We start from the raw sequence: 115343 nt of genomic DNA, 5'->3' as shown, positions 1-115343 counted from the left end.
CATTACAATAGCACCGTTGCGAATATCCTTCCCCAATTCACTTTCTATTTCCGGTTTTACTATTCTAGAAAGCGACGTTAAGTTTATAATACCCTGAGCTAAAGCACTTTGTAAAAATGGTTTCTTTTTAATGTAGTCTTCCACGACCGATGAAATAGTCTTCATTTCCTTAAACTTTTGGTAAAAATAACAATTTGTTACAAATAAAACAAATAATTAAAAGTGATAAAACGCATTTTCCATATGTTCTATGCTAAATTTTGACCCTTTTTTATGTATGGTAATGATATCGAACCTGGCCTCCACATCAAGATCCTTGCTAATAATATAATGATCGGCCGCTAAGACCAAGAGTTTTATTTTCTTCTCCGTAACCGTGTCGGCAATTGGTTGCATATAGTCGGAACTTCGCGATTTTACTTCTACAATGGCCAATATATCCCCTTTTCTCGCAATTATATCGATCTCTGCTTTCAAATACCTATAATTTCTATGAACTACCCTATAACCATTTTCAATTAAATAGTCGACCGCCAATTGCTCTCCCTTTTTCCCAAATTCGTTATGCTTTGCCATACCATTTCCAATCTATTTACCAAAAAACGTGCATTTTATCGAAAAACCTAACATACTGTCGTCCAAATTTCTATAAACCACGTAATTTGTTATGCATTCTAGCGAATTTTTTCTAAGAGCAATAATTTCTTATTAAAATCTGCGTTATGCAATGACCCCTTACTTGTAACCTATCAAATGCGGAATAAATTATGGAATTTTTCATAAACTGTAATACTTCTAGTTTGGCCCCCTATACCACCCCGTTGGATGGACAAAGGGCTCAACATCTATATAGAAGATTGGGTTTTAGCGCCTCCGTCCAAACTATTAATCAAGCTACTGGCCAAACCGCCGGCAATTTGGTTAATTCCCTTATTTCCGAAGCGCAAAATATGCCCCTCTTGGCTGCTCCACTCTGGGCAGACTGGAACAATAGCAATTATCCTGAAGACGATGACCTACGTGGACAAATGATAAGGTCTCAACAAGAAGAATTCAAGTTGGCCTATACCAACTCCTTACTTGATAATAACCTCCGAGATCGGCTTAGTTTTTTTTGGAGCAATCATTTTGTAACAGAACTGGACGTTTACAATTGCAACTCATTCCTTTATCATTATATCAACTGCCTACAGCGCAACGCTATTGGGAATTTTAAGACCTTTGTTAGCGAAATTGGCCTTACCAGTGCCATGCTCTACTATTTGGACGGTGTTTACAACAATGGTAACAACCCCAATGAGAATTATGCCCGTGAACTTTATGAGCTATTCACCTTAGGCGAAGGAAATGGATATACCGAACAGGATATCATTGAAACGGCCAAGGCCATTTCCGGATATGTTGAAAGGGGAGAACTCGGCTGTGAGCAAGTAGTTTTTGATCCTACCAAATTTAACACAGAGAATAAAACAATATTTGGAAGAACTGGAAATTGGGGATATGATGACGTCATAGATATTCTTTTTGAAGAAAGAGCCAACGAAATAGGCTATTTCATCTGTAAAAAATTGTACGAATTTTTTGTACACCCGGATGCCACGGATGAAGCCAACAATGCAAAGACCATTATTGATGGCTTAACGGCAACATTTATCAGCAATAATTTTGAAATGGCACCAGTTTTAAGCCAACTTTTTAAAAGTCAACACTTTTTTGACGATGAAGCCATAGGTGTAATCATTAAAAGTCCGTTCGATATTTATCTAAATCTGATAAACGAAACCGGCTTTGCCTATAACGACACTACTATTGGAAGTGCCATAAATTATAGTGGAATGCTGGGGCAAGACCTATTTGACCCTTTTGATGTTGCAGGATGGCAACGAAACAGGGATTGGATCAATACCAATTTTATGATTGGCCGTTGGCTTACCATGGAAACTATTGTAGATGGTTTTTACCAGGACAGTCCTGAGCAATTTAGGACATTTGCCATGGACGCCGTTGGACCAGGAAATAGCAATACAAGTAACCCGGAAATTGTTGTACGGGCTATTGTAGACAAAATTACACCCAAGGGATTGTTTACCCAACAGGATTTTGACAATGCCATGTCGGCATTTAAAATAGAAGATGTTCCTGAAGATTATTATGGCCCGGATTATATCCCTGGCGGACAATCGTTATGGATTTTAAGCGTAAGCCAAGAGGTTCCCTCACAGGTTCATCTACTTTTAAGACACCTTACCAGACAACCCGAATTTCAACTTAAATAAAACCGACCATTATGTGCGATACTCATCATAAATCACCCCATAAAGGCAAAGACCATGATGGTCACGATTTGGAACATAAGACATGGAGTCGACGTTCCTTTCTACAAGCCTTAGGTATTGCCGGTTCCGGATCCATGATGCTGGGCAGTAACTATCTAACAGCATCGGCCCCATCCCCTCTGACCTCGGCTATAGCCATGGCGGAAACCGATAATATTTTAATTTTAATTCGCTTGTCAGGAGGAAACGACGGACTTAGCACTATTATTCCAATAGAGCAGTACGACATCTATGCCAATGCACGTCCCAATATTTATCTGCCGGAAAGTAAAATATTAAGACTAACAGATGAATTTGGGGTACCTACCTATATGAAATCTTTGGAGCCCATGTGGGGCGAAGGCCAATTTAAAGCGGTACACGGTGTAGGTTATGAAGGCCAAAGCCTATCCCACTTTACCGGTTCGGATATTTTTGCCAATACCGACCTAAGTACTACAGGTTTCAGTGGAAGGGATACCGGTTGGATGGGAAGACATTTCGAACACCTATATCCGGATTATTTATCGGATTTTCCCGGTAGCCGACCAGAAGGCCCTGCCGCTATCCAAGTCGGAAACTATGGAAGTTTGGTTTTTGAAGGAGAAGAGACCAATTACGCCTTTGTAACCAACAATATAGATCAGTTGGAACAAATTGCGGAAACAGGACTGCAATATTCTATAGACGATTCTCTATTTGATAGTTGCATGTACAGTGATCAGATTAAATTTCTTAGAGGTGTATCCAACGTAACCAATGAATACGCAGGTACTATACACGAAGCTTATATGCGTGGCGCAAACCAAGTTGAGTATCAAAATAATGGTTTTGCCAGACAATTGGCATTATTGGCCAGATTGATCAAAGGAAACCTTGGCACCAAGGTCTACATGATCAGCATGGGAGGTTTTGATACCCACGGAAATCAACCTTTGGTACATGAACGCCTAATGACGCAACTGTCCATTGCCGTTGATAATTTCTATGATGACCTCGCCTTTACCCAGCAGGACGACAAGGTATTGAGCATGACTTTTTCCGAGTTCGGTAGAAGGATCTTCGAAAACGGATCCAATGGAACCGACCATGGAAAGGCTGCCCCTACCTTATTTTTTGGTTCTGGATTAAACGGAAGTGCTTTTGTGGGTGACCACCCCTCTTTGGACGAGCCAAATGGCAGAGGTAACCTGGAATACACAATGGACTTTAGAAACCTTTATGCCACCGTACTGGCAGAATGGCTATGTGTAGATATTCCCCTTGTGGAACAACATATCATGGACGGATATACGTATACCCCTGTAAACCTAGGCTTTAATTGTAGTGGAGTAGATTTCCCGGATATAGTTTATAGTGACGGTGAACCCACTCCTCCAACACCAACAGATCCTATTGAGGAAAATCCAAATCCGGATTTGATAAACGCCATTGTACACAAACCTTTTTACCCTACAGATTCAACACCGCACATTTACCTCGAAATGCCTTTTAGCGCCCATGTAAACATACAATTGTTTAACATTATGGGGCAATATTTGGGATCCGTATTTAATGAAATAATGTTGGAAGGGTCTACAGAAATAAACATCAGAGAGAACCTGTCCACTTATTTGGCGTCAGGAAAATATATTTATAGAATACAGGTTCAAAATCAAAATCTTAGTAAATCCATAATGGTAGCTTAAAGTCACCCCCTACTTACTATGCGAGAAGGCCTTCGTATATTCTGAATTCTTTTCAGGGTAACGAAGGCTTATTTTTTGAAGGAATACGCCAGCTGCAAGTAAAAATCTTTATTTTTGCAGCCTAATCCAAAAATAATGTCGCAGAACCTTCAGAAGCCAGCAAGATATACCATAACCGCAGCCCTTCCTTATACCAACGGACCTATACATATAGGGCATTTGGCAGGAGTTTATGTGCCAGCGGATATCTATGCAAGATACTTGAGATTAAATGGAAATGATGTGGCCTTCGTTTGTGGAAGCGACGAACACGGGGTTGCCATTTCCATGAAAGCCAAAAAAGAAGGAGTAAGTCCCCAAAACATAATCGATAAATATCACGGTATAATTAAGCAATCCTTTCAGGATTTTGGAATTACCTTCAACAACTATTCAAGAACATCCGCCGAAGTTCACCATAAAACGGCCTCCGATTTCTTTGTGAAACTCTATGAACAAGGAGATTTTATTGAGGAAACTACCGAACAATTATATGACGCAGAGGCAAAACAATTTTTGGCCGATCGTTTTGTAATCGGTACTTGTCCTAAATGTGGCCATGAAGAAGCTTATGGGGATCAGTGCGAAAATTGTGGCTCCACTTTAAATGCCACAGACCTTATCAATCCCAAATCGACCATTTCCGGAGCAGTACCCTCCCTAAAAGAAACCAAGCACTGGTTTTTACCTTTGGACCGTTACGAAGATTTCCTGAAGACCTGGATTTTGGAAGGTCATAAAAATGACTGGAAGCCCAATGTATATGGACAATGCAAATCATGGATCGATGACGGCCTAAAGCCAAGGGCGGTAACCCGTGATCTTGATTGGGGAATCCCGGTACCGGTAGAAGGCGGTGAAGGCAAGGTATTGTATGTTTGGTTCGATGCACCAATAGGATATATTTCCTCTACCAAAGAATGGGCAGCAAGGGAAGGAAAGGATTGGGAACCCTATTGGAAGGCCAAGGACACTAAAATGGTACATTTCATCGGCAAGGATAATATTGTATTCCACTGTATTATTTTCCCCAGTATGCTAAAGGCACATGGCGATTTTATATTACCGGAAAATGTTCCGGCCAACGAATTCTTAAACCTCGAAGGCAACAAATTGTCCACTTCCAAGAATTGGGCGGTGTGGCTGCATGAATATTTGGAAGAATTTCCCAATATGCAGGATGTACTTAGATATACCCTGACCGCCAATGCCCCGGAAACCAAGGACAACGATTTTACCTGGAAGGACTTTCAGGCCAGGAACAACAATGAATTAGTGGCCATTTATGGGAACTTCATCAACCGTGTTGTAGTGCTTACCAACAAATATTATAATGGAATTGTTCCCTCCCCTGGTACCTATAGCCAAGTAGATACGGAAACTCTGGCCGAACTTAAAAAATATCCTGAGATCATTGCCAGTTCTATAGAAAGATACCGTTTCCGTGAAGCCGGACAGGAAGTAATGAATTTGGCACGACTTGGCAATAAATACTTGGCCGACGAGGAGCCATGGAAAGTAATTAAACAGGATGAGGAAAGGGTAAAGACGATTATGTTCGTTGCCCTTCAAATAGCGTCGGCTCTGGCAGTGTTAAGCGAGCCATTCCTACCTTTTACTGCCGTTAAGCTTAAAAAAATCCTCAATATCTCCCAAAGTGGAGCTGAGGGGTCCCTTGAATGGAAAGACATATCGGAAAAGGAAATATTACTGCCTGCAGAACATCAGATAAACGAAGCCGAGTTACTCTTCAGCAAAGTAGAGGACGAAACCATACAGGCGCAATTGGACAAATTGGAAGCTACCAAAAAAGCAAATGAAACTATGAACAAAGAAGTTAGCCCACAAAAAGACACCATTACCTTTGACGATTTTTCCAAATTGGATATGCGGGTAGGTACCATTATTGAAGCAGAAAAAATGCCTAAGGCCAAAAAACTTTTGGTGTTAAAAGTGGATACGGGATTAGATGTGAGAACTATAGTATCGGGTATTTCGGAAAGCTTTTCACCCGAGGATATCATAGGTAAAAAAGTAACCGTTTTGGTAAACCTGGCACCTAGGGCCCTACGTGGCGTGGATAGTGAGGGAATGATCCTAATGACGGAAAATGCAGATGGTAAATTGGTATTTATTAATCCGGATGAAGATGGGGTTGAAAGTGGTGAGACAATAAATTAAGGCTGAATGCCCTGAAACCTACTACTTAAAAATCAAAATACCCCATGAATCTTATATCCTACATATCCAAAAACACCCAACTCCCATTAAAAGGCATAGAAAATACGGTTGCCCTATTAAATGAGGATTGTACAGTACCCTTTATTTCCCGTTACCGAAAAGAGCGGACCGGAAATTTGGACGAGGTGCAAATTGGCGCCATTGTACAGTACAAATCGCAGTTTGAAGCTTTGGAAAAACGCAAGTCGGCCATCCTTAAATCCATAGAGGAACAGGAGGAACTAATTCCTGAATTGGCAAAAAAAATAAATGATGCCGAGGATCTCACCACCTTGGAGGATCTTTATCTACCCTTCAAGAAAAAGCGAAAAACCAAAGCAGAAACAGCTAAGAAAAATGGCTTGGAGCCCTTGGCTAAAATTATTTTGGCCCAGCGTACCGATGAAATCGATTTTGAGGCATCCAAATATATCAATGATGCGGTTCCCAATGAAGATGATGCCCTGGAAGGAGCCCGACATATAATTTCGGAGTGGATCAATGAGCGCAGCGATATCCGAAATCAGATCAGGTCCCAATTGGAAAAATTCGCCTTAATATCCACCAAGGTTATTTCCACAAAGAAAGATGATGAAAAGGCACAAAAATTTAGGGACTATTTTGAATGGAGCGAACCCTTAAATAGATGTCCATCGCACCGACTCTTGGCCATACTGCGAGCCGAAAATGAAGGTTTTATAAGGGTTAAAGTCGAGATAGACGATGATAAGGCCATCTCCAATATGGAGTATAGGATCATCAAAAATAAAAATGCTACTACTCCACATCTTCAACTGGCCATACAGGATGCCTATAAGAGGTTGCTATTCCCTTCCCTTTCCAATGAAATTCTAAAATCTGCTAAGGAAAAAGCGGACGAATCGGCCATTCAGGTATTTTCCAAAAACCTGAAACAACTGTTATTGGGCTCGCCCTTAGGCGAAAAAAGAATTTTGGCCATAGATCCTGGCTTCAGAACGGGCTGTAAAGTGGTTTGCCTTAGCGCTCAGGGCGATTTGGAGCATAACGAGACCATTTACCCACACGCACCTCAAAACGACAGCACTGGGGCTATAAAGAAAATAAGTTCTTTGGCAGACGCCTATAAGATTGAAGCCATAGCCATAGGAAACGGTACCGCCTCCAGGGAAACGGAGCAATTAATAAAGCGGATTCAATTCAAGAACAATATTGAGGTGTTTGTGGTCAGTGAGGCCGGTGCCTCAATTTATTCTGCCTCTAAAATTGCCCGGGAGGAATTCCCCAATTACGATGTTACCGTTAGGGGTGCCGTATCGATAGGAAGACGCCTAGCAGATCCCTTGGCAGAATTGGTTAAAATAGATGCCAAATCTATCGGGGTCGGACAATATCAGCATGATGTAGACCAAAATCTATTGAAAAATTCCCTGGATGCCGCAGTAGAAAGCTGTGTTAACACCGTGGGCGTAAACATTAATACTGCCAGTGTTCCCTTACTTAGCTATGTTTCCGGAATTGGCCCTAAACTGGCGGAAAACATTGTGGCCTATAGGAACGAAAATGGTGCCTTTACCAGTAGGAGCGAAATAAAAAAGGTGCCCCGTTTGGGAGAAAAAGCCTTTGAACAGGGAGCGGCATTTTTACGTATCAGGCAGGCAAAAAATCCTTTGGATGATTCTGCAGTACATCCTGAGAGCTATTCCCTTGTACAAAAAATGGTGAAAGATCAAGGAGTTCCCCTTTCCGAAATAATAGGAAACAAGGAAGTCCTCAAAAAGATCGATCTAAATAAATATTGCACAGAAAATGTAGGATTGCCCACCCTACAGGATATTGTAAAGGAATTGGAGAAACCCGGGCTGGACGTTAGGGAAAAGGCTAAGGTATTTACCTTTAATCAGAACATAAGGACCATTTCCGATCTAAAAGAGGGACAATTATTACCGGGAATAGTAAACAACATTACCAATTTTGGCTGCTTTGTGGATGTAGGGATCAAAGAAAGTGGCCTAATCCATATCTCCAACCTATCCGATAGTTTTGTAAAAGATGTGAACGAACATGTTAGCCTGCACCAGCAAATTATTGTAAAGGTGCTGGAAGTTGATATTCCCAGAAAACGGATACAATTGGCTTTGCACAAATAACTCCAAATCTTAAGTCAAGAGCTGGTAAAAAGAGCCATTTATTTGTAACTTTAGTTAAAATTTGAAACTTATGTTGTCCGAAAAACTAGAAAAAGCATTGAACGAACAGGTCCGTATAGAGGCCGAATCTTCACAGGTATATTTATCCATGGCCTCTTGGGCAGAAGGAAAAGGATTGGAAGGTATTGCACAATTTATGTACAGCCAATCGGATGAGGAGCGTTTGCATATGCTCAAGCTGGTAAAATACATTAATGAAAGGGGCGGGCACGCCTTTGTATCCGCGCTTAAAGCTCCTAAAACCGACTTCGGCAGTTTTCAGAAAATGTTCCACGAGCTATTGGATCATGAAATTTTTGTTTCCAATAGCATTAACGAACTGGTACATGTAACCCTGCAGGAAAAGGATTATGCTACCCATAATTTTCTTCAATGGTATGTAGCGGAACAAATCGAGGAAGAGGCCTTGGCGCGTAATATTTTGGACAAGATCAACCTTATTGGCAATGACAAAGGCGGCCTGTATTTGTTCGATCGAGATATACAGCAGATTACAGCCAATAGTGCGGCCATAACACCAAAGGCATAAATTTAACATTTAATCTTATTTAGATTTAATTAAAATAAATACTTTTGCCTCGTTATTATTCTAATTTCCAGTGGGTAAAAAGAAGAAACAGGACAAGAAAGAGAAAAAAAAGCTAAAAAAAGCTTTAAAAAAGGAGCAGAAAACGGCTCTCAAGGAAATGGTTCCCCATGGGTGCAAAACCAAGTGTTGCGACAAATACAAAAAGTCGGAATCCAAGAGGTGTAATCGCTGTCCTTGTTTCGATTTGATGAAGAAGGTGGCTTAAACTTTGACAACCTTGCGCATACCGAGCATTGCGAATTTAATTGACTTACGATAGTCGCGGCACGGTGAAGTAATCTCACAGCTGTGCGCCAAGAACAAATAGCAGTAACCAAAATCATACAGATTGCCTCGTCACTAACGTCCCTTGTCTACCGATAGGCAGGCTCACAATGACGTTGCTAATTTTAATTTCCAATCCAACAATCCGTCATTGCGAACGGGACTGTCAACAGATAGGCCTAGTGAAGCAATCTCATAGTTGTGCTCACCAAACCAACAGATTGCTTCGTCACTATCGCTCCTCGCAATGACGCCTCATTGGGACTAATAAAGCAGAAAGCCTTAACGACCATAGTTGCACGTCATTGCGAACGGGACTGTCAACAGACAGGCCTAGTGAAGCAATCTCATAGTTGTGCTCACCAAACCAACAGATTGCCACGTCACTATCGCTCCTCGCAATGACGTTGCATATTTTAATTTCCAATCCAACATCCCTTCATAGCGAAAGGGACTATCCATAGGCAGGCATAGTGAAGCAATCTCTTGAAAATGGCATATAAGTTCTAAACTATTTAATCAATATAAAACAACCATCCTATAGCCAAATCCTTCCAATTAGGATTCCCCCTATTGACTAATTGTTCCTTACGCCTCCTATTTCCCGATTTTATCTGTTTCTCCCTTTCAATAGCCATATCCATATTGCTATATTCTTCAAAATAAACCAGTTTATTGCAATTGTATCGATAGCTAAACCCACGAAATGCACCGGTTTTATGTTCATAAATACGTCTAACTAGATTGCTTGTAACCCCTACATAGATGACGGTATTATTCTTATTAGCAAGTAAATATACATATGACTTTTTCATGATATTCTATTTCCTACTAGCGAACTTAGCTATCAATAGGAGTTGCAGTGAACCAACCTCTTCATAGCACCCCATACAAACAGATTGCCACGTCACTATTGCTCCTCGCAATGACGTTGCATATTGTTATTTCCAATCCAACATTCCGTCATTGCGAACTTGACTGCCCGCAGGCAGACATAGTGAAGCAATCTCATTGGTTTGTTCCCTTTACAAAAAGATTACCAAGTGACTAACGTTCCCTGACGGCCGATAGGCAGGCTCGCAATGCGTTTATAAATTCATTTGCAATGCTCAAATGAGTGGTCTCCCCCCAAAAAACAAAAGAAGTAACCCAATAGCCGCTTAAACGGACCCAACAGATCACTTCCTGATTAACGCCTATTTACGATATAGACCTCCTGATAAGTAGACCAATTTATTTCCCCAACATCAGGAGTTCATTACATCGAATTTCGGTGATGTACCTTTTTTCCCCTTCCTTGGTTTCATAAGACCGAGTGGTCAATTTTCCTTCAACGGCAACTTCCTTACCCTTGTTGAGATAGTTTTCTACGATTTCAGCAGTCTTGCCCCAGGCCACAACATTGTGCCATTGGGTATCCGTTACTTTTTCTCCTTTGGCATTTTTGTAAGTCTCATTGGTAGCAATGGCGAATTTGGCCAATTTGCCACCTCCGTCTAGATTAATAATTTCTGGATCGTTCCCCAAGTTCCCAATCAACTGTACTCTGTTTCTAAGTGCGTTCATAATACATAATTTTTAAATCCCGAATCCACGGGAAAGGTTAAACAGTTAATGATTTTTGATGGGACAAACTTAGCTTCCTCTGCAAATGTTATTCGGTTGAAAAGTATTTAATTTCGTTTGTTATCGTTTGTAGTCGTTTGTAAATGTATATAGATGCCCCCCTTATGGTTCATAAACCACTCCACAATACACTGACTTGCAACAACGATAAATCAATTGAATCCCCTATATTTAGAACAACATAATCCTTGCAAAAATCAAACTATGGAGATCGTATTAAAAATCCTTATAGGCATTATAGCCCTTGAACACCTTTATATTTTATATATGGAAATGTTTGCCTGGGAGACCTTGGGCAAAAAAACATTTAGAAAAGCACTTCCGGAGCATATGTTTAAACCTACCAAAGGATTGGCTGCAAACCAAGGGCTGTACAACGGATTTCTGGCCGCTGGGCTTATTTGGACATTTTTCATAAAAGACGCGGCTTGGAGCACCAATATCTCCATTTTTTTTCTAAGCTGTGTGGCCATTGCGGGCATTTATGGTGCTTGGTCCGCCAGTAAAAAAATATTCGTGGTGCAGGCCTTACCTGCTCTAATAGCACTTTTGTTACAGTGGTTTGTTTCTTCCTTTTAATCATAGAACTATGGACCAACCAAAATCAAAATAAGCAGTAACCTATTCGCTAGCTATAATATTCTTTCCTTTACACTTTCTTTCCCTCAAGATTATTTAAATACCAAAAATTCGAATATCAGTATGAGTACTCCATTTATTTCGGACCAAACCTTTAAAGGAATCGACTTTACCTCCAAGCGCCTATCCAAAGGAGATTATGAGAACTGCGTTTTCGACTCCTGTACATTTTCCAAAGGAGATATATCCAACATCGTTTTTATGGAGTGTGTTTTTACAGATTGTGATCTAAGCAATGTAAACTTAAAAAACACCACCTTTAAGGAAACGGTTTTTAAAAGAAGTAAACTTTTGGGGATACGTTTTGACCATTGTAACGATTTTTTATTGTCATTCAATTTCTTTGACTGCACCTTAAATCTATCCTCCTTTTACAAATTAAAACTCAAGAACACCATATTCCAAAATTGCAAATTGATTTCCGTGGATTTTAACGAATCCGACCTAACAGAAACCCAATTTGAATCCTGTGATCTTCAAAGTGCAATCTTTGAAAATTCCAACCTAGAAAAAGTTGATTTCAGAACAGCATTCAACTATACCCTGGATCCCGAAAAGAATAAAATTGCCAAAGCCAAATTCTCCAAGGAAGGTGCTTTGGGTTTATTAAAGAAGTACAATATCAAAATTGAATAAACCAACGCAAAGAATTAATCGTTTGTAATCGGATAATTTGTACCTTATTGGTTCTAAAACAGTTTCCAATAACAAAGAATGACCTTAAATAAAGTACACCATATTGCCATCATATGCTCGGATTATAAGCAATCCAAAAAATTCTATGTGGAAGAATTAGGTCTGGAACCTTTGCAGGAAATTTATAGGGAAGAACGGGGTTCCTACAAACTGGATTTGGCATTGAACGGAAATTATATCATTGAATTATTCTCATTTCCCAAACCACCCCCCAGATCCACTAGACCAGAAGCAACCGGTTTAAGACACTTGGCCTTTGAGGTGGACGATTTGGATACCAGCTTATTGGATTTGTCCGAAAAAGGCATTTTGGCCGAACCTGTCCGTACTGACGAGTATACCCAAAAAAAGTTCACCTTCATCTTTGACCCAGACAATTTACCTATAGAATTATACCAAAAATGACCGCTATAACTACATACATAGCGCATTTTTACACCCTTTTTCCCGACCAGAAAGGAGTGCCTCCATGGGAAATAACACCATCCATATCATCTTTAATAACCAAGAAGATTCTGGACCTTAATACTGACGATTATGCCATTACAGGTAGAATTGCTATCCATAAAACTGCAGTAATCGAAAATGGGGCAATTTTAAAAGAACCCCTCATTATATCTGGAAACTGCTTTGTTGCCAGCCACGCTTATCTCCGGGGCGGAGTGTTTTTGGGCGAGGGGGTGCGGATAGGCCCAGGTAGTGAGATCAAGTCCAGTATTATTGGCGATCATTCGGCCATGGCCCATTTTAATTTTATAGGGGACAGTATTATTGGTGAGCATGTAAATTTTGAGGCAGGAGCACTTATTGCCAATCACTATAACGAAAGGTCCGATAAGACCATTTGGGTCCAAGTAAATGGTAGCAGGACCAATACCGGCTCCATTAAATTTGGCGCCTTGGTCGGGGACAATTCCAACATAGGGGCCAATGCCGTACTTTCCCCAGGTACCTTATTACCAAGGGAATCAGTAGTAAAACGATTGGAGCTTATAGAACAAAACAACTGAAAGAACCATGGAAAAAAAATGCTTGGAATGTGGAGAAAAGATTTTGGGCAGAATAGACAAAAAATTCTGCTCGGACTACTGTAGAAATGCCTACAATAATAAACTGAACAAAGACAGTAAAAATCTGGTCAGGAATATAAATAACCGCTTGCGCAAAAACTACAGAATCTTGGATAGCTACCCCCTAACCGATGGCAAGACCAAAACTACCAAGACCAGATTAATGGACAAGGGTTTCGATTTTGAGTATATCACCAATTTATATACCACCAAAAAAGGAACCACCTACTATTTTGTATATGACCTGGGCTATCTTCCGTTGGACAATGATTATTATATGATCGTGAAAAGGGAGTAGAATATTACCCCAATTAAGAATGCCCTTGAACTGTTTCAAGAAACAGTTCAAGGGCATAAAAATTATAAGTTTTGTTGTTTTGATAGCCGTCAGCTCAGGGGAAGTGAAAGCAGCTTTCTATTTATAGTTGTGTCCGCTTAATTTAAGGGCTGCTATTACGATATCCTTGCGACTTATTTGCCCCACCAATATCCCGTTTTTCATAACCGGCAACCTTCTTCTTTTATGTTTGTCAAAAATACCGGCGGCATCAAAAATAGACATATCATGAGGTATGGTCTCTACCTCCTTTGTCATGAATCGCTCAACACTCTTGTCCAAGATAGGTTGATTAAAATAGCGGCTTTCCGAAATCTGTTTCATACAATCCGCCTCGGAGATTATACCTACCAAAAATCCGTTGTTATCCAATACAGGACCACCAGAAATATGGTATTTGGCCAAATGCTCCATAACCGTTAAAATAGATTGATCAGGACTAAAGGTGATCAGCTTTTTTGTCATATAGTCCTCTACTAAAATGGGAGCATCAAATTCCTTTTTTACGACCTTGCGAACTCCCTGAAAACTTTTTATTCCCATACCGTTTATTTTTAGGTTAATTTGAAAGATAGTATTTTTTTAATAATTACACAACTATTTAATATTTAATCAGTTGTATTGATAAATATTCATTTAAATTCTTGCGTATAATTCAATTCGAAAAAACCCTGAAAACCTGAAATTATTGGTTATACCGAACACTATAATGTAATACAGGGATAATTTCTTACTTTTAAGTTTTTACTAAATACTATGAAGCAATATTCTTCTCCCATAACCCTTCTACTTCTCCTGCTTGCCATTTATTGGAGCTTTGAAGCCTCTATGCCAAGCTACACTCCGGACGCCAATATTGAAAATATTTCATTTTCAACGGACAGGGCCCTTGTCCATGTAAAAAATATGTCCGAAAAACCACATGCCGTAGGTTTTCCGGCACATTCAGAGGTTAGGGATTATGTTATATCGGAATTGACCAAGCTGGGATTGGAAACAACTACCCAACAAGGTTATACCGCTGGGGACTGGGGAAATTTTAGTAGTGCAACCAATATATTGGCTAGAATAAAAGGCAGCGAAAAGGGAAAGGCTTTACTTTTGCTTTCGCATTACGATAGCAACCCCCATTCATCTTTGGGCGCCAGCGATGCCGCAAGTGGGGTGGCAACCATATTGGAAGGTGTAAGGGCCTTCCTAGAGCAAAACAATACGCCTAAAAACGATATCATTATTTTAATTTCCGATGCTGAGGAATTGGGACTTAACGGTGCGGATTTATTTGTAAACAATCATCCGTGGGTACGGGAAACAGGATTGGTTTTAAATTTTGAAGCTCGGGGAAGTGGAGGACCCTCCTATATGTTATTGGAAACCAATAGGGGTAATTCGAAGGTCATTGATGAGTTTATTAAGGCAAATCCGAAATACCCTGCAGCCAATTCATTGGTCTATAGCGTATACAAAATGCTTCCCAATGATACCGACCTTACCGTGTTCCGGGAAGATATGGACATAGAGGGACTAAATTTTGCTTTTATAGACGACCATTATGACTACCATACCGCGCGCGATAATTATGAGCGTTTGGACCGTAATACCCTTGCTCACCAAGGCAGTTATCTAATGCCCTTGTTGAAGCACTTTAGCAATTCCGACCTAACCAACCTAAAAAGCCCGAACGATTCCATTTATTTCAATATTCCATTCTTTAGATTGGTCACTTATCCCTTCGATTGGATTTTCCCTATGCTGGTACTGGCCATAATAGGCTTTTTGACACTTTTGTTCCTGGGATTTAGAAATAGTTCCTTGGAAATCAAAGAAATTGGAAAGGGCTTTGTTCCCCTACTTTTAATCTTGGCCATTAATGGGGTAGTAGGTTATTTTGGCTGGACAGTACTTAAAAGTCTCTACCCGCAATATCAGGATATCCTTCATGGCTTCACCTATAACGGCTATGCCTACATAGCGGCTTTTGTACTCTTTTCAGTGGCTGTCGGTTTTTGGGCCTATCATAAATTCGGAAAGGCAAAGACCCAAAACCTCTTAATTGCCCCGTTGTTTCTATGGTTAATTCTTTGTGGGGCGGTTGCCGTATATTTAAAGGGGGCCAGCTTTTTTATAATTCCTGTATTTGCATTGCTCGCCTCCTTGCTGATCCTAACACACCAAAAACTGCCCAGTCCATACGTGTTGCTATTTTTGGCTTTGCCTGCCATATGGATCTACACCCCTCTAATTAAAATGTTCCCGGTGGGTCTTGGCCTTAAGATGATGATTACCGCTACCCTTTTAACCTCTTTGACCTTTTTCCTATTGCTTCCGGTTTTTGGTCCCTTAAAAAACAAAAACCGCTTGGCCTATATGTTCATGCTACTCTGTTTTGGTTTTCTTTTGTCAGCCCACTTTTCTTCGGGTTTTGATAAAGAAAATGCGAAACCCACAAGTCTGGTATATATTCTTGACGCGGACAAAAACACTGCACAATGGGCTACCTATGATCATGTTCTATCCAGTTGGACATCGCAATACATAGATATGAACAAGGCACAGCCCAAAAATTCGGGCTATGATGCCCTAAGCAGTAAATATGGAACAGGGTTTAGTTACATTTCCGAAGCTCCGGTAAAAAATATTACCCCCCCTAAAATAGAAACTACCTTGGATACCATTATAGGGGACCATAGAAAATTGGAAATATGTATTACGCCCCAACGCAACACAAACCGCCTGGAAATATTTACGAATGATGTAGAAATTATAAAGACCAATATAAATAAAATAGAACTGTCCGACTATTATCTAAAAAATAGGAAAAACAATAAGTTGGTCACCCACTATATCAGTAATAACGATTATACCGAATTGCAGATTACCATCCCCAAGGAGAGTGCTTTGGAACTTACCTTGTATGAAGCTTCCAACGATCTATTGAACAATCCATTATTTACTGTCCCTCCGAGGCCAGAAGACAATATTCCAATGCCATTTGTTTTAAACGACGCCATTTTGATTAGCAAAAAGATAGCGTTTTGAACAAAAAGATCGGCATTCTAGGCTGTGGGTGGCTGGGATTACCTTTGGCCAAATCCCTCATACATGAGGAACATACCGTGTTCGGAACCACCACCTCCGAATCCAAAATAGAGATATTGCAGAAAGCCAATATTGTACCATTTACCATTGGTCTAACAGAGAAAGGAATTGAAGGACAGATCGACAACTTTTTAGCGGCATTGGACTTATTGATTATAAACGTTCCTCCAAAGTTGCGTTCGGCTCCCCAAGAGAGCTTTATTAAAAAAATGTTCCATCTATATGATAAAATAAAAAAAACTCCACTTAGCCGTATTATTTTTATTAGTAGCACCTCTGTATATGGCAACATCGACGGACTAATCACAGAAGACTCCCCTACCCGACCAAATACTGAGTCGGGCAGGCAACTTCTAGCGGCAGAGAATATTTTTTTGAACGACGGGGACCTGAATAGCACCATTATTAGGTTTGGGGGCCTAATTGGGCCATCAAGGCATCCTGTAACCCATCTTGCCGGTAAAACCGATCTTAGCAATGGCAATGACCCAGTGAATCTAATTCATCTAAATGACTGTATAGGAATTATCACAATGGCCATAAATGGGAATTGGGAAAATAAAGTCATTAATGGGGTGTATCCCCTCCACCCTACAAAGGAGACTTATTATACCACTGAAGCTATAAAAAGAGGGCTTTTGCCGCCCGTTTACACCAAAAATTTAGATAAAATAGGAAACAAAAGCATAGAAAGTAAGTATTTAAATGTTAAAATCTACCCTTATAACACTTCAATTGTAAGTTAATTCACCACACATTTTTGTACTTTCACAACAAAGTCACCCACTTTTGGTTAAATTACACCCTTGATTATTAACCGTTTATCGATTAGTCCGTACCTTTAAGTAAACGAATAAATTCAATTATCATGGAAAATTCAGGTCTAAAAACAAGAGTACTTACCGAAATTGAAAATTTAATTTCCAAAAGCTGCTCCAAAAGCAAAATGTCCCAAAAATTTCAAAATCTGCATGTTGCCATATTAAAAAAATATTACAATGCTGCAGATGTATCCATTGACTATCATAGAAAGAGAGTCATTATGGATATTGTTATGGACGACAGCTGTTATGACCCCAAAAAAGTGAATTCCAGCCTTCCAATTCTCAGGGCAAATTTACTTTTCAAGAATTTAAAAGAGTTCTTAAGTTCTAGCTTGGACAAGGACAACGTGAGTATTGCATTTTATGCCAGACTTATTCGGGCATACGAAAACAGAAATGTTACGCTCACCGTTGTTTAACCCAGACCCAGACCAACCATATTAGAAAAAAGGATGCCGATCGGCATCCTTTTTTATTGCCTATCCAAGGTTTAAGACATTCCTTAACAAATGGTTAGAAATAATTTACTAGTTTTGGCACACTAAAAATTAGAACAATGAAGAAAATAGTACTGATCCTACTAGTTATGGTAGGATTTACAGCAAATTCACAGACAAAAAGTGAGTTGCTTAAGCATTATGAGGCCTATTATGACCAAATGAGACAACAGGGTGACATAAATGGGGTTATTAGCGCCATTACCCACCTTAACATACTTTCTCCAAGCAAAGAACGCAATGATACCTTGGCATACATTTACACCACGGACAATCAGCATTTACAAGCTTTAAATACGATTGGGATTGAAAAAAACGAATCGGACTCCGATTTGGCCGTACAGGTAAAAGCTATTTCCCTAAAAGCGTTGAACCAACCAAAAAGGGCTTTGGAACAGTTTGAAATTCTTAATAAGAGAGGACCAAATCCGTATCTGGCGTATGAATTGGCAGATCTAAAAATTCAGACCGGTGACAATGAAGGTGCAGCTGCCAATATTGAATTTGGAATTGCCAATGCGAAGGACGATATGAAATATGCATTCTATGAAAGGCAACAACCCTACGAGGTTGCCTTAAAGGCGGCATTTATCCATTTGAAGGCCCTGGTAGAATTCAATAAAGATCAAACCGATATAGATGGTGCTTTGGCTACCATTGATGAAGCTTTAAAAATAGACCCCAATTTTAATTTGGCCAGTCTAAGTAGACAAGCTTTACAGTCCAGAAAAGAGAAACAAGAGAATAAGGAAACAAAGGAATAGTCCATTTAATTTCCTGCCCAACTCTGTGCTTCCTTTAAAATGGAGCATAAAAAAACCACTGTACAACACAACAGTGGTTTTTTTTATGTACTAAAGATTATAACCTTCCCTTTCTTAACGAGGTCTATTGCTTGATCAAATCTTTGATAATCCTGTCATCCTTTTCCTGTTTGATCAGGACTACCTCGGAAACATTTTCATTGGGAATTACAAGAGAAAGTACATAATGCGCTATTTTCCATTCCCCGGATTCTTTCCTAAGTACCCCGGAACCGCGACATAGTTTCATCTGGGTATTCAATAATTCATCAAACCAGGCATAATCCCCCTCATCATTGACATACACTTGTCGTTCCACGGCTTTAAAGTTCCACGCCTTCCCCTTTTCAAAATGGGGCTTTGCATAAGCCTTAAATTCTTCGATTTGCCAATTCTCGGAAGCATCCGTACCTATAAACACGGCATCGGAAGTCATTAAATTAAAATAGGCATCAAAATCGGCGCTCCCTGCCGCGCTGTGCCAGCTATCCAAAATGTTCCCTATTTCCAATTTATCCACTTGTGCCTGGGACCTCAGCTGTAAGGACAAAAGGACGACCAACATAAACATCAGGGCCCTACTCACTTAAAATTAGAATAGTGTCCAACTTGCTGTTGACAATAACGTTGAACTGGTTCCTAAATGCGTTATAAGCATTGATCATTTCTATGGTGGACGCTTTGGTACCAACCCTATACTCCATATTTCCCTTTGTTTTAAGAATATAGGTCTTAAAGACCTTTTGTCTACTCTTAATCTGTGGCTTATCAAATGTTGCCGGATATGTAGATGCTTCCAGCGTTTTTTGTTTCTCGATCAAATCTTCAATGACCAATTCCAAATCCTCCCTATTGGCCACCCGGTACAACGATTCAAAAGTAGTTTCCAAACCGTTGAACTCCTGCCATTCCTTTAAGATTGTCAGGGCCTGTTCATTAATTTCACTGGGTTTGGGGAGCGAATCCACACTGAAAAACTCCTCCGCCTTTTCTTCAACGGCCTCTGTGTTTGCCTGCTGTTTACAAGAGCCCAACAATATGAAAACAATGAGGTAAAACAATATTCTTCCCATAGGACGAAGGTACAAATTTTAATAAACGCCAGCTTTGGCAGCATTTAAATTTAACTAGGTTTTAATTCAAAAATCAGTTCTAGTCCTTGGGGCATGCAATTAAATTGGGAAGGCATGAACGATGGCCACACCTTCCCAATTTATTTTACTTCCTATTAAAACTAGCGACTAGCTATTGAATTTAATCTTACTCTCTATAGCCCGGATCATGATACTGGCAATATCCTTCCCCGTAGCATTTTCAATTCCCTCCAATCCCGGGGATGAATTTACCTCAAGCAGTAATGGTCCTTTATTGGAACGGATGATGTCCACTCCGGCAACGGCCAGATTTAGAACCTTGGCGGCCTTTACGGCCAACTTCCTTTCTTCGGACGTGATCCTTATAATGGAAGCCTTCCCCCCTTGGTGCAGGTTTGCACGAAATTCCCCCTTTTCAGCTTGGCGCTGTATTGAGGCCACTACTTTTCCATTTACTACAAAACAGCGTATATCCTGGCCGTTTGCTTCTTTTATGAACTCCTGTACCAAAATATTGGTCTGCACACTTTTAAAGGCGTTTATAACACTTTCTGCAGCCTTGTTTGTCTCTGCCAACACCACGCCCTTACCCTGGGTACTTTCCAATAGTTTTATAATCAAAGGAGCCCCGTTGACCATCCTGATAAGATCTTTGGTATCCATAGGAGATTTGGCAAATCCTGTAATAGGGATATGTATGTCATTTTTGGAAAAAAGCTGGGATGCAAACAATTTGTCCCTGGACTGGGTAATGGCCTCTGCCGAATTTAAACAGTACACCCCAAGATTGTCGAATTGCCTTATCAAGGCACAACCGTAAAAGGTAACCGCCGGTTTTATCCTAGGAATAATGGCATCGAACTCATTTAATATGTTACCTCCCCTATATCTAATCTCCGGAGAATTGGCATCCAATTTCATATAGGCGTGCTCCACATTTAAAAACACCATATCATGGCCCAAAGCCTCACCGGCCTCCATTATTCGCTTGTTGCTGTACAACAAGGGATTACTGGCCAACAGTGCAATTTTAAGCCCTGTTTTTTCTTTAAAATGAGAGGCATATCTCTGATTTATTTCTGTTGCCGTGAACTCTCCCAAATTAAAACTAACCGCAGGGTTTACCACAAAACGTTCATTTAGTGCCTCCCTGCCCAAAAGCATACGGTACTCCATAGTATCCCTATTGGCCAAGGTAAGTTCTATTTCAAAAGTATGACTGCCAACACGTACCGGGGTCTTTATTACAAACCGCTCCTCGGATATCCCTGAAGAACTCTTTACCGTTCTACGGTCTACCAAACGCGCCTTGCAGTCTATATTGATACCCCTATTGTCCTGTAGGGGATTAACCTCGAACTTTACCCATTCATGGGCCCCTTTGGTAAACACTTTTATATTATTTGCCTGAATAGAAGAAGTTTTCGCCCCGGAATCTACCCTAGCCTTTATGGCAGGAATCTCCAAATCCTCAAATACACACCATTCCTCACTACCAATAATATCCAGGTCCTTATACTTCATTGCTATATCTAAATTTTCTTTTTAATTAATTGCAAAAATAAAACACTTGACCCCTGGGAATCAAGAATAAATGATTATTAATTTATTAAATGACGGCAGGCTTTCTGAAATAATCCTTAAAATCAGGATAAAAACATCTCTTTTTGCTTTTTGAAACATTTAAATTCTACCATGTGCCCATTGGGATCCTGAATAAAAAAGGACTTATGCTCGCCTATCTTATCCTTTAAAAATACGACCTCGGTCGTAAGTTCATATTCCGACTTCATTAATTTGGCATGCAAATTATTCCAAGTGCTTTCATCCACAATTACCCCAAAGTGAAAAGATGGCAGCACAGTATCTTCAAACTTATAGGTTTTAAAGGTAAAATTAAAAATGCCTGCTTTGGTAAATGTAATCTGGTTCCCAAAAAGATTGATATCCAGCCATCGGGAAGAGTGCCTTCCCAATTCGGCACCTATGACATCTACATAGAAATCTTCTGTTTTGCTTATGCTTAGGCAGGGCAATGACATATGGAAGGGTGCATTTTTCATCTGTTTATATTTAATTCATAATAATTGAGGTCATCCCGACACCTATCGGGTGCAATTCGCCATTAAACAATCACTCCCGATAATCATCGGGTGTTTTAAAGAATTTTTATGGCTCATTTCATCTGGCTTTAATAAAGTAATGATGCTTTAACTAAGGTAGTAAAAAGATCAATTACAATTTACCTCAACAACCTAAATACAAAAAGATCCAAAACCTCTACCAAAATCAGTATAATAATGACCCACTCCAATCTACTGCTTTCCCTATGGTCCCAAATATCCTTAAACAACTCCAGGTTTTCTTTAATAATCCCTAATTGCTCGTGTATATTCCTATACCTTATCTTTAGGTCGAACGTTTGTTTAAGTTCCAGATTTAACCTGTTCAGCTGCTCATTTTCCCAAGTACTGTCCGGCTCATCAAAAATATATAGGTTTTCTGATATCTGATTTTTAATATTCAGGACCTTCCCTATAAACTGCTTTAGCTTAATTCCCGAAATATTCAACTTTCCCTTCTTTTCCAAATATTGGGTGTGTTCATTAGTCTCTTCCAAAAGCTGTTGTGTAATTTCGGAATATTGGTCCAACGCCACCGATTGGGAAGTATTCAACATTACCAATCTAATAAACTCGGCATCAAAACTGGGTAAGATAACTTTATCGAAAGCCACCTTTTGGTGGCCTTCGATTATTTCTACTTTTATAGTCTCTGTAAATTGGGGAGCGTTTTTCTCCTTGGTAATTGCGGAAAGGGCGTCTAAAATCTTCGCTTTTTCATCCTCGGAATGATTAAAAAAAGAGATTAGACCATATTGAAAGATATAAACGAATTTTTTTTCGCCGTTTTTTAAATAAAGCTCATCACTGTCCGAAAACAATATTTTCAAGGGCAATAGAGATTTACATTGCCTAATATTGATCGAAGATGCTATATGAACGGCAACAACCTCAAACATCACGAGTTAATCATCGTCATCATCTCCCTCTACTCCTTCCATATCCACATCTGGAATGGCCTCTGGATCGTCATCGTCAAAATCCTCATAATCATCCTCGTCATAATTGGCCATAGTCTTTTCCAACTTGGCGCTAATCTTGACAAGATATTTGGTATCCTCGGTAGTTACCTCAACGGCCTCTATACGTTCCCCTTGCGCATTCTTGAAGGAGATGATATTAAGATCGTCGTACCCATCCGGATACTTCTCAACCAAAAGTTTCAAAACTTCGGGAGTAAGTTTTTTAAAGTCTACAATAACTCTTTTTAAATTGTCCATATACTACATGTCTAATAGGTACGCAAAAATTAAGGGCGCAACAATGGTTGCATCACTTTCAATAATAAACTTAGGGGTGTCTATATCCAATTTCCCCCAGGTAATTTTTTCATTCGGCACTGCACCGGAATAGGAACCATAACTTGTGGTAGAGTCACTTATTTGGCAAAAATAACTCCAAAACGGTGTATCTGTCCTTTCAAGATCTTGGTACAACATGGGCACCACGCAAATTGGGAAATCTCCGGCAATTCCACCACCTATCTGAAAAAATCCGATCCCTTTTTCAGAATTTGCGGTATACCAATCTGCCAGAAAGGTCATATATTCAATCCCGGACTTCATGGTACTGGCCTTTAACTCACCTTTTACCACATAAGAGGCAAAGATATTCCCCATGGTACTGTCTTCCCAACCTGGACAAACAATAGGTAAATTCTTCTCGGCTGCGGCATACATCCACGAATCCTTGAGATCTATCTCATAATATTCTTCCAGAACACCGGAAAGCAACAATTTGTACATGAACTCATGTGGCAAATATCTTTCCCCGTCGTCTTCAGCTTTTTTCCAAATTTCAAAAATATGCTTTTGCAACCTTCGGAAGGCTTCATGCTCAGGAATACAGGTATCCGTTACCCTGTTCAGGCCCTTCTCCAACAGATCCCACTCGTCCTGAGGGGTTAGATCACGGTAATTGGGCACACGCTTATAATGCGAATGGGCCACCAAATTCATGATATCCTCTTCCAAATTGGCCCCGGTACAGGAAATGATATGCACCTTATCCTGGCGGATAACCTCAGCGAAAATCTTTCCCAATTCTGCTGTACTCATGGCTCCTGCCAAAGAGACCAACATTTTGGAACCCTGCTTTAGTTGATCTTCATACCCCTTTGCGGCATCCACCAAAGCGGCTGCGTTAAAATGTAAATAATACTTTTCAATAAAATTGGAAATTTCTCCTTTAGTCTTCGTCATCGTCGAATTTTGAATTATTATTGCCTCCCACTTTGGAATCAACGTCATAGGTGTTGTCGTATTCGTCTTCTACGGCCTCACCCATAAACTTATAGCTAAGCATTTTGTAATATAATTTGGCTGCAAGGAAATCGGAAGATTTATCCGCTTTATTGGGACAAAGTTCCACAATATCAAATCCTACAACATTTTTATCCTCAAACACCTGTTTTAGAAACTCCAAGGTCTCATAGTAAAACAAGCCTCCTGGTTCAGGGGTTCCGGTAGACGGCATAATGGACGGATCCAATGCATCCAGGTCGAAAGTTATAAAGACATTGTCCGTCATAAGATCTATTACCTTATCCGTCCAATACTCATCATTTACCATATCATGGGCGAAAAAAGTTTTCTCCTCATCTATAAAGGTTTTTTCAATGGCATCCATACTACGTATCCCCACTTGGATAAGGTTGGTGGTCTGACTTGCCTCATGAACCGCACAGGCGTGATTAAATTTACTGCCATTATATGATTTCCTTATATCTGCATGTGCGTCTATATGCAATACGGTAAGGTTATCAAAACACTCATTAAAGGCCCTAATGGTACCTATGGAAATTGAATGCTCCCCACCGAAAAGGGTAACAAACTTATTCCGTTTAATATACTCCTTTGTGGCCTTATGTACCGCATTTACCATAGCCTCCGGAGAACTGTCCTCATCTATGGAATTCGCCAAATATATCCCTTGCTGATAGACCTCCGTATCGGTTTCTATATCATACCATTCCATATTTTCCGAGGCCTCCAAAAAAGCCTTTGGCCCTTTGTCCGCCCCTTTTCCCCAGGTACTGGTTCCATCATAAGGCACAGGTATCAAAACTACCTTTGCCTTTTCCAATTGCGCAAACTCGTCTGGTATGCCAGCGTAATTGTTAGTTGTGTTCATTTGTTTAAAGTTTATTGATTTTAAAGGTCAGATTTAATTTTCTGCTTAACGGATTCACCAACTTCAGTATTGCCGTTAAGATTCATTTCATATCCCAAAATTTTAAGCAGATCCTCTGCCTTTTGTTGTTCACTAAATAATTTGGTCGTTATATTTCCGTTTTCATCCTTATCAATTAAAATATGCTTCGGATGTGGTATTAAACAGTGCTGTAACCCGCCATAACCTCCAATGGACTCCTGATAGGCCCCTGTATTGAAGAATCCAATATAAAGCGGCTTATCCTTTCTGTACTTGGGCAAATAAATGGCGTTCATGTTTTGCTCACTATTGTAATAATCATCGCTATCGCAGGTTAGTCCGCCCAACAATACCCGCTCATATTCATCTTGCCAGCGGTTAATAGCCAGCATAATGAAACGTTTATTAATGGCCCAGGTATCCGGCAATGTGGTAATGAAAGAGGAATCGATCATGTTCCACTTTTCCCGATCGTTCTGTTGCTTCTGATATAGTATTTCATAAATGGCACCGCCACTCTCACCTACCGTAAAACTTCCAAATTCGGTAAAGATATTAGGTACTGCAACATCCGCTTCCTGACAGGCAATATTAATTTGGTTTATAATCTCATCTATCATGTATTGATAGTCGTAATCAAAAGCCAAAGAGTTCTTTATGGGGAAACCACCACCAATATTAAGACTGTCCAAGGATGGACAAATCTTTTTAAGCCTCACGTATACCTTTAAACATTTAACCAATTCGTTCCAATAATAGGCATTGTCACGTATACCGGTATTAATGAAAAAGTGTAGCATTTTTAACTCTACCTTATCATTATCCTTAATCTGATTCTCATAAAAAGGTACGATATTTTTGTATCCGATTCCCAGTCGCGAGGTATAAAATTCGAACTTTGGCTCCTCCTCGGATGCAATTCTGATTCCAACTTTAAAAGTATCGTTGATGGCATCGGACAAAAGGTCTATTTCCTCGTAATTATCGATAATAGGAATACAATTCTGATGTCCCCGGTTTATAAGATTAGCTATATTGGTAATATATTGATCCCTTTTAAATCCGTTACATATGATATAGGTATTGTCCTTAATCCTACCCCTTTCCTTTAATTTTTCAACGATATTAATATCAAAGGCGGAAGACGTTTCTATATGAATATCATTCTTTAAGGCTTCGTTCAAAACCGGTTTAAAATGGGAACTTTTGGTACAATAGCAATAATGGTATTTGCCCTTGTAATTATTTTTCTCCATGGCTATTTTAAACCATTCCTTTGCCTTGTTGATATTTTCTGAAATTTTAGGCAAATAGGTAAATTTCAAAGGACTGCCATACTGCTCTACCAAATCCATAAGTGGTATTCCATGGAACTTTAGGTTTTCGCCATCCAATGAAAACTCCTCTTGAGGAAAATAGTATGTCTGATCTATAAGATTAATGTACTTCGTGTTCATTTAAATAAATATATGAATTGTAAATAAGTAAATAGCATCGCCAAATGCAAATAATATTAGAAATTATAACTAAATCCCTAAACAATTATCTGCTTTTCAGTGGTAGGAATAAAAAAATAGTCGTGCTGACTGCACACGATGGAAGAAAAATTTGGAATACCAAGTAAATTCTGGCTACCTATACCATTAAATTTCAGTGGCCTAAACCTTGCTGCTGCCAGAAATCCAAATTTGTAAATATGGTTCATTGTACTCAACTAGATGCTAATATCAAGATAAAATTTAAGGCTAAATTGATGTGACAAATGAAAACAAAAAAAATGAAAAAACAAGCGTTTTAAAAAATTTTACGTTGAAGTAAAAAATGAATTTCCCGAATAGTAAAAAATTAACTAAAAATTAAACCCAAAGCGTTGATTTTTAACCTTTTCTTGACTATTTTTAAATAAAAACCAGATGGTCATGAAGCTTAAAAAATTCAACGTTTTTATTGGTCTTATTCTCCTCCTCTCTTTTTTTAATAAAATTACGGCCCAAATACCGGCCAACGTTTATCATTTTAAGGAAAAAAGCAAGGATGGAACCCTTCATCACGAGTTGAAATTGGACGGGGATTATTACGTCCACACCATCTATAAAGAGTCCCCTGCAGAATTTATAAAAACCATGGGTGGCTACTACACCACCTCCGACAATAACCTTATGGTTGATCTTGAATTTAATTCCAACCATAAAGAAGATAAAATTACCAGTATTAATGTACCCTATAAGCTAAAAAAAGGAAACTTGATACTCGAAGGGGCCAAGCCAATGACCTTTACCCCCACCAGAATTGGTACTCAGGATCTGGACGGCAAGTGGCTAATGACTGGCCGGGTAACGGACCAAGGCGAAGAAAGAAGGGATACTTCCAGACCAAGAAAAACTATGAAATATTTATTGAACGGGCATTTTCAATGGATTGCCTATAACACCGAAACCTTCGAGTTTTTTGGTAGCGGGGGCGGAACCTACGACGCAACCAATGGCAAGTACATAGAAAATATAGGCTATTTCTCCAGGGACAATTCCCGGGTGGGAGCGGCCCTATCCTTCAATTACGAATTAAATGGCAAGGATTGGCATCATACCGGCAAAAGCAGCAAGGGCGACCCCTTAAATGAAATTTGGTCAAAACGGGAGTAATTCTAAATCCTTTGCCTTCAAAAATATATAGTACTAAAAAGGGCAATCTGTATTCCGAAAAGTCTATTTTCCAAAATACAGATTGCCCTTGACTATGTTAACTAATAAAAAACCTAGGAAATTAGGCCACCTTGGCACTTTCTATATTTGTTTTTAAAACACCATTAATGGCAGTATTCCATTTTTCGGCACGGACAAGTTCGTAATCCTCCATGTAAATACTATTGATGTCATAAAAATTTAGGGTCCTGACGGGCTTTTCATGATCTAAAAAGCTAATCTCCAAATCCAATTTCTCCAAAACCGTCTCCTTCTTATTTTTGGACTTGAGCTGGTAGGTTTTCTTTACGATTTTGACATTGGACACTTCATTAAGATCAATATTTTCCAGGGCTACAACGCCATCAAATACTTTGGAAAAAATAAGTTTCTTATTATTTGAATCCAGGGCGATGAACGAATTGCCCCAACTTTCCTTTAAATCGAATTTAAGTTTTGATTCGATCATTAAGTTTTTAACTTCTTTAGACATTATTTTTAAATCCCCTTTTCCTGATTTATTAAGGATTACAAAAGGTATGATGGTGCAAAGCACCAATAAAACTGATACCAACAACATTGATATATTCATTGTATATTTTTTTAAATTATTCCATTTATTAATTACATCCCCACCTACCAAGGCTAATGTATGGCATGGGGAATTTTCCAAAATTGGTTATTCTGGAATTAGGTGTGAGTAATGGAAAAATTTATAAAAAGGTGTGAAAGGGATAGATAATGGTTAGCGCGTCCAAACTAGCAATAATTTGGACCTCCCTTTTTAGGGACATAAGCTCCTTTTCCTTGAGTACGGAGAGGCAACTTATAGTATTAGGGGAAAATAAATTGAGATTTGGCCTTAGTTCGTTAACTGTTGGCAATTGATAATTACCTTCTGCCAAGAGCATAGTATGCCCAGAGTTCGGCATCTCGTAGGTTAGATGATGATCTGTTTGGATCTCACCATTAACCCCGGCCTTAACTTCTTTGGCCTCCTTGGTGGTAGCCATAGAGACTTGCCCTATACTTAAGAAAAGTATAAGCGCTAGAACCCTAAAAAAAAGCAAGTGCCTTGTTTTTTTCACACCACAAAGATATGCACAGATTCTCTTAAGTAACTGTTAAATTTTATTGACTGGAGAATTATAGGTCGGCACCTAAATCCGACTTCCCTCCCGTTTTTCTCAATAATTTAATATGCTGTATTTCGATGCCCTTGTCTATAGGCTTTAACATATCATACATATTTAGGGCCACTATACTGGCACCGTGCATGGCTTCTACCTCTACACCAGTTTTGTAAATGGTCTTTACCGTAACCAAAACCGTTATTTGTAAACCAATTATGGAGTAAGAAATATCGGTGTATTCTATAGGCAGGGGATGGCAGTCCGGCAAAAGGTCCGCCGTCTTCTTCACTCCCAATAAACCAGCAGCCTTGCTCATGGCAAACACATCGCCTTTGGGCACCGTTTTATTATTTATGGCGCTTATAGTATCCTCTGAACTTACTTGGACTATAGCCTGGGCAATCGCCGTACGCAAAGTTGATTTTTTATGGGTGATATCTACCATCTCTATTTATTTACTTTCCATTGATAGGAATCATCCTCAAACAGTTCCTTCCCAAAAATAGGGACCTGATTCTTAATTTCCTCCACCACATGGTGCAATGCCTCAAAAACTTCTTTTCGGTGTGGCGATGACACAAAAACAAACAGGCATATTTCTCCAGTATTTACCCTTCCCAAACTGTGATAGATGTGCATACAGCTTAGGTTAAACTTGGCAAAGGTAGCCTCCCTTATTTCGTGAAATTTTAAATTGGCCATTTCCTCATAGGCCGAATATTCTATAGCGGCCACTTCCTGTCCGTCAATTAGATCTGCCCTTACCTGGCCCAAAAAGATATCGTGAGCCCCAATAGTGGTCTTGGACTGGTGCTTTGCAATGGAATTGGCAATGAACTCCGGGCTTATTGCACCTTCTACAAATACATTTTTGATTTTGCTCTTTTCCATGGAAAATACTTTAGCGCTAAGGTAATCAACATTCAGGAATTTATGGTAGTAGGTGCTGGAATTGCATCACTCCCAAACTATAATCAAGGTCTTTGCGATGGGGCGTTTCTAGCGTAGACCATCCACCAATCACACCATCAAACACCTTAAGCTGTACCCCTGCTTCAATTGTAATCAGGCAAGCCTTTATTACTATAGAAATAGAGCTCTTTGCACTATGGGCCTTACTCGTAAAGTTATATTTACAAAAGTTAACCGCAACAACTAATTCTACTTATCCTACTTCCTTTTCTTTCTCCAGAGAATATAAAAGATAATCATTAGAATAGGCAGAATAACAAAAACAATAACATCGAATGCACTGGTAAGATCAATAGGATCATTGTCATCCGGATTTCGAGTGCCTATCGGCAATTGTAACAATAAAGGATATATGTTTAACATTGTTTGAATAGCTGTTATGCAATTTACGAAATTTAGTAGGCGTTTACTTCAGTACCCTTATCTATTTCACTTTGCCTTCATTATGACATCAAGGAGCGGCCCAGGACTTCTTTATGGTAACCAAAACTAAATTCAAGGAAGAATCTTATGGCCATGCCAGAAATCTGCCCGGTAATATCAGAATATAGGGCGGTAAAGAAATACGGCAATTATAGGGAAGAAGGCCAATTCATTATTTCCTCCCGCACCTGCTCAGAGGTTTGTTGTCTTCTTTTCGCCAGCTTTTGTATTAGAGTACTAAAACTCTTGTTGTCATATGTGGTGTCCATATCGTTTAGTTCCGGGAAATTTGCGAGATAATTATCCCGTACGGCCAACCATTGCTTTTCCAAATGCTTATCAAATATTGAAGATGCAACACCTCCGTTGTCAACCGGTTTGCCGACCCCTTTATTTGAATCCCCATTAGGGTTTGTTTCTAGGTCAAGCCCACGATTTTGTTGAACCTCATTATTCAAACCCTTTAAAACTGACTTCTTATCTTGATTTTTATTTTCGGTAATCATTGTAATAAATTTTAATGTTAATTACATATAAATTTAATGAAGTGAACATTACTCTATTTGCTCTAACTATTTTATAATTAACCTGATAAATAACTGCCCTATACAAAACGTCAAACAAATCCTTAATGGCAAACAGCTTTATTTTGAGAAGAGTATTCCATCAATATCCACAATACAATTACGCAATCTTGAAAATCGCCAATTACCTCAGGGCAAGATTATGATGCTTAGGAGTGTATTTTTATTACTAAATATGAATTTCTTTTTTACCACCTCCCGCCAACCTTATCAGGTACACAAGAATTAATAAAAGGAAATGCAGAAAAATGAAGAAAGTATAGTTCTACTTATAAAGAAATGACCGTGCCATACACCTCAGTCTAGCCTACTTCGTGACCTCACCAAGAATCGAACTTCTTTTTGTGAGCCCCTTATTTTTAAGGGTTTCGCATTTTTTTAATTTCTAATGTTGACGATTTGTGAACTTTTTTCAGGATTTATCTTCCGTCATTACAAATGTAATCAAATGGATGTAAAAGGTATTGTTTAAAACTACCCTTGTTTAAAATCGAATAGTAATCAAGGTAAATTACATCACTTATGAGTTAATCTGTGACTGAACTATCGCATTTACTGCGACCTCCTTATTTTTAGGGGATATTGTCGAACGTCGAAAACATCAATGATTTCAACTTGATTTTGGTCTTTGTTTACCCAGTAAATAATTTTATAATTTTTTTTGTAGATCAGATATCGAAAACCTTGCCCCCTGTCTTTTAATAATTCTTCGATTTGGCCAATTTCAGGTTGGATATTTAATTTAGAAGGCTCATTAAAAATTCCGTCCACAAGTTTTTTGGCTATACGATTACCTGCTTTTTTCTGATAATGTTTAAATATACTATGAAGTTGATCCTCGGCGAATCCCGTCCAAAATATTTCTAAACCCATTTGTCGATTTTGGCTTTTAAATCGCTTGCCTTGATTAGTCGCCCATTTTTAGAATCGTCCAGCGATTGATCAATTCGGTCATTAAACTCTTCAATCGTCAAAGGCTCAAACTCTTCGTTAGTTAAAGTTTTGGTTTCTTTGCTCAATATTTTTTCAAGATGGGATATGACCTCTTCGCTTTGTAATTTCAAAAACTCCTGTACAAACTTAATTTTTCTAGATTGTAGGTCCATTTTAATTAGCTTTTACTCAAAGATACAGAATTATTGAATTTGTGACCTAATCCTAATGATTTGATGATGGTTAAAGCTTTTGATTTGCCCAGACCATTTTTCCCCAAATCTTACCATGACTAACCTTGCGCCGGATCCTGTTTCGATTTTATAGGGTTCCGGTAGATAAGCGTTACATAAAATCGAAATAGGGCGCTTTATGCTATGATCCTTAATTATATTAGAAACATGTAAACAACTTATTTGCAGGTCATTTTAATTCTTATCCTTCTTCTTTTTCTTCCTCCATAGAATGTAAAAGATGATCATTAATACTGGCAGAATAATATATACAATGATATCAAATGCGCTTGTAAGATCAATGGGACTATTGTCATCTGGGTTTCGTGTGCCTATTGGCAATTGTAATAGTAAAGGATATAGTATGTTTAGCATTGTATTTTTTGAATGGCTGTTATGCAATTTACAAAATTAAGTAGACTGTCAACTTCAGGTTCATCGCTTTTTCTATTTTTTTTTAACCTTCTTTGCAACCATCGGGAGCAAAGCAAGATCGTCTTTGTGGCAACAAAGACACATCTTGAATTCCTTTCCCAACGGGTCAAAACTATTACGTGATCTACCGTGTTTAGACCTCAATAAATTACTTGTAAAAATGTGACTTTTTTCTGTATTTCGTATCTTAAAATAGGTTACTAGTGAAAAGAAAAAAAAGATTTGACTTGTTCCTTACAACCCAAAGTTTCTCTTACCGAATATCCGTAATACTGAATTAGCTTTATAATTATTTTTAACATGTGTCGATAAAATATAAAAAAATCGACATATATTTGTATTGTGTCGATATCATCGACATAGTTGTATTTATATGTCGAAATTATGTATAACCCAAAAGAACCGTATAACGATTTACCACTATTGCCTCCAAAAATAGAACTTGAAACTAAGAAGGTTCTGAAGCAAGCCATTGCGGCAACACGAGTACTGGCTGAGCTAAAAGGTAGGGCAAATGAGATTCCGAACCAATCCATGTTGGTCAACGCGATTACCTTACAGGAAGCGAAGGACAGTTCAGAAATTGAAAACATAGTTACTACCCAAGACAACTTATATCAGGCATTTTCGGCAAATATTCAAACTACGGATGCGCAGACCAAAGAAGTATTAAGGTACCGACAAGCCTTATGGGAAGGATATAGCAATTTGGATAAACGCCCACTTACTACCAATACCTTTGTTTCCATTGTACAGACCATAAAAGAAAATAATGCCGGGATTAGAAAAACAACAGGCACCAGAATAACAAGTAATAATCAAACAATTTACACACCACCGGAAGGGGAAATCGTAATTCGTGACTTATTAAAGAATCTAGAAGACTTTATCCATTCAGAAAATGGCATTGATGATTTGGTGAGGTTAGCAGTAATGCACTACCAATTTGAGGCGATACATCCATTTCCCGACGGTAATGGAAGAACTGGACGGGTTTTAAATATTCTTTATATGGTGGAAAAAGGCTTGTTAGACGCACCAATTCTATACCTAAGCAAATACATTATTGAAAATAAAAACCAGTATTACATAAAACTCCGATCGGTTACTGAAAAGCAGGATTGGGAGGGATGGATTCTATTTATGCTTAGAGGGGTTGAAGAAACGGCTATTTATACTTTGAAAAAGATAAATGCCATTAATGACTTGATGCAGGAAACCATAGCCTTAGCAAAGGAAAAATTACCCTCCCGTGTATATTCCAAAGAGTTAATAGAATTGCTTTTTGAACAACCATATTGCAAAGTGAAATTTTTGGTCGATAAAGATATTGCGAAACGCCAAACCGCAGCAGAATATTTACATGAATTAGAAAAAATAGGTATTCTTAAATCGCAGAAAGTAGGTGTTGAAAATTTATATCTGAATAAGCAATTGTTTGAAATAATGAAACAATAAGAATTAAAGAACCAACTTTGGTAATCTTATTTAGGAAACATTGAAGATGCCCTGTGCCAATGTGACTATTCCGTGCATTCTGTTTTGTAAATAAGGTTGCTGGTGAAAAGAAAAAAAGATATGGTCCTTTTGAAACTAATAACAGGTTTATCTTGCTGAAAAACTTTATATAAAAGCAGTCCGTTTAATCTGGGCACTCCCGAAGTGGTTTGCCCGCTATTAAGTTTATTAAATACATTGAAAGAGGCTTGGGTTTCTGACCTGAAAGGACTCAGGAACCAAGCTTCTTTGACCGATGTCCGTGTGGGAAAGTGCCCGAGTTTTGCCAGCGCCTTCTCGATGGGAAAGGCTCGGGCTCTTTCACACCTCGTCCTAAATGTTCTCTTTTTGTGCATTTCTTGTCTTTTGGTCCGATTTTCCGTCATCGGTCTTTTTTGATGACAAATTGATGACAAAACGATGACGGCCCAACCCCCCGTCTTTATTGACCTGAACTCTATCTGTCATCGTTTCATCAAAAAAAAGTATAAATAGAGGGGTGTTTTTTCTTTTCATTGGCAATTTTTTTGGCAAATGACGACAAACCCGCCGCATCGCCCATGGACATTACGTTTCACCCATCATCGATTTGTCATCGTTTCATCGTTTTTCTATTCTTCCCCAAACTGCTCCAACAGGAAATCCTTCTTTATGGTATAATATCTTCCCTTGCCATCTATCCATCCCATCACTCCTTCCGGCCAGATCATCAATTTCCGGTAGACCATGGAATTCTTCTGATTAATCAGCTTCCAGTCCTTTTTCAGGATCTGTCTCAATTGGGTAAGGTCCGTTTTGATCCGGGTACGGTTCAATAATTGAAGGGCATCCAAGGGGCATAACTCAAGCTCTTCAAGGTCAAAGGTTTCCATCGCACTCAGAATTACACTGGCGAGTTCCTTTTCCACTCGGTTCCTATTGCTCCGCATTAAACTTTCCAGGGCCCTGGTCCTGATCTGGGAAGGAGAGAACCACATCCGGGTCTTATTGGCACTGTTGAGTTTTCTAATTTGTAGATGATATAGGAAAGCAGGTATCTCCGCTTCCAAAAAATCCAAAAACTGGGTTTCCTCTTTCATCAGGGAGGGTACCTTCAACACCCAAAAACGGGTCTCATTATTGTCTATCTTGATGAAATTATCTTCATTGTTGCTGCAAAGGATGAACTTGCCAAAGAACTCGACCTCCCTTTTATCCTTGCCCTTGGCCTCCAGCTTATTGATATTGGTCGTGCTCAAATACTTGATGCGCTCGGTCAGCTCTTCCTTATTGAAAAGCACCTCGTCGATGCAGATCAAGAGCTTGTTCGCCCAATCGGCGTTGAACTGGCTGCTGAAACTGTCATTGGTAAGGTAGGTCATGTTGTTGTCGAACACTACCTTCAGCCATTTAAGAAATGTACTCTTGCCTGTGGACCTTTCCTTGGATACCAAACAGAGGATCGGTAGCATTTGCACAGGCCTTAAATATAATAGTTGCATATAGTCCATCCCGAGATCCGATTGTTGCCCGAAGATGTGTTCCAAAAGCTGCCGAGTATAGGGAAAGTCTCCCTCTTGGGGTTTATGGGGCAAGGGAGAATAGGTATTGTAAAAACCGTGGCACTCCTGTTCAAAATGGATATGGCTGGGAAGACAGGTGAAACCATCGTATTTTTTTATGCCCCCGATATAATTCCTTCCGTGATCCTGGCGGATGGCCTCAAGGGTCCAAGGTACTATGACCTCTTTCAAATTCCCTGATATGGTAGGGACACTCACTAATTTGTAATAATTGGTGCTCACGCGAATGTAGGGTATGTCGTCCATGTGTATTGTGTTTGGCACCAGAGAGATCCCACTGGTGCAATATTAATTTAAGTGATTACTTGATTGGCCTTTATATTGGCCATGGCCTAGGTTTGGGCTTCGTGTTACTCCGCGGATCTTTGCCCGTTCTGGAGCAGCCAGTCTACGATTTTCTTTTTCTCGAAAAAGAGCATTTTACCGTTGGGCTTGGAATGTGGGATCTTTCCTGCAGAGGTAAGCTTGTACAGATAACTTCTGGATATTCCCGTAAAGTCACAGGTCTCCTCAAAAGTCAATACTTCCTTATTGGCGATCAATAGTTTTTCCAAACGATCCAATCGCTCCAAGATTAAAAAATTGTCCATTTGTTTCTTATTTAAGGTTGTTAAATGGACAAAAGCGCTTTTGTCTTCCTACACCATTGTAGGTAGGATAAATGTAGAAAAATAGGCAAAAAAGGAATGTAAAAAATTGCAATAGTTATTCACAACTAATTGCTATATAATAATTTACATAAAATCATATCAAATAATATTGCACTTAGCTTCCCTTAATCTTATTGGTTATCATTTGATATCAAATGGCCACAACCATTATCAGTGAAAAAAAGTCGATTTCTAGGTGATTTTGTAGTTATCAACAATGAATTTAGCGTGGCCAGTTAAATATTGGCTCAAAAAAACACAGATTTCTTAATTTGAATATCTGCAATTGTAATTTCCCTATTGCTATTTATGAATAATCTCCTAGGGAATTAAAATGTGATAGTATCAATTTTCGATTTCTAAATCTTTAGCACAGTTGGCTGGATGTCCAAGAGGTGATGTTTTTTGGCCGGTTTGAGTACAGATAACAAAAAAATACTCGGACGATTGATTCGGATAAATGTGTTTTGAGTAAATGTACGAAACTGTAATTTACAAACATCGACTATATCCCTTGTCAAACGTTGGTCTTTTTTATTTTTGTTGTTTTTCGGTCTAATCTCTAGGAACAATTATTTTTCCTGCTTTTATAGACTCTTTTTCTGAAAAAACTAGCTCTCCATCATATATGAATTCATCACCAGAAATTCTAACTTTATTTACAATCCTCTCTATAGGTTGACACTTCAGATTAGAAATGATGACTGTATTATTTTTTATGATACCAGTATAACAAGGTGTTCGTATTTCATTAGTTTCCTTATTTAGTTTTAGCAGGGGAGATTTAATAATTATTGCACTGTTAATGATACATTGTACATCGCGCCCAACAAGTTCACTATCACTATTCCATCCATCAAATAAACCTGCGATTTCAAATTTGTCCGTTTGAGTTGTTTCTTCTGACCTACTCGTTTCCTGATGAGTATTGACCAGTTTAGTTTCATGTTGTGCTTTACTAATATTAAATAATGAGCTTGTTACAAATACAAAGACGAAAAACATTACTGTTAAAATTGATATTTTTTTAATCGTGTTTGTCTTTAAATTAAATAATTGAATAAAACTTATATAAAATTGCCCTAGCCCTTTTTGCATTATTCCTTTACTTTGGTTCGATTCGTCAAAGGAAAAGTCTAAAGCTTCGAAAATCAACCTTATAGTATAAGTCCGAGGCATAACCTCTCCCGACTCAATCCGTTGTAATGTCCTAACATTAAGGTTACATTTAGCGACAAGCTCCTCTTGAGTCAAGCCCTTTTCTTTTCTTAAATCAGCAATCTTTTTCCCTAAATCAGGTTGTTGAATCATTTTGAATCATTTTGAGCAATTTTAAAACTTAACTAATAAAAAGTCCACGTATTTCTACTGATTTTTGGCCGACATTCTGGACGGCTTTAACCCGACTTTTGTGTATCAACCTCAATTTATGGTTTTTAAATCATTATTTTAGTCTTACAGAATTTTCCTTTGGCTTCATTTCTATGGTTTTGAATATGATTCGTTACGTTTGTAAGCAACTATTTCAGCAAATAAAAACCAAATAGAAAATCCATAAAGATTTTCATAAGTAAGTTGGTATTTACAATGGATTATAGCATCTATGTAAAAGCAGTCAGTCGAGTATCTTTAAGATGTACTAAAAATTAAATGTAGGAACACTCAAACTACTGCCACACCTAAGTTATTCATTGGAATTGATTTAAACAAGCGAAGTTGGAATGTCCATTGTATATAATTCCCCCAATAATCGGACAGTCCGTTAAGTTAGTTTCTAAATTGATTGTACAATGAGTGGAAGAAGGCAAATTCCGGATTTTAATGTCAAGGTGGTTTTAGAGATTCTAAGGGATCACTAAACCAACCAAGAGCTGGGAAGTAAGTATGAGATCCATCCCAAAAAGATTGTCACGCGGAAGATCCAGATTCTAAAGAATGCCGCTCAGGTTTTCGACCAGCCGCCAAGGATGCCAAGAGCAGGGCCGAAGAGAAGGAGGATATGTCTTACAAATCGGCAAATAGCACTTTAAGTTTGTTCTTCAGCTTTTCACCCCTAAGAAGCCTAGCTATAACAACACCGTTGTCGTTTATTAAAAAATTTTCGGGAATGGCATCCACTCCATAAATCAAAGCGGCCTGGTTATTAAAACCTCTTAAATCGCTTACATTGTGCCATTCTATACCATCTTTTTCAATGGCCTTCAACCAATTTTCTTTATCGGTGTCCAAAGAAACGTTAAGGATTACAAATCCTTTATCCTTATATTTGTGGTATTCCTCTACTAGTTCGGGGTTAAATACCCTGCAAGGACCACACCAAGAAGCCCAAAACTCCAACAAGGTATATTTTCCCATTATGTTTGAAAGCCTTACTGGTTGGCCCTTGGTGTCATTTAGTTCAAAATCGACAAATTTTTCACCAATTTTAGGCCGTTTATTTACTTTAATAAAATCCGAAATTGCCTTTCCTTCATCGCTTTCTTGTAATTTTTTGTTTAATCGGGAGAAGATTTCAGCCGTTTCTATTGGCCCTAGTTTTTTCATTGTTTCAACTTCCAATCGTAAAAGGCTTTCGTAAGAATTGGGATATTCTTCAATAAATTTGTTATTGACTTTCGCCGCTGTGAATGCCATTTCATCATTTATGGTTATAAGGGAATCTATATTGTCCTCGTTCACCATGGTTTTCCGTGCCAGTGACAATGGCCTTGAACCAAATGTCCTGGTCCGTTGCATAGGCATTGGAATGGAGTTGAATGTAAATCTTTTCAGCTACTGAAGGGTCTAATGAATATGCCTTGTATAATAAGTTCCCGCCGGCTTCAAAGGCAGCATTATTGGTCTGTAGATTTTTGGAAGGTCTATTGTTGGAAGAAAGTGATTGCACGTTCTCGGCAAGTCCATCCATTACATTATGTTGGGACTGTGAAAGTACAGGACCAGCAATAATAACAGACATTAATATTTTCAAAAAACAATTATAGATTGTCATTTATGTTATGCAATAATTCCTCTAACCTGGTATTCAATTTCTCCCCTCTGACATTTCGTTCGACAATGGTGCCATTACGATCGATAAGAAAATTATCAGGTATCCCATTTACTCCATAAATCAAAGCTCCTTTATTATCGAAGAATTTTAAGTCCGATACGTTAAGCCATTTAAGCCCGTCCTGTTCTATAGCTTTGATCCATTTGGTCCGGTCCTTATCTAAGGAAACAGCAAAAATTTCAAACCCTTCAGGATTGAATCTTTCGTAGGTCTCAACCAAATTTGGATTTTCTTCCCTACAGGGCCCACACCAAGAAGCCCAAAATTCCAATAGCACCGTTTTTCCTTTTAAATCGGATATACTATGGGAGTTTCCGTTTCGGTCCAACATTTCAAAATCGACGAATGGATCGCCTATCCGAACATTCTTATTCAGCTCCAGATAGTTTAAGATTTTCTTTCCATAGTCGGAATCCTTGATTTCCTCAGAAAAATCATTAAACGTTTCCGAAGTAAAATCCCTTCCCCAATCCCTTGAATATACCGATAAAATATAAGCACTCACAATACTGTTCTGGTTGTTCACCACAAATTCTCGTTCCAATGGATTCTTTTTCTCGAACGGAAGCCCTTTTATTTCTTCATATAGTTTTCCCCATAGTTCCTCGGAATTGGAACCGGTTATTTTTGCATTTTTGAAGTCATTATCGTCGGAGTCAAAAAACATTGCTTTATTTTCTAGCCAAATATCCTTCCAATGTGTAAACTCTTTATTGTACAAGAGCACCCTTAAAGGAAATTTGTCGATTTTGGTAGAAAATTCAAAATTGCCTCCTTCAATAACTGTAGAATCCAATAGCTTTTCGGACAAGTTATCCTTGAGGTACAAAACGGTACCGTCCTCCATTCCCATTGTTTTTCCGGTTAAGGAAAACGATGCTTCTTCTTTTGGGTTACAAGAAATCAGCAGACAAAAGATAAATGCAAAAAGTATATTCTTCATGGCGTTTTTGATATTAATTCAATAACGTAATTAAAAAAGTGGGTTTAAATAAACTTTATAGAAATGGAATTTTGCTTTTTTAAAACTTTCTATTTCAGATAGCCATTGTCGCCCGATGGCTTAGTAACTAATTAATTAGATTTGTAACTTTGTTTTCCAATTCTTTCCCTCGCAAATTTTTAGCAATAATAACCCCGTCTGGGTTTAAAAGAAATGTTGTCGGATATCCTTTTATTCCATATTCCTCTTTTATTCTGTTTATATCATTGGATACTACTTGGGGCCATAATATAGAATGTTTCTCTATCATTTTATCTAATGATTCGGCAGTACTATCACCAACTATACTAATAATTTCAAATTTAGATCTATCCATATTCTGATATAGACCGTTAAGGTTCGGTATTTCTTGAATACAAGGCCCACACCATGTGGCCCAAAAATCGAGTAATACATATTTTCCTTTAAGATCACCCAGTGAAATTGGCACTTCAGTTTTAAAATCATTACCGGAAAAATCATAGGAATTATATCCTACCTGAGTAGAGAATAATTGTTTTTTGGGCAAATCCACTCGCTCCAGCACCAATACGTTTTCATTCTTATTGACACCCAAATTCTTGTATATCTTATCTTTAATTTCGATGTATTCGTTTAATTCAACAACTTTATCGTTACCACTTTTATCACTATCACCGATGTTATTGTCCATTTTAACAATACTTGGATTTTTGTAAGACAAATTGGTGAAATTATCGGATCTGACAGCTATTTCCTCTCCATTTAATTTAGTGGTGGCATATTGGGCGAAATTGGACATAAACATATTGAATTGGCTCATATGGGTTATTAGGAGTGGAGCCTTGACCTTAGTTGCTTTGTTGTTTAAAAATCGTTCAAAGACAACTTCTATAGTGTTACTTAAGGCCAATGAATCGATAGGAAGATTATTGTTGGGATCTACTTCTATCGGAGTAAAAACTTTATCATCACTAAGATCAAGGTTGTTGTTGGCATCTACGATCATCTTTAGCATCCCTATAGAGTCTTTGCCAAAAGCAAAAGCTATTTTACTTTTTAAAGGTTTTTGTGATAAGTTTATAGAATCAGGCGTCCAATTCCACGCTTTTTGCAACTCTATAAATCTTTCCTCTGAAATATTGCCTAAAAAATAGTTTTGGTATACGGTTTGGTAAATATCCGTATCTATGTCGCCCAACTTGGCATCCATCCAAGTATTTGGGATTCCGGAAACTTTGAGCTGTGTTTTTCTCCAAGGGTTATTCTCATCTTCCGGATAAGGAGAAACTCCTCCCATGGAGGATTGGAAAGGTCCATATCCTTTTTTTTCCGAAAGTGGAAGTTTAATAATTTTCTCATTTGTACAGGATAGCAGGTAAGTCGTACATATTCCAACTAAAGCCAATGTTCTAAGTTTCATATAATTTGTTTATTTTAATTCCAAGGTTTCCAGTGCCTACTTGATATCCAATGTTGTTGTTTTTTCTTGTTGGCGAGTGTATTGATCCAGGCTTTTTTTGTCCCTTAAAAATCAAAATGGATATAAAAAACCATTCTTCGTGTCGATTCATTAAGAAAAAAAGAGTTGTGTTGTGCGATGTTTAATTGTTACCATATGTAATTTTCGTTTATTTCCCTTTCCAATTGCTTTAATTTTGATGGATAACTAGCTTGTTCATTTACAACAATGCCATTTTCGTCAATCAAAAGATACCTTGGGTATGCAAATTGACCATTATTGCCAAATTTGTCGATTATGTCCGCCAATAATTTTTCATTTGTAAATACGTGATGCCCTTCCAAATCATAATAATCTATCATTTCTTTCCACACTTTTACCTTACTATGTTCCCCTTCACATATGTATAGAACAGTGATATTTTTAGATTCAAGCATAGTGTATAACGATTCCTTATGTTCGAACTCCTTTTTGCATGGACTACACCATGTACCCCAAATATCTACAAAGACCTTTTTGCCTTGCAATTCTTCAACTAATTGATTGAAAGTATCAATGTTTTTAGAGTTTTCGACAAATTTGATTTCTTCGTTCCTATGGGTTTTTTCCAGTTTATTATGGAAGTCCACAATTGGTTTTAACGAAGTTTCCAAATATTCATTATAAAGGCTGTTTGGATAATCATTTTTAAATTTTTCATATACTTGAATAATTTTTTTTGAGTTATCCTTTGTCTGCCAACTTTCATAATATATGTATGTGGCCAAATAATATTCAAGCTCTTTCCCTGAAAGAACTGTTTTAGCTTCATCTATATTGTATTGGTAAATATTTCCGTTCTCATATAGAGCCTTCAACTGCTTAGGGTCGAAATTTTCAATTGACATTTGCCGGAATTGAATTAAGTTTTGTACTAATGCGTAAAACCATGGTGAACGAATATAGGTAGTTTCATTTACCAAGGACGGATCTAATTTTTGGGACCAAAAGTTTGTTGCTGCTGTAAGTTTCGGTTTATTGTTCTCATGCTTATATAATAGCATTTTGGCCACTGTAGCTTCCATGGCCAAGTAATAGCTTTTTCTGTCCGACACGGCCAATTCGTGAAAGCCCTTGGAAATTTTTCCTTTTTCAAGCAACTCGTCGAATTTAGAAAGTGTATTTTCTTGTTGATTGTTAATCTTTTTGGAAATCTCGGACGGTATGGAGTCCGTCAAAAAGTCCCGAACAGCTGAAATGTAAAACTCTGGAGTTGGGTAAGAATTATATAAGTTTTGGGCTAAGCTGTTCTCGGAATTAACTATAAATTTATTTTCATTCTTATTTTCTTCTATGTTAAAATCTACATCATAGGTCTTGCCCGGCTCTACCACTAAAACGCCACCTGATTTCCCAGGAACGTACATAGTTACAAAAGACGGTTCGTCAATTTTCATCTTTATTTGAAAGCCCCCCAATGTGTCTGGTGCTATTGATTTTTTATCGCCATAAAACCATTTTCCGTCAATTGGCGTTGTATACTCAACTTTTTCGTCAATATAACTGGTGATTCTTCCATTTATGGTTATTTCTTTGTTCTCTTTTGAACAACCAAAAGTTCCAATTGCTAGAAAAAGAAGCATTATGTTCTGTAGTCTCATTTTTTGTCTTTGCGTGAAAGGATAATTTAACGAAGTACAATATATATAAAATTTCCCGTTAATGGGAAAATTTAATGTGGATAGATTTATTGTATATGGTCTAGCTTAACAATACATGGTAAATTGATACAAGAAGCATCTATTTATAATAAAAAATATCTAAGTTTGAGCTAAAGATTAGCAATGACTAGAAAGAGGTACCAAGGAGAAATCAATGATAAGGAGCGTTCAAAACAAAAATTAATAAAAGCTGTAGGGACGGTACTCAAGAACAAAGGTTATACTGGCCTAACGGCAACGAATATAGCAAAAGCTGCTGGTCTCAGCCGCCGCCTTATAACCGTATATTTTAGTTCCGTGGATGAGTTGGTGGAGACCTATGTTAGAAATAAGGATTTTTGGTTAGCGGCTTCAGGAAATGCCGCTGAGATGATTGCTGCCAACAAAGGTGAGGACACCAAAAAAATAATAGAATATTTATTGCAAAATCAGATTGATAATTTTTACGATAATCCTGAGATGCAAAAACTAATTTTGTGGGAAATCAGTAAAAAAACAAAAATAATGTATGAGGTCTGTGAAGAGAGGGAACATCTTGGCTCGAAGGTTTTTGAACTTACGGATAAAGAACTCCAGGGCAGGAATATTGATATACGAGCTGTAACGGCACTTTTGGTAGCTGGTATTTATTATATGGTATTACATGCCAAATCGACCGACACCACATTCTGTGAAATTGATATTAACCAACCTGAAGGAATGCAAAGGATTAAAAATGCTATAAGTTTAATATTGGAAAACACTTATAAGAATTAATACGTTTTGTATTAAAGATGTGCGATTGAACGGGCTTTTATTTTTCCACTTTACCTTCTAATCCTTTCCGCTTGTCTGTCAATTTGGTTATTGTAATTAAAATTCTCAATTCGATTCATTTTCTAATTCCTGAACGCCAACTTCATTAACTTCTTCCAATTTCTCCCTTAACATCTGCATATCATCGGATACCTTTCTCTCGATGACCTTAGCGTAAATTTGAGTTGTTGCCAGTTTGGTGTGGCCCAGCATTTTGGAAATGGTTTCAATGGGAACCCCATTGGTAAGTGTGACAGTGGTAGCGAAGGTGTGTCTCGCCATGTGAAAGGTAAGGTTCTTATGGATTCCTGCCGGCTGTGCTATTTCTTTTAAATAGGCGTTCATTTTTTGATTTGAGATTTTTGGGAACAAGGTGCCGTTGATCATAGACCGTTTATCATTCATGTATCGTTTTATCAAATCCAATGCTTTTGATAGCAGCGGGATTTTGACTGCATTTCCCGTTTTTTGCCTTTTGGTAATGATCCAATAGCTTTTATCCACACCCAGTACAACACTATTCTTGGTCAAAAGCATTAAGTCTGCATAGCTAATACCAGTATAACAACTGAATATAAACATATCCCTTACGGTCTTTAACCTTTCGGAGTCAATATTTAATTCCTCCAAATCCTTCAGTTCTTTGGCAGTTAAAAATCCCCTGTGTGTGGGAACCAATTTTTGTTTGAATTTACGGAAAGGGTCTTTGTCTATCCATTCAATTTGATAAGCTAGGGTAACCATTCTGCGAAGTCGCTGTATATGCTTCATTACTGCATTATTTCCTATTTTCTTTTGGTAATGCCTAGGAGTATGACCACGGAGGAAATTCTCAAAATTCAAGATAAACTGGTAGTCGAGTTCCGACAACTCAATGTTGTCCATTTTGCATTCTTTTTTTAAAAAAAGTAAGATATACTTTTGGCTAATGAGGTATAGCCTTGAAGTATTGTAATGAAGTTTGTGGAACATTTTGGTATTATGATACTCGATAATATCCTTTAAGGTGTAATGCACCACTTTGGCATCCCCAACAAATTTGGCTTTGATTATCTGGGGAGTAATACGCCTATCCTCCGCCCTTAATTCCTGATAACATTGAAATAGTTTAGAATGCACCTCGTCCAAGTACTGATTGAGGTCCCTTGCAGTTTTGCCTGTTCCCCTTATCCTTTGTTTTTGAGGGTTCCAAAGCTGTATATCGATTCGCCTTTTAAGGCTAATATTGAGCTTTTTCCCATCTACGGTTATTCTTGCATAGAGCGGAGCAAGATTATTCTTAGTTCTTTTGGCGTATATCCAGAATAGGATAGAAAAAGTTGTGGTAGAGCGCATAACAATCATCTTTAAGTTGAACTTAATTGAAGACGAAAGTCAAATCACCAAAAATAGTTCATCTTAGACCTTGAAAATAAGTTGCTTCAAGTTACGAAAACATTTGAAAAAAATGTTGACGATTTGTGAACTCTATCCTTTGATATCAAATAAACCCATTTGATATCAAAATTTATCTAAAACACTGTAAATCAGTTAAATTTGCATTAATTTAACCCACTTTACAAGTTAAAAAGTGACCTCACCAAGAATCGAACTTGGATCTAAAGTTTAGGAAACTTCTATTCTATCCGTTGAACTATGAGGCCATTGGCAGTTTATTATCTAAACCGCGGGTGCAAAAGTAAAATTTATTTGATAAAAATACTCGATACTTTATGGATAGTTTTTGAATAATTGCAATGGGCTGCGATTTTTGAGTGACTTTTTACGACAGACACCCTGGAAAATCGCATTTTAGGTCCTTAAAAAACCTCAATTATTCATCAATATTCCCATTTGTTAAAAAATCAGATTTATAACAGGAGTATGGAGATAATTTTTTACATTGCTTGCTTAAACGTTTAAATTAATTTAAATAACTGATCCAACCACTTATGCAAAACCGGAAATATACCCTTGGGGTCGACTATGGAACGGATTCCGTAAGAACCATGATAATAGATACCAGCAATGGCCAGATTATGGGTCAGGCCGTTGCCTTATACGAAAGATGGGGTCAAGGCATGTACTGCCGACCGGAAATCAATCAGTTTAGACAACACCCCTTGGATTACATTGAAGGCCTAAAAAAAGCCATTAAAGAGACTGTTGCTCCCCTTTCCCAGCAAGTCATAAACGGCATAGCTGCTATTTCCGTCGCCACCACCGGCTCAACACCCATAGCCATAAACAAGGAGGGCACCCCCTTGGCAATGCTCCCAGGTTTTGAAGAAAATCCACACGGCATGTTTATACTTTGGAAAGATCATACAGCCGTTGGGGAAGCCAAGGAAATCAACGAATTGGCACACCAAGAAAATGGCGTTGACTATACCAAATACAGTGGTGGGGAATATTCCTCAGAATGGTTTTGGGCCAAGATACTGCATACCCTGCGCGTAGATAAAAAAGTACGTGAAGCGGCCCACTCCTGGATAGAACACTGCGACTGGATTCCGGCCCTCCTCACAGGAAATACCGATCCCCTAAGCTTAAAAAGAAGCCGATGTGCGGCAGGGCACAAGGCCATGTGGCACCCAGACTGGGACGGACTGCCCCCGGAAACCTTCTGGTCCAGATTGGACCCTCTCCTAACCGGATTAAGAGAGCGTTTATATAAAGACACCTACACCTCGGATCAGGCCGTTGGAACCATTTCCGAAGATTGGGCACAAATATTGGGACTGCCCAAAGATGTAATTATTGGCACAGGATCTATCGATGCCCATATTGGGGCCATTGGCAGCGCCATAAAACCCTACCATATGGTAAAGGTGATCGGCACCTCTACCTGCGATATGATCGTTGCTCCTACGGAAGAAATAGGAAATAAGGCCATCCGCGGTATCTGTGGACAGGTAGATGGGTCCATTCTTCCAAATATGATCGGACTGGAAGCCGGGCAATCTGCCTTCGGCGATCTTTATGCCTGGTATAGGGAATTGTTGCTGTGGCCCGCAAACAAAATCATTGGGGACAGCAACTTATTGGACAGGGAAACCAAATCAAAATTGTTGGAAGAAATGGCCGATGGCATCCTTACCGAATTGACTTTGGCTGCCAGTAAAATAGAAATCGACACTTCTGGAATAATTGCGCTCGACTGGATGAACGGCAGGAGAACGCCGGACTCCAATCAAAATCTTAAAGGCGCCATTCAAGGCCTGACCTTGGGAACTACGGCCCCACATATCTTTAGGGCCTTGGTAGAAGCTACGGCATTTGGTTCCAAAAAAATAGTAGAACAATTCCAAGCCGAGGGTGTCCGTATAGACGGTATTATCGCGATGGGCGGAGTGGCCCAAAAGTCCGAATTCGTAATGCAGATCCTGGCCGATGTCCTCAACTTCCCTATTCGGATAATTAAATCGGAACAGACATGTGCCCTTGGAGCGGCCATGGCAGCAGCGGTAGCCTCGGGAATCTACAATACCTTTCTTGAAGCACAAAATGCTATGGGCAGCGGATTTCAAAAAGAATATTACCCCATCCCCGAAAATGCAAAAAAATATATGGAGCTATATGACAATTACAACGCATTGGGCCACTTTGTAGAAACCCAAGAATTACAGAAAGCCTAAAAAAATAATAATTAATACAAGAAAATTTAAGCAATGCAAAACAAACACAACCATCTAGGAGCAATACCAAAAGTAGGAATAAGACCGGTAATCGATGCCCGTTTGGGCGGTATAAGGGAGTCATTGGAACAGACCACCATGGCCATGGCGCAACGAGTAGCGGATTTTCTTTCCAACAATCTTAAGAACTATAACGGAACAAAAGTAGAATGTGTCATTGCGGACACCACCATTGGACGGGTGCCGGAAGCACAAAAATGTGAGGAAAAATTTCTTAGAGAAGGGGTAGGACTTTCCATCACAGTAACATCATGCTGGTGTTACGGAACGGAAACTATAGATATGAACCCCACGCGACCAAAAGCCATTTGGGGATTTAACGGTACGGAAAGACCAGGGGCAGTATACTTAGCGGCCGCCTTGGCCGGACATGCCCAAAAAGGGGTGCCTGCCTTTAGTATTTACGGAAAAGAAGTGCAGGACAGCGATGACGAGAACATCCCTGAAGATGTTCAAAAGCTGTTATTGCAATTTACCAAAGCCGGATTGGCGGTGGCCATGATGAACGGTAAATCGTACCTATCCATAGGTTCTGTTTCCATGGGGATAGCCGGTTCCATAGTCAATGAAAGTTTTTTTCAGGATTACTTAGGGATGCGCAACGAATATGTAGATATGAGCGAGGTAAACCGTAGGATGCAAAACGGCATATTTGATCCGGAAGAATTTAAAAAAGCATTAAAATGGACCAAGGAGAATTGCAAGGAAGGTAAAAATTACAATGCAAAAGACCTGCAGAAATCCAGGGAACGCATGGATGAAGAATGGGAAACCGTCGTTAAAATGACCTTGATTTCCAGAGATTTAATGATCGGCAATCCAAAATTGGCCGAATTGGGCTTCGGAGAGGAAGCGCTAGGGCACGGCGCCATTGCAGCCGGGTTCCAAGGGCAACGACAATGGAACGATTATATGCCCAATGGCGATTTTATGGAAGCCATCCTAAACTCTTCCTTCGATTGGAGCGGAATTCGACCACCATTTATGATGGCCACCGAAAATGACAGTTTAAACGGCATCTCCATGTTATTTGGTTATCTATTGACCAACCAGGCACAGATGTTCTCCGATGTAAGAACCTTTTGGAGTCCAGCTTCCATAGAAAGGGTTACTGGTCACAAGCTTAAGGGCAAAGCAGCCAATGGTATAATCCACTTGATCAATTCCGGATCTTCAACGTTGGACGGTACAGGACAACAACAAATAAATGGGAAACCTGCCATGAAACCGTTCTGGGAGATTTCAGAATCAGAAGCTAAAAAATGCTTGGAAGCCACAGACTGGCCACCAGCTATGTACGAGTATTTTGGAGGAGGCGGATACTCCTCCCATTTTGTTACCAACGGCGAAATGCCCGTAACCATGTGTAGGATCAATGTGGTAAAAGGATTGGGGCCTGTAATGCAAATAGTAGAAGGATGGACGGTAGAACTACCTGAGGAAGTACATAAAACTTTAGATGAGAGGACCAATCCTACCTGGCCCACTACTTGGTTTGCCCCAAGATTGAACCAAGATCAAGCATTTAAGGACGTATACAGTGTTATGAACAATTGGGGGGCCAATCACGGTGCATTTAGTTATGGCCATTTTGGGGACGAATTAATAACACTCTGTTCCATGCTCAGGATTCCGGTAAATATGCACAATGTAGAACCCGAACGTATTTTTAGGCCTAAGGACTGGGCTTCCTTTGGAATGGATCAGGAAGCAGCCGATTACAGAGCTTGCCAGAATTACGGCCCACTTTATTAAGCCAGTAATAGATTTTTCGGACTACAAGGAACCACCATATTTTATATATTGAAGAAAATTAAAACTATGTCCTCACCCTGACACAAAATATATGACTAACAATAGATGCACTTTGATTATTGCGCTGCTGTACTTTTTCTGCACCCTCAGTCTACATGCACAGCTTGCACAAGAATCTGTAAAACATGTAAAAGTATATTATGAGTCCGGTATGTTCGGCGGCTGGCCCGCCAACCATGGCGCATGGAATTGGGGCGATGAGATTTTGGTAGGTTTTTCAAAGGGCACTTACAAGGATTTGGGTCCCGATCGTCATAATTTCGATAAAGAAAACACGGAACTCCATATGCTGGCCAGAAGTCTTGACGGGGGTGAAACATGGACGGTGGAAGACCCTGGAGCGGTAGACGGAGATCTGGTGGTTCCCGATAACGGCAGTTACCATGGGCGAATAAGAAAAGACGTAAAGGCACCTGAACCGATTCCTGCCGAACAAATAGATTTTACCAACCCCAATCTGGCCTTTACGGTACGTATGACGGACCACCACGGGGCAGAATCACGCATTTGGTATTCCTATGACAGGGGACACGATTGGGAAGGCCCGTATAACTTGTCCAATTTTAATACACCTGGAATTGGAGCACGAACCAACTATATTATTGATGGTAAAAATGAGTGTATGCTATTTCTTACTGCAGCCAAAGCCAATCGAAAAGAGGGTCGTGTTATGTGTGTAAAAACTATTGATGGTGGAAAGAATTGGGACTTCGTTTCTTGGATCGGACCTGAACCAGAAGGATTTTCCATCATGCCAGCTTCCGTTAGAATATCCGATAAAGAAATTTTGGTAACTACGCGCAGAAGGGAAGAATCGGGCCAATTTATTGACGCCTACCTTTCCCAAAATAATGGTTTAACCTGGAACCCCTTGCCCTACCCCGTGGAAAATTGTGGACAGGGCAATCCCCCAGCCATGGTTAAAATGAAAGACGGAAGAATATGCCTGATATATGGATACAGGGCATTGGAGAAGGATATCAAAAACAAGCGTGACAAGAGTGAAATCAGGGCAAAAATCAGTAAAGACAATGGACGTACATGGAGCAAGGATTATGTACTGCGTGATGACGGTTCCGGAAAAGATCTTGGTTACCCCAGGGTAGTGCAACGGGCAGACGGCAAAATAGTGGCCCTTTATTATTTTATGGACAAGAACACCGGTCCGGAACGCTATATTGCGGCTACCATTTGGGATCCCCCATCCACTGAAGATTAAATTTCATTATCATAAACATACAGCCTAAAATAAGTTCCCATTTATTGATTGTCAAATAGATAAAACAAAAATCACCATGAAAAGCATTCACTATTTTCTAACAGCACTCACTTTTATCATTTTCTCCTGCAAGAGCAAAACGGAGAAAACTGCAACAACAGAAGAACTTAAAAGCGGCAACGATATTACAGGTAATTTCACATTGCTCCCCTTGTCCCAACCTGGGCAGGGTGCCTACCTCAGCGGGGAGCTTATCTACCCCTTGGATAACAAACCCACACCGGAATGCCATGCCTCTACCATAGTGGAAACACCCACCGGGCTGGTGAGCGCATTTTTTGCAGGCACCCATGAGAAGAACCCAGATGTTGGTATTCGGGTATCACGCATGGTAGATGGTAAATGGACATGGCCGGAAGAAGTGGTGAATGGCGTGCAAAATGACACTCTACGTTACCCTCTTTGGAATCCAGTACTATTTCAGCCGGCAGAAGGTCCGCTGTTGTTGTTCTATAAAGAAGGACCTGACCCTAGGACATGGTGGGGAATGTTGATGACTTCTCCCGATGGGGGAATAACATGGTCCAAGCCAGAAAAAATGGGAACCGACGAGAAAATAGGACACTTGTTGGGGCCAGTCAAAAACAAGCCCATTCAGCTGGCCGACGGAACCATAATCTCTCCCACAAGTACCGAGTATAAATTGGAAGATGGGGATGTAGATTGGATGGTACACTTTGAAATAAGCAAGGACAATGGCAAAACTTGGGAGGTTGTAGGCCCAATTAATGACGGAAAGGAATTTGATGCCATTCAGCCCAGTATACTTACCTATCCCAATGGTAAAATGCAAGTTCTATGTAGAACGAGACAAAATGTAATTTCCCAAAGTTGGTCCGAGGATCAAGGCCGGACCTGGAGTAAAATGACGGCGACAGAGCTTCCAAACCCCAATTCGGGAACAGATGCTGTGACCCTAAAAGACAACAGACAATTACTTATATACAATCACACCACAAAAGAGGGAGAAGAACCCAAGGGGAGAAATATGATCAATCTGGCGATATCCGATGACGGCATCAATTGGAAGCCTGTAATGACCTTGGAAAATGTACCGGCCGAATCAGGATATTCATACCCTGCCATTATTCAAACAACTGATGGCTTGGTTCATATCACCTATACCTATTTAAGGCAATCTGTTAAACATGTGGTAATAGACCCAAAGCAGTTGTAGTCTGCAAATAGTAATTGGTCCAAAGAACAACTGACAAGATATTTGTTATAAAGAACACTTATGACATCCAAAAGATAAGCATGGAGAATTATAAAATATTTAAAAAGTGGCCGTCTATTGTTGTCATGATTTTGATGATGCTTATTCCACTTGTATTCTCTGGATGTAAAGAGGATAAAACCGAAGATTATCCGAATCCGGTTTCCAATCCCACCTCTAAATTGATGCTGCAGGGAGAATGGCTCCAGGATCCACATAAAATTGATTTTGATGAACTGCCTAAAATCCCAGTGGAGCATGCTATGGTAAGCGATGTTACCCCAGATGGTGTTAACCAACACAATTATTTGGCCTATCATGACAATCGTTATTGGATTATGTGGAGCGATGGCCCCGGGGTTGAGGATAGAGTGGGTCAGGTAGTTAAATATTCCACCAGCACCGATGGTCTGCAATGGGACAAACCAAAATTCCTAACCACTTATCCTGAAGGCTCGGGCCCGGAATCCCCCAATTACAACACTAGAACAGATCAGGGCCTCAGGTGGATTTCGAGAGGCTTTTGGGAATACAAAGGTGAATTTTTGGCATTGGCCTCATTGGACGAGGCCAAAGGCTTTTTTGGTCCAACCTTGGCCCTCCATGCCTTTAAATGGAACAAAGAATCAGAATCATGGGAGTACCATGGCATAGTTATGGAAAATGCGATCAATAATTTTCCGCCCAAAAAATTACCTACTGGAGAGTGGTTAATGTCGCGCAGGCCTTTTGACTATGTTGAAAAAGGTGTCGATTTTATGGTGGGTGCAGAAGAGCAGTTTGATCAATGGGAAGTTTACCCTGTTTTTGGAACAAATACACAACTGGAAGCGGAGGAGCCTTATTGGTGGATCTTGCCCGACAATAAAAACTTGATGGCGCTATTTCGGGACAATCGCAAAAGTGGGTTTTTATATCGCTCCTTCTCAACCGACAATGGCCGTACCTGGAGTCCACCGGTGCAAACCAACTTCCCCGATGCCCGATCCAAATTTCACGGCCTCCGATTACAGGATGGAAGATATGTCCTGGTCTCCAATTCCAATTATAAAAAAAGGGACCCTTTAACCTTGGCTATTAGTAATGATGGGATGGTCTTTACCAAAATGGGTTATTTGGTAGGAGGAAGACACATAGATTACCCCCATGTATTGGAACACGATGGATATTTATTGATAGCCTTTGCAGGAGATGCCAAACAGAAAATAGAAGTGGTAAAAGTAAAGGTCTCGGATTTGGATGAAATCAAAATGAACAATAAATAAACTTCATCCTCAACATATAGAGGGCAGTGTAATTTAAGCCTACATAACCAGCATCCCCTGAAAATAAATCCACTTTCTTTTGATATTATGAATTAATTAATTATCATTGCTTAATCGATAAAGCAAAAATTAATAATCTGAAAATCAATTTCGTTAGGCAAGACCAATTAATCCAATGTCTTGACCATTAAAGTAATTTGAGGATTTTACAATTAACCAACACTTAAGTAGAACGAATATCCTACTTTTAGAGCTTATACCATATAACCTAAATAGCCAACAATAATGAACAGTTTAGATTTAATCGTATTCTTTATTTACATAGGTGGAATAGCCCTTTTCGGAGGCTCATTTTTTAAAAAGAGTAGAACTTCCTCTTCCTACACCATGGGCAACAACGATATCCCAGGCTGGGTAGTTACCATGTCCATTTTTGCAACCTTTGTGAGTAGCATAAGTTACCTTGCCCTGCCGGGGAATGCCTATCAATCCAATTGGAATGCCCTGGCGTTTAGCCTCTCCCTTCCCATTGCCTCCTTGATAGCCGTAAAATATTTTGTTCCCCTCTACAGAAAGATCAATAGTCCTTCTGCATATACCTATATGGAACAACGTTTTGGCGCATGGGCTAGAATCTATGTGTCTCTTTGTTACTTATTAACCCAGTTAATGCGTATCGGAACCATACTCTACCTTTTGGCCCTTACCTTGAACGCCATTGTTGGTTGGGATATGGTCACCATCATTATTTTTACCGGTTTGGTAGTATCCATCTACTCCATGTTGGGCGGAATTACCGCGGTATTATGGACAGACGCCATTCAGGGCATAATTCTAATTGTTGGTGCCCTAGTCTGCGTTGGCTTTATTCTCTTTAATATGCCCGAAGGTCCTCGACAGGTTTTCGACATTGCTGCAGAGAATGATAAATTTGGACTGGGAAGTTTCAGTCTTAGCCTCACCGAACCTACTTTCTGGGTAGTCTTGGTCTACGGTGTATTCATCAATTTGCAGAATTATGGTATAGACCAGAATTATGTTCAGCGCTATATGGCCTCCAAATCTGATAAGGAAGCTCAAAAATCTGCATTGATAGGAGGATTGATCTACCTGCCCATTTCTGCTATATTTCTTTTTATTGGCACCTCGCTTTTTGCCTATTACCATTCAGCGGCCACCTTACCGGTAGAGTTGCAGGATATAAATAAAAGCGATAGCGTATTCCCTTATTTTATAGTGAATGCCCTGCCTGCAGGAATAACCGGACTAATGATAGCCTCCATTTTTGCGGCCGGAATGAGCACCATATCAACAAGTTTTAATAGTTCAGCTACCGTTTTTCTTACGGATTATTACAATAAATATTTTAAAAAGACGGCATCGGACAAAGAAGGAATGCGAGTACTTTATATTTCATCGGCTATCATTAGCGTAATAGGAATCGTTATCGCCATAGCCATGATCAATGTAAAAAGTGCCCTTGACGCATGGTGGAAACTCTCCTCCATTTTTAGTGGTGGCATGTTGGGACTGCTACTTTTGGGACTATTCTCCAAAACTAAAAATGTAAAAGGAGCCCTTATCGGGGTATTGGTGGGTATTTTGGTCATTGTTTGGATGAGCCTGTCAGGCACCCTTTTCGGTGAGGATTCCCTAGGTGCTTCCTTTCACACCTATTTGACTATTGTATTTGGGACTGCGGCCATATTCTTAGTGGGCTTCCTAATATCCATATTCAATAAAAAGACCGATGAAATCTATGAGAATTAAATAAGGTGGTAGTTTCATTGGATGGAAAGGGTACAAGAATGGAATTTTGTCTTTAATCACAAAATAAAGGCCAATATTTCTATTTAGTATGAATTTCGTAATTTTGTCCTTTTGAAAATATTTGCCCCCGTACCTATAACTTACTTATTAACAATATATTACAAACAAGATTGGCGCCCATCGGGCAACTTTAACCAAAGAGGCACATGAAACCTAAAACATCACTAAAGGATATTGCAAAAATTGTGGGTGTTTCCATACCTCTGGTTTCATATGTATTGAGCAATAAAGGTAAGGAGAACAGGGTTTCCGAAAAGACCGCCAAAAGAATAAGGGAGGTGGCCAAAGAATTGAATTATCATCCCAATTGGAACGCGAGAAGCCTTAAGACCAATAAAACAAGGTCCATAGGAGTTATTGTGGCCGATATTTCCAACCCCTTCTTCTCCAATCTGGCGAGGACTATAGAGGATGAAGCTTTTTCCCAAGACTATACAGTGATATTTGGATCTTCGGACGAAAAGGTAGAAAAATTCAACAAGGTTTTGGATTTCCTTAAAATGAGACAGGTAGATGGTTTTATCATTGCAGCACCCGAAGGTTCCAGAGATATAATTGCCGATCTGGCCAAAGCAGGAATTCCTTTTGTATTGATAGATAGATTCTTCAATGACCTTACCACCAATTACGTCACCGTAGACAACTTTAAGGCCTCTATGCAGGCCACCAACTATTTGCTGGGAAAGGGAAACAAAAAAATAGGGGCCGTACTTTACAATTCAACCTTGCACCACTACAAAGAAAGACATCAGGGCTACGTAGAAGCTCTTAAACAGGCCGGGTTGCCCGTGGATACCGAATTGATAAAAAAAATTAATCACAGGTCCCTAAAAGCGGATATGAAGAGGGTGGTTAAAGAGTTGGTACAGGATGCCGGAGTTGATGCCATCTACTTTCATACCAACACCCTGGCCGAAGAAGGATTGACCCAAATGTTGGGCTTGGACAGGAAGATACTTAAAAAGGTAGATGTGGTGGTATTCGACCAAAATTCGTCATATAATTTCTTGGAAGACCCTATCCCCTATCTCCATCAACCTATAAAGGAAATAGGACAAAAAGCATTGCGTATCCTTATAGAACAGATTCAGGAACCTACCCAAGAGCTGCAACAGATATCTTTTGATACCAGATTGGAAAGCAGTTCATTGGAACCCTAAAATCCTTTAGGGCCCCAATGCCTACTAGCCTGTAATATTTCTCAAGAAAAAGAATTACTAAATAAGGTGATTTGGGAAGTCCTTTACATCCTCACAGCAAATCTGTTCCATTACCTGTTGTAATTCAGTTTTTAAAAGTGAAATGGTATGATCCCCACCTTTGGCGCCCAATGCCGCTACCCCGTACATAAAGGAGCGCCCCATAAAAGTAAACTCCGCACCACTGGCCATGGTCCTGGCAATATCCGGACCACCTCTAAGGCCACTGTCCATCATCACCTTTATTTGGTCGCTATATTTTGCAGCTATTCTTGTTAAAGGCTTTATGGTAGATTCGCCGGCATCCAATTGCCTACCGCCGTGATTGGAAACTATAATACCATCCAAACCAAGTTTAATGGCGCTTTCCGCATCGGCCTCGTTGGCAACCCCCTTGATCACCAATTTACCCTTCCACATATCCCTTATAGGTTTTATCTTCTCCTCATTCAACCTACCTGAAAAGGTCTGGTCCATGAATTTCCCCAATTGTGCCAAATCCAAGCCTTTTGGCATATAAGGCCTAAGGGTTTCGAAATTGGGCTGTCCATATTTTAAAGTATTAAATGCCCAACTTGGCTTACCAAGTACCTGAAGTATATTCTTTACCGACATTTTTGGAGGCATGGCCAGTCCGTTGCGCACATCCCTTGGACGGAAACCAAAGGTTGGCACATCGCATAAAATAACCAGTACCGGACACTCCGCGGCCTCGGCCCTTTTAATAATATCATCCCTAACAGCATCTTCTGTAGGATGATAAAGTTGAAACCAGGCCCTGCCCTCGGTAATCTCGCTAATGCGTTCTATACTACTGGTGGTCACCGTACTTAAAATAAACGGAATATTATGCTCAAAGGCCGATTTAGCCAATATTTCCGGGGCATTGGGCCACATTAATCCTTGGAGGCCTACTGGGGCTATTCCAAAAGGGGCATCATACACATGTCCGAACAATTCGGTCTTCATACTTGACCCCGTATGCTTGCTAAGGTAATAGGGCAATAACTCTATATCCCTAATTTCAGCAGTATTCTTATGTAAATTTACATCTTCATTACAGCCCCCATCCAAGTACTCGAAAGCGAACTTGGGAATCCTTTTTTGGGCTTTGTTCCGTAAATCAACAACGGATGGATATTTGCTGTTGATCTTTATTTCTTTTTTTTTCTCCATGGCATTTTAATCTGCAATTGTTCTTGAATATTTCTCTTTTGCTTTCCCTCTCCCAAATTATTATTGCAAAATTTGAAGGGAGAAAATATTTTTATTTACTACTCATTGGATAATTCTCTAATGGACACCCCCAATATTCCTTTGGCCAGTTTGTCCAGTTCACCTTCGTCTCCCACGAAATGAAAAGTCTGATGGATATGGCTGCTGCTTTCGTTGGATTTTAGATCCATTGCCGGGGATGAACTTTCCAATTCATAGAATGGACCTAACCCACCACCATCGTTATATGCATTTACGGCATCACCCGATAAGGGAAACTCCTGCAACTCCCATAGTGAATTAACGTAATCCGTAGCACCTTCGGGCAGACTAAACATGGCAATGGTAAGTACCCTGTTCTTGGCATCGAAACTCCCTATCACCGGAAGTGCCCTTTGGGGGGAAATTCCTATTTTACCCCGCTCTTTTCCGTCTGCCTTGAAAAACAGGACACTATCCTGGACCTGTAAACGCTCGCTAGGAATCTTCCCAAAATAATCGTCCGTTACCTTCTTGCCCAAAATATCCTCATCCCCTTTTTTAAATGGTACAATTATGGTGGTTTGGTCGGAGGAATTGAACATGCTCAATATCCAAATAGACATTAGGCCTGTTTTCTTATCCCAATCTTCCGGTCCTATATTGGTCAAGTTGTTTTCTGAGGCAAATCCTACCATTTTTAGAGTTTCAGGAATATTGAGCCCGAGAATTTCAGCGGCATCTTCCTTGTCCAAAAGAGTAATATTCCTTTGCACGCGTAAATCGAAGGTAGTTCCGGTATAATTCACCAATTTCATTTCCCTTTCAAAGAAGGCCTTATCTTCCCTGCTTCTTACCAAATTAAAGGCTTCGGTATCCAATTCCTTGGGAACGTACCAATTGTCCAACTCAAACTTGGCATCCTTTTCAAAGTAGAGGGAATACTGTCCTCCTTCAGGTCCCAACCAAAAACGCTCTTCACCACCTGTGGGATTAAAATGTTCCTTTTTTTCTCCCGATGCAATAAGATCATGATTGATCCACCCAAAGCTTTTCCCCTCGTCGCCAGAGGCTGTACTCGTCATAACCCGTCCCTGAAGTTCCGGAGAAATCAAGATGCTCGACTCCCCATTTTCCAGAACTACCAAGTCTTTATAGTGCTTGGACAAAAACTCCCTGTCATACCCAAAAGAACCTTTTGCATAAGCCTCCTTTTCTACCCCAACAGCATTTGCGCTCTGCTCATTTTTAGTTTTACAACCCAAAGAACACAGGAAAGCACAAAGTACTATTAATCTTAGTACACTTCTAAATCCATAAAAATTAGCAATACTTTCCATGCTGGTATCATTTAGCTTTTGCCTTTGCTTTTTAGTTTTTATAATTGAAAAACCTTTTCCATCTGCATCCATTTTTCCCCGGGTTTTGCAAATGGTAGTGCCTGTTGGTATTTCCACATCAATTCCTCCCACTTCTCATTTTCTGGATACTTGGCATCAATCTTTGCCTTTTTTTCAAAGGAAAAATTGTCATCCGCATCAATGATCATAAACATACGGTTCCTCACCCTATAGATTTCCATATCCTGTATACCGGACTCCCTAAGACTTTGAAGGATCTCTGGCCAAACTTCCTTATGGTAATCATCATAGGCCTTAATCAACTCGGGATCGTCCTTAAGATCCAATGCCAAACAATATCTTTTCATTACTTTAAAATTTTTTGGTTTATTTTTATTAAATGCCGCCCAAGAGACCAATCCGGTTCCTTAGGCTTGCAGTTCATACTTTTTAAATACACGTAACCCGTACCAGGCGATATACACAAAACAAAGCGCAGGAAGGATGAAGGAAAAATTCACCTCGGTAGTGCCCATAATCTGTATGTCGTTAACGGCATTGCCCCCAGCATCAATAATCATTCCCTGAAGCTTTGGCATAAGGGCTCCGCCTACAATTGCCATCACAAGACCTGCTGCACCAATCTTGGATTCCTCCTCATTAAGTCCGTTTAAAGCAATTCCGTAGATGGTAGGGAACATAAGGGACATAAAAAAGGTAATCCCCACCAAGCAGTACAACCCTATAATACCTTCAATATAAATGGTGCCAACACAGCACAGTGTTGCAAAAACGGCAAAGTACATCAACAGTTTTCCAGGGCTCATAAATCTTAGCATATAGGTACCAATGGCCCTACCCACCAAGAAAAGGATGAAGGCCGCAAACTGGTAATTGGCAGCATCCTCACTGGAGATCCCTATGGCTTCGGCATATTGATAAATATAAGTCCAACACATGATCTGGGCACCAACGTAAAATATTTGGGCCACAACACCCAGCACATATTTTTTGTTCTTGAACAAACCGTTAAAAGTATCCCCCAAACTTGGAATACCACCTTCATCCTTGGCCTGTGGCATTTTACTAATAACAATCAGGACAAAAACAGCTAGAATCACCAAGCCCAGAATAACATAGGGATCTCTAATAACCATTAGATCCGTAGTCCTGATCAAGGCCTTTTGTGCCTCCTCCAAAGAAGAATAATCCGCAATATCGTCCGACTGTAATTTTTTTAGTACAAATTGCTGTGCCACCAATAGACCCAACAACAACCCCACTGGATTAAAGGCCTGTGCCAAATTTAAACGCTGGGTAGCCGTTTCGGGTGCGCCCATAGCCAAAATATAGGGATTGGCAGTGGTTTCCAAAAATGCCAACCCAAAGGTAAGAACGTAGAGTCCCAAGCAAAAGAACCAAAATTGTTCCGTTATGGCAGCGGGGTAAAATAATAAAGCACCTCCTGCGTACAAGGCCAACCCAATTAACACGCCCACTTTATAGGAGTATTTACGCACAAAAAGTGCGGCCGGAAGCGCCATACAGAAGTATCCCCCATAAAACGCCATCTGCACCCAAGCAGCTTGGGAATTGGAAAGTTCCAATACTTTTTTAAAGGCTTGTACCATGGGATCGGTAACTGCATTCGCAAAACCCCAAAGGGCAAATAAGGAGGTAATTAAAATAAAGGGAATAAGTACCTTTTTAGATACTACAGGTGGTCTTTGGTCTTTCATTGGATTGTTGATTATTATTTTTTTACTGATTTATTGGTTTAAACTATTTATTTAGATATTTATGAAATTGATCGGTCCAAATGGGTATATCCGCCATCTACAAAGAGTAATTGCCCAGTGGTGTGACTAGATCTATTGGAAAGCAAAAAGGCTACTGTACTTGCAATTTCCTCAGCCGTAGTCATTCTTTGTCCCAGTGGAATCTTATCTGTTATAGTCTTTAATTTTTCTTCGGGATTATCAAAGGTCTTGATCCATCGATCGTATAATGGAGTATAGCATTCAGCCACAATAACTGCATTGACCCTTATATTATATGGAAGTAATTCCACGGCCCATTCCCGGGTAATGGCATTGCGCCCTCCATTGGCCGCGGCATAGCCCGATGTTCCACCCTGCCCGGTTACGGAGGTCTTGGAACCTATATTAACAATGGCTCCCTCGGTTTTCTTTAATTCTGGCAACGCATAATGGGCCATTAAATAGTAATGGGTAAGGTTACGGTTAATAGACCTCAAGAAATCTTCATAATTCCCATTCTCCAGGCCAACACCATCATTGATTCCTGCATTATTAACGACACCATCGATCTTACCAAACTTTTCAACGGTGCTTTCAACGGCCAGTCTACATTGTTCCGGATCGGTTAGTTCTGCCGTGGCAAAAGAGGCTTTTCCACCACTTCTTTCGATATCCGCAACCACCTCCAACATACTTTTTCTATCCCTTCCAATAATGACCGGGATTGCGCCTTCAGCTGCCAATAGTACGCTTATTCCATGACCGATTCCTTTGGAACCTCCAGTAACTATAATTACTTTATCCTTGAGTTGTAAATCCATTTTTCTTTATTTAAAGTCCTTATTCTGCAACGAAATAGGCACTAAAATCCTTAATATGCCCTAAACCGTCCGAATCTATAATTTTTATTCGTAATCTACTTAATTTTACAGTATCAAATTTCTCAATTCTTTTATTTCCAATGCTCTCCCCATTGGCCAAATTAATCCAGTGACCTCCTGAGTAACCTTCAATTCGATACTTTCTTATTCTTTCTCCTTTTACAATATCCTCCTGAAGTATTACATGGTTTACTTCCACGGGTTCCTTCAATCTTAACTCCAATAATCTCCCCTTCCCATTTGTACTTGCCAAGGGATTGGAAAATCTCCTTTTTATCTCATCTCCCCACTCCTTCAACCTTTGCACATCTGGTTCGGGCAGGAGTCCCTCCGGGTCTGGAGTAAGGCCTATTATTAAAGTGGCGTTTCTTCCAACGGATTTATAGTACATATCCATTAAATTTTCCAAAGGAAATATGTGGGCCTCATCCCCTGGTTCCCAAAACCATTCGTGTCGGCCGTTATACCCCCTTAAAGGAGCATCTGCCATTGCAGGAACCCAATACTTACCCTTGGCATCCCCTTCTTTCAGCAATTGAAAGTTGTTGTCCGCTATATTCCTTTTGGCGCTTTCCCCTGCTCCTGTGGCCCTATAAGGAAAGGTAGACCAATTGGTATACGCAACCGTGCCGGATTCCGAACCGCCCCACCGAGCTTCTGCCAATTGCCCGTTGTGATAGAACAAACAATTGGGTTGGTACTGCCTTACAATAGGCAAAACATCCGGCGCACCATTTTTTGGATGATCGGCACCACCATCGAACCAAATTTCGAACAATTCCCCATAATTGGTACAAATTTCCTTTACCATTCCCTCAACCATCCTATTATACCATTCCTGTCGATTCTTCTTGAAATCGCCCTCACCATTTACTTTGAAGTCGTGCACGCCCAAAAACGAATTCCACCTGATCCCAAGATAGATACCCGGTTTTATTCCATACTTTCGGCATGAGGCTACAAAATCTGCCACTACATCCCCTTTCCCATCTTTCCAATTTAGAGCTTTAACACTGTATGGGTTTACTTTGGATTGAAACAATGCAAACCCCGTCTCATGGGTGGCCGTTAAAATGGCAAAATTGGCTCCGGCATCCTTGGCTGCCTTTACCCATTGATCGGTATCCAATTTTTCAGGATTAAAAATTTGATAGTCTTCTACTGGGTCGATTCTATTGTTTCCCTGCCCATATTTTACCCCATCGAACACATGAAGGTCATAATGAAATACTACACCCAGTTCTGCCTTCTGCCATGCCAATTGCCTTTTGTTGGGCACCGGGAATTGATTTTTGATTATGGGTATAAATACAGTGTAGGATTCATCCCCTTTCTTTACCGCTACGGACAACACTTGTGGCTGACCGTTCTCGTGATAAATAAACGGACGTTCCATTCTATCCGGGAAGATGACAGTTCCATCTTCCAATAAAATTTCTTTATTCTTAAGAACAAACTCATTGGCCTTTTCCCAATTGGTCCCATTTTCCGAAGTTACCAGGCCAATATAATTATGCGCATGGAAAACGCCATAGAACCTATCTCGATTTTCATCGTACCAAATAGACATATCTTCGGTATCCATGTAATCTATTACCGGTTTCTCCTGAATCTCAAAGGGGCCTTCGGGATGTTCCGAAACCCCCACCGCTTGGTTCCTAATAAATTTCTTTTCGTTGGGCTTATCGCCTTTTACAATTAAATAATACTTGCCATCCTTACCTCTATCAATAGCCGGATTAACGGTAAGTGTAGTAATTGCTCCAGAGGGTTCCACAAGAGGTTTGTCCAACCTTGACCAAGGTCCATTAAGCGAATTTGATACCGCCACCCCAGTACGCTGGCTGGGCCGTAAAATCTTCCAATTGGGGTGCGTATAACCCGTTTTTGCGGTTTCAATCAATTCCTCATCGGTATAATCCTTGCCACCCATATTGGTAGCTATATAGTACAAATAATATTTTCCCTCAAAACTTTTGATTTTTGGGTTATGCGCCGTAATGGCATCCCAATTACCTTGACCACTGCCGCGGAGCACAGTCTCCTTATATTTCCATGGTCCGGCCGGACTTTTACTTGTGGCGTGTGCAATTTCCGAATGGGTAAGCCACCCATTAAAACCGTATTCTTTTTTCCAGCGGGAATAAAACAGATGGTATTTTCCATCCCTTTCCTTGATTATAGAACTTCCCCAATTGTAATATCCTTCTGTTTTAAAAACATTCTCTTGGGACACTGCTTTAAAATTATCGTATAGGTATAGGTCGTCTTCCCCATTTTGGGCAAAACCCAAAACAAGACCAAAACAACAAAGTACAAACAATCTTAGCTTCATATTCCTTTTACCTATTGGAGGTATTTAAAACCTCATCCGGAAAGGCAATCTGCTCCCCGGTATCTTTTTGTGAGGGTATTTGGGCCTCCACTTTCCTTAAGTAATCCGATAATATCTTTGCCAACTCCCGTGCTTTTGCCGGCTGCTCTTTTACCAAATTTTTGGTTTCACCAATATCCTCCTTGATATTGAACAACTCCATGGTACCGTCCTTATAGTAATAAATAAATTTCCAGTCTCCCACTCGGGTACTGCTGGAAGCCCCTATTCCGGGACCCGACGGTCCCCATTCATTGGGATAATGCCAAAATAAGGGACGGTTAGCAGTAGCGGTATTTCCTGAAACTACAGGAACAAAACTAATTCCGTCTACCTGCTGCACAGTTGTATAGTTTTTAACCCCTGCCATTTCCAAAATGGACGGGTAGAAATCTTCGATAATAACTTGTTGATCGGTTACCGAATTAGGTTTAATTTTCCCTGGCCATTTTACCAACATTGGCTCTCTAATCCCCCCTTCATGGGCCGAGCCCTTCCCGCTGCTCAAGGGTTTGTTATGGGTGTGTTTTTCCCCGCCCCTGGCCACAGCACTTAGTCCACCATTGTCCGACATGAAAAGGATAATAGTATTGTCCGAAATCTTTTTATCATCCAGATAATCCATAATGTCGCCCAAACTCTTGTCCATTCCTTCTACCAAAGCAGCGTATTTGGCCTCTGTGGAATCCAGCCCTTTGTCATAATATTTCTGTACAAATCTGCTATCGGGCATAATGGGCGTATGTACCGCATAATGTGCCATGTACAGAAAGAAGGGTCTGTTTTTTTCCAAAGCGGAATCCATGGCCAATTTTGCCTCTTGGGTTATGGCCTCGGTCAAAAATATGTCCTTGCCATGATACTTTTCCAGTCCAGGAACAGCCCATACTTTCCTTCCTTCCTGACCATTCCCAAAATTTTCGGTACCCAAATAACTTCCAGGAGCTCCGGCAGCATGGCCTGCTATATTTATTTCAAAACCTAATTTCAAAGGATCTTCGCCTGGGGTTCCGATGGCACCCAAATGTGCTTTTCCGGAATGTATGGTATAGTACCCCGCTTCCTTCAATACCTGCGGCAAGGGAGTAGCATGTACCGCCTTTTCTACCCCTGCAACCGGGCTTAACCCATTTACGTTCCATTCGGGAAATTGAAGGGTTTTGTGGTTGGTTTCCATCGGTTGCAACTTATCCTTGTAAAGGGTCCAGTTGGTTACCCTATGTCTGGCAGCATTCATTCCGGTCATAAGACTTACCCTGGTCGGTGAACATACTGCGGTAGCGTAAGCCTGTGTAAATTTCATACCCTCTTTTGCCAAGCGCTCCATATTTGGGGTTTGGTAAAGATCATTATACTGCGTTCTTTCACTCCAAAATGGAACTGAAGTGTCCTGCCAGCCCATATCATCCACGAAAAAAAGTACAATATTGGGGGTGGCGGGTACATCAACGCTTTTAGGAATCGCTTTCTCCTTACAGCCCAATGCTAGAATACCAACACTTAAACACCACAATACATATCCTTTCATCTGTATACTTTTTCTAACAATGGCTTAATTACTTTCTATCACAGCACCATCTTCGCGATATAGATCTACCTTACCATCCAGCAAAACGGCAATAACGGTCATATTTTCATCCAGAACATGTTCTGGCAACTTTATATAATTTATCCCTGGGTAATGGCTCCAATAGACCTTACCAATAACCTGATGAGACAACTTGGTCCCCTCGCCCACTACATAAATACGGTTGATCCTATTTTTAAGTCCACGTATAACTACCTCACCATTCGAATTGCCTTTAACGAACAAATAAAGAATGTTCCCGTCTTTGGATAAGGTAGTAGGACCATAAAAATGTTCTTTGGGAATCCCGGAACGTGTGCCGTAGATAGCCTCTTTATGCTTGTTGGTCCATCGCCCCAAACCTTCCAATATGGCGACCTGTTCCTCAGGAATACTTCCATCGCCTTTGGGACCTATGTCCAATAGCATATTTCCTCCATTACCGATTACATCAGCAAAAATTCCAATAATCTGGTCCGTAGTTTTATAGTTGTGATCGTTTTTTTGAAAACCCCAGGAGTCGTTCATGGTAAGGCATAGTTCCCAAAATTTGTTCTTTGGCCTTGTAATGGGCATACCTTGTTCTGGAGTGGCGTAGTCGCCTTGCTCCCGCAGTCTGGAATTTAAAATGGTATTGGGATTCCTATCAAAAAGCATTTGCCGAACCTTGGGCACTTCCCATTCCTCGGAGTTGTGTTCCCAATCCCCATCAAACCAATATAGGTCGGGATTATAATTATCGGAGAGCTCCTTTAATTGCCCTTGATAATATTTTAGGAACTTGTTCCATCGTTTGGGTTCTTCGGAGATTTTATATCTAATGGAATCTCTTGTAAAGTGGGTGTAATCATGGTATGACCAATCTGGCAAGGAATAATAAATGCCCACTTTTAAATTATTATTTCGGAGTTCGGAAACAAAGGGCGTTAACACATCTTTTTTTGCCGCCGAGCTCTTAATGACGTTAAAATCTCCAAACTTAGTGTCCCAAAGGGCAAAACCTTCGTGATGTTTGGAAGTGATTACCGAATACTTGGCGCCACTGCGCTTTATTAAATCAGCCCAAGCTTTTGGGTCGTATTTTTTAGCGGTGAACCCCTTGGTTTGCTTTATATAATTTTCATGGGAAATATAGCCATTATAGAACGACCAGGATTCATCGATCCCATTTACGGAATACAAGCCCCAGTGGATAAAAATTCCTAGTTTGGCGTCCTTGAACCATTGCATCTTTTGCTCGTTCTGCAAAACGGTATCCATGACCTGTTCTTGGGCAAAATTCACCGTGATGGCCAAAAGTAAAATAGAGGTACATAGTTTTTTCATGTAATCTTATCTGTAACTAATATAATTTATTTCAACTCCCAATTATCCGTTCTAAAAGCGGAGGCAGGTAAACCCTCTGAATTAAAAAGATTGGGCAATGCCCCATTGGTAAAAGCAAATCGGACCGCCGCTGGTTTTTTTACTTTTGAAGAGGATACTTCTACCGTATTACCTCTAATTTTGGCCTTAGCGGAATAAAACACCCCGTCTTCCCCGGCAATAATAAATTCCCGTAGGTCCTTTCCTTTTTTCATTAATCCCTTATCGGCATGATCAAAATGAAGGACTATTTTTTTTCCCTTAATTTCCATGGACCTGTAAACAGGACCCGAATATTCCAGGCCATCCTTCCCATAGGTTTTACCCAAGGCCCAAAGCGCCAAACGGTGTCCTACGTCCTGCTTGTTTGTGGGGTGTATGTTTTCTAAATTTCCAATATCATTGGTAACCACCATACCCGTATTATCCAAATTTTGCATTGTATACAATTGCGCATCCCTTACATGTGCCGCATCCGTATCCATAGGGTCGTCATATTTATAAGGGGCTAACTGTACGAAATAAAAGGGTAGGTCCTTGTCCCATTCCTCCCTCCAGGACTTTATCATCAAGGGAAAGGATTTGTAATAGGAAACAGGATTTACCCTATTGGATTCCCCTTGGTACCAAATACAACCTGCTATATTGAATTTAGTAATGGGGTGTATCATGGCATTGTAGGCCAAGCCCGGATTACTTGGCCACCAGGCAACCTCGTTCAGTTTTTCTGCGGCTTTTTTCAATTCAGTATCCTCCGTAATCAATTCTTTTTTCAACCAAACCTCCACTGGCGTGCCTCCCCAGCTGGAGTTGATAACACCAACAGGAACACCCAATTTTTGATGCAATTCCCTACCAAAAAAATAAGCTACAGAACTAAACTTCTCCATAGTTTCAGGGATGCAAACCTCCCATTTACCTTTTAATTGGTCCTGGGGATTGTCCGATATTTGCTGTGCTACCTGAAAAAAGCGTATTTCAGGGTAATTGGCGTTTTTTATTTCTTCTTCCGCATTGTCCAAACCATGTTTTGGAGTCCATTGCATATTGCTTTGTCCAGAACCCAACCAAACTTCTCCTATTAGTACATTCTCCAACTCCAATTTCTCGTGGCCTTCTACCATAACGCTATAGATGCCCCCTGCTTTCGGGGTAGGCAATTGTAAGGACCAAACCCCTTGAAAAGCCTTGGTGGTCACTTTTTCATTATTCCAAGTGCCATAAACCGTTATCTCTTCGCTGGTAGCCGTTGTCCATCCCCATATAGTAACGTTCGACTCTTGTTGGAGTACCATATTATCCGACAGAATGGAAGGAAGCCAAATTTCCCCATAGGTATTGGAGACAAAAAGCAAGAGCAATAATCCTAATAGTTTTTTCATATTTCAGTTCTTAGGTAGATATTATTTGGTTTTAAATTCCCAGGTCACCTTTTTGTTATAGCTATATGGGTTCCCTTTTTCAGGGCTACCTATTGTGCCTACAAGTTTTCCTTTCCGGTCCTTTTTGACTTGTATTTCTACATTGGTAAATTGTCCCTTTTCAAAATCGAAACTTAGTCCGTCGTCATCGTAGAGGGTATACTCCCCTTCCTTGGTCCCATAGTGACGGATAATCAAATCTACTTTCTCGCCCAATTTTGGAGCCTGTCTTTGAACCGGTCGCATAGGAATTATTCCACCATCCCTTACAAACAATGGAATTTTTTCCAAACCGGGAGCAACTGTAATCACTTCATTTTCACCTACGAAATTGCCATCGTAGAAATCGAACCATTTTCCTTTTGGCAGGATTACCTTTCTCTCCTTTTCCCCTTCAAACATGGGGGCCACTAAAATATTGTCGCCCATCATGTATTGATCCTTTATCTCACTTTTAATGGCTACTTTATAGGGATTGTCCGTAGAATCCAATTCCCCTTCGGCTTCCTTCTGGTCATAGGAAAAGCCCTCCACCAAATTCATGGCCCTAAAGGGTGGTAAACCTTCAAAATAATATTGGGAAAAAGTAGAATAAATATAAGGCAATAGTTGCATCCTTAAATTGGCCACATCCCTTACCGCCTCTTCCACTTCAGGGAATGACCAAGGCTTGGTACCGTCCGCCCAGGCATTGAGCATGGCCATTGGTGAAAAGCAAACAGATTGCATTCTCCTTAACCACTCCTCGGCCGTCTTGGAGGCCCTTACCTCCGGCGTCCATAGCACCCCAATAAAACTGCTATTGACCAAGGCCGTTATAAAATCTTTATGACTGTAATAATCGTTATATATTACATAGGGCATAGCACTGGCTCCAGCATTGGAAGCCCTTACCAAACCATAAGTTCTCTGATTCCTTTCCTTGAACCATTTGGCGGTCATGTCCTGGATTAGTAGACCATAGACCTGTCGCATTTGCTCACCACTATATCCTGAGGGAAATGTAGCTACATCTGGCCAAATCCAAAAATCAAAACCATCCACCTCATCTATTTTATAACCGCTGACCCCAAGATCCAAATGATTTTGAACAAAGTGTTCCTTAAAAATATCCCGGGTTTCGGGAAGCATCAAATCCGGAACAATTCCATTCCACACCGTATGTGAAGCAGAAAGATTTTTTAATTTCGGATATAAGGAACCTACCGGGGACACATAGGGATTCAACCATAAATTTGTTCTAATCCCATCTGCCAATAATTCATTATTGAACTTTTTTGGATCTGGGAATCTTGTCCTGTCCCATTCAAAAGTACAGGGATAGGCCATACTGTGCCAGCCTGGCTCCACTCCAATAAAATCTAAAGGAAAATCGTGATCTTCAAACTCTTGGGCTTCTTGGGCAATATCATACTGACTGTAAAGCGTAGGTACCCTTTGGGTAAATCCAAGGCCCCATTTTGGGGGTATATAACCACCTCCGTTATATAAATTATAGCGTTGTACAGCCTCCATGGGGGTAGAACCTCCATATACATAAACATCGGTTCCCTTTGCCGGTACCAAAATTTCCACGGCATCGGAATAAGGTTGCGCCTGCCATTGGGGATCAGTGTTCCTGTCCCTCAAAACCGGTTTGTCGTCGGCATCTACCCTAATACCAGTCCCGGCATACACGGTAATATATCTGGCCGCGTCTATCAACACGCCATACCCTTTGGAAGACACATAAAAAGGAACTGGGGCATGTGTACGCCCATCGTCCCTTCCTCCATAGTGGTCCACATGCAATTGCATGATGCGGCCTCTCTGGTGTACTGTTTTAAAATTGAGTCCCAAGCCATAAATCTGCTCCTCCCTGCTCAAAGGAAATTGCAAATAAGTCTTTCCATCAACTATTTTTGTTTTGATCCTATCTTCCGGAAAAGGAAAATCGGCGGCGGGCAGTTTGTCAAGTGCCTTAACCTTGGGCCGTATATCCGCAGCCTTAAGCAAGCTTATATCCTCTGGCTCCCCAACACTGGCTTTCCAAATTCCATTTTCAATCTCGGTCCACTTCAATTCTTGCCCATTAACCTGAGGGCACACGGAAAGCAGCGCGCATAAAACGATGAAATGGAATTTGGAAATCATGCCGGTTGGATTGGTTGGTTTAAGTGGTTCTTATTTCCCGCTATAGGCCTTAGCCGTTTGCTTGGAACTTCCAAGTCCCTCAATTCCCAATTCTACTACATCCCCAGCCTTTAAATATTTAGGGGGGTTGAAACCTAGTCCCACTCCAAAAGGTGTCCCAGTAGAAATAATATCCCCTGGCAATAGGGTCATAAACTGACTGATATAGCTCACCACCTCTTGCACATTAAAAATAAAATCGGAAGTTGAACTATCCTGAACCGTTTCCCCATTTAATTTTAACCACAAGTGTAAATTATTAGGGTCTTTAATTTCGTCTTTGGTGGCAACAAAAGGTCCTACAGGAGCAAAAGTGTCACAACTTTTTCCTTTAACCCATTGTCCTTCACGTTCTATTTGAAAGGCTCTCTCACTGTAGTCGTTGTGCAACACATATCCGGCAACATGATCCAAAGCGTTAGCTTCCGACACATAAGATGCCTTTTTGCCAATAACTACGGCAAGCTCCACTTCCCAATCTGTTTTTTCGCTTCCTTTTGGAATAATCACGTCATCGTTAGGACCAACTATTGCAGAGGTAGCCTTAAAGAACAATACTGGCTCCTTAGGTACAGCCATGCCACTTTCTGCTGCATGCTTGGCATAATTAAGACCTACACAAACAATTTTTGATGGTCTCACCAACGGTGCGCCCAAACGTACACTATTGTCCACTTTAGGACAACTGCTTTCATTTTTTGCCAACCAATCTTTTAGCTGGGCCAAGCCATCCGTCCCAAAGAAATCCTCGTTGTAATCCCTTCCAAAGGCCGATACGTCCAATCGGGTACCATTTTCCAATTGCACTCCCGGTTTTTCCTTTCCTACTTCTCCAAATCTTATTAGTTTCATTTGTTTCTATTTATTGAATTACTATTAATATAATTTTGTTTCTCCTTACTCATTTCTGAAAATAAACATTCAAATTGAGGAATTTTCAAATTTTAAAATCAATTATAAAATACCTCCAATTGTTTCCAATCCTTAGTACCGTATCCTTCAGGGTCGTTCTTTTGCTTTTCCCCGACCCTACTTCTTCCATTTTCAATATAGGTGACCATTAGTCTGGTCAGGGCACTTTCCACTTCATGAAACTGACCGTAAACATTATTCTCTTCCCGCGGATCCTTACTTAGGTCGTACAGCTGAAATTTTGGGAGCTCCCCTATCCCTTCCGAATTAGGTTTGGGATCACTCCACCCACCCGACCCTGGGCAAAAAATCATTTTCCAATTATCCTTTCTTATAGCAAAACTCCCGTTAATGGAATGATGCACGGTAGCCTCCCTAAGATAATCTTTGGACGCGGGATTGGTCAACAGCGGTAAAAACGAAAAACTATCCTCCCCTTCGTCATCTTCCAATTCAACATCCACTATATCTGCACAGGTAGCCAACAAATCTGTGGTACATATGGTCTTGTCCGACTTGGAATCCGGCTTAATTTTGGCGGGCCATTTCACCATAAAAGGCACTCGATGTCCCCCTTCAAAAATATCTGCCTTATGGCCTCTTAAAATGCCGTTGGGACTATGCCCTTTGGCCAACATTTCATCGATCTTGGCAGCAGGGGAACAGCCATTGTCGCTTGTAAAGATCACCATGGTATTGTCTTCAATTCCTGCTTGTCTTATCACCTCGGTCAACTGTCCCATATAGGCATCTATCATCATCATAAAATCCCCGTAAGGGTTTAGATCACTTTTTCCCTTCCATTCCTCTGTTGGCAAAATGGGCGTATGGGGTGAAGGCAATGCCAAATACAAAAAGAATGGTGACTTTCCTTTTGCCTTTTCTTTGATATAACCGAAGGATTTTCTAAAAAAGTTCGGCGTAACATCATCAAAATCAAAATCCCGGGCAGTAGGCCCCTTGCGCCACCAACCATATTTAGTCTTACTTTCGGTAACGCTATCCGGGACCATGGTGGGCATACCGTTTTCCACGTACACATATGGCGCCATATCCAATGAGCCACAATGCCCATAAGAGTATTTAAAACCAAGGGTTTTTGGCGAATTCTTAACCTCCTTGGAAAAATCTATATTATCAAAATCCTCTGGATTCCAACCTTCACCAGATTCCAAACCGGGATTCTTAAGGGCCCAGTCCCACCCTAAATGCCATTTTCCAATAAATGCGGTTTCGTAGCCCTCTTTTTTGAGCAAGGAGGCTACAGTAGTTCTGTTTCTAGGAATCAATGCCTTGGAATTCCCTGTAAGCACTGAACTTTTTAAGGGACTTCTCCAATTATACCTTCCGGTAATAATTCCATATCGCGTAGGGGTACAGACAGCAGAGGAGGTATGTGCATCCGTAAAAATCATTCCTGCGGATCCCATAGCATCCAGATTGGGCGTTTTTATTTTACCTTCTGGATTATAGATGGCAATATCACCATATCCCAGATCATCGGCCAAAACATAAATAATATTAGGCCGCTTTTCCTCTATACTGGTTGTTTTAACATTAAGACCATAGATAGTTCCACCGATCAATACTGCTACAATAAAATACTTATACCAACCCTTCATAATTCTTTTTCCTTACTTTTTAGTGGTCAATGATAGCTGCTTTTCTTTTTGATTCCTAAATATAGTTAGATTCAATTTCCCTTTCCAATTATTATTTTGGTAAGTTTTCATTAAATCTGCCACCGTATTTATTTCATCGCCTTCGGCGGATATAATAACATCTCCTATCTCCAGTGGGGATTCACCAATAACAGTCTGCGGTTCTATGGCCAGTACAAGGACCCCTGCTGTCTTGTTTAGGCCTGAAGCCGACCTCTCGGCCATTGTAGTAATACTTTTGATCTGTGACCCCAACCATTGGACCACTGCGTCCTTTTCACCGCTATCGCCAAAAAACATAGTAGGAATGGCAGGGGTTTTGGCCAAGGACTTAAGCTCAATATTGGTAACCCCAAAGCTATCCATATCTATGTTTTTAAATCCTATTTTAAATGCAGGCGATTCCTCTTTAACCGTATAGTTCCCCAATTTTGCATCAACAAATAATGCATCGCCGAAAATGCTGTTATTATCCACCCCTTTTTTTTGGGTTTGCTTCAAGGTTGCCTCATCTGGAAAGAGGTTATAATCCACTTCCTTGCCCCAAGCCTGTAATCGTATATCCTTGTGCTCAGTGAAAACAATATTGTGCTTAAAAACATCCCCACTGTTCTTGAACCATACATGTGGATGGAAGCCGTTATTTATCATAATGTTGTTTTCCACGGTGCGATAAAATCCTTCGCGCAATTTAATACCCCCATTTAAACACAGATTATTGTATATGTGGTAATTGGAGGATCCGTCGTCCAGATCTATATCCCAGCCATGATCACAACGAAACCTATTATTTCTAATTACCGTAGTATGAATGGCGTCCCACTTGGGCATTTCCGGGTTGGCGGCCACTATTTCATTCAAAGTTTCACGTTTGGGGTGCCAAAATCGGTCCCTTCCCCAAGAATTAAAAGCCCCGTGATCTCCAGATTCCAGAACGGTATTAAAAACATCATTGTATTCAATTATATGTCCGCCCCAAGTACCATCTCCAATATTAATCCCGGCCCTTGGAACGTCGTATATACTGTTGTGACTAACCGTAATATCCATGGCCATGGCAATCTGTACCCCAGCCGTTTGCTTTTCTACCCTTCCTATGCGATAAATTAGATTGTTCTCCGCTATGGAATTGCTTGGATATTTGTTTAATTTTGGTCCGGAAACGGTATCCATTTCCGCCAAAGGAACAAATTCTTCATATTGAAACGAAGGCGACCTCACCGCTTCTGGACTACCCACAAAACTGATACCTGACGCCCCTACATCATGTATATGATTTTCCGCAATGCGCAGCTCTCTATTGTAGTTACTTGCCAAAATAGCATTACCTCCCAAATTGGTCAGTTCGCAATTTCTAATTTTCACGTTTTGTGTTCCTTCAAGAAAAAGGGCAGCCCCTCTGTAAATGGTCCAATCGCTTCTTAGCAATGGCTCATATTCTTCCATAAAAGTACGCTGGGCATGTTCAAATCTAATATCGCTTATTTCTATATCCCTAACTGGATTCTCCTCAGAGCCCACTATTTCTACCAAATGTTTTTGTTGGACCCCTTCTGCCAAAACATTGCCAATGTCCGTCCCCTCTATAGGCCAATAATATAATTTATGGTCCCCATCCAAGAACCACTCCCCAGGAGCATCCAATTCTTCGAATACATTTTCTACCATACGGTACTTGGCATGCATTTGTGAGGGACGATTATTCTGATACCCCCCTGACAATATAAGCTCGCCATTTTCATCTACCCCTGTGGAAACATAATGAAATCCGCCCCACTCTCCCCTATGCATAGCATGCACTATGACTCCTGCAGGATTGCCCCAAGTCTTTATCCTCTCCGGGGAAATGGCATCTTCGGCATGACCCTGCCAGTGTCCACCATTCTCATCGTAATTGGGGTAACGTGCCAATATTTGTTTATTTCCATTAACGAAGAGCTGATCAAAACTATCCTCCTTCTGCAATTGTGCCATCCAAATATGGTCATTGTACTTTTCCCATTTAGGGTTGAGCAATTTGGATCCCTTAATAACAGACTTCCCTGCACCTTGCCCTATCAAATTCAAAGGACCAAGTTCCGGTGATATCCTTATAGGAGCGTTTATTCTATGTTCCCCTTCCATAATATGAAGGGCCAGGGTATTTTTATTACCCTCTTTTCTAAGTTGGGTTACAGCGTTTAAACCTTCGTTGATAGTACTAAAAACCAGCTCCCCATTTTTATAAGCCTCCTTGTTGGCAGTAATATAAATATCGGATACAGTTGGTGAGCAACCGATCAAGGATAGGGCAAATACAAAATAATACAGGGCCTTTTGTTTCATTAAAAAAATTTAAAAAAAGAAATCGTATTCAAATTATTAATCCAATAAAAAATCCAATTCCGCAATGGCCGCGGTTTTACCGTTTCCGGCAATCACTTTAGATTCAATCCCAATATATCGGGCATTGATCTTGGACTTGAACATATGGGTCCTAGTGGTTGGATCGTTTATTAAGTTTCCAAACTGGAAATCTTCAACATTTTTCCAGGTTTTTCCATCTGCACTTATCCTAACAACACCCTTTTCTATCATCCCTTCGGACGAAGAAGTTTGGGGGGTGTATGTGAATCCACTCACGGTATATTCCTTCCCGAGATCTATATTGATGAAGTGCGGCCCAGATTTTTCAACGGAGCTCCAGTAGGTTTCGGGATCACCATCGAAGGCGTTTAAAGCAGAATGTTCCCCCTTAATTCTTTCTTCCCCTAGGGGCTTCCAATCCTTTTTTACGATTCCGAAAAGCTGCGAGGCAACACTCCCCAATTTTCCATTTACTTCTGATACCGCCTTCACCTCACCCGAAGGAATATTAAAGGGCAGATGATAAATTTCTGAAGCCGCAGTAGGTTCGCTACCATCGGTAGTAAAGCGAATGTTGTAACCAGAATTTATGTTTCCGGCTACATCTTCTCCGTGCGGTTTCCAACCAAAGCTGTCCTTTTTGGGGGATATGGTTACTGCCCCTTCTACCGATCTTTCAATACTGAGCTGTGGTGGCCTTGCCTTATAATAATGGGCGGATACGCTTGCAATAGCCGGATAAAACCGGGATTCCAAGATTCTAATGCGCAATTTTTGGGTAGTAACTTCCGGGAAACGTAAAATTCGCTTATAACCTATATTGGTGGCCGTGGCAATTTCTTTCCAGGCATTGTCTACCCAAGCATCCAAAGCATGCTTTTCCACACGCTCACTGTGGGTGTTAATTGCTTCCTGAATGGCCAATCTGTTTATAGTAATCGGAACATTGGTTTCAATGACCATCTCTTGAGCTCCCTGGCCCATCAATTTAAAAGTAGACAGGTCATCATCCAAAACCTCTTTAGGCCCGTTAGCTCCGGACAGCAAATTAGAACCATAGGTTTCGTTGATCCTTGCACCAACCTCTTCCAATACGGAGACATCGGCAGGTGAAAATTTACCATCCCTATTAGGTGGAATATTGAGAAGGAAAGTAGAATTACCCCCTACGGATCTTTCATAAATATCGAATACATCGTCTGTACTTCGGACTTTCTGATCAGTGTCATCCCTATAAAACCACCCCTCACGGATAGAAGTATTGGTTTCCGCCTGTTGGTAATGAAGAAATTTGCCCTTATAAAGATCTTCCCTACTTCCTAAGGATTCCTCGGTCAAATCTGCAAAGCTGTTCATCTGGTCAGGGTCTTCCAAATAGGGAATTACATTCCATTCCGTATCCCTGGTTTTACCAGCCTCATTGCCGCACCAACGAATATCCTCTTTTCCGAAGATTACCGCCTTTGGCGCCAAAGCCCTTATCAATTCTTTCCATGCCAAATAGTTGTAGGTCTGGCCGCCTTTTCTTTTAGGGTGGGCACCATCGAACCAAACTTCATGGATAGGTCCGTATTCGGTAAGCAGTTCAAAGAGCTGGTTTAAAAAATATTCATTGTAATCGTCCACTTTAAAAGTGAATGTAGTCTTATTTTCAAATGGTCTGCCTTCCACCGGTCTCGGAATGGTTCTTTCCGTATACTCGCTTAAGTTTCCATAAAGGCCTTCCTTGTTTTCTATTTGGAACAGATCTGCAGGGGAAAGGTACACCCCCAATTTTAGTCCATATTTTTTACAGGATTCGGACAACTCCTTTAGAACATCCCCCTTTCCTTCCTTAAATGGCGAGGACATTACCCCATGTTCCGTATAGCGACTTTGCCATAACACAAAACCATCGTGGTGCTTGGCGGTAAATATCACCATTTTCATACCTGCATCCTTCATGGCCTTGCACCATTGATCCGTATCCAAATTCTGGAGGTCGAATATTTTGGGATCTTCCATCCCATTTCCCCACTCCATTCTGGTAAAGGTATTGGGGCCAAAATGAATAAACGCTATAAACTCGTTTTGCAGCGCCTCATACTGATTAGCTGTAGGCACCACATGGGCCGCCTTAAGCAAAATGGAATCCTTACTTTCCATATCCTGGACTTCAAAGGTATTGGACACTGGCATCACCAAGGCATTTGGCTCCGATTTCTGGGAACAAGCCGCCAAAAGACACATTATGGCTACGAATTGAACTATTTTATTCATTAAGAATTGTTGTTTGAAATCATTCCGAATATTCCCAAAGCAGGCGTTACTGGTTTCATAAAATGGAACTAAACATCAAATTGACATTTAGTTCCATTTTTAAATTGGTCCAAAAACAGGTTTTCAGTTAACCTATCCGTTTAATTTTATATACCCTCCATCAATAGGAAAATCGGTTCCTGTAATAAAAGAGGCCTCGTCCGAGCAGAGATAAACCGCCAAATTAGCCACTTCCTCAGGTTTGCCCATCCTTCCGATAGGTTGGGATTTGGATAATTTCTCGAACATTTCCGCTTCCTTACCAGGGTAGTTCTTCTTTATAAATCCGTCTACAAATGGCGTATGGATTCGTGCCGGGGAAATACTATTGCAGCGAATACCTTGATCCAAATAATCCTTGGCCACAGAATAGGTCATAGTAAGCACCGCTCCCTTGGACATGGAGTAGGCAAATCTGTCCGAAATACCAACAGAGGAGGCAATGGAAGCCATATTTAAAATGACCCCTCCTTTCTCCTTCATCTTGGTGATCACGGAATGCATACAATTATAAACCCCTTTGATATTTACATTATAAATGCGATCCATATCATCTACGGCGGTTCCTTCCAAGTTCCCCACATGGGCTATTCCTGCATTGTTTACCAAAATATTGATATAACTCTGGGCACCTATAGTGGAAATTATTTTGGCTACCTGTGCATTATTGGAAACATCGCAAGCGTGAAAATTGGCCTTTCCGCCTTTAGCTTCTATTTCCCCAACAACACGTTCTCCATTTTCCACATTAAATTCCAAGATATGCACATGGGCACCTTGGCGGGCAAACGCTTTGGAAATAGCTTCACCAATACCACTGGCACCACCGGTAACAACCGCTGTTTTATTTTCTAGACTAAAAAGTGACATATTATTCTTTAGATTATTTATCTTATTTACTATTATACTTTTTTCCCTACTATTTGGCCATTACTTCATCCTTCCAAATTACACCATCCGGAAAACTATAGTCTTCCAAAGATTGCTCTTTCATAGTGATGCTATAACCGGACATGGACGGCGGCATATAGGCCCCATTTCTTATTACCACAGGGTCATAAAAATGTTCGTGCAAATGATCCACATATTCTATTATTCTATTCTCCAAAGAACCGCTTATGGCAATATAATCTATCATAGACAGGTGTTGCACATATTCACAGAGACCAACTCCTCCTGCATGTGGACAAACAGGAATATTGAACTTTGCTGCCATTAAAAGAATGGCCAATATTTCATTTACCCCTCCTACCCTGCAGCTATCTATCTGACAGATACCAATGGCGTCGGCCTGCATTAATTGTTTAAATACAACCCTGTTCTGACAGTGTTCTCCTGTGGCCACTTTAATAGGATGAACGGCCTTTGCAATTTTTGCATGGCCCAAAATATCGTCCGGACTGGTCGGCTCCTCGATCCACCATGGATCAAACTTCTTAAGCTCGGCCATATTGGCAATAGCCTCATCCACATCCCATTTCTGGTTGGCATCCATCATCAGTTTCAAGTCGTTACCGATCTCCTCACGGATTATTGCCGCACGCCGCATATCATCCTTTAAATCCGACCCTACTTTTATTTTCATATGCTTAAAACCAGAGGCCTTGGCTTCTTTGCATAGTCTCCTCATTTTTTCATCAGAATAACCAAGCCAGCCGGCAGAAGTCGTATATGCAGGATATCCTTCCTTTAAAAGATGGTCTATGCGCTCCTGTTTGGAGGCAGCTTTACCCTTAAGAAGTTCCAAAGCCTCCGCAGGGGTAATTGCATCTGTAATGTAAGTAAAATCTATACAAGAAACCAATTCTTCAGGTGTCATGTCCGCCAATAGTTTCCACAAAGGTTTCTTTTCAACTTTGGCATAAAGATCCCAAACGGCGTTGACCACAGCACCTGTAGCCAAATGAATCACTCCTTTTTCAGGACCCAACCAACGCAATTGACTGTCCCCGGTGATCATCTTCCAAAATGCCCCCATATTTGCAGTAAAACTCTCCAAAGATTTTCCTTTTACCAAGGGCGCCAATGAATGAATGGCCGCTGCACATAATTCATTTCCCCTACCAATTGTAAAGGTCAATCCGTGCCCCTCCAGTCCGTCTGGATGGTTGGTCTTCAGTATTACATAGGCCGCGGAATAGTCCGGATCCGGATTCATTGCATCTGATCCATCCAGTGACTTGCTGGTAGGAAATCGGACGTCTTTAACCAGAACATCCGTAATTATAATTTTGCTGTTCATTATTTATAATATTAATCAAAACAAAACTAACCCCAAACCTTGTCTATAACAACCACAAGAAACACCATTTTCGATACTTTTTTTGCCAATATTAAGATATTTGTCAATTTTGAGTATGAAGTTTAATATAATCGGAGGGCGACATCCCAGTTATGGACTTAAAATGTCGGTTAAAATTTGAAATGTTGTTAAACCCGGATTCATAGCACACGGGTGTAATGTTATTCTTATTCTCTATCAACAATTTACAGGCATACCCAATTCGTATTTCGTTTAAATAACGGGTAAATGTCTTTCTGTGGATACGTTTAAAAAACCTGCTAAAGGCAGAAGGATTCATTTTGGCTATCTCCGCCACATCTTTGGAGCCGATAGGTTGATTGAAATTTTTAAAGACAAACTCATAAATTTCATCCAAACCTTTATTGTCCGTCTTGTTAAAGGAATTTAAAAACCCTGGACTTGACAATAGCTGATACTCCTCATGATTTGCCAATTTGTACAAAATCTGAATAAGCTTTATTGTTTTATCAAAAGGTTCGTGGTTATGGAGTTTTTTAATTTTTTCAATAAGCTTAGAATCAATATTGGAAAATTTAATTCCTTGGGCAGCCCTTTTGATCAATTGCAGTATTGGTTTCATTTCTATGGCATTTAGAAATTCCAGCCCTAAAAAATCTTCCTTAAAATGTATGGCAATTGCCTCCGAAACCAAGCCCGAATCAGCCTCAAAATAAACCTCATCATTAAGCCACATATGTGGTAGGTTTTTACCGATCAAAACGATATCACCTTCGGAAAATTTCTCAATTCCGTCTCCAATAAATCGGGTTCCTGTACTTTTTGCAATATAAACCAATTCCAATTCCGGGTGATAATGCCAAATTTTTAAAAAATGGGAATATTTGTTATGCGTAACTGTAAAGGAACTGTTCTGTAAACTGGCCCTATTAAGAAGGTGTAATTTCATAAAAAATAAATAACAAAAGGCGTATTTGAGATTTTAAATATACATCTTTTTTTATACGGACAAAGAATTGGCAAAAAAAGTATTGCTAAATGTGTAATTTTTAGTTGAAATGAAAGAAAATACCTCTTATTTTCGAATGTTAGCTTTAAGAGGTTATTTTTTTCTAGGAAATAACCTACCTTACCTTATTCTAAACAAAACTCAAATCATTTAAATGCTTGCGAAATGTCAGGAAAAACCTTAGACCAATTGATTGCTTCCTTGATAAAAGGAAACAGAGCGGCATTCAAGACCATATTTGAACTGTATGAAAAAAGGTTGTATTATTTCATACATTCCATTACGAAGTCGGATTATGCCTCCGAGGAAATACTACAAGAAGTATTTATAAAGATTTGGACAAAAAAAGAAACCATTGATGTAAGTCATTCTTTTGATGCCTTTATCTTTACTATTGCGAGAAATTCAGCATACAACTACCTAAGGAGTATTGCCTGCCAAGAATCCTTAAAAAAGGAATACTATAAAAACATTACTTCATTAAACGAAGAAACGGAAAATAGTATCCTACTTGCCGAATATGAGGATTTGGTAAACGATATCCTAGAAAATATTCCCACTCAAAAACGCAGCATTTTCATTTTGTCCAAACAACAGGGAAAAAGCAATGAGGAAATAGCAGATCTTTTGGGAATAACGCAGAAAACAGTGAAAAACCATCTCTGGAAAACCCTACAAATTATCAGGACAGAATTAAAGCCACACATGATGGACACCGTATATTTTTTTCTAACAATCCTCCTGATTACGGGATAATTTATCTATTTCGTAAAAAAAACACTCCTAATTTGGGACTTTTGCATTTTTGAGGTGTATTACTTATACAGCCCATAATACGGTTATCAAAATACTATAGATGCACAACGAGAACAAATTGGATAAGCTCTTCCAGAAATTGGTGGACAATACCATTTCCGAAAAGGAATTGGATTGTTTAATGGAGCTTATTAATAGTTCCGATCTGGATGACGTTAAGAATGGCATATTGGCCAGACATTGGGAAAATGTAAAGACAGGAAACCTGCCCATTAAAAAAAGAATAAAAGGTGATTCTGAAGTTTTATTACAGAAAATACTCTTTAAAATAGAGAACATTGAAAATAAAAAAAAAGCTAGACCATTTTTTCAAAGCGCAAATATTGGATTTTGGTCCGGTATTGCAGCAACCTTCTTGTTGCTCGTGGGTGTTTACCTTTATAACCAAAATACAGTAGGGACATCCACCGCACCAATTACTCTTGAAAGCAACCCGAATTCTGGCGAAATTACTTTGCAATTGGCCAATGGCACGATTGAAACCATTTCCGAGAACGGCGAGCGGAAAATTACCACTACAAACGGAAATTTAGTTGCTTCACAGCAGGGAAATACTTTGCAATATACCGCCGATGAAGCTCCAGACCAATTGGTTTACAACACTCTAAATATACCCCTTGGGCGACAATTCGACCTGGTTCTGTCCGATGGCACCAAAGTAAAGTTAAATTCCGGAAGCTCCATTAAATATCCGGTGCGTTTCCTTAAGGGACAAGACCGAAAAGTCTATTTAAAAGGTGAAGCATTCTTTGACGTTACCACAGATAAGGCACACCCCTTTATAGTAAATGCGGACGAAATGAACATAAGGGTATTGGGCACCCAATTTAACCTATCGTTCTATCCGGAAGATGAGGACATCAGCACCGTGTTGGTAGAAGGGGCCGTAGTCCTATACAAAGAAGGGGCCGACACAAATACAAATACTTCATCCCAACTGATACCGGGTCAAAGGGCGGCATGGAACAAGGTCAACAATACCATGACCATTAAAGAAGTGGATACAAACATTTATACGGCATGGAAAGATGGCTATCTTTTATTCAAGGCCTCCCCTTTTCATAGCATTAGATCAAAATTGGAACGTCATTTCAACATTACCATAGAAGATAGAAGCGGGAAACTGGAAAATCAGATATACACAGCAACATTTAGAAATGAGACTATAGAAGAGATCTTGGAAGCCTTTAAAGAAGACACTCCCTTTGAGTATCTACATGAAGGTTCCAAAATTATAATACTCGATACTAATATTAACCCAAAAGAAGATGCCAATGAAAACTAACTGAGAACATGAGCACTAGACGTATCACTTTTACAAAAAAACCGGAAAATGTTGGCGCATTCCCCGGCATAAGAAAGTGATATAAACAAACGAAATGTTTAATCACCAAACCTTTACAAAAGTATGAAAAAATTAAATTTAGTAGGGCCTTTCCATTCGGATTGGCTAAGCAAACATCATTTAAAGATGAAACTAACGACCTTATTATTAATAGTTTCTCTATTTAAAATTCAGGCCAATACCTATGGACAGAATACAAAAATCTCATTAAACCTAAACAACGTAAGCGTTCAACAGGTTTTTGAGGAAATAGAATCCCTTTCGGATTTTAGGTTTTTGTACAACCACGAAAAGGTGAATTTAAAGAGAACTGTTTCCGTAAATGTGAAGAAAGAACCTATTTCAAATATTCTGGACAGAATATTTGAAGCAACGGATGTTTATTTCACCGTTAAGAACAAGCAGATTATCTTAAATACTGGAAAATTGGATAAATCCGTTGTTCCAATTAAGAATACTGTTGACCAAAATACCGTAAGCGGAACTATTTCCGATGCGGATGGCAACCCCTTACCTGGGGCAAACATAGTGGAAAAAGGAACTACCAATGGGGTTACTGCAGATTTTGACGGTAACTTTACACTTGATGTAGCCAATGAAAATGCAACCTTGGTGGTAAGCTATATTGGATTTGCATCAAAAGAAGTGCCTCTTAATGGACAATCCTCTATTTCCGTTAGTTTGGAAGAGAGTGCTGCAGGATTGGATGAGGTAGTATTGATCGGATATGGTACACAGAAGAAAAGTGACCTTACCGGTGCTGTGGGCTCCATTAAGTCAGAAGAATTGGCGGAAAGACCGGCAGCTTCCTTGAACCAGGCCATGGCCGGTAAGGTAGCAGGTGTAAACATCACTTCCGGTTCTGGACGACCAGGAGGAAGAACCGTAGTAAGAATCCGTGGTAATACCTCGGTAAGTATCGCCAATACACCACTCTATGTAATAGACGGTGTAATCCTTAATGCGACCGGATTATCTAACGGTAGTACCCCAATAGATTATCTGAACCCTAATGATATAGCATCCATTGAAGTTTTAAAAGATGCTTCCGCGACTGCTATATACGGTGCCAGAGGTGCCAATGGTGTAATTTTAGTATCTACCAAAAAAGGAACCACTTCTGGTGAAACCCGACTTAATTATGATGTGGATTTCAGCATAGGAACCTTACCTAAAAAACTTGATCTTTTAAATTCTGAAGAGTTTCTTCGTGTTGAGGAAATCGCATATGCCAATGCTGAAAAATTTGACCCGGAAGGATGGGCTGGTGGAAGATATACCGACCCTAGATTGAAGAGAACCGACCCTAGACTCTTTGATGCCAGTGGCAACCCACTTTATGATACCGATTGGCAAGATGAAGCTATTAGGGACGCTATTACCCAAAATCACCAACTTTCATTTACAGGTGGTAACCAAAAATCCAATTTTGGACTGTTTATGGGCTTTAGAGATGAAGAAGGACTTATTGTGGAATCATGGCTGAAGCGTTATTCAGGTAGATTTACTTTGGATACCGAGGTTAACGACTGGTTAAAAGTTGGAGGTAGCCTGAGCTACAATGACCAAGACGAAAAGCAAGTAGATCAACTTGGAGGTGGAGGTATCACCACAATGCGTCAAGTTTATGAGGCCCTACCTATTATACCGGTCCGTTATGAGGATGGTACTTGGGGATCCAATATAGACTATCCAGGAATGGAAGGTGGCGGAAGCCCAGTGGCCGTTGCAAACGATCGTAGATATTACCTCAAGACCCAAACTGTTTTGGGCAGCTTCTACGGAAATATTGAATTCAATAAAAACCTGGTATTACGCACTACCGTAGGAACCAATATCATTAACCAAAGAAATGATTATTACGGAGGTAAGGACCTAAGATATATTGCCTTGCCCGATGGTGCCGCAAGTGTCTCAAACTCACGTTATAATTCTTGGCAATTTGAAAACTATTTGACCTATAACAAAGATTTTGACAGCAATAATTCCCTAACGGCCATGGCAGGACTTTCCTGGCAACATGTTGATCAATTCAGTTCACTGGCATCGACCCGAGGGTTTGCCGATGACTTTTATGGCTTTAACAACCTTGGTGCAGGGTCTAACCCCCAGACTCCAACGTCGAGCAAAATTGCTTATGGGCTTAACTCATATTTTGGGCGTGTTAACTATAACTACATGAACAAATATTTGTTGACACTGACAGGTAGAGCTGACGGATCCTCTAAATTTGGACCGGAAAACCAGTTTGCCTTTTTCCCATCAGCTGCATTGGCCTGGAGAGCTTCCGAAGAGGATTTTCTTTCGGATAACCAAACCATTTCCAATCTAAAAATTAGAGCTAGTTATGGTGCAACAGGTAACTCTGAATTACCAGCTTACCAAGGATTAGCCGGCTTGTCCAATGGTTCGGTAATTTTTAATGGCGCCCGCTCCGCCTATACTGTCCCAGGTCGTATGGCCAATCCTGATTTGAAATGGGAAAAAACGGAACAGGTAGATGCCGGTGTTGAATTGGGTCTCTTTAATAATCGTATAGGGTTGGAGCTTGATGTTTACCGAAAGTTGACTTCCGATATGCTCCTCAATGCTCCGGTTCCCTCTTCAAGTGGTTTTACCAATGTATTTAGAAACGTTGGGAGTTTGGAAAACAAGGGTATCGAAATTAATTTGAATACTGTCAATTTTGATAATGACCTTTTTGGATGGAGCAGTAACTTCAATATTTCAATTAATAAAAATGAAGTAAAAGCGCTTTCAGGAGGTGCCGATATTTTCTTGGGGTCCACATTGATCCGTGTTGGCGAACCCGTGGGTACTTTCTTCGGATATATTGATGAGGGTACATGGAACACCGATGAAGCCGCTCAGGCAGCTATCTATGATAGATTGCCAGGCGATATCAAATACCGTGATCTTAACAATGATGGGGCCATCAATAGTGATGACCGTGCCATCATTGGGAAAGGTATTGCCGACGGTTTTGGAACTTTTTCAAACACCTTCAGATATGGCAATCTTGAGCTACTGGTAGACCTGCAATTTCAATATGGTAATAGTGTAATGTACCGTGACGAACACTCTGCTGAAGACCGTCAGACCATTGCCAATAGCTTCGCGACCGTATTGAATGCATGGACTCCGGACAATCAAGATACCGATATTGCCCAAATAAGACCAATTGCTGCTGGATATGATACCAATAACGATTCAGGGAAATTAAAGGATGGTTCCTTTTTAAGAGGAAGAAATTTAATGCTTTCCTATGTCTTCAAACCTGAATTGGTGGAGCGTTTACACTTGAACCGTCTTAGGGTATACACCTCGGTACAGAACTTTTTTGTAGCAACGAAATATCCGGGATATGACCCTGAAAGTTCGAATGGAAGTCAAGCTTTCGATCAAGGATTCTCTCTTTATGATTATCCAAGACCTCGAACCTTTATGTTAGGATTAAATGTTGGACTATAACCATATAAAAGATAAAAAAATGAAAATCTATAAAAACTTTATAAGAGCTATAGCCGTAGTAACCGCAATATCAAGCATAACGGCATGTAGTAATTTTTTGGATGAAGAAGATGAATCCAACTTCACAACCGACACTTACTTTACCACAGCTGCACATGCCCAGAGTGCCGTTAATGGGGCATATGAACCATTGATCTCAATTACCAACAGTGGTTTTGGTGGAGGTACATGGATGATGCTCGAATTTGCCACAGGTTTGGCCAACACCTCATTGGGACAGGCTACCAACATTTACTTGGTAAAGGATTTAATTAACAATTCGGACAATGGTTATGGAAACAGTTACTGGACCGGATATTACTTAGGCATCTCCAGGGCCAACTTGGCCATTGAAAAAATCCCGGACATAAATATGGACGAAGCTCTTAAGCAAAAGTATTTGGCCGAAGCCAAATTCTTTAGAGCCTACTATTATTTTGGTTTGGTAAGAATGTTCGGAAACATTCCCATCATTACCAATTCGGTAGATTTGGGATCGGAGCAATTGTACCCTGAACAATCTTCGCCAGAAGCGGTCTATGACCTAATCGTCAACGATCTTAAAGAAGCAGAAAGCGCTGGCCTAGCTTGGAGAGATCTATCTGGCAGAGTTTCTCTTGGAGCAGTTAAAACCTTATTGGCAGATGTATATTTGACCATGGCAGGCTACCCGCTTCAAAAAACAGAGAATTACGCGCTTGCCGCCGCCAAGGCTAAAGAGGTCATGGACTCGGACGAATTTGGTCTTTTTGACACCTATGACGAGTTGCATGACCCTGCCACCAAAAACACAGGGGAATACATCTTTATGACCCAATTCGCGGCAGGTATTCAAGATGGAAACTGGCAGCCAGGAATTTTGCCATATAACCTGGGCATTTCGGCCTATTCGGCACAAACCGGTGGTATCTTTTCAACGAACGCCTTTGTAGACTCCTACGAGTTGGGAGACAAACGGGCGGAAGAAAAGCAATTCTATTTTAACAGCTATACTTTAGATGCCGATCGCAGCACTAGTGTCAATCTTGGAGCTCCATATATCTTCAAACATTTTGATATTGCAGCGCAAGAAGGAAGCGCCCAATCAGACCTGAATTGGTGCCTATATCGCTATGCTGATGTATTGCTTATGTATGCGGAAGCGGCAAACGAAGCTGAAAGCGGACCTTCAACTGAGGCATATGATGCCGTAAATCTGGTTAGAGATCGTGCCGAACTTGTGGGCTTGACAGGACTTTCACAAGACGCTTTTAGAGAAGCTGTACGAATAGAGCGTATTCATGAGTTGAGTTTTGAAAACAAGACATGGTACGACATGGTAAGATGGAGAAAAGCGTATAACACTGAAACCAATGCATTGGAAGATTTTGTGGGCCATAACTTCTCTTACTTACCAAATAAGGCGCTTACAGCAAGGGAACTTTTGTTTCCAATACCAACATCTGAAATGCAGAACAATCCTAACCTAGTACAAAATACAGGTTACTAATTAATACCGCCTCTTGGAATACCTAAAACAGGTATTCCAAAAAGGCGAAAAAGCATTTTAGTATTTAATTCGCTTTTTTTTGAAACCCCAAAAGGTTCAATAAAAAAGGTAACTAAACAAGACACGGGCAGGAAATTTCTACCCGTGTCTTTGTTTATTATGCTTTATACGACCGTCTTTTATACGGCCCTCAGATAAGTAATTTAAATTCTGCCCGAACCCTTGGAATGTTTTAACCAAACCCAACTTTATAAGCGTTAAACTTTCCAATAGCAGGTTGCTGCCTCAAAAATATTAATCCTACTTTCTTCAAAATAATATTCAAAATATATACCCCAAAACAGCCAATAAAGATAAACGTGCAAAAAAAGTATCGGTGTTTGTTAGGAAATTGGTAGCCTAGAAGGGACTAACCAATTATCTTGCATAAGATTTCATTTAATAAGAAGTTAATTGTTAAAATATTCAGGTTTACTTCAAGTTCCTCTAAATAAACCTGATAAAATTGAGTTGAGTTAGTTTTGAAAAATCCGGATACCGCCAAGGTTCCGGATTTTTTTTTTTGAAGTAACCTCAAAGTTAATTTAATGTTTCATTATTCCCTTTGCAACCTTCTATAGGATTTAGGTGTAGCGCCAGTAAACTTCTTAAAAGTGGTAGCAAAATACTGGGAGGAACCAAAACCCAGACCAAATGCCACTTCAGTAACCGATTTAGTGGTCAGTAATTCCATTTTGGCCTGTTCAATCTTTAGTCGGTTCGCATATTCCTTTGGGGGCATCCCAGTTTCCTTCTTAAACCAAGCCTTAAAGTACCCCGTCGACATTTCCACCAAACTCGCCATTTCATCCACGTAAATCATCCTATGTAGATTTTTATGAATAAAGCTGTCCAGCAGATTCAGCTTTACGGACGGCGGACTTTGCAGGGGTTTATTGGAAAGTATAACCGTTTCCAACAATAATTGGGTTATCAACTGATGGACCATTATTCTCGATAACACGGAATCGGAATTCTCCAGCTGACCGAACAATTTCTCCAGAACAAATTTTAGTTGAAACGAGCCCTTGAAAACATGTTGTGATTTATCCAAAAGTGAACCGAGCAAGAAATCTGAATGCTTTTTGGGCATATTGCATAATTTACCTTTTGAGCTCTCTACAAGAAATTGAATCCAAAATAATTCTCCCTTATCTTCCGGAAACTCTCCGGTACTGTGCATGGTGTTTGGTGGCACCACAAAAATATCATTTCCGTTAAGTTCAAATAATTGGTTTCCGATCTTATAGTGCTGTTGGCCCTTCATACAATAACAAATTTCCAAGGCTCCTACATGCTGATGGCTCTCAAGACCCGGCTTTGCCTCTTTGTATCGGTAATGACCAAAAGCCAAGCCCCTTTTTATTCCAAAATCCTGAAGATTAAACACTTTTCTATCTTGAGTCGGTTTATCCATAAAATGTATAAAAAAGTAATATAGTACAAAATTGATAGATATTTATGTATTTTAACTACATCTTTGATCCACACAAATCGGCAACATGGAAACAAAAAGATTAAAATTCATTAAAGATGGATTTATTAAAATAGACCAATTAATCACACCAGAGGAAGTGGACACCCTCAGGACCATATACGATACACTTTTACAGGACAAAGCTAAAACGGCCCACCTCAGAAGTGATCTTGCCGGCGCGGATAATAATGCCGACAGGAAGGTGGAGCGCATAACCCAAATTATGAGACCCAGCATCATAGCTCAGGAACTGATTAATAATAGTGCATATAAAAAAGCGGAACAATGGGCCAAGGATCTACTAGGAGAGGATATGGAACTGGATTTTGATATGATGATCAATAAGGCTCCAAACACCAACACCCCAACTCCTTGGCACCAAGACGCTGCCTATTGGATTGCTATGCCCGATAAAAGATCGGCTAGTTGTTGGATTGCGTTGGACAAGGTGTTTGAAGAAAATGGATGTATGTGGTTTATCCCCAAAATAGAGGGCAAACCCATTCTCCCCCACAAAAACCTACCCAATGGGGGCGCCCTATATTGCGAAACCGACAGCTCAAAAGCCTTAAGTATTCCTTTAAATCCGGGCGGATGTACTTTTCATGATGGTTTTACGCTTCACTTTAGCCAGGGCAACACTACCGAAACTCAAAGAAGAGCATTAATTTTAAACTTTAGACCCAAAAAAATGATCGAATTTGAAAGGGAACAAGGGGTAGACCATACTGGGGAAAGAAAGCAGAGAAATTAAAACAATACAATGCATGCAAATTAAATTTATATATCCCCGTTGGGGAAGTTCGGATTTAACGTGGTCCGTTTTTTTAAACAAGATAAAAAACGCCGGTTATCAGGGCGTAGAAATAGACCTTCCCTTAGAAAGTATTAAAAAGAACGAAATTTGTTCCATGCTGAAGGATTTGGAACTCGATTTTGTGGCACAGCATTGGGAAACCAAGGAGGTAGATTTTACCAAGCATCAAGAACAGTACAAAAGGCATTTGTACAATCTAGTGGAAACCAATCCCCTATTCGTAAATTCGCATACCGGAATGGACTTTTTTACACGCCACCAAAACTCTGCCCTAATTGAAACGGCCCATGAAATAGAATTGGAAACAGGGGTAATCATTACCCATGAAACCCATCGCTCGCGCTTTTCCTATGCCGCCCATGCCTGTTTACCCTACCTTGAGGAACATCCCTTTCTTAAATTAACCTCCGACCTTTCCCATTGGTGTTGCGTTGCCGAATCTCTATTGGAAAATCAACCCAAAGCAGTAAAAAAAGCCATTGAACATACCCACCATATCCATGCTAGGGTAGGTTCGGCCCAGAGTCCACAAGTCATTGACCCTAGGGACAGTAATTATAAAACGGAGTTGAATCTGTTTACCGAATGGTGGGGTTTAATGATCAAAACTGCCCTGGAAAAAAAACGTCCCTTTATCACCATCACCCCTGAATATGGCCCACACCCCTATTCAATATACAAGACCAATACTAAAATACCATTAGGAGACCAATGGGACATTAACGGGTTCATTAAGAATCATCTTGCCGAATCCATAAAACATATTCCCTCTATTATTTGTCCATAGCTTTTCCAAACATTCCTTGGTCATTTCAATTTTCTTGACTCCAAAGTCAACCACATACCAATTAAGCAATAGGCTATTCCCTTTATTCCGTTACTAAGCCTTTCGAAATCGCCATTGGTCGATATATTTACAAAGTCTTAACAAATAGTTAATATTTTTAATAGTGTAAAGTGTGGATTTTTCACCTTGAACAAATAGACGCCAATGAGAAGAACCATTAGTCAGCTACAGCCAACCAGCTACTACAAGACCACTATTACTGAGATATATTTTTTCTTGAAACCTAAGAGCCTACAGAACACCATAATTTAGATATAAATCACAATGCAATTCCTAAAAATCTATTTACCCCTATTCCTCTTTTTCTCCATATCCACCCATTCGCAACAAGCCGGAAAAGGGACTATAAGCCTTTCCGAATTGGATATTGAAAAACCTGAACAACCTTGGTGGTCTGCCCAAAAAAACAAGGCAATCACCGGAGTCCCGATTCAAATTGGGGGAGTATCATTTAAAAATGGCATTGGAACCTTATCCGGAAGTAAGCTCTTCTTTTTTCTGGATGGTAAGGGTGAAAAATTTAAGGCCCAGGTTGGGATTCAGGATAAGCAGGACTTTCCTCAGAATGTGAAATTTAATACGCTGAGTGATGGCAATAAATTATTCTATACCCAACACGAAGCGGATAAAACATTTGTAGGTATTGCCAACTCGGAAGACAACTTGGGCAATGGCAGTGTTAGATTCGTAATAAAAGGAGATGGGAAATTGTTGTGGAAAAGCAAAAAAATTACGGGAGGAAGCAAGGCCATTCAAGTAAATTTAGACTTAAGTGGTATTCAGATCATGGAACTTAGCGTAGAGGATAGCGGTGATGGTGTCTCTGGTGACCATGCCGTTTGGGCAAATGCAACCATCAACTATTCCAATTTTAAACCACAATTGGTAGATGCCAACTATATTAATAAATTAAAAACTGTTGATTCCAATTTTAACAACACTATTAAACCTTTAATACAAAAATTACCCCTGGGCCAAAACATTTATAAAGAAGGAGTAAAAACGGATTGGTTGGTTGAAAAAATAAATCTTCCATCTCAAGTCTATCAACAGGCCAATGGAAAGGAAATTGTAATTTCCAATGGATTGATCAGTAGAACTTTCCGACTTACCCCTAACTGTGCTACGGTTGGTTTTACCAATCTTGTATCAGGAGAATCACTGCTCCGTGGTGTTAGTCCAGAGGCCATGCTTACCATAGATGGGCAGGAATATACGGTTGGTGGTCTGGACGGACAGATTGAATACGGCTATTTAAAAGAGGAGTGGCTAGAACAAATGTGGAGTCCGGCTGGATCGTTTCAACTTACCGATTTTAAGATTGATGAAATTCAAGAGCGTATAAACTGGCCAAACAAAAGATGGTCTTCCAAACCAAAAAGTACGACCCAAGGTAAACAAATAAGCTTTTCCTATACCCATCCAGAATTTCAAAACCTCATAGTGAAGGTACATTATGAAATCTATGATGGCATTCCTTTGATCAGTAAATGGTTCACCATTGATAACAGTGGATCAAAATCCATTGTTTTAAACAATTTTAAAAGTGAAATCCTGGCCATGGTGGAGGCCGAAAGTGCGGTAGAAAAACAAAACGGTTGGGAGACCCCCAACATTCATGTGGAAAGCGATTTTGAATTTCATTCCATGTCCATGAAAAATGCCAACAAAGTTGTGCATTGGGAAAAAGATCCACGTTATACCTCACAAGCCAGTTATCTATTATCCACTCCCTGTTTATTGGAATGTAAATTGCCCATCGGACCCAATGAAACCATATCCCCAGGTACCAATTTTGAATCCTTCAGAATCTGGGAAATGCCCTTTGACAGTCACGATAGGCAGCGTAAAGGCCTTTCTACCAATGCTATGTACAAATTAATAGCCCCTTGGACTACAGAAAATCCCTTATTTTTACATTTGACCACCACTGATGATGATAAAGTAAGGGCAGCTATTGATCAATGCGCGGAAACAGGTTACGAAATGGTCATTTTAAGTTTTGGCAGTGGCCTGAACATGGAAGACCTGTCCGATAGTAATTTAAATAAATTTAAAGCCTTGGCAGATTATGCCCATTCCAAGGGTATAGAATTGGGTGGATATTCCTTGTTGTCCAGCAGATGGATCAGTGAGGAGGTAGATGTTATTAATCCGGAAACGGGGAAAAGAGGTGGCGTAATTCATGGCAGTTCGCCCTGCCTGAACAGCCAGTGGGGAATTGACTATTTTGAAAAATTAACGACCTTCTTTGAAAAAACCGGTTTTGATCTCTTGGAGCACGACGGTTCTTACCCCGGTCAATTATGTGCCTCCACAACCCATGTAGGTCATAAGGGCCTGGAGGATTCCCAATGGAAATCCTGGAAACGAATTACCAATTTCTACAAATGGTGCAACGAAAAAGGGATTTCCCTAAATATCCCGGATTGGTACTATCTTAGTGGCAGTACTAAAAATGGAATTGGTTATAGGGAAGTTAATTGGTCCCTACCCCGAGAACGTCAATTGGTGCTAGGGAGACAAAATATGTATGACGGAACCTACGACAGGCTTCCAAGCATGAGTTGGACCTTTGTTCCACTAACAGAATACCACGGTGGTGGAGCAGAAGCCACTATAGAGCCATTGGACACCCATTTAGAGGTCTATAAGGCCCATATGGTGCAAAACTATGGTATGGGAGTTCAGGCCTGTTATAGGGGCCCCCGCTTGTACGATACCGAGAAAACAAAGTCGACCGTTATTGAAGTGGTTGATTGGTACAAAAGGTACCGCCATATTCTCAACGCTCCCATTGTGCACTTAAAAAGAGCCAATGGAAGGGAAATTGACGGTGTTATGCACGTTGACCCCAACCTAAATGAAAAGGGACTTGCAATGTTCTTTAACCCAACTAACGAGACCTTGTCCCAAACTATAAAACTCCCCCTTTATTACACAGGGCACTCCAATGAAGTCAGCATAAAGGAGCAGGAAGGAAAAAGAATAAGCTATGAATTGGCAAGGGATTATTCGGTAGAATTAAAAGTGGAAATTCCCGCCAACGGCAGTACTTGGTTTGTAATTTATTGAGCCATAAAACAAAACATATGACGACTAAAACAATGTACATCTTGGCCATAATTCTCTCCATGGCAAGTTGCGATTCCACGCCTAAAAAAGTGGAGCTAGACCGAATTCCCAAATACAAACTTAAGTTCAATCAATTGGCCACGACTTGGGATGAAGCCATTCCCTTGGGAAACGGAACTGTGGGAGCCTTGGTTTGGGAAAATGACGGGAAACTCCGATTGTCATTGGACAGAGCTGATCTTTGGGACTTACGACCCATGGAAAATCTAGATTTCTTGAACTACGGTTTTAATTGGGTAAAGGAGCAATGGGAAAAAGATACCTATAAAAATGTACAGGATCGTTATGATGTGCCCTATGACCAATTACCGGCACCCTCAAAAATTCCCGGGGGAGCCTTGGAATTCGACGTTAAGGAATTGGGAGAGGTAGAATCGGTAAAGCTGAATTTGGATTCAGCAATATGTGAAGTAAAATGGAAGAATGGTGCCATACTTAAAACCTTTGTCCATGCCACTGAACCTTTGGGCTGGTATACCTTTGAAAACATTAGCGGAGATCTGAACCCCACCATAATTCCACCTGCCTATGTCTCAGTAAAGCAGGCCGGCGCAGATAATCCGGTAACAGGGCAAGACCTTAGAAGACTAAATTATGATGGGGGTAGGGTTACCCAAAAAGACCATATTATTACCTATGACCAAAAGGGTTGGTCCGACTTTAAATTTCAAGTGCACACCCAGTGGAAACCTACACCAAAAGGATTACAAGGGAGTTGGAGCATAAGCTCCCAAACCTCGGGGAAAGATCCTGAAGAAACGGCTGAACAGGTGGTAACAAAATCGCTTCAAAAGGGAATTGAATCCTCCATGGAAAGTCATATAGCTTGGTGGAATACCTTCTGGAACAAGTCTACCATCAAGGTTCCCGATCCTGTTCTGCAAAACCAATGGTATATGGAAATGTTCAAATTAGGCTCAGCAGCCAGACAAGGGGCGCCACCCATATCCCTGCAAAGTGTATGGACCGCTGATAATGGAAAATTACCTCCTTGGAAAGGCGATTTCCACCATGACCTAAATACACAATTAAGTTATTGGCCTACCTATTCCGGAAATCACTTGGATTTGGAACAAGGATTTATTGACTGGCTTACCCAATACAAACCTACTTTTAAAAAATATACAAAAGATTTCTACGGCACTAACGGACTTAACGTACCCGGGGTTACTACCTTGACCGGAGAACCAATGGGGGGTTGGATACAATATTCCTTCGGCCCAACGGTCGGGGCTTGGTTGGGGCAACATTTCTATCTGCACTGGCGGTATTCCATGGACAAGGATTTCCTTACAAACGAGGCCTATCCGTGGATCAAGGAGGTGGCCATTCATTTTAACGAATTATCGGTTTTGGGGGAGGATGGAAAAAGAAAACTGCCATTGAGTTCCAGCCCTGAAATACATAATAATTCCCGTGAGGCCTGGTTTGGCGATATAACCAATTTTGACCTTGCCCTGATTAAATGGACCTATTCCCATGCGGCAGAACTGGCCATGGAGCTAGGACTAAAGGAAGAGGCAGACCAATGGAGAGCTATACTAAAAGAATGGCCAGATTATGCTGTAAATGAACAGGGACTTATGTTTTCTCCTAGCCTATCATTCAACGAATCACACCGGCACTTCTCCCATTTAATGGCCATACACCCACTTGGATTGATAGACCCATCAAATGGATCAAAGGATATGGAGGTCATAGAAAAGACCATTGCCAACTTGGATTCCACTGGCTCTAGCCAATGGGTAGGATATTCCTTTAGCTGGCTGGCTAACTTAAAGGCAAGAGCCCATGATGGGGAAGGAGCGGTAAAAGCATTGAAGGATTTTGCCACCTCCTTTGTACTGCCCAATAGTTTTCATGTTAACGGTGACCAATCGGGTACCGGAAAATCAAATTTCACCTATAGGCCGTTTACCTTGGAGGGCAACTTTGCCTTTGCCGCAGGCCTACAGGAAATGCTAATACAAAGTCACACCGGAACCGTACGCATTTTTCCCGCTATTCCTCCAGATTGGAAGAACGTTGGTTTTAGCAAATTACGGACAGAAGGTGCCTTTTTAATATCCGCCCAAAAACAAGACGGAAAATTAAAATGGGTAAAGATCATTTCTGAAAAAGGAGGAGAAGTTAAGCTTAAGAACCCCTTTCAGAAAAAAGAAATTTCCATAGACGATAAAATAACCCATACCTGGGATGGCGATACACTGATCATACAAACCGTACCAGGGCAAGAAATATGGCTTAAACCTTAGTGAACAATAACCTCTACCTAAGTATAAAAAATAATTTGATGCTTCAAATTATATCTGAAAGAGAGATTAAAAACGGCCAGAAATATGAAAAGAGAATCGCATCTTAAAATACTTTTTTTTGCTGTCTTTATTTTGATGGCCAACCTTTCCTTGGCACAGGAAATTAAAGAAATCTATGTATCGCCTTCTGGATACGACAGCAATTCGGGGACCTATGAAAGGCCTTTTAAAACTCTTGGTAAGGTAACTGCTGCATTGGTAACCATGGATTCCCATAAACTTGAGAAAATTGTAGTTTGGCTTAATGATGGGATCTACCGCATAAGTAATCCCATTGTAATAGATTCAACCATAAAGAAAAGCGGTACTCCCTTCGAATTTAAGGCAGTTGAAGGCTCAAGTCCTACAATATCCGGGGCAGTGGAACTCAAGGATTGGTCTAATTTAGGTGATGGCATCTGGGTTTCGGAGGTTCCCAAGAATCTTGGGGTTTTTCGGGAATTGTTCGTTAAAGGCAAACGCGCAATGCGGGCCAGACATCCCAACAATGAATATCTTAGGGTGAAGGAAGTAGGGGCTGATAGACGAACCAACTTTACTTATCACACGGGCGACTTTCCACAACCAAAAATCCCTGGAGAGGTAGAACTGGTTGTATTACACGATTGGTCCATAACGCGAATTCCGATTAAAGATATATCATTGGACTCCCACACTATTACAGCTTCGGATTCGATCGGGGCAAAAGGTTTGAATTTCTTTAATCTAGATAATTGGGAACCCAATCCTCGTTATTACCTAGAAAATGATATTGAATTTTTGGATGCGGAATACGAATGGTATTTAGATACTTCAGCCTCCAAAATTTACTTAAAATTACCAATGGACTTGGAACCTTCCCAACTATCCATAGAGGTGCCACTGGCGGAATCCTTATTGGCCGTGGAGGGCAGTGAACAGAACCCCATATCCAATATTAGCTTTGAAGGGATTAGATTCAAACACTGCAGATGGAATATCCCTAACCAGACCTATGCAGGAATACAGGCCTGTAATTTTGATACGCAACAGGGCAATAAAGAATGGGCAGTGGTGCCAGCCGCTATCCGGACAACATGGGCCCACAATATTCGGTTTAAAGATTGTGAATTCACTTCCCTGGGAGGAAGTGGTATTTGGCTAGGAACTGGAACGATAAATAGCACTATCACAAGTTGTAGGATCCGGGATATTTCAGGAAATGGAGTTATGATAGGCGAGGGACAAGACCGACTCGTTTCTGGTGAATCCTGGTGGAAAGCTGCACCCCAACAAGCTGCCCTTGGGAACACGGTAGAGGACTGCGATATTTCGGATTGCGGAGTGCAATTCTATGGGGCCGTGGGTATATGGTGCGGCTTAACTGCTGAAACCATACTTAAGAACAATGAAATATATAATCTGCCTTACACTGGTATTTCCATCGGTTGGATGTGGAGCCCGGAACCCACCCCCTGTAGGGACAATACCATAGCGGAAAACCATATTCATCATGTAATGCAAAAGCTTAGTGACGGTGGGGGAATTTATATGTTGGGCCTACAACCGGGAAGTAAATTGATTGATAATAATATTCATGATATTTCGGTGAATGCGGGGAGAGCGGAAAGCAACGGGATGTTTTTAGATGAAGGAACCAAAGACGTGCTAGTGGAAAACAACCTTATCTATAATATTGCAAAATCGCCCTTACGTTTTCACAAAGCCTCGACCAACTTCGTAAAAAACAACTATTTATTCTCGAATGGAGAAACTCCGGCCATAGCCTATAACAATACCTTACCGGAAAATATCCATCAGGAAGGAAACCGTGAAATTAGCACGGATGACCCCAATTATATAGTTGCATTAAAAAAAGCGGTATCCAAACATATCCCAACCCCTAACAAACCATAGCAAAACCAATGTCCATAACGTATAAAACATGGTCCATAACCCTTGCATAAAGACAATTTTTTATTGGGTTATCCAAAACTTTTAACGTTATTTATATACCTATAGCAAGCCAAAAAAAAACTAAACTCCTAAGTACCACATAATGCCTCCTGTAAAACAGCTGTTCTTTAACCCCTTTATGCTTTTCCTCGGACTTAGCTCCCTCGCCCAACAATCTGAAAACCCCTATAATCCGGTATCAAAATAGATGAATTAAGGGCTGGAAAAGGGAAAAATCCTAAACAAATTCATTTCTTGGTATTTGGATTTACACACGAAATAGAAATAATAAAAGATATGAAAGCTATAAAAAATGGCATCGCTGCCAATCCCGATAGAAGAAAGTTTTTAGGCACGGCATTACTGGGAAGCAGCGCCCTGGCCTTAGCCCCTCATTTTGCTTTCGCAAATATACAGGTCGTAGATAAAAAGGTTAGAATAGGTATTGTTGGAGGAAGATTTGGTGCCAGCTTTTATTTTCATGAACACCCCAATTGCATTGTAGAAGCAGTAAGCGATTTACGTGCCGATCGGCGTGACCGTCTTATGGAGGTATATGCCTGTAAAAAAAGTTATGAATCCTTGGATAAATTGCTGAAGGATCCCAAAGTCGAAGCCGTTTTTATTGCCACTCCAGCTCCAGACCATGCTGCCCATGTTTTGGCAAGCCTAAACGCAGGAAAGCATGTTTTGTGTGCTGTACCGGCAGCCTGGACCTTGGAGGAATGTTATGAATTAAGAGAGGCGGTGAACCGCACTGGACTTACTTATATGATGGCCGAAACCAGCGTTTATAGACAGGCTACCATATCGGTTAAAAAGTTTTATAAGGAAGGAGCTTTCGGGAAGGTGTTCAGTGCCGCAGCCGAATATAATCATCCAGGACTGGAGGAACTATATTTTGAGGATGGCAAGGCCACTTGGAGACATGGGGTGCCACCTATGTTATATCCTACACATTGTACTTCTTTCTTAATTTCCGTAACAGGGGAACGGCTAACCCAAGTTACCGCTATGGGTTGGGGGGATGACAGTCCATTATTGCAAAACAATCCGTACAACAACCCTTTTTGGAACGAAACAGCCTTTTTCAAGACCAACAAAGGAACACCTTTTCGTGTAGAAGTGAACTGGAAAGGAGCTCTACGTGAAGTTGAAAGGGGAGAATGGCGGGGCGATAAAATGAGTTTTTATATGTCCGAGCATGGAGGAGGGGATTCCACAATAGTAAGGGCATCCAACGAAATTGGAAAAGATGATGCCGGTTTTAAAAACAAAAAAAATAGGGTAGAAAAATATGATCAGCCCCTATGGTGGGAGACGGATATGTTACCTGCAGCACTTAGACATGGGAGTGGACATGATGGTTCCCATTCGTTTATAACCCATGAATTTATTGACGCAATTGTCCATAACCGTGACCCAGAAATCAATATTTATGAAGCCTTAGCCTATACTGCACCAGGAATTGTTGCGCATAAATCCGCACTACAGGGAGGTGAATCTATGAATATCCCTAGTTTTGACTAGTATAGACAAACATTAACCCCGCCCTAGTTATATAATTATTTTTATCCTCCTTTAAGGAATGGAGGGAGAAACCTACAGTTCTGGATTCAGACAAGGACTTGAAGGTTTAATCCTGTGCACCATGAAAAATAGCATCGCCCTGGTTTACGATCGGCGATTGGTTGACACAGATGATATGGCCATTGATGTGGGATATAAGATTCCTTTCAAAATGGTCAAAGGGATTGGAAATACTCCCTAGGATCTCCCATTTAATTCTTGACAAATGACCTAAGAAAATACTCCTTCCCTTGGGTAAGCCTGTCCCGCGTTTTCCGCGGGAGGGGAAGGTGGATCTTCAGCAATCGGCTGAAAAGACGGAAGGATTGCAACCTATTGGAATGGAAATATTAAATAAGTGTATTATACATATTCGCAATTGCTCCTTGGTCTGCAAGTCGTACGAAATGACTGAGGAAGTCACTTCGACAAAGTCCCTTTTCGGGACAACGAGAAGTCGCACAGACTTGGCTGGAACTTAATGTATAATACAACACTCGGTGGTTTTGCTTAAGGAATTGTATAGGCTATAAGCTTTTTTCACTTGTCTTGGACTTTCAATCCCTTCCTTCTCCTGCGCTTGGACGCAGGATCCACCTTCCCTTAACCAAGGGAAGGAGCATTATGCTGTAAGCATGTTTCCAAAAGAAAATTAAGCAGCCTAACAAATATATAAATAATTCTTAATCAGTATTTTACAAAATATATAATATCTAATAATTATCAATATGTTACTTGTAATAACTACAGGGCATCAAAAATTTAGGCCTTATAGCGACAAAAGTCGCTTTTAAAAACCCTTTTTATGGGCTGGGATGCTCTTGAAAATCTTTAACCCTTCTTGTTCAACGATATTTTCTATCTTTAGCCGAATCAAACCATTCAAAAATTAAGATGAAACTATTTTTTTTCCTTTTTAGCTGTTTATTTACCATGACCACTTTCGCCCAAAATACCGTACTCCCAATCTGGCCCAACGATATTCCCAACTCGATAAAAACCGACGAAAAGGAACAAGCTGTTAGTACAGATATTGTGAGAATCGCCAAAGTTCAGATACCACAAATAGAAGTATATCTTCCGGCTAAAAAAATAGCAACCGGACAAGCAGTATTAATTTTTCCAGGAGGTGGTTACCATATTCTAGCCTATGATTGGGAGGGAACCGATTTTGCAAAATTCCTTAACGGAAAGGGCATTGCCGGAATCGTAGTTAAATACAGACTGCCCAATTCCAAGTCGGTCACAGAAAAACACAAAGTTCCGTTACAGGACGCACAACGCGCTTTGAGGACGGTTCGTTCTAACGCTGAAGAATGGAATATTGATCCAGATAAAATTGGCATTTTGGGCTTTTCAGCCGGAGGTCATTTAGCTTCTACTTTGGGCACCCACTATAATGAAGAAGTGTATACCAAACAAGATGCTATTGACCAACTTAGTGCCCGCCCAGATTTTATGACCTTGGCCTATCCCGTAATTACGATGGGGGAACCCAACACCCATGGTGGATCCAGAAAAAACTTGCTAGGGGAAAATCCTTCCCAAAAAATGTTGGATCATTTCTCTAACGAATTACAGGTTACTTCCGACACCCCTCCCACTTTTTTGCTGCACGCCTCAGATGATAAAGGAGTACCCGTAGAAAACAGTCTTTTATTCTATACTGCCTTGATTAAGAACCAAGTTCCCGCTGAGATGCATATCTATCCAACTGGGGGTCATGGTTTTGCCCTGGGACTGCAAGAATCACATTTAGCTACCTGGACCGATCAATGGATCGGATGGTTAAAAAATTTGTAGTTATTAATATATCACCGTTGTCCACAAACTACGAGTATGCCTAAATACTCGTAATAAAGAATCTTAATAAATAAAAATACCGTGTTGTTTAGGTGGGGTCTTATAGGTTTCAGTTGTTATCTATAAAACATATACCCCTAAACTTATGGAACGCAAAGAATTTCTCAAATCTATTGGCGCCGGAGCTGCTATGGCAGTTACCTTTAGTTGCCTCGGAAGTTGTTTAAGAGAAGAGTTGGACCCTACTACGGCCGAAGACTCATCTTCCGGTGCAAACAGCCCTTCCTCTAGTAGTGTACCCTTTACTGTTGACCTATCTGCTTCGGAAGCGGGGAAACTTCAAAATAATGGGGGTTACATCATTAAAAATAATGTAGTAATAGCCAAAAATCTGGAAGGCAAGTACGTTGCCGCCACTGTTATATGCAGTCATGAATTTAAAAAGAAAGTGGTCTTTAAAAACAACGAATTCTATTGTGGGGAACATGATGCCCGTTTCGACCAAAATGGAAAAGGATTAAATTCCAAAGGTAGTAAGGGATTAAAGATTTATACGACTAGTATAAGTGGAAGTATTTTGACAGTTTCCGCCTAAAAATAGATACCTTTATGTTCTCAAAACCCCGCCCAATGCAAAAGTCGATTTTAATTATTTCTCTTTTTGTATCAAGTCTTTTAAGTGCCCAAAAGTGGGAAAACGATTGGTCTACCGCAGCTGCCCTTGCCAAACAAAATCATCAAAATGTAGTATTGGTCTTTTCTGGTTCGGATTGGTGCGCTCCATGTATTAAACTGGATAAGAGCATTTGGCAATCCCCTGAATTTCAGAATTACGCCAAAGACCATTGGATCATGCTTAGAGCAGATTTTCCTAGAAAGAAAGCAAATCAACTCCCGGATGACCAAAAGAATAAAAACGCCCAACTCGCAGAAAAGTATAATAAAAAAGGATACTTCCCCTTGGTCCTAGTTTTGGACCCCAATGGAAATATCTTGGGGCAAACTGGATTCAAAAATATTTCAGTCAAAGAATATATTGAACTTTTAAATTCGTTCGAAGGTTGAAAAACCCAACTTTAATCGCAATTGCATTTTTAATCCCATGTTTCGTTTTTGCGCAGGAAATAGCACATAGACGAACCACAAAATTAATGGGGAGCCGGTTCGATATTACTATAGTTGCAAAGGATGAAGTTACTGCTGACCACTATATAGATATGGCCATAGAAGAAATCACAAGAATTGAAAAGTTGATTTCCTCATGGATTCCTAGCTCACAAACCTCAGATATCAATCTGAATGCCGGGATTAAACCTGTAAAGGTTGATCTTGAATTAATAGACCTTATTGGGCGATGCATCACCGTCTCCAAAATTACGGACGGTGCCTTCGATATCACCTATGCCTCCATTGATAAGGTTTGGAGATACGATGGCAGCATGACGGAAATGCCATCTAAGGAATCAATAACAAATTCGGTTGCCAAGATCGGTTATCAAAACATTGTACTGGATAAGAAAGCACAAACTGTATTCCTTAAATTGGAAGGTATGAAAATAGGTTTCGGTGCCATTGGCAAAGGCTATGCCGCAGATAAGGTGAGGAGCTTGTTAAAAGCGGAGGGCGTAAAATCCGGAATTATAAATGCTTCAGGGGATCTAACTACCTGGGGAAAACAGCCCGATGGAACCGATTGGATGGTGGGCATCACCAACCCCCTTAACAAAGACAACCTATTCTCTTGGTTCCCGGTAGTCAACGCGGCAGTTGCTACATCTGGCAATTATGAAAAATACGTCACCTTTGATGGGGTAAAATACAGCCATATTATTGACCCGCGAACCGGTTATCCCTCCACGGGCATCCTAAGTGTTACCATTTTTGCCCCAAGTGCGGAATTGTGTGATGCGTTGGCAACCTCTGTTTTTATTACCGGAACGGAAACGGGTCTTAACATGATAAACCAAATTAAAGGAGTGGAATGTATTATTATAGATGATGAAAATCAGATTCACACTTCTGAAAACATTGAATTCAACAAAACCCAATAGCATTATGCGACACTTAATTATACTTATTATGGGCATTTTATCACTTTCCTCATGCGTTGCGGTAAGGGAATATGACAAGGTATACCTCAACGATGAAGAAATGAACTTGGCTACCAAAAGCTTGGAGCGTTTCGAAACCAATTTTCACGTATATCGGGAAGCTGCTGCAGGGGCCAATGGGGGAAAAACAGGTGGTGGATGTGGATGTAATTAAAATAAAAATGATGAGAATAGGATTTATATTAATTTTTGGGTTGATTTCATTGGCAGGATTTTCCCAAGGGAACAACCAGGAATACGTTAAGAAAGTCTTGGAAACTCCCGAAGTGGAGCTTCTTTATAGCTATTATAGCCAGGATGGAGACAATGCCGCTGTCACCGGAGGGGAGGGAACAGAAAAACTAACCGATATGACCCCGACCATTATTGTTAGCATCCCAATAGGAGAGAACAATGTTCTTACTTTAGATGCGGGAATATCTGCCTATACCTCGGCCTCCTCGAGCAATATAAACCCTTTTGACGGAAACAAAACAGCTAGTCCTTGGGTTGAATCTTCAGGTGCTTCCAGAAGTGATGCCCTAACTTATTTCCACCCGACCTTTACCCATAGTTCCAAAGACCGCAATGTTATTCTCAGTGGTAATGTGGCCGTATCTGCGGAATACGATTATTTTTCAATTGGTTTCGGAGGTGGCTATACCCATCTCATGAACGAAAAGAATACAGAATTGGGAATTAGTGGACAGGTGTATTTGGACACCTACAAACCACAATACCCCATTGAACTTCGAGAAGGTTTTTTCGATGATAGAATTACCGGAACGGGCACCTATTCTCCTTTGTTCAACGAATTCAATCAACTGAATCGAAATTCCTATTCTATATCACTTAATTTTTCCCAGATCATCACAAAGCGCTTTCAAGCTTCACTTTCCTTGGATGTGATTTTTCAGGAAGGGTTATTGTCCACCCCTCACCAAAGGGTCTATTTACAGGACAGGGGCGACTTCTATATTGAAGAATTTCAGTTGGCGGATAATGTTGAAAAGTTACCCTTCAATAGATTCAAAGTACCTATTGGAGGCCGTATTTCCTACTATTTAAACGAACTTATAAGCCTTCGCGCTTATTTTAGGTATTATTATGACGATTGGGGAGTTACCGCTTACACCGGAAGTTTGGAAATCCCAATAAAGATATCCGATAAGTTTACGGTATTTCCTATGTACCGCTATTATACCCAAACAGCCTCCGATTATTTTTACCCCAAGGAAACGGCATTATCCACCTATGAATACTATACCTCTGATTATGACCTGTCCGAATTTGATAGTAATCAATACGGTTTTGGCGTTACCTATAAGGATATTTTTACCCAGAGCAAAGTGTGGAAATTTGGTTTAAAGAGCATTAGTTTTAGGTTTAACCAATACGAAAGGACTACCGGGTTAAGTGCCAGCATATTTGAATTGGGTGCCAAGTTTATTATGGACTAGGATTTGGTGACAACCCACACAGGATATTCTGACGTTCCTTATATAATATAATTACCATAAAAACGTCTCAAGAGTTCCCTCCCCTTGGGGGAGAGCCTGCCCGACTTTAGGCGGGGCTAGCGTGGGGACTTATACGAAGCGATTGATCTGTGAATACCTAATATTTGTTTACAATGTCATAAAATCTTCGGCCAAAATCTTTCCGAGGTAAAAAACAAGTTCCTCTGCATTTTCCTGGGAAAAGACCATTGGGGGTTTAATTTTAAGAACGTTGTGGTCCGGACCATCAGTACTCATAAGAATACCATGGTCTTTCATACGGTTGGCCAAATAATCGGTCTTATTTGCCAAAGGTTCCTTTTTACCGTTCACCAACTCGATCCCCAAGAAAAGACCTTGGCCCCTTACATCCCCAATAATTGGAAAATCTAATGCCAAAGCCATGAGTTCCTTTTTTAAATAGGTTCCAACCTCCAAGGCATGTGCCTGCAACTTCTCACGTTTCACCACTCTCAAGACTTCTGCACCAATGGCACAGGATACGGGATTACCCCCAAAGGTGTTGAAATATTCCATACCATTGGCAAATTTTTCGGCCACATCACGGGTGCAGGCTACGGCAGCTAAAGGGTGTCCGTTGCCCAAAGGTTTCCCCATGGTCACAATATCGGGTACCACCCCATGCATTTGGAAGCCCCAAAAGGTACTGCCCATACGGCCACAACCCACTTGTACCTCATCAGAAATACAGAGTCCGCCCGCTTCCCTAACATATTGATAGGCTTTTGCCAAAAATCCCTCTGGCAACTCTATCTGTCCCCCACAGCTAATAATGGGCTCGATGATAAAGGCCCCTACTCCCCTGCCCTTTGTATGAATCTTATCTATTTGTACCTTAACCTCCTCTGCATAATGCTCTCCAGTATTTTCCCCTTGGTACTTTCCCCTATAGGCATCGGGAAGTGGAAAAATATGGGTATGTTCCGGAGCGCCCTTGCCTCCTTTGCCATCAAACTTATAAGAACTGATATCGATACACATATTGGTATTTCCGTGATAGCCTACTTCAGAGGCAATGATGTCGCGCTGACCGGTAGCGGCCTTTATCATCCTGATAGCCAACTCATTGGCCTCACTACCAGAGTTAACAAAATGGAGCACACTTAATTTTGGTGGCAAGGTCTCCAACAACTCTTTGGCCAGCTCATTGATGTTTTCATGCAGATAGCGACTATTGGTATTGATCAAGGCCATTTGTTCCTGCCCTGCCTTTACTACCGCTGGATGTTCATGTCCCACATGGGCCACATTGTTTACGGTATCTAAATACTTTCTACTATATTGGTCCATTAGGTACTGCCCTGCCCCACGTACCATTTTTATGGGCACCTTGTATTGCAGGCTTAAACTTTTGCCCAAATGTTGTTTTCTATAGTCTATGATTTCTGAATTGGAGGAAGTTTTCCTCCCCACAAGCCCCTTGGTCTTAAACAAAAGGTTGGGATCTGGACAAAGACTTTTCCATACGGCAATCTGGCTATAGTAAGCCACTCCCGGAAAGTCAATCTTATATTGCAGCATGGACAACATAATCTGAAAATGCAGATGTGGGGCCCAATTGCCATTCTCTGGCCAATTCCCCAAAATGCCTATGACATCGCCTGCCTTTAAGTAGGTGCCAACCTTATTCCGGGTAGCACTTGCAACTGACAAATGTCCGTAAAGTGTGTAATACTCAAAACCTTCCCCTTGATGTTTTAAAATGACCAATCCACCATATTCCTTATCCCCTTCATCATTAACAGCAGTAACCACTTCCCCATCAAAAAGAGCATGCACGGCAGTATTGGCCGGCAACCAAAAATCCACTCCCAAATGAATACTCCTACTCTCCCTTCCGTTGTTCCCTATTTTATCATAGGAGGATGTAGTGTAAATGGGCCTCGGCTCCAGATATCCTCCAGCCAATATTTTGGAAGGATATTGCCCTTGCAACTTTTTGAGTTTATATTGAAAATAATCCAGGTCATTAAAGTCTTTTTCATGCCCTAACCAATTACTGGAAACGCTCAAATCCAGAGTATGAACTTCATTAAACCCTATATTGGGGAATAGCCTTTCTAAAGAAAAGGTTTGCCTTTGGGACCAAACCTTGAATTTTTCCTCCCCGGGATGGGCAGTAAATCCACAAGCCTCCCTAAAACTATAGTGTGCAAAATCGGTATTTATATCCTTCCATTTTCGCAATAACTCCCATGCCGGTTTTTCACTGATCAAAAGATAGGTATTGTCCGGTTCCTTCTTTTTATTGATGGCCGACTTGGTCACGGATATCACCAAACGCATTGCGATGGCCATATACAAATGCTCCAGTTCGCTTTCTAACAATGGAAAGGAATTGTTGTAGCCCCTAACAATAGGCAAAGCCGCCTGAAGCGGATCATTGTGGTGCATAATGGCGTAGGCACAGACTACGGCCAAATCATTGATTATTTGAGTATAAACAGAATCCCCGAAATCTATGGCACAAACTACCTTGGGAGCCATTAGATCTGGGGAAACAATTACATTATTGTCGTTGGCATCGTTATGAACCACAGCCTGCCTTAGGTTGTCATAACCGGGTTGTGCCAGATGAAATTGGTCCTGAAAACAGGAAATGACTTCTTTGTCCCCATTACTAAAGAGGTCCAGATATTCAGTGGTCCAATCCCCTTCTGCTATATCCCAAACAAATTTCCGATGGGCCTCTGGATGGTCAAAACCCTGCAAGGCATATGTTAATTTTCCACAATGCTCTCCCAAGCTGTAGCGAAGATCATCCAATTGCGGGTTTACACCACTCCAAACCCTACCGGCTATCCAAGACAACAGTCGCACTTTCCTGATTAGACCTGAATCGTCCTTAGTCTCCGAAATCAAGCTCCCATTCTTATCCGGAATTACGCTGGGAACAGTTAAATCAGAACCGCTTTTTGCGATATACTGCAACAGTTTCTGCTGAAAATCCAAATAATCCGCGTTCTCGTCCGGACGGGATATTTTTAGGATATAGGCTTTCCCGTCGGTTGCATCAATTTTAAAATTAAAATCGATTTCCCCTGGCAATGGTTTGGCCGTACCTTGAATGTTTAAATTTTCAATCGCAATATTGATAGCTTGATCCGCAGTAATTCGAATTTTATTGTACTCCATTAGCTTGGTTCCTTTTTCCTATACGCTCCTATGAACAAATTATCCAACAACCAAAATAAGCATATTATTTTCACCAAACCATTAGGACAAAGAATTAATACACTTGTATATCTAAGGCCAAATTTGGGTTTTTTACCAAAAAATAAGATTGATATACTATCTTTAGCCCTTGATCCAACCAAACTAAAATTTATTCATGAAGAACACAGTTTCCTTCCCTGTATTTAAGTCATTATCCATGATTGTTTTGCTGGGGGCACTTACTACCCAATGCAAGCAGAAATCTGAAAAAAAAGCAGAACCCATCAATGAAACCAATATAGTGGTCCCTGATGGATTTTCCATTGAACTGGTGGCCAAGGATTTGGGGAATCTAAGACATATGACCGTCTCAAAAAATGGGGATATCTACGCAAATAGATCCAAACTAAAAGACGAAAAGGCTATTGTTTTATTAAAGGATAGCGATCAAGACGGAAAAATTGATGTAGAACAACCATTTGGCAATCTCCCTGGAACAGGCATTTTGATTAAAAATGGTTATTTATATACCTCCTCCAATTCTGGGGTCTATCGCTATAAATTAAATGAAAAGGAAGAAATTATCGATATTGAAAATCCAGAAAATATAGTGGACGGATTGGCGGACAAGGGCCGTGACAATGCAAAATCATTTGTAATGGACGATAATGCCAACATTTATGTCACTATAGGCTCCTGGAACGATTCCTGTCGTGAAGAGGGTACCGGAAAAGGTATTATGCCCTGTGCTATTCTGGATTCCGCTGGGGGAATATGGCAATTTAAGGCCGATAAATTAAATCAATCCTTCGCTGATGGTAAACGCTATGCTACCGGAGTCAAAAATGCAGTGGGTACCGCTTGGAATCACAAGACCAACTCCTTATTCGCGGTCGTTCATGGCAGGGGAGCTTTCCATGATTTTTATCCTGAATACTATACCGCCAAGCACAGTGAGGAACTTCCTGCAGAAACTCTATATGAGCTTCAGGATGGTGACGATGCTGGTTGGCCATATATCTATTACGATCAGTTTAAGAAGAAGAATATCCTTGCACCGGAATATGGGGGCGACGGTGAAAAAACAGGAAGTGAAAACGCTATAGAACCTATAATGGCATTCCCGGCGCATTTGGCTCCCAACGACCTACTTTTTTACACAGGAACCATGTTCCCGGAAAAATATAGGAATGGTGCTTTTATTGCTTTCCACGGACAGTCCCCGGAGCTAAAAAAAGGATATTTCGTAGCCTTCGTTCCTTTTAAGGATGGCAAGCCAAATGGAAATTGGGAAATTTTTGCGGATAACTTTTCCGGCATCGACCTCGCAAATCCCAGTGGCCCAATTCAGCACAGACCTTGTGGATTGGCACAAGGGCCTGATGGCGAATTGTATGTAAGTGAAGATTTAAACGGAACCATATACAAAATTACCTATTGATCATCTCGATAGTACCCTAAACTATCACTTGTAGCTATTTCTCAAAGTGATAGAGAAGCTATTGACCTAAAAGGGCAATATTCCGTTAATGTAGTATTTAATTAATAAAAATCCCTTAAGACGTTTTTCTATAGGGATTTTTTTTACCCAATTCCCAATCATCCAATAAACTCTAACTATTGGAATAGAGCATTTTAGCATGGGATTCAAACAATTTACAATTTCGCCATCCTTCAATTACAAAGATATCGGTGGATTCCACCAAACAACCTTTGTAAAATTACCTGCTCTATAATTAAACATTTGTAAGGTCCGATTTATGAAAATCTTAAGAAAATAAATATTCCATAATTATTATTTTTAGACGGTAAAAATGATTAAACAATTAAAAAACACCTGTAAAACTATGAAAACAGTATTAACAGCACTTTATTTTTTTTGCGGTATGACGTTACTGCAGGCATCAACAACAACAAACGAAATTGATGATTTGGAAGTTGGTTCGGTATTAATGATTGGAAGTCCTTCAGCAAATCTGTATGAACATATAGAAGTGCCAAGGATGAATTTTATCATTAAGAAAGGGGGAATCCCAAACTACAAAACACTTTTCCAAAGCAAAGTGATCGTTTCTAAAATGAAAGTGATGCCAGATGGCAGTAAGGTAGTGCACCTAAAGCGACAAAACGGAAAGCGCTTTTTTAATAGCCATAGCTATATAAAGGCCAAACTTAAAGAAGCTATTGACACAGAAGAGCTGGTCAGACTTTAGTCGGCACGTATAGCGCTTAGGTTTCCAAAACTTAATAGTGCGGCAAAGCTAAAAGCATTCTTATTTAAATTAAAAACCCTTATTCCTAAGGGTTTTTTTCTTTTTGGAATAAAATACATGGTAATTCTATAACATCTTTTCCATAAACAAATTTATTCCTAAACTTAAAGCGTGTCGGACAAACAGTCCCACTACGGAACCCAAAGGCCTTAATCCCCAACGGTATTGGCATATGACCTATATCATTGTTTTACCTATATAATTACTCTACTTTAATAATTGTCGGTAAAGCCGACAACTATTTTTCCCAATCCAAAAAGACCGCCATCTGGGCCGTAAAATTGTTGTGAACGAAAGTTGGTGTGTTTGGGAATAATTCCTGAAACATCCCCTAAGAGTACTCAATCCATAATAGTATTATAATGTTAGAAAAAGAAAAAAATAACGCCATTGCCATTCCTCTAAATCAACTAACATTAAAGGCTAATTTGTACATCCCTGAAAATGCCAAGGGTTTGGTCATATTCTCCCACGGTAGTGGTAGCAGTAGGCTTAGCCCCAGAAATAATTTCATTGCCAACATACTTAATCAACAGGGACTGGCTACCTTATTGCTCGACTTATTGACCGAAAGCGAAGACGAAAACTACGAAACCCGGTTCAATATTGACCTATTGACCCAACGCTTGATAGCAGCAACAAAATGGGTACAACTACAAAAAGAAACAAAGAGTCTTTCCTTGGGCTATTTCGGGGCCAGTACCGGGGCGGCATCGGCCATAGGAGCGGCCGCCTTTTTTAAGGATGATATAAAGGCCATTGTCTCCAGGGGTGGAAGACCAGACCTTGCCTTAGACGAAATACCCGAGGTTACAGCTTCAACCTTATTTATTGTTGGTGGAAAGGATTCGGCAGTCCTGGAATTAAATATCAAGGCCTATGCTAAAGTGGAATGTGAAAAAAAATTTGAAACCATACCAGGGGCAAGCCATCTTTTTGAGGAACCAGGAAAGCTGGAAAAGGTGGCCGAACTCTCCGCAACCTGGTTTAAGAAATGGCTGATAACTAAAAAACCTATAAAAAATGTTTAAGGACAGAATCGATGCCGGGCTGCAGTTAGCAAACAAGTTAATTTCATATAAAGACAGAGAGAACGTTGTTGTTTTGGCAATCCCTAGGGGCGGATTACCCTTGGGGGCCATTGTGGCCAAATCACTTAACGCAAGATTGGATGTTGCCCTTTCCAAAAAAATTGGTCATCCTTTCAACAAGGAATTTGCAATCGGGGCTCTTAACCTCAACAATATTATCCTAGACGATAACATTGAAATTTCTATCGCTTATATAGAGAAAGAAAAGAAACGTCTTCGCGAAAAGCTAAGAAAAAGACAAGCCCAATATTTTAAAAATAGATCTCCCATAGCCTTAAAGGATAAAATTGTAATCATAATCGACGACGGAATAGCCACAGGCAATACAATACGGGTCACCGCCCAGCTGGTCTATGACCAAAAGCCGCAAAAAATAATAATTGCCATACCTGTGGCTCCCAAATCAACAGTACAAAAATTAAATGCCGCTCCCTATATAAGCGAAGTAGTATGCTTGGAGACACCCTTTAATTTTCAGGCCGTAGGACAGTTTTATATGGATTTTGATCAGGTGTCCGACGAAGAAGCCATTAAAATATTGGAAGATTTTGATGCATAATTAAGGTTATAAGCGCTGGTCCAAACACTTATTCCTGCACTTCATCAAGAAGAAATAGTCCTTAGTACCAGTATTAATTCATAATTATTGATTGACTTGCCAAAAGATTCTCTCTGAATTCAAGAAATTTTATTTTTCCTATTTGTCCCCATGTAACTTTTATGGCTGTTAAAACTAAATAGTTATATTTATAAGGAATAATCAATTTAGGACCAATACCATGATAAATCCATTTCGGATGGCCCGTTTCCTTGCTACATTAATAATCCTTTTTTTCTCCATATTCCTCTTCACCCAATGTGAAACACAAAAAAAAGAACCCGAGTTTTTAATGCGGACCGCTCTATTGGTCAATGAAGACCATGCCTGGTTCAAAGCCTTTGCCTATTTTGCAGAAATTGTGGAAGAACGTTCCAATGGGCGCATCAAGGTGGAGCTGTACCCCTCGGAACAATTGGCCAAAGAGATCGAGGCCATTCGACTGATCCAGGCCGAAGTTATCGATATGACCACCACCGGGTCTACCTTGACCAATTGGTTTGAAGTGGCTACATTCTGCGAGTTACCCTTTTTAATGAAGGATTCCACTGATATGAATCGCTATATTAATGGTCCCGTCGGGAAATTAATGGAAGAGGAAATGATTAAAAAGGCAGGCTTACGCGCTCTTGGCCATTTTGAACGTGGGCCACGGCATTTAACCTCGAATAGACCAATACGCCATCCGGACGATCTAAAAGGACTTATCATTAGGGTACCCAATGTCCCCGCATTTGTAACCACTTGGAGCGCTCTCGGTGCCAAACCAACTCCCATGGCGTTTTCCGAAGTGTTTACTTCACTACAACAGGGCACTATCGAAGCCCAGGAAAATCCCTTCGCCATGATCCATAACGCAGGTTTCTCCGAGGTACAGAAATACCTCAACCTAACAGGACATGTTATTAGTTGGGTGTACCCCGTAGTGGGTGAAAAGCAATTTCAGAAGCTGCCCCCAGACCTTCAGGAAATTTTTCTACAGGCAGGGAAAGAAATGCAAGCCTATGAACACCAGCTCTATCTTGAAAACGAAAAGAATGTACAGGAGGAATTAAAGGCTGAGGGCATGCAATTTATAGAAGTGGACAAAGAAGCCTTTGCAAAAAAAAGTGAGAAAGCTATTTATGAAAGCCTCTCTCCCGAAATACAAAAAATATATCGAGAACTTAAAAAAGACTAAAACGATGTTAAATAAAACCATTGGCCGCCTGCTTAAAATGGGGACCTTATTAAGTACATATGGCCTGTTGTTTACTGTGCTGCTTCAAATAATCTGTCGTTTTACTCCCATTAACACCCCACCTTGGACAGAGGAGGCCTCACGTCTTTTCTTTATTTATGCCATGTCGTTCGCCGCAGGTCTGGCCATGAAGAATGAATTTTACGTGCATTTGGACATGTTTTACGAGCGTTTTCCAGAAAGGATCAAAAAAACATTAAACTTGGCAGTACCCTCAATTACCCTAATTCTTTTTGTGGTTATGGCCATATACGCCATTAAATTCGTGATTTTGGGAATACCTGAAAAATCCCCTAGTATGGGCTTCAATATGGGTATAGCCTTCTTTAGCATCTTTATAATGTCTACATCAATAAGTTATTATCTCCTTAGAAAAATTATGAAAATTATGAAAAATTCTAGACCATGATTTGGATACTCGTTGTCGTTTTTATTCTTGGTCTGATACTTCGCTTTCCTATTGCCTTTGCCTTGGGACTTGCCTGTTTAAGCTATTTGGTTATCAAAGGGGTTCCTTTGATCATTGTACCCATGAAAATGTACTCGGGCATAGATGTCTTTGTACTGCTCAGTGTTCCTGGATTTATACTTGCTGGAAATCTGATGAACCAAGGTGGGCTCACTGAAAAAATAATTAAGTTCTGCAACCATCTTTTAGGTCATATTCGCGGTGGACTTTCCTTGGTCAATATTGGTGCTTCAATGCTTTTTGCAGGAATTTCCGGTACGGCCATTTCGGATACGGCCAGTATGGGCTCCATTATGATCCCTGCTATGAAAAAGGAAGGTTACGATACGGACTTTTCATGTGCTGTTACAGCAGCTTCCTCCACCATAGGGCCCATAATTCCCCCCAGCGTGCCCATGATCATCGCCGCAACCTTGAGCGGCCTGTCCGTAGGGAAATTGTTTTTGGCAGGAGCACTCCCTGGATTGTTATTGGGCGTTGGTCTTATGTTTACCGCCTATTTTATATCCAAGCGAAAAAAATACCCAAAACATAAGCGCAGTAGCCTAAGGGATGTAGCACGCAGTTTTGTGGATACCTTTTGGTCGTTGTTGATGACCTTTATTATCCTATATGGAATTGTGGGCGGAATATTTACGCCAACTGAGG

Annotated in this window: 97 protein-coding genes and 1 tRNA gene (2 of these 98 only partly in view); 47 read left to right on the top strand and 51 right to left on the bottom strand. The window is 40.3% G+C overall.

Annotation, left to right across the window (positions count from 1 at the left end):
* Together KO529_RS10635 and KO529_RS10630 are read right to left on the bottom strand one after the other, a co-directional pair.
* Positions 1-165 carry the 5' portion of an aspartate kinase gene (locus KO529_RS10635; protein WP_031442049.1) on the bottom strand. The gene continues 495 nt to the left of window position 1, outside the view, so only the first 165 of its 660 coding nucleotides appear in the window; it begins with the start codon at positions 163-165; its stop codon lies off the left edge, out of view.
* 51 nt (positions 166-216) lie between these two features.
* Positions 217-576, bottom strand: a complete 360-nt coding sequence (locus KO529_RS10630) for a YraN family protein (protein ID WP_215947866.1) — start codon at positions 574-576, stop codon at positions 217-219.
* 191 nt (positions 577-767) lie between these two features.
* On the opposite strand from KO529_RS10630, the gene KO529_RS10625 reads away from it, so the two are divergent.
* The 5 genes from KO529_RS10625 (at position 768) to KO529_RS10605 (ending at position 8980) form a co-directional block, all read left to right on the top strand.
* Positions 768-2276, top strand: coding sequence for a DUF1800 domain-containing protein (locus tag KO529_RS10625; protein WP_215947865.1), 1509 nt, complete (start codon positions 768-770; stop codon positions 2274-2276).
* Between the two features lie 11 nt (positions 2277-2287).
* Positions 2288-4003 (top strand): DUF1501 domain-containing protein, encoded by a 1716-nt coding sequence (locus KO529_RS10620; protein ID WP_215947864.1) that lies wholly within the window; start codon positions 2288-2290, stop codon positions 4001-4003.
* Positions 4004-4138: 135 nt separating this feature from the next.
* On the top strand, positions 4139-6223 hold the full coding sequence (metG, locus tag KO529_RS10615; RefSeq protein WP_215947863.1) for a methionine--tRNA ligase: 2085 nt from the start codon (positions 4139-4141) through the stop codon (positions 6221-6223).
* A 44-nt stretch (positions 6224-6267) separates the two neighbouring features.
* Complete coding sequence (locus KO529_RS10610; RefSeq protein ID WP_215947862.1) at positions 6268-8391, top strand: Tex family protein; 2124 nt, start codon at positions 6268-6270, stop codon at positions 8389-8391.
* A gap of 70 nt (positions 8392-8461) precedes the next feature.
* Positions 8462-8980 (top strand): ferritin, encoded by a 519-nt coding sequence (locus KO529_RS10605; protein WP_215947861.1) that lies wholly within the window; start codon positions 8462-8464, stop codon positions 8978-8980.
* A gap of 839 nt (positions 8981-9819) precedes the next feature.
* Here the strand turns inward: KO529_RS10605 and KO529_RS10600 are convergent.
* Together KO529_RS10600 and KO529_RS10595 are read right to left on the bottom strand one after the other, a co-directional pair.
* Positions 9820-10119 carry a GIY-YIG nuclease family protein gene (locus KO529_RS10600; protein WP_215947860.1) on the bottom strand — a complete coding sequence of 100 codons (300 nt, stop codon included), beginning with the start codon at positions 10117-10119 and terminating at the stop codon, positions 9820-9822.
* A 418-nt stretch (positions 10120-10537) separates the two neighbouring features.
* A complete protein-coding gene (locus tag KO529_RS10595; RefSeq protein WP_031442041.1) occupies positions 10538-10870 on the bottom strand; it encodes a single-stranded DNA-binding protein in 333 nt (110 codons plus the stop codon).
* Positions 10871-11134: 264 nt separating this feature from the next.
* On the opposite strand from KO529_RS10595, the gene KO529_RS10590 reads away from it, so the two are divergent.
* The 5 genes from KO529_RS10590 (at position 11135) to KO529_RS10570 (ending at position 13633) form a co-directional block, all read left to right on the top strand.
* Positions 11135-11509 (top strand): DUF1304 domain-containing protein, encoded by a 375-nt coding sequence (locus KO529_RS10590; protein ID WP_215947859.1) that lies wholly within the window; start codon positions 11135-11137, stop codon positions 11507-11509.
* Between the two features lie 123 nt (positions 11510-11632).
* Complete coding sequence (locus KO529_RS10585; RefSeq protein WP_215947858.1) at positions 11633-12205, top strand: pentapeptide repeat-containing protein; 573 nt, start codon at positions 11633-11635, stop codon at positions 12203-12205.
* Positions 12206-12283: 78 nt separating this feature from the next.
* A complete protein-coding gene (gene gloA2, locus KO529_RS10580; RefSeq protein ID WP_215947857.1) occupies positions 12284-12670 on the top strand; it encodes an SMU1112c/YaeR family gloxylase I-like metalloprotein in 387 nt (128 codons plus the stop codon).
* A complete protein-coding gene (locus KO529_RS10575) occupies positions 12667-13275 on the top strand; it encodes an LpxA family transferase (RefSeq protein ID WP_215947856.1) in 609 nt (202 codons plus the stop codon). Before gloA2 ends, KO529_RS10575 begins: the two co-directional genes overlap by 4 nt.
* A gap of 7 nt (positions 13276-13282) precedes the next feature.
* On the top strand, positions 13283-13633 hold the full coding sequence (locus KO529_RS10570; RefSeq protein ID WP_215947855.1) for a hypothetical protein: 351 nt from the start codon (positions 13283-13285) through the stop codon (positions 13631-13633).
* A gap of 117 nt (positions 13634-13750) precedes the next feature.
* On the opposite strand, the gene KO529_RS10565 is transcribed toward KO529_RS10570, so the two are convergent.
* Positions 13751-14215, bottom strand: a complete 465-nt coding sequence (locus tag KO529_RS10565; protein ID WP_069859037.1) for a CBS domain-containing protein — start codon at positions 14213-14215, stop codon at positions 13751-13753.
* A 213-nt stretch (positions 14216-14428) separates the two neighbouring features.
* Between KO529_RS10565 and KO529_RS10560 the strand changes: the two genes are divergently transcribed.
* The 4 genes from KO529_RS10560 (at position 14429) to KO529_RS10545 (ending at position 18856) form a co-directional block, all read left to right on the top strand.
* Positions 14429-16711, top strand: coding sequence for a M28 family peptidase (locus KO529_RS10560; RefSeq protein WP_215947854.1), 2283 nt, complete (start codon positions 14429-14431; stop codon positions 16709-16711).
* Positions 16708-17517 (top strand): SDR family oxidoreductase, encoded by an 810-nt coding sequence (locus KO529_RS10555; RefSeq protein ID WP_215947853.1) that lies wholly within the window; start codon positions 16708-16710, stop codon positions 17515-17517. The genes KO529_RS10560 and KO529_RS10555 overlap by 4 nt, the downstream gene beginning before the upstream one ends.
* A 122-nt stretch (positions 17518-17639) precedes the next feature.
* On the top strand, positions 17640-18014 hold the full coding sequence (locus KO529_RS10550; protein ID WP_215947852.1) for a hypothetical protein: 375 nt from the start codon (positions 17640-17642) through the stop codon (positions 18012-18014).
* 137 nt (positions 18015-18151) lie between these two features.
* Complete coding sequence (locus KO529_RS10545; RefSeq protein WP_215947851.1) at positions 18152-18856, top strand: hypothetical protein; 705 nt, start codon at positions 18152-18154, stop codon at positions 18854-18856.
* A gap of 124 nt (positions 18857-18980) precedes the next feature.
* Here the strand turns inward: KO529_RS10545 and KO529_RS10540 are convergent, their stop codons facing one another.
* The 9 genes from KO529_RS10540 to KO529_RS10500 form a co-directional block, all read right to left on the bottom strand.
* Entirely contained in the window at positions 18981-19481 is a 501-nt protein-coding gene (locus KO529_RS10540; RefSeq protein ID WP_247095002.1) for a nuclear transport factor 2 family protein, read from the bottom strand.
* On the bottom strand, positions 19474-19968 hold the full coding sequence (locus tag KO529_RS10535; RefSeq protein WP_215947850.1) for a hypothetical protein: 495 nt from the start codon (positions 19966-19968) through the stop codon (positions 19474-19476). Before KO529_RS10535 ends, KO529_RS10540 begins: the two co-directional genes overlap by 8 nt.
* Positions 19969-20136: 168 nt before the next feature.
* On the bottom strand, positions 20137-21513 hold the full coding sequence (gene rimK / locus KO529_RS10530) for a 30S ribosomal protein S6--L-glutamate ligase (RefSeq protein ID WP_215947849.1): 1377 nt from the start codon (positions 21511-21513) through the stop codon (positions 20137-20139).
* A gap of 122 nt (positions 21514-21635) precedes the next feature.
* Positions 21636-22052, bottom strand: coding sequence for a VOC family protein (locus KO529_RS10525; protein WP_215947848.1), 417 nt, complete (start codon positions 22050-22052; stop codon positions 21636-21638).
* Between the two features lie 179 nt (positions 22053-22231).
* The gene (locus KO529_RS10520) at positions 22232-22942 is read right to left on the bottom strand and encodes an RMD1 family protein (RefSeq protein WP_247095001.1); all 711 of its coding nucleotides are present in this window, start codon (positions 22940-22942) and stop codon (positions 22232-22234) included.
* Positions 22943-23017: 75 nt separating this feature from the next.
* Positions 23018-23332, bottom strand: a complete 315-nt coding sequence (locus KO529_RS10515; protein WP_103442589.1) for a hypothetical protein — start codon at positions 23330-23332, stop codon at positions 23018-23020.
* A gap of 3 nt (positions 23333-23335) precedes the next feature.
* Positions 23336-24313, bottom strand: a complete 978-nt coding sequence (locus tag KO529_RS10510; RefSeq protein WP_215947846.1) for a deoxyhypusine synthase family protein — start codon at positions 24311-24313, stop codon at positions 23336-23338.
* Positions 24300-25244 carry an agmatinase gene (gene speB / locus KO529_RS10505; RefSeq protein WP_215947845.1) on the bottom strand — a complete coding sequence of 315 codons (945 nt, stop codon included), beginning with the start codon at positions 25242-25244 and terminating at the stop codon, positions 24300-24302. The genes KO529_RS10510 and speB overlap by 14 nt, the downstream gene beginning before the upstream one ends.
* Before the next feature lie 20 nt (positions 25245-25264).
* A complete protein-coding gene (locus KO529_RS10500; RefSeq protein ID WP_215947844.1) occupies positions 25265-26722 on the bottom strand; it encodes an arginine decarboxylase in 1458 nt (485 codons plus the stop codon).
* Positions 26723-27184: 462 nt separating this feature from the next.
* Between KO529_RS10500 and KO529_RS10495 the strand changes: the two genes are divergently transcribed.
* On the top strand, positions 27185-27907 hold the full coding sequence (locus KO529_RS10495) for a hypothetical protein (RefSeq protein WP_215947843.1): 723 nt from the start codon (positions 27185-27187) through the stop codon (positions 27905-27907).
* Between the two features lie 121 nt (positions 27908-28028).
* Here KO529_RS10495 and KO529_RS10490 read toward each other — a convergent pair whose 3' ends face one another.
* The 7 genes from KO529_RS10490 to KO529_RS10460 all read right to left on the bottom strand — a co-directional run bounded on the left by KO529_RS10490 (position 28029) and on the right by KO529_RS10460 (position 32164).
* Entirely contained in the window at positions 28029-28538 is a 510-nt protein-coding gene (locus KO529_RS10490) for a hypothetical protein (protein WP_215947842.1), read from the bottom strand.
* A gap of 121 nt (positions 28539-28659) precedes the next feature.
* Complete coding sequence (locus tag KO529_RS10485; RefSeq protein WP_215947841.1) at positions 28660-29034, bottom strand: hypothetical protein; 375 nt, start codon at positions 29032-29034, stop codon at positions 28660-28662.
* Between the two features lie 58 nt (positions 29035-29092).
* On the bottom strand, positions 29093-29524 hold the full coding sequence (gene moaC, locus KO529_RS10480) for a cyclic pyranopterin monophosphate synthase MoaC (protein ID WP_215947840.1): 432 nt from the start codon (positions 29522-29524) through the stop codon (positions 29093-29095).
* Between the two features lie 2 nt (positions 29525-29526).
* Positions 29527-29970 carry a molybdenum cofactor biosynthesis protein MoaE gene (locus KO529_RS10475; protein WP_215947839.1) on the bottom strand — a complete coding sequence of 148 codons (444 nt, stop codon included), beginning with the start codon at positions 29968-29970 and terminating at the stop codon, positions 29527-29529.
* 653 nt (positions 29971-30623) lie between these two features.
* On the bottom strand, positions 30624-30980 hold the full coding sequence (locus KO529_RS10470) for a hypothetical protein (RefSeq protein WP_215947838.1): 357 nt from the start codon (positions 30978-30980) through the stop codon (positions 30624-30626).
* A 630-nt stretch (positions 30981-31610) separates the two neighbouring features.
* Positions 31611-31931, bottom strand: coding sequence for a type II toxin-antitoxin system RelE/ParE family toxin (locus KO529_RS10465; protein WP_215947837.1), 321 nt, complete (start codon positions 31929-31931; stop codon positions 31611-31613).
* Positions 31922-32164, bottom strand: coding sequence for a hypothetical protein (locus tag KO529_RS10460; protein WP_215947836.1), 243 nt, complete (start codon positions 32162-32164; stop codon positions 31922-31924). The genes KO529_RS10465 and KO529_RS10460 overlap by 10 nt, the downstream gene beginning before the upstream one ends.
* Before the next feature lie 879 nt (positions 32165-33043).
* Between KO529_RS10460 and KO529_RS10455 the strand changes: the two genes are divergently transcribed.
* Positions 33044-34117 (top strand): Fic family protein, encoded by a 1074-nt coding sequence (locus KO529_RS10455; protein ID WP_215947835.1) that lies wholly within the window; start codon positions 33044-33046, stop codon positions 34115-34117.
* A gap of 372 nt (positions 34118-34489) precedes the next feature.
* On the opposite strand, the gene KO529_RS10450 is transcribed toward KO529_RS10455, so the two are convergent.
* From KO529_RS10450 to KO529_RS10410, 9 genes are all read right to left on the bottom strand, one after another.
* Positions 34490-34672 (bottom strand): hypothetical protein, encoded by a 183-nt coding sequence (locus KO529_RS10450; protein ID WP_146032812.1) that lies wholly within the window; start codon positions 34670-34672, stop codon positions 34490-34492.
* A gap of 95 nt (positions 34673-34767) precedes the next feature.
* Positions 34768-35964 carry a primase-helicase family protein gene (locus tag KO529_RS10445; protein WP_215947834.1) on the bottom strand — a complete coding sequence of 399 codons (1197 nt, stop codon included), beginning with the start codon at positions 35962-35964 and terminating at the stop codon, positions 34768-34770.
* 104 nt (positions 35965-36068) lie between these two features.
* Positions 36069-36308 carry a helix-turn-helix transcriptional regulator gene (locus KO529_RS10440; protein ID WP_215947833.1) on the bottom strand — a complete coding sequence of 80 codons (240 nt, stop codon included), beginning with the start codon at positions 36306-36308 and terminating at the stop codon, positions 36069-36071.
* Between the two features lie 615 nt (positions 36309-36923).
* Entirely contained in the window at positions 36924-37679 is a 756-nt protein-coding gene (locus tag KO529_RS10435) for a helix-turn-helix domain-containing protein (protein WP_215947832.1), read from the bottom strand.
* Between the two features lie 693 nt (positions 37680-38372).
* Positions 38373-39050, bottom strand: a complete 678-nt coding sequence (locus tag KO529_RS10430) for a TlpA family protein disulfide reductase (RefSeq protein ID WP_215947831.1) — start codon at positions 39048-39050, stop codon at positions 38373-38375.
* A complete protein-coding gene (locus KO529_RS10425) occupies positions 39007-39327 on the bottom strand; it encodes a hypothetical protein (RefSeq protein WP_215947830.1) in 321 nt (106 codons plus the stop codon). The genes KO529_RS10430 and KO529_RS10425 overlap by 44 nt, the downstream gene beginning before the upstream one ends.
* A 19-nt stretch (positions 39328-39346) precedes the next feature.
* On the bottom strand, positions 39347-40363 hold the full coding sequence (locus KO529_RS10420) for a TlpA disulfide reductase family protein (protein WP_215947829.1): 1017 nt from the start codon (positions 40361-40363) through the stop codon (positions 39347-39349).
* 127 nt (positions 40364-40490) lie between these two features.
* Positions 40491-41804 carry a TlpA family protein disulfide reductase gene (locus KO529_RS10415; RefSeq protein WP_215947828.1) on the bottom strand — a complete coding sequence of 438 codons (1314 nt, stop codon included), beginning with the start codon at positions 41802-41804 and terminating at the stop codon, positions 40491-40493.
* Positions 41805-41992: 188 nt separating this feature from the next.
* Positions 41993-43483: a TlpA family protein disulfide reductase gene (locus KO529_RS10410; protein ID WP_215947827.1), complete on the bottom strand. Its 1491-nt coding sequence runs from the start codon at positions 43481-43483 to the stop codon at positions 41993-41995.
* A 183-nt stretch (positions 43484-43666) separates the two neighbouring features.
* On the opposite strand from KO529_RS10410, the gene KO529_RS10405 reads away from it, so the two are divergent.
* Entirely contained in the window at positions 43667-44299 is a 633-nt protein-coding gene (locus KO529_RS10405) for a TetR/AcrR family transcriptional regulator (RefSeq protein WP_215947826.1), read from the top strand.
* A gap of 105 nt (positions 44300-44404) precedes the next feature.
* Here KO529_RS10405 and KO529_RS10400 read toward each other — a convergent pair whose 3' ends face one another.
* Together KO529_RS10400 and KO529_RS10395 are read right to left on the bottom strand one after the other, a co-directional pair.
* On the bottom strand, positions 44405-45673 hold the full coding sequence (locus tag KO529_RS10400; RefSeq protein WP_215947825.1) for a site-specific integrase: 1269 nt from the start codon (positions 45671-45673) through the stop codon (positions 44405-44407).
* Positions 45674-45909: 236 nt separating this feature from the next.
* Positions 45910-45981 (bottom strand) — tRNA-Arg (locus tag KO529_RS10395).
* A 288-nt stretch (positions 45982-46269) separates the two neighbouring features.
* Here KO529_RS10395 and KO529_RS10390 point away from each other — a divergent pair.
* From KO529_RS10390 to KO529_RS10360, 7 genes are all read left to right on the top strand, one after another.
* On the top strand, positions 46270-47955 hold the full coding sequence (locus tag KO529_RS10390) for a ribulokinase (protein ID WP_215947824.1): 1686 nt from the start codon (positions 46270-46272) through the stop codon (positions 47953-47955).
* 33 nt (positions 47956-47988) lie between these two features.
* A complete protein-coding gene (locus tag KO529_RS10385; protein ID WP_215947823.1) occupies positions 47989-49770 on the top strand; it encodes an L-fucose isomerase in 1782 nt (593 codons plus the stop codon).
* Between the two features lie 91 nt (positions 49771-49861).
* The gene (locus tag KO529_RS10380; protein WP_215947822.1) at positions 49862-51049 is read left to right on the top strand and encodes a sialidase family protein; all 1188 of its coding nucleotides are present in this window, start codon (positions 49862-49864) and stop codon (positions 51047-51049) included.
* Positions 51050-51125: 76 nt separating this feature from the next.
* Positions 51126-52286, top strand: coding sequence for a sialidase family protein (locus KO529_RS10375; protein ID WP_215947821.1), 1161 nt, complete (start codon positions 51126-51128; stop codon positions 52284-52286).
* A gap of 80 nt (positions 52287-52366) precedes the next feature.
* Positions 52367-53590 (top strand): exo-alpha-sialidase, encoded by a 1224-nt coding sequence (locus KO529_RS10370; protein ID WP_215947820.1) that lies wholly within the window; start codon positions 52367-52369, stop codon positions 53588-53590.
* Between the two features lie 285 nt (positions 53591-53875).
* Positions 53876-55360, top strand: coding sequence for a sodium:solute symporter (locus tag KO529_RS10365; protein WP_215947819.1), 1485 nt, complete (start codon positions 53876-53878; stop codon positions 55358-55360).
* 206 nt (positions 55361-55566) lie between these two features.
* Positions 55567-56580 carry a LacI family DNA-binding transcriptional regulator gene (locus KO529_RS10360; protein ID WP_215947818.1) on the top strand — a complete coding sequence of 338 codons (1014 nt, stop codon included), beginning with the start codon at positions 55567-55569 and terminating at the stop codon, positions 56578-56580.
* Positions 56581-56637: 57 nt separating this feature from the next.
* Here the strand turns inward: KO529_RS10360 and KO529_RS10355 are convergent, their stop codons facing one another.
* The 17 genes from KO529_RS10355 to KO529_RS10275 all read right to left on the bottom strand — a co-directional run bounded on the left by KO529_RS10355 (position 56638) and on the right by KO529_RS10275 (position 81122).
* The gene (locus tag KO529_RS10355; protein ID WP_215947817.1) at positions 56638-57795 is read right to left on the bottom strand and encodes an alpha-hydroxy acid oxidase; all 1158 of its coding nucleotides are present in this window, start codon (positions 57793-57795) and stop codon (positions 56638-56640) included.
* 98 nt (positions 57796-57893) lie between these two features.
* Positions 57894-59153, bottom strand: coding sequence for a DUF6786 family protein (locus KO529_RS10350; protein WP_215947816.1), 1260 nt, complete (start codon positions 59151-59153; stop codon positions 57894-57896).
* A gap of 38 nt (positions 59154-59191) precedes the next feature.
* Positions 59192-59521, bottom strand: a complete 330-nt coding sequence (locus KO529_RS10345) for an L-rhamnose mutarotase (protein WP_215947815.1) — start codon at positions 59519-59521, stop codon at positions 59192-59194.
* Between the two features lie 60 nt (positions 59522-59581).
* Entirely contained in the window at positions 59582-60892 is a 1311-nt protein-coding gene (gene fucP, locus KO529_RS10340; protein ID WP_215947814.1) for an L-fucose:H+ symporter permease, read from the bottom strand.
* 59 nt (positions 60893-60951) lie between these two features.
* Positions 60952-61734 carry an SDR family oxidoreductase gene (locus tag KO529_RS10335; RefSeq protein ID WP_215947813.1) on the bottom strand — a complete coding sequence of 261 codons (783 nt, stop codon included), beginning with the start codon at positions 61732-61734 and terminating at the stop codon, positions 60952-60954.
* A gap of 19 nt (positions 61735-61753) precedes the next feature.
* Positions 61754-64129 (bottom strand): alpha-L-fucosidase, encoded by a 2376-nt coding sequence (locus KO529_RS23455; protein WP_252734368.1) that lies wholly within the window; start codon positions 64127-64129, stop codon positions 61754-61756.
* 7 nt (positions 64130-64136) lie between these two features.
* Entirely contained in the window at positions 64137-65696 is a 1560-nt protein-coding gene (locus tag KO529_RS10325) for a sulfatase (protein WP_215947812.1), read from the bottom strand.
* 24 nt (positions 65697-65720) lie between these two features.
* Positions 65721-67061 carry an alpha-L-fucosidase gene (locus KO529_RS10320; RefSeq protein WP_215947811.1) on the bottom strand — a complete coding sequence of 447 codons (1341 nt, stop codon included), beginning with the start codon at positions 67059-67061 and terminating at the stop codon, positions 65721-65723.
* 26 nt (positions 67062-67087) lie between these two features.
* Positions 67088-68482 (bottom strand): sialate O-acetylesterase, encoded by a 1395-nt coding sequence (locus tag KO529_RS10315; RefSeq protein WP_215947810.1) that lies wholly within the window; start codon positions 68480-68482, stop codon positions 67088-67090.
* 21 nt (positions 68483-68503) lie between these two features.
* Positions 68504-70654 carry a glycoside hydrolase family 31 protein gene (locus KO529_RS10310; protein ID WP_215947809.1) on the bottom strand — a complete coding sequence of 717 codons (2151 nt, stop codon included), beginning with the start codon at positions 70652-70654 and terminating at the stop codon, positions 68504-68506.
* A gap of 30 nt (positions 70655-70684) precedes the next feature.
* Complete coding sequence (locus KO529_RS10305) at positions 70685-71545, bottom strand: fumarylacetoacetate hydrolase family protein (RefSeq protein ID WP_215947808.1); 861 nt, start codon at positions 71543-71545, stop codon at positions 70685-70687.
* Positions 71546-71643: 98 nt separating this feature from the next.
* Positions 71644-73227 (bottom strand): sulfatase family protein, encoded by a 1584-nt coding sequence (locus KO529_RS10300; RefSeq protein WP_215947807.1) that lies wholly within the window; start codon positions 73225-73227, stop codon positions 71644-71646.
* Positions 73228-73239: 12 nt separating this feature from the next.
* Positions 73240-75591 (bottom strand): PDZ domain-containing protein, encoded by a 2352-nt coding sequence (locus tag KO529_RS10295; protein ID WP_215947806.1) that lies wholly within the window; start codon positions 75589-75591, stop codon positions 73240-73242.
* A gap of 36 nt (positions 75592-75627) precedes the next feature.
* Entirely contained in the window at positions 75628-77790 is a 2163-nt protein-coding gene (locus tag KO529_RS10290) for an alpha-L-fucosidase (RefSeq protein ID WP_436835200.1), read from the bottom strand.
* A 213-nt stretch (positions 77791-78003) separates the two neighbouring features.
* The gene (locus KO529_RS10285; protein ID WP_215947805.1) at positions 78004-78780 is read right to left on the bottom strand and encodes an SDR family NAD(P)-dependent oxidoreductase; all 777 of its coding nucleotides are present in this window, start codon (positions 78778-78780) and stop codon (positions 78004-78006) included.
* Positions 78781-78829: 49 nt separating this feature from the next.
* Complete coding sequence (locus tag KO529_RS10280; RefSeq protein WP_215947804.1) at positions 78830-80152, bottom strand: L-fuconate dehydratase; 1323 nt, start codon at positions 80150-80152, stop codon at positions 78830-78832.
* 103 nt (positions 80153-80255) lie between these two features.
* Positions 80256-81122 (bottom strand): AraC family transcriptional regulator, encoded by an 867-nt coding sequence (locus tag KO529_RS10275; protein WP_215947803.1) that lies wholly within the window; start codon positions 81120-81122, stop codon positions 80256-80258.
* A 225-nt stretch (positions 81123-81347) separates the two neighbouring features.
* Here KO529_RS10275 and KO529_RS10270 point away from each other — a divergent pair, with 225 nt between their 5' ends.
* From KO529_RS10270 to KO529_RS10255, 4 genes are all read left to right on the top strand, one after another.
* Positions 81348-81938 (top strand): RNA polymerase sigma factor, encoded by a 591-nt coding sequence (locus KO529_RS10270; RefSeq protein ID WP_215947802.1) that lies wholly within the window; start codon positions 81348-81350, stop codon positions 81936-81938.
* Between the two features lie 100 nt (positions 81939-82038).
* A complete protein-coding gene (locus tag KO529_RS10265; protein WP_215947801.1) occupies positions 82039-83283 on the top strand; it encodes a FecR family protein in 1245 nt (414 codons plus the stop codon).
* 123 nt (positions 83284-83406) lie between these two features.
* Positions 83407-86814, top strand: a complete 3408-nt coding sequence (locus tag KO529_RS10260; protein WP_215947800.1) for a TonB-dependent receptor — start codon at positions 83407-83409, stop codon at positions 86812-86814.
* Positions 86815-86833: 19 nt separating this feature from the next.
* Positions 86834-88342, top strand: coding sequence for a RagB/SusD family nutrient uptake outer membrane protein (locus KO529_RS10255; RefSeq protein ID WP_252734366.1), 1509 nt, complete (start codon positions 86834-86836; stop codon positions 88340-88342).
* A gap of 595 nt (positions 88343-88937) precedes the next feature.
* Here KO529_RS10255 and KO529_RS10250 read toward each other — a convergent pair.
* Complete coding sequence (locus KO529_RS10250) at positions 88938-89798, bottom strand: AraC family transcriptional regulator (protein ID WP_215947799.1); 861 nt, start codon at positions 89796-89798, stop codon at positions 88938-88940.
* 85 nt (positions 89799-89883) lie between these two features.
* Here KO529_RS10250 and KO529_RS10245 point away from each other — a divergent pair, with 85 nt between their 5' ends.
* From KO529_RS10245 to KO529_RS10190, 12 genes are all read left to right on the top strand, one after another.
* Positions 89884-90612 (top strand): phytanoyl-CoA dioxygenase family protein, encoded by a 729-nt coding sequence (locus KO529_RS10245; RefSeq protein WP_215947798.1) that lies wholly within the window; start codon positions 89884-89886, stop codon positions 90610-90612.
* Positions 90613-90625: 13 nt separating this feature from the next.
* On the top strand, positions 90626-91462 hold the full coding sequence (locus KO529_RS10240) for a sugar phosphate isomerase/epimerase family protein (RefSeq protein WP_215947797.1): 837 nt from the start codon (positions 90626-90628) through the stop codon (positions 91460-91462).
* 324 nt (positions 91463-91786) lie between these two features.
* A complete protein-coding gene (locus KO529_RS10235) occupies positions 91787-94597 on the top strand; it encodes an NPCBM/NEW2 domain-containing protein (RefSeq protein ID WP_215947796.1) in 2811 nt (936 codons plus the stop codon).
* 17 nt (positions 94598-94614) lie between these two features.
* Positions 94615-96912, top strand: coding sequence for a glycosyl hydrolase family 95 catalytic domain-containing protein (locus KO529_RS10230; RefSeq protein WP_215947795.1), 2298 nt, complete (start codon positions 94615-94617; stop codon positions 96910-96912).
* An 84-nt stretch (positions 96913-96996) separates the two neighbouring features.
* Positions 96997-98847: a right-handed parallel beta-helix repeat-containing protein gene (locus tag KO529_RS10225; protein WP_215947794.1), complete on the top strand. Its 1851-nt coding sequence runs from the start codon at positions 96997-96999 to the stop codon at positions 98845-98847.
* A 336-nt stretch (positions 98848-99183) separates the two neighbouring features.
* Positions 99184-100416, top strand: a complete 1233-nt coding sequence (locus KO529_RS10220) for a Gfo/Idh/MocA family protein (protein WP_215947793.1) — start codon at positions 99184-99186, stop codon at positions 100414-100416.
* A 933-nt stretch (positions 100417-101349) separates the two neighbouring features.
* A complete protein-coding gene (locus KO529_RS10215; RefSeq protein ID WP_215947792.1) occupies positions 101350-102258 on the top strand; it encodes an alpha/beta hydrolase in 909 nt (302 codons plus the stop codon).
* 145 nt (positions 102259-102403) lie between these two features.
* On the top strand, positions 102404-102853 hold the full coding sequence (locus KO529_RS10210; RefSeq protein WP_215947791.1) for a Rieske 2Fe-2S domain-containing protein: 450 nt from the start codon (positions 102404-102406) through the stop codon (positions 102851-102853).
* 35 nt (positions 102854-102888) lie between these two features.
* Complete coding sequence (locus KO529_RS10205; RefSeq protein WP_215947790.1) at positions 102889-103323, top strand: thioredoxin family protein; 435 nt, start codon at positions 102889-102891, stop codon at positions 103321-103323.
* Positions 103320-104309 carry an FAD:protein FMN transferase gene (locus KO529_RS10200; RefSeq protein ID WP_436835197.1) on the top strand — a complete coding sequence of 330 codons (990 nt, stop codon included), beginning with the start codon at positions 103320-103322 and terminating at the stop codon, positions 104307-104309. The genes KO529_RS10205 and KO529_RS10200 overlap by 4 nt, the downstream gene beginning before the upstream one ends.
* A gap of 4 nt (positions 104310-104313) precedes the next feature.
* Positions 104314-104523, top strand: coding sequence for a DUF4266 domain-containing protein (locus KO529_RS10195; protein ID WP_215947789.1), 210 nt, complete (start codon positions 104314-104316; stop codon positions 104521-104523).
* 7 nt (positions 104524-104530) lie between these two features.
* Positions 104531-105808, top strand: a complete 1278-nt coding sequence (locus KO529_RS10190) for a DUF3570 domain-containing protein (protein ID WP_215947788.1) — start codon at positions 104531-104533, stop codon at positions 105806-105808.
* Between the two features lie 168 nt (positions 105809-105976).
* Here the strand turns inward: KO529_RS10190 and KO529_RS10185 are convergent, their stop codons facing one another.
* Entirely contained in the window at positions 105977-109003 is a 3027-nt protein-coding gene (locus KO529_RS10185; RefSeq protein ID WP_215947787.1) for an aminotransferase class III-fold pyridoxal phosphate-dependent enzyme, read from the bottom strand.
* 196 nt (positions 109004-109199) lie between these two features.
* Between KO529_RS10185 and KO529_RS10180 the strand changes: the two genes are divergently transcribed.
* From KO529_RS10180 to KO529_RS10150, 7 genes are all read left to right on the top strand, one after another.
* Positions 109200-110465 carry a PQQ-dependent sugar dehydrogenase gene (locus KO529_RS10180; protein ID WP_215947786.1) on the top strand — a complete coding sequence of 422 codons (1266 nt, stop codon included), beginning with the start codon at positions 109200-109202 and terminating at the stop codon, positions 110463-110465.
* A gap of 406 nt (positions 110466-110871) precedes the next feature.
* A complete protein-coding gene (locus KO529_RS10175; RefSeq protein ID WP_215947785.1) occupies positions 110872-111237 on the top strand; it encodes a hypothetical protein in 366 nt (121 codons plus the stop codon).
* A 422-nt stretch (positions 111238-111659) separates the two neighbouring features.
* Positions 111660-112328 carry a dienelactone hydrolase family protein gene (locus KO529_RS10170; protein ID WP_215947784.1) on the top strand — a complete coding sequence of 223 codons (669 nt, stop codon included), beginning with the start codon at positions 111660-111662 and terminating at the stop codon, positions 112326-112328.
* A complete protein-coding gene (locus KO529_RS10165; RefSeq protein WP_215947783.1) occupies positions 112321-112947 on the top strand; it encodes a phosphoribosyltransferase in 627 nt (208 codons plus the stop codon). Before KO529_RS10170 ends, KO529_RS10165 begins: the two co-directional genes overlap by 8 nt.
* A 238-nt stretch (positions 112948-113185) precedes the next feature.
* Positions 113186-114166 carry a TRAP transporter substrate-binding protein gene (locus KO529_RS10160; protein WP_215947782.1) on the top strand — a complete coding sequence of 327 codons (981 nt, stop codon included), beginning with the start codon at positions 113186-113188 and terminating at the stop codon, positions 114164-114166.
* A gap of 4 nt (positions 114167-114170) precedes the next feature.
* Positions 114171-114635: a TRAP transporter small permease gene (locus KO529_RS10155; RefSeq protein ID WP_215947781.1), complete on the top strand. Its 465-nt coding sequence runs from the start codon at positions 114171-114173 to the stop codon at positions 114633-114635.
* Positions 114632-115343, top strand: the 5' portion of a protein-coding gene (locus tag KO529_RS10150; RefSeq protein ID WP_215947780.1) for a TRAP transporter large permease. It continues 563 nt past the right edge of the window; only the first 712 of its 1275 coding nucleotides appear in the window; its start codon is at positions 114632-114634; the stop codon falls past the right edge of the window. The genes KO529_RS10155 and KO529_RS10150 overlap by 4 nt, the downstream gene beginning before the upstream one ends.

Source organism: Arenibacter algicola (genome assembly GCF_018860365.1).
Lineage (GTDB): Bacteria > Bacteroidota > Bacteroidia > Flavobacteriales > Flavobacteriaceae > Arenibacter > Arenibacter algicola_B.
This window is presented reverse-complemented; position numbering and strand designations above follow the sequence as displayed.

Bases quoted from the DNA above. Each gene is read 5' to 3' on its own strand.
- KO529_RS10570 (WP_215947855.1), top strand. From the start codon at position 13,283: ATGGAAAAAAAATGCTTGGAATGTGGAGAAAAGATTTTGGGCAGAATA.
- KO529_RS10445 (WP_215947834.1), bottom strand. From the start codon at position 35,964: ATGGACGACATACCCTACATTCGCGTGAGCACCAATTATTACAAATTA.
- KO529_RS10170 (WP_215947784.1), top strand. From the start codon at position 111,660: ATGTTAGAAAAAGAAAAAAATAACGCCATTGCCATTCCTCTAAATCAA.
- KO529_RS10355 (WP_215947817.1), bottom strand. From the start codon at position 57,795: ATGGAGAAAAAAAAAGAAATAAAGATCAACAGCAAATATCCATCCGTT.
- speB (WP_215947845.1), bottom strand. From the start codon at position 25,244: ATGAACACAACTAACAATTACGCTGGCATACCAGACGAGTTTGCGCAA.
- KO529_RS10515 (WP_103442589.1), bottom strand. From the start codon at position 23,332: ATGGACAATTTAAAAAGAGTTATTGTAGACTTTAAAAAACTTACTCCC.
- KO529_RS10435 (WP_215947832.1), bottom strand. From the start codon at position 37,679: ATGATTCAACAACCTGATTTAGGGAAAAAGATTGCTGATTTAAGAAAA.
- KO529_RS10510 (WP_215947846.1), bottom strand. From the start codon at position 24,313: ATGACGAAGACTAAAGGAGAAATTTCCAATTTTATTGAAAAGTATTAT.
- fucP (WP_215947814.1), bottom strand. From the start codon at position 60,892: ATGAAAGACCAAAGACCACCTGTAGTATCTAAAAAGGTACTTATTCCC.
- KO529_RS10585 (WP_215947858.1), top strand. From the start codon at position 11,633: ATGAGTACTCCATTTATTTCGGACCAAACCTTTAAAGGAATCGACTTT.
- KO529_RS10190 (WP_215947788.1), top strand. From the start codon at position 104,531: ATGATGAGAATAGGATTTATATTAATTTTTGGGTTGATTTCATTGGCA.
- KO529_RS10345 (WP_215947815.1), bottom strand. From the start codon at position 59,521: ATGAAAAGATATTGTTTGGCATTGGATCTTAAGGACGATCCCGAGTTG.
- moaC (WP_215947840.1), bottom strand. From the start codon at position 29,524: ATGGTAGATATCACCCATAAAAAATCAACTTTGCGTACGGCGATTGCC.
- KO529_RS10455 (WP_215947835.1), top strand. From the start codon at position 33,044: ATGTATAACCCAAAAGAACCGTATAACGATTTACCACTATTGCCTCCA.
- KO529_RS10630 (WP_215947866.1), bottom strand. From the start codon at position 576: ATGGCAAAGCATAACGAATTTGGGAAAAAGGGAGAGCAATTGGCGGTC.
- KO529_RS10425 (WP_215947830.1), bottom strand. From the start codon at position 39,327: ATGTCTGTTATTATTGCTGGTCCTGTACTTTCACAGTCCCAACATAAT.
- KO529_RS10405 (WP_215947826.1), top strand. From the start codon at position 43,667: ATGACTAGAAAGAGGTACCAAGGAGAAATCAATGATAAGGAGCGTTCA.
- KO529_RS10360 (WP_215947818.1), top strand. From the start codon at position 55,567: ATGAAACCTAAAACATCACTAAAGGATATTGCAAAAATTGTGGGTGTT.
- KO529_RS10385 (WP_215947823.1), top strand. From the start codon at position 47,989: ATGCAAAACAAACACAACCATCTAGGAGCAATACCAAAAGTAGGAATA.
- KO529_RS10315 (WP_215947810.1), bottom strand. From the start codon at position 68,482: ATGAAAAAACTATTAGGATTATTGCTCTTGCTTTTTGTCTCCAATACC.
- KO529_RS10625 (WP_215947865.1), top strand. From the start codon at position 768: ATGGAATTTTTCATAAACTGTAATACTTCTAGTTTGGCCCCCTATACC.
- KO529_RS10590 (WP_215947859.1), top strand. From the start codon at position 11,135: ATGGAGATCGTATTAAAAATCCTTATAGGCATTATAGCCCTTGAACAC.
- KO529_RS10620 (WP_215947864.1), top strand. From the start codon at position 2,288: ATGTGCGATACTCATCATAAATCACCCCATAAAGGCAAAGACCATGAT.
- KO529_RS10210 (WP_215947791.1), top strand. From the start codon at position 102,404: ATGGAACGCAAAGAATTTCTCAAATCTATTGGCGCCGGAGCTGCTATG.
- KO529_RS10410 (WP_215947827.1), bottom strand. From the start codon at position 43,483: ATGAGACTACAGAACATAATGCTTCTTTTTCTAGCAATTGGAACTTTT.
- KO529_RS10195 (WP_215947789.1), top strand. From the start codon at position 104,314: ATGCGACACTTAATTATACTTATTATGGGCATTTTATCACTTTCCTCA.
- KO529_RS10260 (WP_215947800.1), top strand. From the start codon at position 83,407: ATGAAAAAATTAAATTTAGTAGGGCCTTTCCATTCGGATTGGCTAAGC.
- KO529_RS10575 (WP_215947856.1), top strand. From the start codon at position 12,667: ATGACCGCTATAACTACATACATAGCGCATTTTTACACCCTTTTTCCC.
- KO529_RS23455 (WP_252734368.1), bottom strand. From the start codon at position 64,129: ATGAAGCTAAGATTGTTTGTACTTTGTTGTTTTGGTCTTGTTTTGGGT.
- KO529_RS10180 (WP_215947786.1), top strand. From the start codon at position 109,200: ATGAAGAACACAGTTTCCTTCCCTGTATTTAAGTCATTATCCATGATT.
- KO529_RS10365 (WP_215947819.1), top strand. From the start codon at position 53,876: ATGAACAGTTTAGATTTAATCGTATTCTTTATTTACATAGGTGGAATA.
- KO529_RS10295 (WP_215947806.1), bottom strand. From the start codon at position 75,591: ATGAAACAAAAGGCCCTGTATTATTTTGTATTTGCCCTATCCTTGATC.
- KO529_RS10610 (WP_215947862.1), top strand. From the start codon at position 6,268: ATGAATCTTATATCCTACATATCCAAAAACACCCAACTCCCATTAAAA.
- KO529_RS10265 (WP_215947801.1), top strand. From the start codon at position 82,039: ATGCACAACGAGAACAAATTGGATAAGCTCTTCCAGAAATTGGTGGAC.
- KO529_RS10270 (WP_215947802.1), top strand. From the start codon at position 81,348: ATGTCAGGAAAAACCTTAGACCAATTGATTGCTTCCTTGATAAAAGGA.
- KO529_RS10400 (WP_215947825.1), bottom strand. From the start codon at position 45,673: ATGCGCTCTACCACAACTTTTTCTATCCTATTCTGGATATACGCCAAA.
- KO529_RS10550 (WP_215947852.1), top strand. From the start codon at position 17,640: ATGGAAAATTCAGGTCTAAAAACAAGAGTACTTACCGAAATTGAAAAT.
- KO529_RS10605 (WP_215947861.1), top strand. From the start codon at position 8,462: ATGTTGTCCGAAAAACTAGAAAAAGCATTGAACGAACAGGTCCGTATA.
- KO529_RS10320 (WP_215947811.1), bottom strand. From the start codon at position 67,061: ATGAAAAAACTATGTACCTCTATTTTACTTTTGGCCATCACGGTGAAT.
- KO529_RS10230 (WP_215947795.1), top strand. From the start codon at position 94,615: ATGACGACTAAAACAATGTACATCTTGGCCATAATTCTCTCCATGGCA.
- KO529_RS10280 (WP_215947804.1), bottom strand. From the start codon at position 80,152: ATGAACAGCAAAATTATAATTACGGATGTTCTGGTTAAAGACGTCCGA.
- KO529_RS10155 (WP_215947781.1), top strand. From the start codon at position 114,171: ATGTTAAATAAAACCATTGGCCGCCTGCTTAAAATGGGGACCTTATTA.
- KO529_RS10600 (WP_215947860.1), bottom strand. From the start codon at position 10,119: ATGAAAAAGTCATATGTATATTTACTTGCTAATAAGAATAATACCGTC.
- KO529_RS10430 (WP_215947831.1), bottom strand. From the start codon at position 39,050: ATGGTGAACGAGGACAATATAGATTCCCTTATAACCATAAATGATGAA.
- KO529_RS10250 (WP_215947799.1), bottom strand. From the start codon at position 89,798: ATGGATAAACCGACTCAAGATAGAAAAGTGTTTAATCTTCAGGATTTT.
- KO529_RS10305 (WP_215947808.1), bottom strand. From the start codon at position 71,545: ATGAAACTAATAAGATTTGGAGAAGTAGGAAAGGAAAAACCGGGAGTG.
- KO529_RS10415 (WP_215947828.1), bottom strand. From the start codon at position 41,804: ATGAAACTTAGAACATTGGCTTTAGTTGGAATATGTACGACTTACCTG.
- KO529_RS10235 (WP_215947796.1), top strand. From the start codon at position 91,787: ATGCAATTCCTAAAAATCTATTTACCCCTATTCCTCTTTTTCTCCATA.
- KO529_RS10350 (WP_215947816.1), bottom strand. From the start codon at position 59,153: ATGGAAAGTATTGCTAATTTTTATGGATTTAGAAGTGTACTAAGATTA.
- KO529_RS10390 (WP_215947824.1), top strand. From the start codon at position 46,270: ATGCAAAACCGGAAATATACCCTTGGGGTCGACTATGGAACGGATTCC.
- KO529_RS10300 (WP_215947807.1), bottom strand. From the start codon at position 73,227: ATGAAGGGTTGGTATAAGTATTTTATTGTAGCAGTATTGATCGGTGGA.
- KO529_RS10465 (WP_215947837.1), bottom strand. From the start codon at position 31,931: ATGGGTTTAGAAATATTTTGGACGGGATTCGCCGAGGATCAACTTCAT.
- KO529_RS10240 (WP_215947797.1), top strand. From the start codon at position 90,626: ATGCAAATTAAATTTATATATCCCCGTTGGGGAAGTTCGGATTTAACG.
- KO529_RS10255 (WP_252734366.1), top strand. From the start codon at position 86,834: ATGAAAATCTATAAAAACTTTATAAGAGCTATAGCCGTAGTAACCGCA.
- KO529_RS10375 (WP_215947821.1), top strand. From the start codon at position 51,126: ATGAAAAGCATTCACTATTTTCTAACAGCACTCACTTTTATCATTTTC.
- KO529_RS10185 (WP_215947787.1), bottom strand. From the start codon at position 109,003: ATGGAGTACAATAAAATTCGAATTACTGCGGATCAAGCTATCAATATT.
- KO529_RS10450 (WP_146032812.1), bottom strand. From the start codon at position 34,672: ATGAAAAGAAAAAACACCCCTCTATTTATACTTTTTTTTGATGAAACG.
- rimK (WP_215947849.1), bottom strand. From the start codon at position 21,513: ATGAAGTATAAGGACCTGGATATTATTGGTAGTGAGGAATGGTGTGTA.
- KO529_RS10165 (WP_215947783.1), top strand. From the start codon at position 112,321: ATGTTTAAGGACAGAATCGATGCCGGGCTGCAGTTAGCAAACAAGTTA.
- metG (WP_215947863.1), top strand. From the start codon at position 4,139: ATGTCGCAGAACCTTCAGAAGCCAGCAAGATATACCATAACCGCAGCC.
- KO529_RS10370 (WP_215947820.1), top strand. From the start codon at position 52,367: ATGGAGAATTATAAAATATTTAAAAAGTGGCCGTCTATTGTTGTCATG.
- KO529_RS10380 (WP_215947822.1), top strand. From the start codon at position 49,862: ATGACTAACAATAGATGCACTTTGATTATTGCGCTGCTGTACTTTTTC.
- KO529_RS10245 (WP_215947798.1), top strand. From the start codon at position 89,884: ATGGAAACAAAAAGATTAAAATTCATTAAAGATGGATTTATTAAAATA.
- KO529_RS10215 (WP_215947792.1), top strand. From the start codon at position 101,350: ATGAAACTATTTTTTTTCCTTTTTAGCTGTTTATTTACCATGACCACT.
- KO529_RS10460 (WP_215947836.1), bottom strand. From the start codon at position 32,164: ATGGACCTACAATCTAGAAAAATTAAGTTTGTACAGGAGTTTTTGAAA.
- KO529_RS10225 (WP_215947794.1), top strand. From the start codon at position 96,997: ATGAAAAGAGAATCGCATCTTAAAATACTTTTTTTTGCTGTCTTTATT.
- gloA2 (WP_215947857.1), top strand. From the start codon at position 12,284: ATGACCTTAAATAAAGTACACCATATTGCCATCATATGCTCGGATTAT.
- KO529_RS10175 (WP_215947785.1), top strand. From the start codon at position 110,872: ATGAAAACAGTATTAACAGCACTTTATTTTTTTTGCGGTATGACGTTA.
- KO529_RS10285 (WP_215947805.1), bottom strand. From the start codon at position 78,780: ATGTCACTTTTTAGTCTAGAAAATAAAACAGCGGTTGTTACCGGTGGT.
- KO529_RS10525 (WP_215947848.1), bottom strand. From the start codon at position 22,052: ATGAAAAATGCACCCTTCCATATGTCATTGCCCTGCCTAAGCATAAGC.
- KO529_RS10440 (WP_215947833.1), bottom strand. From the start codon at position 36,308: ATGGACAATTTTTTAATCTTGGAGCGATTGGATCGTTTGGAAAAACTA.
- KO529_RS10560 (WP_215947854.1), top strand. From the start codon at position 14,429: ATGAAGCAATATTCTTCTCCCATAACCCTTCTACTTCTCCTGCTTGCC.
- KO529_RS10490 (WP_215947842.1), bottom strand. From the start codon at position 28,538: ATGAATATATCAATGTTGTTGGTATCAGTTTTATTGGTGCTTTGCACC.
- KO529_RS10290 (WP_436835200.1), bottom strand. From the start codon at position 77,790: ATGCCAGTGTCCAATACCTTTGAAGTCCAGGATATGGAAAGTAAGGAT.
- KO529_RS10325 (WP_215947812.1), bottom strand. From the start codon at position 65,696: ATGAAAGGATATGTATTGTGGTGTTTAAGTGTTGGTATTCTAGCATTG.
- KO529_RS10495 (WP_215947843.1), top strand. From the start codon at position 27,185: ATGAAGCTTAAAAAATTCAACGTTTTTATTGGTCTTATTCTCCTCCTC.
- KO529_RS10220 (WP_215947793.1), top strand. From the start codon at position 99,184: ATGAAAGCTATAAAAAATGGCATCGCTGCCAATCCCGATAGAAGAAAG.
- KO529_RS10335 (WP_215947813.1), bottom strand. From the start codon at position 61,734: ATGGATTTACAACTCAAGGATAAAGTAATTATAGTTACTGGAGGTTCC.
- KO529_RS10535 (WP_215947850.1), bottom strand. From the start codon at position 19,968: ATGGGAAGAATATTGTTTTACCTCATTGTTTTCATATTGTTGGGCTCT.
- KO529_RS10545 (WP_215947851.1), top strand. From the start codon at position 18,152: ATGAAGAAAATAGTACTGATCCTACTAGTTATGGTAGGATTTACAGCA.
- KO529_RS10595 (WP_031442041.1), bottom strand. From the start codon at position 10,870: ATGAACGCACTTAGAAACAGAGTACAGTTGATTGGGAACTTGGGGAAC.
- KO529_RS10310 (WP_215947809.1), bottom strand. From the start codon at position 70,654: ATGATTTCCAAATTCCATTTCATCGTTTTATGCGCGCTGCTTTCCGTG.
- KO529_RS10160 (WP_215947782.1), top strand. From the start codon at position 113,186: ATGGCCCGTTTCCTTGCTACATTAATAATCCTTTTTTTCTCCATATTC.
- KO529_RS10275 (WP_215947803.1), bottom strand. From the start codon at position 81,122: ATGAAATTACACCTTCTTAATAGGGCCAGTTTACAGAACAGTTCCTTT.
- KO529_RS10500 (WP_215947844.1), bottom strand. From the start codon at position 26,722: ATGAACACGAAGTACATTAATCTTATAGATCAGACATACTATTTTCCT.
- KO529_RS10205 (WP_215947790.1), top strand. From the start codon at position 102,889: ATGCAAAAGTCGATTTTAATTATTTCTCTTTTTGTATCAAGTCTTTTA.
- KO529_RS10565 (WP_069859037.1), bottom strand. From the start codon at position 14,215: ATGGGAATAAAAAGTTTTCAGGGAGTTCGCAAGGTCGTAAAAAAGGAA.
- KO529_RS10470 (WP_215947838.1), bottom strand. From the start codon at position 30,980: ATGATTACCGAAAATAAAAATCAAGATAAGAAGTCAGTTTTAAAGGGT.
- KO529_RS10420 (WP_215947829.1), bottom strand. From the start codon at position 40,363: ATGAAGAATATACTTTTTGCATTTATCTTTTGTCTGCTGATTTCTTGT.
- KO529_RS10475 (WP_215947839.1), bottom strand. From the start codon at position 29,970: ATGGAAAAGAGCAAAATCAAAAATGTATTTGTAGAAGGTGCAATAAGC.